This is a genomic window from Sphingobium sp. LMC3-1-1.1, assembly GCF_040676285.1.
Lineage (GTDB): Bacteria > Pseudomonadota > Alphaproteobacteria > Sphingomonadales > Sphingomonadaceae > Sphingobium.
In genome coordinates this window covers 1-111468 of sequence record NZ_JBEGHQ010000001.1, presented here as the reverse complement: position 1 = coordinate 111468, position 111468 = coordinate 1, and the positions used below count along the sequence as shown (strand labels likewise).

Annotated in this window: 110 protein-coding genes and 1 pseudogene (1 of these 111 only partly in view); 56 read left to right on the top strand and 55 right to left on the bottom strand. The window is 63.4% G+C overall.

Annotated elements, in window-relative coordinates:
- Positions 1-819 carry the 5' portion of a DNA-packaging protein gene (locus MRBLMC3_RS00555; protein ID WP_363825007.1) on the bottom strand. The gene continues 495 nt to the left of window position 1, outside the view, so only the first 819 of its 1314 coding nucleotides appear in the window; it begins with the start codon at positions 817-819; its stop codon lies off the left edge, out of view.
- Between the two features lie 64 nt (positions 820-883).
- Between MRBLMC3_RS00555 and MRBLMC3_RS00550 the strand changes: the two genes are divergently transcribed.
- Positions 884-1330, top strand: a complete 447-nt coding sequence (locus tag MRBLMC3_RS00550) for an acetyltransferase (RefSeq protein WP_363826567.1) — start codon at positions 884-886, stop codon at positions 1328-1330.
- A gap of 32 nt (positions 1331-1362) precedes the next feature.
- On the opposite strand, the gene MRBLMC3_RS00545 is transcribed toward MRBLMC3_RS00550, so the two are convergent.
- The 4 genes from MRBLMC3_RS00545 to MRBLMC3_RS00530 all read right to left on the bottom strand — a co-directional run bounded on the left by MRBLMC3_RS00545 (position 1363) and on the right by MRBLMC3_RS00530 (position 3788).
- On the bottom strand, positions 1363-1896 hold the full coding sequence (locus MRBLMC3_RS00545; protein ID WP_363735154.1) for a lysozyme inhibitor LprI family protein: 534 nt from the start codon (positions 1894-1896) through the stop codon (positions 1363-1365).
- A gap of 79 nt (positions 1897-1975) precedes the next feature.
- Positions 1976-2539, bottom strand: coding sequence for a hypothetical protein (locus MRBLMC3_RS00540; RefSeq protein ID WP_363735296.1), 564 nt, complete (start codon positions 2537-2539; stop codon positions 1976-1978).
- A 161-nt stretch (positions 2540-2700) separates the two neighbouring features.
- Positions 2701-3426 carry a hypothetical protein gene (locus MRBLMC3_RS00535; protein WP_414714623.1) on the bottom strand — a complete coding sequence of 242 codons (726 nt, stop codon included), beginning with the start codon at positions 3424-3426 and terminating at the stop codon, positions 2701-2703.
- Between the two features lie 119 nt (positions 3427-3545).
- Positions 3546-3788: a hypothetical protein gene (locus MRBLMC3_RS00530; protein WP_133651675.1), complete on the bottom strand. Its 243-nt coding sequence runs from the start codon at positions 3786-3788 to the stop codon at positions 3546-3548.
- Between the two features lie 42 nt (positions 3789-3830).
- Here MRBLMC3_RS00530 and MRBLMC3_RS00525 point away from each other — a divergent pair, with 42 nt between their 5' ends.
- From MRBLMC3_RS00525 to trmB, 6 genes are all read left to right on the top strand, one after another.
- The gene (locus MRBLMC3_RS00525; RefSeq protein WP_363825002.1) at positions 3831-4451 is read left to right on the top strand and encodes a GNAT family N-acetyltransferase; all 621 of its coding nucleotides are present in this window, start codon (positions 3831-3833) and stop codon (positions 4449-4451) included.
- Positions 4452-4463: 12 nt separating this feature from the next.
- Positions 4464-5099 (top strand): YqaA family protein, encoded by a 636-nt coding sequence (locus MRBLMC3_RS00520; RefSeq protein WP_133651674.1) that lies wholly within the window; start codon positions 4464-4466, stop codon positions 5097-5099.
- Between the two features lie 11 nt (positions 5100-5110).
- Positions 5111-6685, top strand: a complete 1575-nt coding sequence (gene lnt / locus MRBLMC3_RS00515; protein ID WP_363826566.1) for an apolipoprotein N-acyltransferase — start codon at positions 5111-5113, stop codon at positions 6683-6685.
- Positions 6686-6743: 58 nt separating this feature from the next.
- The gene (gene metK, locus MRBLMC3_RS00510; RefSeq protein WP_363735299.1) at positions 6744-7949 is read left to right on the top strand and encodes a methionine adenosyltransferase; all 1206 of its coding nucleotides are present in this window, start codon (positions 6744-6746) and stop codon (positions 7947-7949) included.
- A 122-nt stretch (positions 7950-8071) separates the two neighbouring features.
- Complete coding sequence (locus MRBLMC3_RS00505; protein WP_363735300.1) at positions 8072-8779, top strand: methyl-accepting chemotaxis protein; 708 nt, start codon at positions 8072-8074, stop codon at positions 8777-8779.
- 557 nt (positions 8780-9336) lie between these two features.
- Positions 9337-10032 (top strand): tRNA (guanosine(46)-N7)-methyltransferase TrmB, encoded by a 696-nt coding sequence (trmB, locus tag MRBLMC3_RS00500; protein WP_363735301.1) that lies wholly within the window; start codon positions 9337-9339, stop codon positions 10030-10032.
- Positions 10033-10415: 383 nt separating this feature from the next.
- On the opposite strand, the gene MRBLMC3_RS00495 is transcribed toward trmB, so the two are convergent.
- From MRBLMC3_RS00495 to MRBLMC3_RS00480, 4 genes are read right to left on the bottom strand one after another with little or no spacing between them, the layout of a single operon-like run.
- Complete coding sequence (locus MRBLMC3_RS00495; RefSeq protein WP_363824999.1) at positions 10416-11414, bottom strand: bile acid:sodium symporter family protein; 999 nt, start codon at positions 11412-11414, stop codon at positions 10416-10418.
- Positions 11415-11451: 37 nt separating this feature from the next.
- Complete coding sequence (locus tag MRBLMC3_RS00490) at positions 11452-13032, bottom strand: gamma-glutamyltransferase family protein (protein ID WP_363824996.1); 1581 nt, start codon at positions 13030-13032, stop codon at positions 11452-11454.
- Complete coding sequence (gene hpxZ, locus MRBLMC3_RS00485) at positions 13032-13415, bottom strand: oxalurate catabolism protein HpxZ (protein ID WP_363735305.1); 384 nt, start codon at positions 13413-13415, stop codon at positions 13032-13034. Before hpxZ ends, MRBLMC3_RS00490 begins: the two co-directional genes overlap by 1 nt.
- The gene (locus MRBLMC3_RS00480) at positions 13396-13569 is read right to left on the bottom strand and encodes a hypothetical protein (RefSeq protein WP_363824993.1); all 174 of its coding nucleotides are present in this window, start codon (positions 13567-13569) and stop codon (positions 13396-13398) included. Before MRBLMC3_RS00480 ends, hpxZ begins: the two co-directional genes overlap by 20 nt.
- Positions 13570-13778: 209 nt before the next feature.
- On the opposite strand from MRBLMC3_RS00480, the gene MRBLMC3_RS00475 reads away from it, so the two are divergent.
- Positions 13779-16058, top strand: coding sequence for a TonB-dependent receptor (locus MRBLMC3_RS00475; protein WP_363824990.1), 2280 nt, complete (start codon positions 13779-13781; stop codon positions 16056-16058).
- Between the two features lie 8 nt (positions 16059-16066).
- On the top strand, positions 16067-17032 hold the full coding sequence (locus MRBLMC3_RS00470; protein ID WP_363735307.1) for an isopenicillin N synthase family dioxygenase: 966 nt from the start codon (positions 16067-16069) through the stop codon (positions 17030-17032).
- Positions 17033-17112: 80 nt separating this feature from the next.
- Here MRBLMC3_RS00470 and MRBLMC3_RS00465 read toward each other — a convergent pair whose 3' ends face one another.
- A complete protein-coding gene (locus MRBLMC3_RS00465) occupies positions 17113-18339 on the bottom strand; it encodes an MFS transporter (RefSeq protein WP_363824988.1) in 1227 nt (408 codons plus the stop codon).
- Positions 18340-18466: 127 nt separating this feature from the next.
- Positions 18467-19375 (bottom strand): LysR family transcriptional regulator, encoded by a 909-nt coding sequence (locus MRBLMC3_RS00460; protein ID WP_363824986.1) that lies wholly within the window; start codon positions 19373-19375, stop codon positions 18467-18469.
- A gap of 131 nt (positions 19376-19506) precedes the next feature.
- Here MRBLMC3_RS00460 and MRBLMC3_RS00455 point away from each other — a divergent pair, with 131 nt between their 5' ends.
- The 7 genes from MRBLMC3_RS00455 to MRBLMC3_RS00425 are packed head-to-tail and all read left to right on the top strand — an operon-like array spanning position 19507 to position 26081.
- Complete coding sequence (locus tag MRBLMC3_RS00455) at positions 19507-20340, top strand: creatininase family protein (RefSeq protein ID WP_363824983.1); 834 nt, start codon at positions 19507-19509, stop codon at positions 20338-20340.
- Positions 20337-21674, top strand: coding sequence for an FAD-binding oxidoreductase (locus tag MRBLMC3_RS00450; RefSeq protein WP_363824980.1), 1338 nt, complete (start codon positions 20337-20339; stop codon positions 21672-21674). Before MRBLMC3_RS00455 ends, MRBLMC3_RS00450 begins: the two co-directional genes overlap by 4 nt.
- A gap of 2 nt (positions 21675-21676) precedes the next feature.
- A complete protein-coding gene (locus tag MRBLMC3_RS00445; protein WP_363824978.1) occupies positions 21677-23377 on the top strand; it encodes a CocE/NonD family hydrolase in 1701 nt (566 codons plus the stop codon).
- Positions 23370-23804 (top strand): cupin domain-containing protein, encoded by a 435-nt coding sequence (locus MRBLMC3_RS00440; RefSeq protein WP_363824976.1) that lies wholly within the window; start codon positions 23370-23372, stop codon positions 23802-23804. The genes MRBLMC3_RS00445 and MRBLMC3_RS00440 overlap by 8 nt, the downstream gene beginning before the upstream one ends.
- Positions 23804-24574 (top strand): cysteine hydrolase family protein, encoded by a 771-nt coding sequence (locus MRBLMC3_RS00435; RefSeq protein ID WP_363824974.1) that lies wholly within the window; start codon positions 23804-23806, stop codon positions 24572-24574. The genes MRBLMC3_RS00440 and MRBLMC3_RS00435 overlap by 1 nt, the downstream gene beginning before the upstream one ends.
- Entirely contained in the window at positions 24571-24747 is a 177-nt protein-coding gene (locus tag MRBLMC3_RS00430; protein ID WP_363824971.1) for a hypothetical protein, read from the top strand. Before MRBLMC3_RS00435 ends, MRBLMC3_RS00430 begins: the two co-directional genes overlap by 4 nt.
- A complete protein-coding gene (locus tag MRBLMC3_RS00425; protein WP_363824968.1) occupies positions 24744-26081 on the top strand; it encodes an AtzE family amidohydrolase in 1338 nt (445 codons plus the stop codon). The genes MRBLMC3_RS00430 and MRBLMC3_RS00425 overlap by 4 nt, the downstream gene beginning before the upstream one ends.
- Positions 26082-26456: 375 nt before the next feature.
- On the opposite strand, the gene MRBLMC3_RS00420 is transcribed toward MRBLMC3_RS00425, so the two are convergent.
- Genes MRBLMC3_RS00420 through MRBLMC3_RS00400 form a run of 5 tightly spaced genes read right to left on the bottom strand, consistent with a single transcriptional unit; the run spans position 26457 to position 30979 of the window.
- Positions 26457-27629 carry a glycosyltransferase gene (locus tag MRBLMC3_RS00420; RefSeq protein ID WP_363753818.1) on the bottom strand — a complete coding sequence of 391 codons (1173 nt, stop codon included), beginning with the start codon at positions 27627-27629 and terminating at the stop codon, positions 26457-26459.
- A 3-nt stretch (positions 27630-27632) separates the two neighbouring features.
- On the bottom strand, positions 27633-28124 hold the full coding sequence (locus MRBLMC3_RS00415) for a DUF2141 domain-containing protein (RefSeq protein ID WP_363826563.1): 492 nt from the start codon (positions 28122-28124) through the stop codon (positions 27633-27635).
- Positions 28125-28129: 5 nt separating this feature from the next.
- Entirely contained in the window at positions 28130-29074 is a 945-nt protein-coding gene (locus tag MRBLMC3_RS00410; RefSeq protein WP_363735317.1) for a hypothetical protein, read from the bottom strand.
- The gene (locus MRBLMC3_RS00405) at positions 29071-30240 is read right to left on the bottom strand and encodes a glycosyltransferase (RefSeq protein ID WP_363824966.1); all 1170 of its coding nucleotides are present in this window, start codon (positions 30238-30240) and stop codon (positions 29071-29073) included. Before MRBLMC3_RS00405 ends, MRBLMC3_RS00410 begins: the two co-directional genes overlap by 4 nt.
- A 1-nt stretch (position 30241) precedes the next feature.
- On the bottom strand, positions 30242-30979 hold the full coding sequence (locus tag MRBLMC3_RS00400; RefSeq protein ID WP_363824963.1) for a polysaccharide deacetylase family protein: 738 nt from the start codon (positions 30977-30979) through the stop codon (positions 30242-30244).
- Positions 30980-31200: 221 nt separating this feature from the next.
- Between MRBLMC3_RS00400 and MRBLMC3_RS00395 the strand changes: the two genes are divergently transcribed.
- The gene (locus MRBLMC3_RS00395) at positions 31201-32244 is read left to right on the top strand and encodes an endonuclease/exonuclease/phosphatase family protein (RefSeq protein ID WP_363824960.1); all 1044 of its coding nucleotides are present in this window, start codon (positions 31201-31203) and stop codon (positions 32242-32244) included.
- On the opposite strand, the gene MRBLMC3_RS00390 is transcribed toward MRBLMC3_RS00395, so the two are convergent.
- The 3 genes from MRBLMC3_RS00390 to MRBLMC3_RS00380 all read right to left on the bottom strand — a co-directional run bounded on the left by MRBLMC3_RS00390 (position 32228) and on the right by MRBLMC3_RS00380 (position 36090).
- On the bottom strand, positions 32228-34519 hold the full coding sequence (locus MRBLMC3_RS00390; RefSeq protein ID WP_363824957.1) for a TonB-dependent receptor: 2292 nt from the start codon (positions 34517-34519) through the stop codon (positions 32228-32230). The two genes, MRBLMC3_RS00395 and MRBLMC3_RS00390, sit on opposite strands and share 17 nt — an antisense overlap.
- A complete protein-coding gene (locus MRBLMC3_RS00385) occupies positions 34491-35495 on the bottom strand; it encodes a FecR family protein (protein WP_363824954.1) in 1005 nt (334 codons plus the stop codon). The genes MRBLMC3_RS00390 and MRBLMC3_RS00385 overlap by 29 nt, the downstream gene beginning before the upstream one ends.
- 76 nt (positions 35496-35571) lie before the next feature.
- On the bottom strand, positions 35572-36090 hold the full coding sequence (locus MRBLMC3_RS00380; RefSeq protein WP_363735326.1) for an RNA polymerase sigma factor: 519 nt from the start codon (positions 36088-36090) through the stop codon (positions 35572-35574).
- A gap of 337 nt (positions 36091-36427) precedes the next feature.
- Between MRBLMC3_RS00380 and MRBLMC3_RS00375 the strand changes: the two genes are divergently transcribed.
- Positions 36428-37981 (top strand): right-handed parallel beta-helix repeat-containing protein, encoded by a 1554-nt coding sequence (locus tag MRBLMC3_RS00375; RefSeq protein WP_363824951.1) that lies wholly within the window; start codon positions 36428-36430, stop codon positions 37979-37981.
- A 298-nt stretch (positions 37982-38279) separates the two neighbouring features.
- Here MRBLMC3_RS00375 and MRBLMC3_RS00370 read toward each other — a convergent pair whose 3' ends face one another.
- From MRBLMC3_RS00370 to MRBLMC3_RS00360, 3 genes are all read right to left on the bottom strand, one after another.
- Positions 38280-38828: a hypothetical protein gene (locus tag MRBLMC3_RS00370; RefSeq protein WP_133651661.1), complete on the bottom strand. Its 549-nt coding sequence runs from the start codon at positions 38826-38828 to the stop codon at positions 38280-38282.
- Positions 38829-39062: 234 nt separating this feature from the next.
- Entirely contained in the window at positions 39063-39314 is a 252-nt protein-coding gene (locus MRBLMC3_RS00365) for a hypothetical protein (protein ID WP_133651660.1), read from the bottom strand.
- Between the two features lie 79 nt (positions 39315-39393).
- Entirely contained in the window at positions 39394-39624 is a 231-nt protein-coding gene (locus MRBLMC3_RS00360) for a hypothetical protein (protein ID WP_363735329.1), read from the bottom strand.
- A 185-nt stretch (positions 39625-39809) separates the two neighbouring features.
- Here MRBLMC3_RS00360 and MRBLMC3_RS00355 point away from each other — a divergent pair, with 185 nt between their 5' ends.
- Together MRBLMC3_RS00355 and MRBLMC3_RS00350 are read left to right on the top strand one after the other, a co-directional pair.
- The gene (locus tag MRBLMC3_RS00355; protein ID WP_363735331.1) at positions 39810-40922 is read left to right on the top strand and encodes a sensor histidine kinase; all 1113 of its coding nucleotides are present in this window, start codon (positions 39810-39812) and stop codon (positions 40920-40922) included.
- A 1-nt stretch (position 40923) separates the two neighbouring features.
- On the top strand, positions 40924-41667 hold the full coding sequence (locus tag MRBLMC3_RS00350) for a LytR/AlgR family response regulator transcription factor (protein WP_363735334.1): 744 nt from the start codon (positions 40924-40926) through the stop codon (positions 41665-41667).
- On the opposite strand, the gene MRBLMC3_RS00345 is transcribed toward MRBLMC3_RS00350, so the two are convergent.
- The 4 genes from MRBLMC3_RS00345 to MRBLMC3_RS00330 all read right to left on the bottom strand — a co-directional run bounded on the left by MRBLMC3_RS00345 (position 41664) and on the right by MRBLMC3_RS00330 (position 44441).
- Positions 41664-42638 (bottom strand): NmrA family NAD(P)-binding protein, encoded by a 975-nt coding sequence (locus tag MRBLMC3_RS00345; protein WP_363824948.1) that lies wholly within the window; start codon positions 42636-42638, stop codon positions 41664-41666. The genes MRBLMC3_RS00350 and MRBLMC3_RS00345 overlap by 4 nt on opposite strands.
- A 296-nt stretch (positions 42639-42934) precedes the next feature.
- The gene (locus MRBLMC3_RS00340; protein WP_363735335.1) at positions 42935-43279 is read right to left on the bottom strand and encodes a UrcA family protein; all 345 of its coding nucleotides are present in this window, start codon (positions 43277-43279) and stop codon (positions 42935-42937) included.
- Positions 43280-43714: 435 nt separating this feature from the next.
- A complete protein-coding gene (locus MRBLMC3_RS00335) occupies positions 43715-43852 on the bottom strand; it encodes a hypothetical protein (RefSeq protein WP_363753796.1) in 138 nt (45 codons plus the stop codon).
- Between the two features lie 16 nt (positions 43853-43868).
- Complete coding sequence (locus MRBLMC3_RS00330; protein ID WP_363735336.1) at positions 43869-44441, bottom strand: septal ring lytic transglycosylase RlpA family protein; 573 nt, start codon at positions 44439-44441, stop codon at positions 43869-43871.
- Positions 44442-44600: 159 nt separating this feature from the next.
- Here MRBLMC3_RS00330 and uvrA point away from each other — a divergent pair, with 159 nt between their 5' ends.
- From uvrA to MRBLMC3_RS00290, 8 genes are all read left to right on the top strand, one after another.
- On the top strand, positions 44601-47513 hold the full coding sequence (gene uvrA, locus MRBLMC3_RS00325) for an excinuclease ABC subunit UvrA (protein ID WP_363735337.1): 2913 nt from the start codon (positions 44601-44603) through the stop codon (positions 47511-47513).
- Between the two features lie 75 nt (positions 47514-47588).
- Positions 47589-48410, top strand: coding sequence for a hypothetical protein (locus tag MRBLMC3_RS00320; protein WP_363824945.1), 822 nt, complete (start codon positions 47589-47591; stop codon positions 48408-48410).
- Entirely contained in the window at positions 48403-49164 is a 762-nt protein-coding gene (locus MRBLMC3_RS00315; RefSeq protein WP_363824943.1) for a pentapeptide repeat-containing protein, read from the top strand. The genes MRBLMC3_RS00320 and MRBLMC3_RS00315 overlap by 8 nt, the downstream gene beginning before the upstream one ends.
- A 140-nt stretch (positions 49165-49304) precedes the next feature.
- Positions 49305-50300, top strand: a complete 996-nt coding sequence (locus MRBLMC3_RS00310) for a hypothetical protein (protein ID WP_363824941.1) — start codon at positions 49305-49307, stop codon at positions 50298-50300.
- 192 nt (positions 50301-50492) lie between these two features.
- On the top strand, positions 50493-50705 hold the full coding sequence (locus MRBLMC3_RS00305; protein ID WP_363735342.1) for a cold-shock protein: 213 nt from the start codon (positions 50493-50495) through the stop codon (positions 50703-50705).
- A 135-nt stretch (positions 50706-50840) separates the two neighbouring features.
- On the top strand, positions 50841-51017 hold the full coding sequence (locus tag MRBLMC3_RS00300; protein WP_363753788.1) for a hypothetical protein: 177 nt from the start codon (positions 50841-50843) through the stop codon (positions 51015-51017).
- Between the two features lie 117 nt (positions 51018-51134).
- Positions 51135-51353 (top strand): hypothetical protein, encoded by a 219-nt coding sequence (locus MRBLMC3_RS00295; protein ID WP_363753786.1) that lies wholly within the window; start codon positions 51135-51137, stop codon positions 51351-51353.
- 172 nt (positions 51354-51525) lie between these two features.
- Positions 51526-51870, top strand: coding sequence for a glycine zipper 2TM domain-containing protein (locus MRBLMC3_RS00290; RefSeq protein WP_363735346.1), 345 nt, complete (start codon positions 51526-51528; stop codon positions 51868-51870).
- Positions 51871-51932: 62 nt separating this feature from the next.
- Here the strand turns inward: MRBLMC3_RS00290 and MRBLMC3_RS00285 are convergent, their stop codons facing one another.
- The 4 genes from MRBLMC3_RS00285 to MRBLMC3_RS00270 all read right to left on the bottom strand — a co-directional run bounded on the left by MRBLMC3_RS00285 (position 51933) and on the right by MRBLMC3_RS00270 (position 55408).
- Positions 51933-52865, bottom strand: a complete 933-nt coding sequence (locus MRBLMC3_RS00285) for an electron transfer flavoprotein subunit alpha/FixB family protein (RefSeq protein WP_363824939.1) — start codon at positions 52863-52865, stop codon at positions 51933-51935.
- Positions 52862-53623 (bottom strand): electron transfer flavoprotein subunit beta/FixA family protein, encoded by a 762-nt coding sequence (locus tag MRBLMC3_RS00280; protein ID WP_363736964.1) that lies wholly within the window; start codon positions 53621-53623, stop codon positions 52862-52864. The genes MRBLMC3_RS00285 and MRBLMC3_RS00280 overlap by 4 nt, the downstream gene beginning before the upstream one ends.
- A gap of 113 nt (positions 53624-53736) precedes the next feature.
- Entirely contained in the window at positions 53737-54936 is a 1200-nt protein-coding gene (sucC, locus tag MRBLMC3_RS00275) for an ADP-forming succinate--CoA ligase subunit beta (protein WP_363824937.1), read from the bottom strand.
- Positions 54937-55075: 139 nt separating this feature from the next.
- Positions 55076-55408, bottom strand: a complete 333-nt coding sequence (locus MRBLMC3_RS00270; protein WP_363735692.1) for a hypothetical protein — start codon at positions 55406-55408, stop codon at positions 55076-55078.
- Between the two features lie 70 nt (positions 55409-55478).
- Between MRBLMC3_RS00270 and MRBLMC3_RS00265 the strand changes: the two genes are divergently transcribed.
- On the top strand, positions 55479-55877 hold the full coding sequence (locus MRBLMC3_RS00265; RefSeq protein WP_363735691.1) for a low affinity iron permease family protein: 399 nt from the start codon (positions 55479-55481) through the stop codon (positions 55875-55877).
- Positions 55878-55924: 47 nt separating this feature from the next.
- Here the strand turns inward: MRBLMC3_RS00265 and MRBLMC3_RS00260 are convergent, their stop codons facing one another.
- Positions 55925-56104 (bottom strand): hypothetical protein, encoded by a 180-nt coding sequence (locus tag MRBLMC3_RS00260; protein WP_133651642.1) that lies wholly within the window; start codon positions 56102-56104, stop codon positions 55925-55927.
- A 152-nt stretch (positions 56105-56256) separates the two neighbouring features.
- Positions 56257-56463, bottom strand: coding sequence for a hypothetical protein (locus MRBLMC3_RS00255; RefSeq protein WP_363735690.1), 207 nt, complete (start codon positions 56461-56463; stop codon positions 56257-56259).
- A gap of 209 nt (positions 56464-56672) precedes the next feature.
- On the opposite strand from MRBLMC3_RS00255, the gene MRBLMC3_RS00250 reads away from it, so the two are divergent.
- Genes MRBLMC3_RS00250 through MRBLMC3_RS00235 form a run of 4 tightly spaced genes read left to right on the top strand, consistent with a single transcriptional unit; the run spans position 56673 to position 60859 of the window.
- Positions 56673-58070 carry a glycosyl transferase family protein gene (locus tag MRBLMC3_RS00250; protein ID WP_363824934.1) on the top strand — a complete coding sequence of 466 codons (1398 nt, stop codon included), beginning with the start codon at positions 56673-56675 and terminating at the stop codon, positions 58068-58070.
- Positions 58067-59137 (top strand): hypothetical protein, encoded by a 1071-nt coding sequence (locus tag MRBLMC3_RS00245; RefSeq protein ID WP_363824931.1) that lies wholly within the window; start codon positions 58067-58069, stop codon positions 59135-59137. The genes MRBLMC3_RS00250 and MRBLMC3_RS00245 overlap by 4 nt, the downstream gene beginning before the upstream one ends.
- A 49-nt stretch (positions 59138-59186) precedes the next feature.
- Positions 59187-60101 carry a sulfite exporter TauE/SafE family protein gene (locus MRBLMC3_RS00240; protein WP_363735626.1) on the top strand — a complete coding sequence of 305 codons (915 nt, stop codon included), beginning with the start codon at positions 59187-59189 and terminating at the stop codon, positions 60099-60101.
- Positions 60098-60859, top strand: a complete 762-nt coding sequence (locus MRBLMC3_RS00235; protein WP_363824929.1) for a TIGR02186 family protein — start codon at positions 60098-60100, stop codon at positions 60857-60859. The genes MRBLMC3_RS00240 and MRBLMC3_RS00235 overlap by 4 nt, the downstream gene beginning before the upstream one ends.
- Before the next feature lie 67 nt (positions 60860-60926).
- Here MRBLMC3_RS00235 and MRBLMC3_RS00230 read toward each other — a convergent pair whose 3' ends face one another.
- Complete coding sequence (locus tag MRBLMC3_RS00230; RefSeq protein WP_363735624.1) at positions 60927-61397, bottom strand: Lrp/AsnC family transcriptional regulator; 471 nt, start codon at positions 61395-61397, stop codon at positions 60927-60929.
- A 118-nt stretch (positions 61398-61515) separates the two neighbouring features.
- On the opposite strand from MRBLMC3_RS00230, the gene alr reads away from it, so the two are divergent.
- The 4 genes from alr (at position 61516) to MRBLMC3_RS00210 (ending at position 65840) form a co-directional block, all read left to right on the top strand.
- Entirely contained in the window at positions 61516-62646 is a 1131-nt protein-coding gene (alr, locus tag MRBLMC3_RS00225; RefSeq protein WP_363824927.1) for an alanine racemase, read from the top strand.
- Entirely contained in the window at positions 62643-63896 is a 1254-nt protein-coding gene (locus MRBLMC3_RS00220; RefSeq protein ID WP_363824925.1) for a D-amino acid dehydrogenase, read from the top strand. Before alr ends, MRBLMC3_RS00220 begins: the two co-directional genes overlap by 4 nt.
- A 22-nt stretch (positions 63897-63918) precedes the next feature.
- Positions 63919-64269 (top strand): RidA family protein, encoded by a 351-nt coding sequence (locus tag MRBLMC3_RS00215; RefSeq protein ID WP_363824922.1) that lies wholly within the window; start codon positions 63919-63921, stop codon positions 64267-64269.
- Positions 64270-64832: 563 nt separating this feature from the next.
- Positions 64833-65840 carry a class 1 fructose-bisphosphatase gene (locus MRBLMC3_RS00210; protein WP_363753784.1) on the top strand — a complete coding sequence of 336 codons (1008 nt, stop codon included), beginning with the start codon at positions 64833-64835 and terminating at the stop codon, positions 65838-65840.
- A 1063-nt stretch (positions 65841-66903) separates the two neighbouring features.
- Here MRBLMC3_RS00210 and MRBLMC3_RS00205 read toward each other — a convergent pair.
- The 5 genes from MRBLMC3_RS00205 to MRBLMC3_RS00185 all read right to left on the bottom strand — a co-directional run bounded on the left by MRBLMC3_RS00205 (position 66904) and on the right by MRBLMC3_RS00185 (position 71055).
- A complete protein-coding gene (locus tag MRBLMC3_RS00205) occupies positions 66904-67944 on the bottom strand; it encodes a rod shape-determining protein (protein ID WP_363753782.1) in 1041 nt (346 codons plus the stop codon).
- Positions 67945-68056: 112 nt separating this feature from the next.
- Complete coding sequence (locus MRBLMC3_RS00200) at positions 68057-68437, bottom strand: TadE/TadG family type IV pilus assembly protein (protein WP_133651630.1); 381 nt, start codon at positions 68435-68437, stop codon at positions 68057-68059.
- The gene (locus MRBLMC3_RS00195) at positions 68434-68907 is read right to left on the bottom strand and encodes a TadE/TadG family type IV pilus assembly protein (RefSeq protein WP_133651629.1); all 474 of its coding nucleotides are present in this window, start codon (positions 68905-68907) and stop codon (positions 68434-68436) included. Before MRBLMC3_RS00195 ends, MRBLMC3_RS00200 begins: the two co-directional genes overlap by 4 nt.
- The gene (locus MRBLMC3_RS00190) at positions 68904-70157 is read right to left on the bottom strand and encodes a pilus assembly protein TadG-related protein (RefSeq protein ID WP_363735618.1); all 1254 of its coding nucleotides are present in this window, start codon (positions 70155-70157) and stop codon (positions 68904-68906) included. Before MRBLMC3_RS00190 ends, MRBLMC3_RS00195 begins: the two co-directional genes overlap by 4 nt.
- A 460-nt stretch (positions 70158-70617) precedes the next feature.
- Positions 70618-71055 carry an Lrp/AsnC family transcriptional regulator gene (locus tag MRBLMC3_RS00185; RefSeq protein WP_363735697.1) on the bottom strand — a complete coding sequence of 146 codons (438 nt, stop codon included), beginning with the start codon at positions 71053-71055 and terminating at the stop codon, positions 70618-70620.
- A gap of 125 nt (positions 71056-71180) precedes the next feature.
- Between MRBLMC3_RS00185 and putA the strand changes: the two genes are divergently transcribed.
- The 3 genes from putA (at position 71181) to MRBLMC3_RS00170 (ending at position 79432) form a co-directional block, all read left to right on the top strand.
- Positions 71181-74786, top strand: coding sequence for a trifunctional transcriptional regulator/proline dehydrogenase/L-glutamate gamma-semialdehyde dehydrogenase (gene putA, locus MRBLMC3_RS00180; protein WP_363824919.1), 3606 nt, complete (start codon positions 71181-71183; stop codon positions 74784-74786).
- Positions 74787-75276: 490 nt separating this feature from the next.
- Complete coding sequence (locus tag MRBLMC3_RS00175; RefSeq protein WP_363824917.1) at positions 75277-78510, top strand: molybdopterin-dependent oxidoreductase; 3234 nt, start codon at positions 75277-75279, stop codon at positions 78508-78510.
- Positions 78511-78631: 121 nt separating this feature from the next.
- Positions 78632-79432 carry an AraC family transcriptional regulator gene (locus MRBLMC3_RS00170; protein WP_166666287.1) on the top strand — a complete coding sequence of 267 codons (801 nt, stop codon included), beginning with the start codon at positions 78632-78634 and terminating at the stop codon, positions 79430-79432.
- A gap of 92 nt (positions 79433-79524) precedes the next feature.
- On the opposite strand, the gene MRBLMC3_RS00165 is transcribed toward MRBLMC3_RS00170, so the two are convergent.
- From MRBLMC3_RS00165 to MRBLMC3_RS00150, 4 genes are all read right to left on the bottom strand, one after another.
- Positions 79525-80745 (bottom strand): cytochrome P450, encoded by a 1221-nt coding sequence (locus MRBLMC3_RS00165; protein ID WP_363824915.1) that lies wholly within the window; start codon positions 80743-80745, stop codon positions 79525-79527.
- Positions 80746-80891: 146 nt separating this feature from the next.
- The gene (locus tag MRBLMC3_RS00160) at positions 80892-81455 is read right to left on the bottom strand and encodes a MarR family winged helix-turn-helix transcriptional regulator (RefSeq protein WP_363735614.1); all 564 of its coding nucleotides are present in this window, start codon (positions 81453-81455) and stop codon (positions 80892-80894) included.
- A gap of 97 nt (positions 81456-81552) precedes the next feature.
- Positions 81553-83970, bottom strand: a complete 2418-nt coding sequence (locus MRBLMC3_RS00155) for a TonB-dependent receptor (RefSeq protein WP_363824913.1) — start codon at positions 83968-83970, stop codon at positions 81553-81555.
- A gap of 131 nt (positions 83971-84101) precedes the next feature.
- Positions 84102-85871 carry a tetratricopeptide repeat-containing sulfotransferase family protein gene (locus tag MRBLMC3_RS00150; RefSeq protein ID WP_363826560.1) on the bottom strand — a complete coding sequence of 590 codons (1770 nt, stop codon included), beginning with the start codon at positions 85869-85871 and terminating at the stop codon, positions 84102-84104.
- Positions 85872-86136: 265 nt separating this feature from the next.
- Between MRBLMC3_RS00150 and MRBLMC3_RS00145 the strand changes: the two genes are divergently transcribed.
- From MRBLMC3_RS00145 to MRBLMC3_RS00110, 8 genes are all read left to right on the top strand, one after another.
- Positions 86137-86796: an isochorismatase family protein gene (locus tag MRBLMC3_RS00145; RefSeq protein WP_363824910.1), complete on the top strand. Its 660-nt coding sequence runs from the start codon at positions 86137-86139 to the stop codon at positions 86794-86796.
- Positions 86797-86883: 87 nt separating this feature from the next.
- Positions 86884-87723, top strand: a complete 840-nt coding sequence (locus tag MRBLMC3_RS00140; RefSeq protein WP_133651620.1) for an alpha/beta fold hydrolase — start codon at positions 86884-86886, stop codon at positions 87721-87723.
- Between the two features lie 24 nt (positions 87724-87747).
- The gene (locus MRBLMC3_RS00135; protein WP_363824908.1) at positions 87748-87996 is read left to right on the top strand and encodes a XapX domain-containing protein; all 249 of its coding nucleotides are present in this window, start codon (positions 87748-87750) and stop codon (positions 87994-87996) included.
- Positions 87993-89921 (top strand): amidohydrolase, encoded by a 1929-nt coding sequence (locus MRBLMC3_RS00130; protein ID WP_363824906.1) that lies wholly within the window; start codon positions 87993-87995, stop codon positions 89919-89921. The genes MRBLMC3_RS00135 and MRBLMC3_RS00130 overlap by 4 nt, the downstream gene beginning before the upstream one ends.
- A 161-nt stretch (positions 89922-90082) precedes the next feature.
- Complete coding sequence (locus tag MRBLMC3_RS00125; protein ID WP_363735609.1) at positions 90083-90991, top strand: VOC family protein; 909 nt, start codon at positions 90083-90085, stop codon at positions 90989-90991.
- Positions 90988-91416, top strand: a complete 429-nt coding sequence (locus tag MRBLMC3_RS00120; protein ID WP_363824904.1) for a DoxX family protein — start codon at positions 90988-90990, stop codon at positions 91414-91416. Before MRBLMC3_RS00125 ends, MRBLMC3_RS00120 begins: the two co-directional genes overlap by 4 nt.
- Positions 91409-92770, top strand: a complete 1362-nt coding sequence (locus tag MRBLMC3_RS00115) for an alginate export family protein (protein WP_363824902.1) — start codon at positions 91409-91411, stop codon at positions 92768-92770. Before MRBLMC3_RS00120 ends, MRBLMC3_RS00115 begins: the two co-directional genes overlap by 8 nt.
- A gap of 99 nt (positions 92771-92869) precedes the next feature.
- Positions 92870-93565 carry a YoaK family protein gene (locus MRBLMC3_RS00110; protein ID WP_363824900.1) on the top strand — a complete coding sequence of 232 codons (696 nt, stop codon included), beginning with the start codon at positions 92870-92872 and terminating at the stop codon, positions 93563-93565.
- 47 nt (positions 93566-93612) lie between these two features.
- Here the strand turns inward: MRBLMC3_RS00110 and MRBLMC3_RS00105 are convergent, their stop codons facing one another.
- Together MRBLMC3_RS00105 and MRBLMC3_RS00100 are read right to left on the bottom strand one after the other, a co-directional pair.
- The gene (locus MRBLMC3_RS00105) at positions 93613-94542 is read right to left on the bottom strand and encodes a LysR family transcriptional regulator (protein WP_133651613.1); all 930 of its coding nucleotides are present in this window, start codon (positions 94540-94542) and stop codon (positions 93613-93615) included.
- Between the two features lie 143 nt (positions 94543-94685).
- On the bottom strand, positions 94686-95597 hold the full coding sequence (locus MRBLMC3_RS00100) for a LysR family transcriptional regulator (protein ID WP_363824898.1): 912 nt from the start codon (positions 95595-95597) through the stop codon (positions 94686-94688).
- 97 nt (positions 95598-95694) lie between these two features.
- Here MRBLMC3_RS00100 and bla point away from each other — a divergent pair, with 97 nt between their 5' ends.
- Positions 95695-96600 carry a subclass B3 metallo-beta-lactamase gene (gene bla, locus MRBLMC3_RS00095; RefSeq protein ID WP_414714610.1) on the top strand — a complete coding sequence of 302 codons (906 nt, stop codon included), beginning with the start codon at positions 95695-95697 and terminating at the stop codon, positions 96598-96600.
- Here bla and MRBLMC3_RS00090 read toward each other — a convergent pair.
- The 9 genes and pseudogenes from MRBLMC3_RS00090 to MRBLMC3_RS00050 form a co-directional block, all read right to left on the bottom strand.
- Positions 96600-96725 (bottom strand): annotated as a pseudogene (locus MRBLMC3_RS00090) (IS5/IS1182 family transposase); the annotation flags it as partial. The gene bla and the pseudogene MRBLMC3_RS00090 sit on opposite strands and share 1 nt — an antisense overlap.
- Positions 96726-96749: 24 nt before the next feature.
- Complete coding sequence (locus MRBLMC3_RS00085) at positions 96750-97541, bottom strand: IclR family transcriptional regulator (RefSeq protein ID WP_363824896.1); 792 nt, start codon at positions 97539-97541, stop codon at positions 96750-96752.
- 243 nt (positions 97542-97784) lie between these two features.
- Entirely contained in the window at positions 97785-98144 is a 360-nt protein-coding gene (locus MRBLMC3_RS00080) for a nuclear transport factor 2 family protein (protein ID WP_363824895.1), read from the bottom strand.
- Between the two features lie 93 nt (positions 98145-98237).
- A complete protein-coding gene (locus MRBLMC3_RS00075) occupies positions 98238-98702 on the bottom strand; it encodes a RidA family protein (RefSeq protein WP_133651608.1) in 465 nt (154 codons plus the stop codon).
- Positions 98699-99460 (bottom strand): 2-keto-4-pentenoate hydratase, encoded by a 762-nt coding sequence (locus MRBLMC3_RS00070; RefSeq protein WP_363824893.1) that lies wholly within the window; start codon positions 99458-99460, stop codon positions 98699-98701. Before MRBLMC3_RS00070 ends, MRBLMC3_RS00075 begins: the two co-directional genes overlap by 4 nt.
- An 87-nt stretch (positions 99461-99547) precedes the next feature.
- The gene (gene mhpD / locus MRBLMC3_RS00065) at positions 99548-100339 is read right to left on the bottom strand and encodes a 2-keto-4-pentenoate hydratase (protein ID WP_363735602.1); all 792 of its coding nucleotides are present in this window, start codon (positions 100337-100339) and stop codon (positions 99548-99550) included.
- Positions 100336-101793 (bottom strand): 2-hydroxymuconic semialdehyde dehydrogenase, encoded by a 1458-nt coding sequence (locus MRBLMC3_RS00060; RefSeq protein WP_363735601.1) that lies wholly within the window; start codon positions 101791-101793, stop codon positions 100336-100338. Before MRBLMC3_RS00060 ends, mhpD begins: the two co-directional genes overlap by 4 nt.
- A 38-nt stretch (positions 101794-101831) precedes the next feature.
- Positions 101832-102686, bottom strand: a complete 855-nt coding sequence (locus MRBLMC3_RS00055) for a tRNA U-34 5-methylaminomethyl-2-thiouridine biosynthesis protein (protein ID WP_363824892.1) — start codon at positions 102684-102686, stop codon at positions 101832-101834.
- Positions 102668-103555: a tRNA U-34 5-methylaminomethyl-2-thiouridine biosynthesis protein gene (locus MRBLMC3_RS00050; RefSeq protein WP_133651605.1), complete on the bottom strand. Its 888-nt coding sequence runs from the start codon at positions 103553-103555 to the stop codon at positions 102668-102670. The genes MRBLMC3_RS00055 and MRBLMC3_RS00050 overlap by 19 nt, the downstream gene beginning before the upstream one ends.
- 510 nt (positions 103556-104065) lie before the next feature.
- On the opposite strand from MRBLMC3_RS00050, the gene MRBLMC3_RS00045 reads away from it, so the two are divergent.
- The 3 genes from MRBLMC3_RS00045 (at position 104066) to MRBLMC3_RS00035 (ending at position 106270) form a co-directional block, all read left to right on the top strand.
- Positions 104066-105490, top strand: coding sequence for a purine-cytosine permease family protein (locus tag MRBLMC3_RS00045; RefSeq protein WP_133651604.1), 1425 nt, complete (start codon positions 104066-104068; stop codon positions 105488-105490).
- 42 nt (positions 105491-105532) lie between these two features.
- Complete coding sequence (locus MRBLMC3_RS00040) at positions 105533-105955, top strand: GlcG/HbpS family heme-binding protein (protein ID WP_133651603.1); 423 nt, start codon at positions 105533-105535, stop codon at positions 105953-105955.
- Positions 105956-106075: 120 nt separating this feature from the next.
- Positions 106076-106270: a tautomerase family protein gene (locus MRBLMC3_RS00035; RefSeq protein ID WP_133651602.1), complete on the top strand. Its 195-nt coding sequence runs from the start codon at positions 106076-106078 to the stop codon at positions 106268-106270.
- Between the two features lie 154 nt (positions 106271-106424).
- Here the strand turns inward: MRBLMC3_RS00035 and MRBLMC3_RS00030 are convergent, their stop codons facing one another.
- Complete coding sequence (locus MRBLMC3_RS00030; RefSeq protein WP_363824890.1) at positions 106425-107222, bottom strand: cyclase family protein; 798 nt, start codon at positions 107220-107222, stop codon at positions 106425-106427.
- Between the two features lie 370 nt (positions 107223-107592).
- Here MRBLMC3_RS00030 and MRBLMC3_RS00025 point away from each other — a divergent pair, with 370 nt between their 5' ends.
- The 4 genes from MRBLMC3_RS00025 (at position 107593) to MRBLMC3_RS00010 (ending at position 110675) form a co-directional block, all read left to right on the top strand.
- A complete protein-coding gene (locus tag MRBLMC3_RS00025) occupies positions 107593-108771 on the top strand; it encodes an IclR family transcriptional regulator domain-containing protein (RefSeq protein WP_363735694.1) in 1179 nt (392 codons plus the stop codon).
- Between the two features lie 128 nt (positions 108772-108899).
- Positions 108900-109448, top strand: coding sequence for an ester cyclase (locus MRBLMC3_RS00020; RefSeq protein WP_363735597.1), 549 nt, complete (start codon positions 108900-108902; stop codon positions 109446-109448).
- A gap of 125 nt (positions 109449-109573) precedes the next feature.
- The gene (locus MRBLMC3_RS00015; RefSeq protein ID WP_363824888.1) at positions 109574-109966 is read left to right on the top strand and encodes a CidA/LrgA family protein; all 393 of its coding nucleotides are present in this window, start codon (positions 109574-109576) and stop codon (positions 109964-109966) included.
- A complete protein-coding gene (locus MRBLMC3_RS00010) occupies positions 109923-110675 on the top strand; it encodes an LrgB family protein (protein WP_363824885.1) in 753 nt (250 codons plus the stop codon). Before MRBLMC3_RS00015 ends, MRBLMC3_RS00010 begins: the two co-directional genes overlap by 44 nt.
- A gap of 560 nt (positions 110676-111235) precedes the next feature.
- Here the strand turns inward: MRBLMC3_RS00010 and MRBLMC3_RS00005 are convergent.
- The coding region (locus MRBLMC3_RS00005) for a hypothetical protein (protein WP_363824882.1) at positions 111236-111468 on the bottom strand (233 nt) is incomplete at its 5' end.

Genomic DNA, 111468 nt, shown 5'->3' with positions numbered 1-111468 from the left:
CACCCGCGCCAGCGCGCCACGCACATGCGCCACCCGGCACCGCTCCAGCAGGTCCCGGCGCCACAATGCGCCCTCGATCTCCTCGATCAGTTCGCCGTCCAGTTCCTGCCGCCCCAGCCGCGTGCCGCCATAGCCGCGCTCCATCGCCGCGAGGAACCCTTCGGCCAGATGCGCGACATTGTCCGCCGTCCGCCCCCGCGTCACGGCCACGTCGACGCCGCTGCGCGCCACCAGTCCCCGCAGCAGGGCGACGGGCCGCGGCGTCGTCGTCGCCAGCACGCGCGGCGCCGCGCCCAACCGCATCCCCATCATCAGATTGTCCCAGACGGCCTCGCCGCCCGCCCATTTGGCGATCTCGTCGGCCCAGCCATGGCTGAACTGCGGCCCGCGCAGGCTCTCCGCCTCCGCCGCGCCATAAAGCGTCGCGACCGCGCCATTGGGCCAGACCAGCTTGCGCAGCGCCGGCGCGAAGGCCGGCCGGTTCCACCAGGGCGCGATGGACAACAGGCCCGACGCCCCCTCCACCATCACCGCGCGCGCCTCGCCCAGCGTCGCCCCGACCAGCGCGATCCGCGCCGACGGGTCGCTCTCCGCAATGCCGCGCACCCATTCCGCCCCGGCCCGCGTCTTGCCGAACCCGCGTCCCGCCATCATCAGCCAGATGCGCCAGTCCCCTTCGGGCGCCAGTTGCTCCGGCCGCGCCAGCCAGCGCCAGTCATGCGCCAGCGCATCGGCCGCCGCCGCGCTCAGCCCCGCCAGCACCCGCTCGCGCGCGCCCTCCGGCAGATGCGCCAGCCGCTCGAAATCCGAAAGAGCCATGCACCGCCTCCATTCATCGATTTTCTCCCGGCCCGGATTTGGCCGACCCGCGCCCCGCCCCTATATGGCCGCCATGAGTTCGATCCGCCCCGCCCGCACCGCCGATGGCGCCCGCCTGCTCGACATCTGGCGCAAGGCCGTCGACGCGACCCATGATTTCCTGACGCCGTCAGACCGCGTCGCGATAGAGGCGGAGGTCGCCGCCTTCCTGCCCCATGCCCCCGCCTGGCTCGCCACCGACCCGGACGATCACGCCATCGGCTTCATGCTGATCGACGGCACACATATGGAGGCGCTGTTCATCGATCCCGCATGGCGCGGCCAGGGCGTCGGCCGCCGCCTGGTCGACCACGCCCTATCGCTCCACCCCACGCTCACCACCGACGTCAACGAACAGAATGCCCAGGCGATCGGCTTCTACGAAGCCATGCGCTTCGCCCGCACCGGCCGCTCCGACCAGGACAGCCAGGGCCGCCCCTACCCCCTGATCCACCTCCGCTACGCCCCCTGAAGGCATGGCTGGAAACGACCATTTGCGGACATTCAGCCTGGCCAGTCATAACCATCAACATTGAAAATCTTTCCCCAGTCTTCGGCCAGCGCCTCAAGTTCGAGGGTGCGGTAGGCCGCGTGGTCCGAAAGGCACATATCGCGAGCGAAGCGGTGGAAAGTGCCGCCCTCGCTTAACGCTGCCTGCATTTCACAGTCAGGGCTATTCCAAGCATCCCAGTGCTTTTCACTCTCGGCCAACAGAGCAACGAGCCGGTCTGGCGAATGAAAGTTCGTGGAAACCTGTTGCGCGGTCATAAGCTGCTTCGCAACCGCCGCGCGCCGAGCTTCCCACGCCAAACGCGAGAATGTCGCACAATCGTTCATCGCTCTCTGATAGGTTCCATGCTCATTTTCACAGGTATCTAAGGCGCGGCGCACGCATACCAAGGGATCAGAGAGTGGGCGGTTGGCCTCTGTAAGACACTCCCCGATCACTGTCTTGGCGCTGGCAGGGCCATGTTCGTCTATCCATCTGTCAGGGTTGGCGGCCAAAGCCGCAACGAGCAATCCAACAGCCACGCTCATGAATGCTCCCCTACTGCAATATTATCTGTTGCATTATCGGCACATAAGCCGCCCGTCGTCAAACCACCCCGAAATCCCCCTATCCCCCACTCCGCTTCCGCACCTCATCCAGCGCCACCCGCAACCGCGCCACCGCATCATCGCCATCCGGCCGCTCCACGCTCTCCAGCCGCTGCATCTCCTCCACCTCCTTCTCATGCGCCCTGAACAGCAGCGCCTGGATCATGTGCGGATGCCCGCGCCTGATCTTCCGGCTCTTGACCGCCCCTTCCGCGTCCAGCACGATCTCCTCATCCTCGATGCCGAACAGCGCCTGCCGCAGCATCAGCGCCCTCAACTCCTCATGTCCGATGCTCAGCGCCTGCTTCCACGCCCGCGCAAAGGCCGGATCGCGCCGCTTGAGATAATAGACCGTCGACAAATTCCGTCCGACGACCCGCGCCGCCTCGCTGACGTTGCAGGTGAGCGCCAGCGTCTCCAGGAACTTCTGCCGCAGTGCGGGCGTCCAGCCATTCTTCCGCACCGCCCGCATCTGCGGCGCGACGCCCAGCGCGCCCTGCGGCCCATTTTCCAGCGCCAGCACCCGCTCGGGCGCATCGGCCCGACCGCCGAACCGGCTTCTCTTCCCTTCTCCGTCCGCCACAGCCAATCCCCCGCATGCAAAGCAAAAGGGCCGGCCCCGCAAGGACCAGCCCTTCAGCGCCTCTCCGGCGACTCACATTTTCCCAATATCGACTTATGTGCCAGAACAGCGTTACGATGTCAAGAAAAATGTTCCATATAGGTTAAATCAGCGCAGCCAACTCACCGCCCCGCATCGTCCGCGCCCGCCACGCTGCGCGTATAGTCGATCCTGATCCGCACCCAGCTTCCCACCATCACCTTGCCGTTGACCCGCGGCGGCAACACCAGAAATTGCCACGCCGCCAGCCGAACCGCCTTGGCAAAGCCCGACCCTTGGGGCGATTCGCCCAGCGCCTGGCAGTTTTCGACATGATAATGATCCACCGTCTTGCACGCGACCAGGCCCCATCCACTGGCCGGCGCATTGACGGGAAGGTAGCCAGCCAGTTCCGCATGATTCGGCCGGCGGTACCATTCGGCGTCGAACAATTGCACGCCGCCCGGCCCTTCGCCCGGCCCGGCCACGGCCGCGCTGTTGCCCGGGCCAGTCGCTCCGTCCGCCGCGCCCTTCTTCGCCATCTTGCCGATGTCGGCGGACGCCAGCTGCTGGCTGTCCATCACCAGGAAGGGCAATGGAGAAGGCGGCTGCTCGACCGGCTTCACCACCGGACGGTTGGGCCTGACCACTGGCTGCACCTGCCGCTGTGCCGGTTTCTCCTGCTTCTTCTTCTCGCTCTTCTTCTTCTCGCTCTTCTTCGCCTTGCTCTGCGCCTTCTCCGCCTTGGGCGCGGGCGCCATCTCGAACGTCACCGGATTGCGCAGGTCGGGCAACCGGATCACCGGATCGGGCGCCAGCGTCAGCAACGCCAGCAGCAGCAGCGCATTGAACAGCAGAGCCAGCAGCAATCCGCCGCCGCGCTCGCGCCATTGGGAAGGAAGGGACAAGGTCAATTTCACTCGGTGCGCCGGGCCGGACTCAGAAGGGGGTCATGCCCAGACGCCGCCGCGCCGTCAACGCCGTGGCGTCAACAGATGTCCTCCTCCCGGACGACAGGACGACTTTCCCGGGTCGCCCGCATCCGGCTCGCCTTGTCTTCCGGGTCGGAGGTCAACACGACATGATCCTCATGCACCTCCAGCAGCACGCCGGCAAAGGGCATGCCCTCCAGGCTGCCCGTCACCCGGTAGCTGACCGAATCGCCGACCTTGAAGGTCGCCGGATCAGTGTTGAAATCAAAGGGGCAGGCGCCCGTTCCCATGCCTAACATATGCGTATCTCCTACAGGCCACATAGCTAGTGCAGTCCTGCCATGGCTTTCAAGCCCCCGTCGCTTTCAAACGCCGCCGCTCTCAAACCTCACCGCCTTCAGACCCCTGTCGCTTCCATCGCCGCCGCGCTACAGCGCGCCATGCCCATCCGCCTCGCCACCCTGTCCGACCTCCCGCGCCTGCACCCGGTGATAGAGCGTGCCTATCGCGGCGACACCGCCAGCGAAAGCTGGGCCGTCCAGTCCGCGCCACCCGCCAGCCCACGCACCAGCCTGCCCGCACTGGCGGACATCCTCGCCGATCCCGCCGAACGGCTGCTCATCGCATCGGGACCGGACGGCGCGCCCGCCGGCTGCGTCCAGATCTCCGACCGGGGCGACGGCCGCGCCTATCTCGGCCTGCTCTGCGTCGATCCGGCACTTCAGTCCGATGGCCTTGGCCATCGCCTCATCACGGCCGCCGAACAGCTCGCCGCCACCGACTTCGGCACCCGGCGGATGGAAATGACCGTGATCTCCACCCATCACAAGCTCATCCAATATTATCAGCGACGCGGCTATGAACCCACCGGGGAACGGCGCCCCTATCCCGTCTTGCTCGATCCGCCGCAGCAGATGATCGTCCTGGCAAAAGCACTGGCGGCCCGAAAGCAGTTCGGCTAGGGCCTCAACCCGATGCTCACAAAGCTCTACCAATGGACGCTGGCGAAAGCCGCCCACGCCCACGCCGAACGCTGGCTCTTCGTCATCAGCTTCATGGAAAGCAGCTTCTTCCCCATCCCCCCGCACCCGCTGCTGGGCCTGATGTGCCTTGCCCGCCCTGAACGCGCGATCCGCTTCGGCCTGATATGCACCATCGCCTCGGTGCTGGGCGGCCTGTTCGGCTATGCCATCGGCCATTTCCTCTATGAAACGGTCGGGCAACAGATATTGCACGCCCTTGGCCTTGCCGCCAAATTCCCCGTCGCCGCCTGCTATCTGCGCGATTACGGGGCAGAGATCATCCTGATCAAGGGCGCGACGCCGATCCCCTTCAAGCTCATCACCATCACGGCGGGCTTCATCGGCCTGTCGCTCTTCACCTTCCTCTGGGCCAGCGTGCTCAGCCGCGCCTTCCAGTTCATGCTGGTGGGCTTCCTCTTCTGGAAGTTCGGCCGCCCGATCAAGGCGTTCATCGAGAAATATCTCGGCCTGCTGTCCGCCGCCTTCCTGGTGCTGCTGGTCGGCGGTTTCATCGCGGCCTCGGCCCTGTCGGGCGGCGGGGAGAAAAGCGACAAGTGCAGCAACGCCACCATGGCCACGCTGCACTGACCGGCGGCGGCATGAGGCAGATTCCGTCCCGCGTGCCGAAACTCGCCGCCCTGCTCGCCGGATGCCTGGCGGCCACGGGCTTCGAACCGCTGAACCTCTGGCCGCTCACCCTGGCCTGCTTCGCGCTGCTCATCGTCCTGATCGAACAGGCCCCCGACCGCCGCAGCGCCTTCATGCGCGGCTGGCTGTTCGGCGTCGGCCATTTCACCCTGGGCCTCAACTGGATCGCCCACGCCTTCACCTTCCAGGACGCGATGCCCCACTGGTTCGGCTATGGCGCGGTTTTCCTCCTGTCCCTCTATCTGGCCGTCTATCCCGGCCTGGCGACGCTCGCCGCCTGGTGGCTCAGGCACCGGGTACGGACCGCCATGCTCTGGCGCAACCAGGAACGGGCCGCACTTCCCCTCATCCTCTTCCTCGCCGCCACCTGGCTCGCCTCCGAATATCTCCGTGCGACCGTCTTCACCGGATTCGCCTGGAACCCGTTGGGCGTCATCCTCCTCCCCACCGGCATGGCGATCGCCGCCACGCTGATCGGCACCTATGGCCTGGGCGCGCTCGCCATCCTCGCATCCGGCGCGCTCCTCCTCGCCCTTCGCCGCCGGACCGGGCCCGCCGCCGCCATCACCGCACCGCTCTGCGCCCTCGCCCTCTGGGGTAATTTCTCGCCCGCGCCGCCCACTCCGGCCGGCGCGCCGCGCATTCGCGTGGTCCAGCCCAATATCGGCCAGGACGAAAAATATTCGCCCGAACTCGAACAGGCCCATTTCCGCACCCTCGCCGCCCTGTCGGGCACGCCGCGCCCCGCACCGCGCCTGATCTTCTGGCCGGAAGCCGCCATTCCCGCCTATCTCGACATGGAACCGGAATGGCGCGCCCGGCTGGCGGCCCTGCTCGGCCCCGGCGACCTCCTGATGACCGGCGCCACCAAGGTCTATTTCAAGCAGGTCGCGAAAGACGGGATCGCGGAAAACGCGCTCGCCGGCGCCAACAACAGCCTGTTCGTCGTGGATAGCGGCGCCCGCCTGCTGGGCCGCTACGACAAGTCCCATCTTGTCCCCTATGGCGAATATCTGCCGATGCGGAACATCCTCCAGCCGCTCGGCCTCTCCCGCCTTGTCCCCGGCGATGTCGATTTCTGGCCCGGCCCCGGCCCGCAAAGCCTGACCCTGCCCGCCACCCTTGGCCGTCCGCAGCTCAGCATGGGCGGCCAGATCTGCTACGAAATCATCTTCTCCGGTCAGGTGGTGGACAAGGCGCACCGTCCCGACTTCCTCTTCAACCCCTCCAACGACGCCTGGTTCGGCAGCTGGGGGCCCGTCCAGCATCTGGCGCAGGCCCGCCTCCGCGCGCTGGAGGAGGGCATTCCCGTCGTCCGCTCCACCCCCACCGGAATCTCCGCGGTGGTCGATGCCCGCGGCCGTATATTGAACAGCATCGGCCATCATCGGGCAGGCTATATCGACACCGCACTGCCCCCCGCGCTGCCGCCGACGCTTTTCTCCCACCTCGGCAACCTGGCGCCTTTCGCCTTCATGGCCGTGCTTATCCTGCTGGCCATTGCCACCCGCAGAACGACCCGCTAATAGCCACATAAACTTTTCTTTATGTCGCCTGCTCAAACAGCGTGCTAACGGGAGTCCCATGCGCAACAACTATCTCTTCACCTCGGAATCCGTCTCCGAAGGCCATCCCGACAAGGTCGCAGACCAGATTTCCGACGCCATTGTCGACCTCTTCCTGTCGAAGGATCCGGAAGCCCGCATCGCGTGCGAAACGCTGACCACGACGCAACTCGTCGTGCTGGCGGGCGAAATCCGCTGCAAGGGCGTCTATGAAGATGGCGAATGGGCGCCCGGCGCGCAGGAAGAGATTGAGAGCGCCGTACGCGAAACGGTGAAGCGCATCGGCTATGAACAGGACGGCTTCCATTGGGAAAGCTTCCGCTTCGAAAACAATCTGCACGCCCAGTCCGCGCATATCGCGCAGGGCGTGGACGCGGCCGGGAACAAGGATGAGGGCGCCGGCGACCAGGGCATCATGTTCGGCTTCGCCTGCGACGAGACGCCCGACCTCATGCCCGCGACGCTGGACTACAGCCACAAGATCCTGGCGAAGATGGCCGCCGACCGCCACAGCGGCCGCGCCCCCTTCCTGGAACCCGACGCCAAGAGCCAGGTGACGCTGCGCTTCGAAAATGGCAAGCCTGCCGCGGCCACCGCCATCGTCGTCTCGACCCAGCACGCCAAGGGCTATGACGAGGGCGCGAAGGAAGCGGAACTCAAAAATTACGTGAAGGGCGTCATCGCCGAAGTCCTGCCCGGCAACCTGCTCTCCGACGAGACCGTCTACCACATCAACCCGACCGGCAGCTTCGAGATCGGCGGCCCGGACGGCGATGCCGGCCTTACCGGCCGCAAGATCATCGTCGACACCTATGGCGGCGCCTCGCCCCATGGTGGCGGCGCCTTCAGCGGCAAGGACCCGACGAAGGTCGACCGTTCGGCCGCCTATATCACCCGCTATCTTGCGAAGAACATCGTCGCCGCCGGCCTCGCCCGCCGCTGCACGATCCAGCTTGCCTACGCCATCGGCGTGTCGGAACCGCTGTCGCTCTATGTCGACACCCACGGCACCGGAACGGTCGGCGACGACCGGATCGAGCAGGCGATCAGGAACATCAAGGAACTGGGCGGCCTCACCCCGCGCGGCATCCGCACCCATCTGGGCCTCAACAAGCCGATCTATCAGCCCACCGCCGCCTATGGCCATTTCGGACGAAAGGCGGAGGGCGACTTCTTCCCCTGGGAACGCACCGACCTGGTGGAAAAGCTCAAGGCCGCGCTTTAACCGCACTGAAAAGGCCATGCCGATAAAGGGGTTGCCGGTCGCCCGGCAGCCCCTTCTTCTTATGCCCTTACCTTTCCTTAACCATGCCAGGCCTAGCGCGCGACGGATCAAGGAGACATGGTTTGGCCTCTTCCCTCTCATATGGCACCAGCGGCGCCGAAGCCGCCTGGACCGCCCTCAACCGCAGCCAGGCGGTGATAGAGTTCGCGCTGGACGGCACGATCCTGACCGCCAATGCAAATTTCCTGTCCCTGATGGGTTATCAGCTCGAAGAGGTCGTCGGCCAGCATCACCGGATCTTCTGCGCGCCGGACCATGCCGCTTCGCAGGATTATGCCGATTTCTGGCGGAAACTCGGCTCCGGCTCATTCGACGCGGGCGCCTATGACCGCCGCGACCGCCACGGTCGCGAAATCTGGTTGCAGGCGACCTATAATCCCGTCTTCCAAGCCGACGGCACGCCGCTCAAGGTGGTCAAGATCGCCACCGACATCACCCGCCAGGTCCGGCAGGAGCAGGAGGCCCGCCACCGCCTCGCCGACAGCCACCGCCTTCAGCATGATCTGGAGCGGCAGAAGAACGCGCTGCAAAGGACCATGGACCAGTTGGCCGACATCGTCTCCACCATCCGGGGAATCGCGGCCCAGACCAACATGCTCGCCCTCAACGCCCGGATCGAGGCTGCCCGCGCCGGCGAGGCCGGGCGCGGCTTCGCGGTCGTCGCGGGCGAGGTCAAGAAACTGGCCGACGACACCCGCGTCGCCACGGAACGCGCCGCGGCCATGATGCAGCAGGAAGGCATCGGAATCGCGTGCTCCGGCGCGCGCTGACGCCCGCCTCGCATTGCGGCAACATGACGAAAAGTTCATTGGCATGCCGCCTGCAAAACGCCCATAAACAGGGCGTCGGACCCGCACCCCTGTCGGGTCCGGCAACCCTCTTACCAAGGGGAATGCGATGACCAGGTCACTGACTTCCGCCCTCCTCGGCCTTGCTCTCGTGGTTGGCAGCGCCGCCCCAGCGCTCGCCGCACCCTGCAAGGACGCGAAGGGAAAGTTCGTCAAATGTCCGCCCAAGCCGGTTGCCAAGAAGGGACCGTGCAAGGACGCCAAAGGCCGCTTCACGAAGTGCAAATGACCTGACGGGTTCCGCGCCGACCCTCATCGAACGCGGCACCCGATCCCTCGCACCCCAAGGAACAAGCCGGCGCCCGCCCACGGCGTCAGGCCTGAGCCTCCTGTCCCCGGCCCAACCTCCTCAACACCGGGGACAGGAGGCGCCCCATTGCGCCTCGATCTTCTTGCCGCTCCCTCCCATTTCGATCGACCCGGCATCTTTATCCGCGGGGTGATTTCGTTCGCCTCGAAAATGCTCTATCGGGCCGCGCATGACTGCGCATAAATCCGGCGATCCCACCACGCTCAACCGCCTCTACGGCCGCCAATCCGGGCACAAGCTCCGCAAGGGGCAGCAGGAACTGGTCGACACCCTGCTGCCGGCCCTTTCCGTGCCGGAGGAGGGGGAAGTCACCGCCGCTGGCCTGTTCGGCTATGATCGCCCGCTGCATTTCGAGATCGGCTTTGGCGGCGGCGAACATCTCGCCTATCGCGCGGACCTGCTGCCCGATCATGGCTTCATCGGCTGCGAACCCTTTCTGAACGGCGTCGTCACGGCGCTCGGCCATGTCCGCGACCAGGCGCTGGGCAATGTCCGCCTCCATATGGGCGACGCGCTATCGGTCCTCAGCCGGATACCGGACGGTGCGCTCAGCTTCGTCTATCTGCTCCATCCCGACCCCTGGCCAAAGGCCCGCCATGCCAAGCGCCGGATGATGAACCCCGGCCCCGTTGCGATGATCGCGCGAAAGCTCAAGCCCGGCGGCGAATTCCGCTTCGGCACGGATCACCCCGTCTATCTGCGCTGGGCGCTGATGGTGATGAACGGCCATCCCGATTTTGAATGGCTGGCCAGCACCCCCCGGGATTTTCAGAACCGCCCCGGCGGCTGGCCCGAAACCCGCTACGAAGCCAAGGCGCGCAGCCTTGGCCATGAAGTCTGGTATATGAAATTTCAACGTCGTTAATATAAGAACCCATCGGATAACTGCGATTTCCGGCTTAACCATGTGCAAATAAGGAAAATTCCTTCGGCATCTCGTGATTGTCCGATGATTACTTTTCGGCGATGGGTCATAAGGTTTTTTGCTTCTGCTATTTCGAAGCCTGCCAGTTTTGGCAAAAAAGCGATCCGGCCTGAGGAGGAACCAAGCAGCCAAGGACGGTTCCCCGCCGGTTTTCCTATAGTGTTAGCGGGAAGATTAAGACAGCGGATACACCTTACGAGAAAAGGCACATGACGAACGCGACTTCTGGTTAGCACGGATGCACAGGCCTAAACTTCTGAGGTCCGATATCCCAGCAGGGCTTGCGTGAAATCCGGATGCTGGCTGATGCATGGACACACACCTCACGCTTCGGCGCGGGCAGGTTCGCCATAAGTAGCCCGACTCTCGTTTGCATAACGGCGCGCCAGAAATGCACATACGATCAACTGGATCTGGTGGAAGACCATCAGGGGCAGGATAACCAGACCCACTTGCGCGGCCGGGAACAGCACGCCCGCCATGGGCACTCCCGATGCGAGGCTCTTCTTCGACCCGCAGAACTGCAGGACGACCAGATCTTCCCGGGCGAGACCAAGGACCTGGCCCATTGCCCGCGTGGCGAGGAGCACCAGCGCCAGCAACAGACAGCAGAGCAGAGCGACGACGAGCAACGCCATTGGGGAAACGCGGTGCCATAACCCCTCCCGCACCGCTGCGCCGAAGGAATTGTAGATGACAAGAAGGATCGAACCGCGATCGACATAGGAGAGGAGCGATTTGTGCCGAGCGACGAAGCTGCCGATCACAGGGCGCAGGAGATGCCCGGCGAAGAAGGGCACCAGCAAGTGCAGCACGATCGATTCGAGCGTCCCCAGGGAAATGCCGCCTTGCCCGGCCGCGCCTGACATCAGCAGCGCAACCAGCAACGGCGTCACGAAAATGCCGAGCAGATTGGAGAAGGATGCGCTGCAGACCGCCGCCGCCACATTGCCTCTCGCCACGGCCGTGAAGGCGATGGAGGACTGGACGGTCGAGGGCAGCAACGTCAGGAACAGCAAGCCGGCGGCCAGCGGCCCCAGGCCGAGCGGTACGGCGGTGAAGGCAAGGCCAAACAGGGGAAACAGCAGGAACGTCGTCGCCAGTGCGGCGATGTGGACTTTCCAGTTGCGCGCGCCTTCGCGGATGGCCTCCCGCGACAGCTTGGCCCCGTGCAGGAAGAACAGCAGCGCAATACCGGCGTCCGCAAACCCGTCCATGACCGGGACGAACGCTCCGTGCGCGGGCAGGAGCGACGCCAGCAGCACCGTACCCACCAGCGCGAGGACGAGCGGTTCAAATAAGCCGATTATACGCACGATCATCGATATGTCCTGTTGCAAAACATGATGGGGAAGCAGGTCACCAGGCCGCCACCGTGCCGTCGGAGCGCGGGTCCCCGGCGCCTTCGATCATCCCGTCGGGATGGCGAACGATTGCGCCGGCATGACCCATGACGGAATTGAGCGGTGCAACCGGTTCGATTTCATGCCCCGCCTTTGTCAGAGCCGCGACGAGGCCGGCATCAAAGCCGGCTTCCAGCTTCAGCGTCGTGCTCTCCTCGCCCCAGGTCCGGCCGAGAAGCCAGCGTGGTGCGCACAAGGCTTCCTGCAACGGCGCACCATAGCGGGCATAGCGAGTGAACAGCGCCGCTTGTGTTTGTGGCTGACCTTCGCCACCCATCGTCCCATAGGCCATGACGCGCCCGTCATCGAAGCGGGCAAGGGCCGGGTTCAATGTGTGAAAAGGCCTGCGGCCAGGTTTCAGCGCATTCCAGCCATCGGCTGCAAGACGGAAGGACGCGCCGCGGTTCTGCCAAGTGATGCCGCTGCCGGGCAGCACGATGCCTGAGCCGAATTCGAAATAGGTGGACTGGATGCAACTGACGACCTGCCCCCGCGCGTCCGCCGCCCCGAACCAGGTCGTGTCGCCCAGCGCCGAGGGGTGCGGCCACGGCAATGCGCGGGCCGGATCGATGCGCGCCGCCATGGTGTCAAGGGCGGCGCCATCGTCGAGCAACGCCTGGGCATCGACCGTCATGTAGGCCGGATCGCTGCAATGCGCATCGCGCCAGATAAAGGCCTGCTTGGTCGCTTCGATCAGCCCGTGAATGTGCGCAAATTCATCTGGGCCGCCAGCCTCGAGCCGGTCGAACAGGCCCAGGATCAGCAGCGAGGCGATGCCCTGCGTCGGCGGTGGCATGTTGTAGAGACGCGCACCGCCGATGGACAGACTAAGCGGAGCGACATGCGAAGCCGTGTGCCGGGCCAGATCGTCCTGCGTGACCGGACTGCCCAGCGCGGCAAGGTCGGCAGCGATGCTACACCCCAGCTCACCGCGGTAAAAGCTGCCGAGCCCGTCGCGCGCCAGTCTTGCCAGGGTTTCGCCGAGCGCAGGCTGTCGCAGCCGATCGCCCTCGCGGAGCGGCCTGCCTTCCGGCTCGAAGATGGCGGCGTAAGCGCCCGGCTGGTAGCGAAGTTCATCGCCCTTGGCTGCCGCAACATTCGCACCGCCTCGCGTTATCGCCACGCCATCGCCGGCGAGCGCAATGGCAGCGCGCAGCAAGCGGTCAAGCGGCAACATCCCGCTGTCCCCGGCCAGCGCTGCTTCCCAGCCCGAGACAGTGCCCGCCACCGTATTCGTGGCGAGCGGTCCGCGCCAAGGGATGACCGTATGCCCTGCGTAAAGCGTGAGGTCGGCCCCGGAAGCGGCTTTCCCGCAGGCATCGATCGCGCGCACCGTTCCGTCCGGCTCGGCGATCAGCCAGAAGCCGTCGCCGCCGATGCCGGTCATGTGCGGATAGACTACCGCCAGCGTCGCCGCGACCGCAACGCACGCTTCGACGGCCGTGCCGCCATCCTTGAGAATGTCGAGGCCAGCCTGACTCGCCAGGTGGTGCGGCGCGGTAACCATCCCGCGATAGGCACGTGGCGTGTGCAGCATCAGGAGGTCTGCCCCATCAGCGAGACATGCGCGGCCACGATGCGCCAACCCTCTGGCAAACGGACCCAACTCTGGCTTTGCCGGCCGATCGTCTCGCCGCCAAGGCGCTGGAACTCGACGTTGGCGACGGCGAAGTCGCGCCCGAACGTGGTGATCGCGATCCTGCGCACCGTGCGCGGCGGCGATCCTCCTTGGCGCTGCCGACGGAACGCCGCGATTTCGGCCTCGCCATAGAGATTCTCGCCCACGCCAAAGCGCACCACTTGCGGGGAGTGCCAGAACATGGCGTCGAGCGCCCCGATGTCGTTGCGGTCAAGCGCATCTTCGTAGCGCTCGACCAGCGCGGCGATCTCGGCATGAGTTTCAGGTTCGTCGATCATCATGGCGGCGCACTGGTCCTTTCCGGTAGCGCATCCGAGCTATCAGCGTCGCCACTGTGCAAAAAGCATCGTTATGCGTCTGTTGCGATGCTTCAAAGGCAGCAATAGAAACCTGGTCCGGCAAAGCGCGGAAATAGGTCGCTTGATCAAGCGACATCCCCTGCGTCCCCTTTTTAGCATCAATATTGAGCAAAAACGGTTCTTTTAAGTGCGCACAGACTGCGATTGTATGAGCAGCAGCAACACCGCGTGATCGGAGCAGGAGCATCGGCCTGGTGCGCCCGACAAACGTCTGGGGAGAGGTCCGGGAGGGGCCGTGCTCAACATCGCTGGCACAACCATGCCGGCTCTTCGGGGGACCATATCATGACGATCTTCAATACCGGACATATCAGAAACCGTTTCCGTACCGGCGCATCCCTGCTGCCGATGCTGTTGCTGCTTCCCGCTGCTGCGCATGCCGCGGATGCATCCGCAAATGCGGATGAAGCTTCCGACGCGGGTGCCGGCGAGATCGTCGTTACCGCTCAGCGGCGTGAGCAATCGACCATGGACGTCGGCATCAACGTGACGGCGATTTCCGAAGAACGCCTCAAGGTGGAGCGCGTCGAGCGCATCGGCGAGCTCAAGCAGCTGACGTCCAACGTCGAGGTCCGTGAAATCCGGCCCGGCGGCGGCCAGCCGGTGATCACCATCCGCGGCGTCGGCATGAACGACTTCACCGTTGCCAGCAACCCGTCGACCTCCGTCTATTTCGATGGCGTCTACAGCCCGAACATCGGCACGATCAGCCAGCAGTTCTTCGACGTTCAGAGCGTCGAGATCCTGAAGGGCCCGCAATCGACGCTTTATGGCCGCAATGCCACGGCGGGAGCCGTCACGGTTAGCTCAGCCCAGCCGACAGATACCTTGTCCGGCTATCTGACCGGCGGCCTCGGCAATTACCGCGCTTTCGAAGGCGAAGGAGCCATCAGTGGGCCGATCGGCAAGAGACTCACCGCGCGCATCTCGGTCAGAACGCGGCAAATGTACGACGGCTGGATCAACAACCTTTACCCCGGTGGCCATGATATTGGCCAGATCCACCAGGTGGCCGTACGCGCGCAGCTAAAGTGGGAAGCGACGGACAGCCTGACGCTGCGGGGCATCTTCGGGTATCAGCACGAGGACGACGAGCCGGGCGCCTTCACCGCCTTTGGCCGTCACGTCCCTGGCGGCGCGCCGGGAGCCACGACGCCTTTCTGTCCAGTATCGCTGGCCAACCAGATCGATTTCGGCAACACTTGCGCTTCGCTCTTCGGCGCGCTGCGCACCTCCACCGATGTCCATACGATCAGCGAGAACGATCCATGGACCGTGAAAGGCAAGGCCTATACCGGTACGCTGATTGCGACTTGGCGCGGCGATGGTTTTGCGGTCACTTCGACCACCGGCTATCTCCACTGGCAGGAAAATTACATCAAGTCCGACGCGCTGCCGATTACCGAGCAGACGGCAATTCTCGACCAGCGTACCTGGCAGTGGTCGCAGGACCTGCAGATCGCCTCGACCGGTACTCGCCCGTTGGAGTGGATGGGCGGTGTCTATCTTTCGACGGCGAACACCAATAACCCGACCTACACCATCGCTCCGATCCAGAACGGCAACTTCATCGGCACCAACAGCGCCGACACGCGTACGGCGCAAGCCTATGCTCAACTTGACTGGAACGTGACCCCTACGCTGCAACTCACCGCCGGGGCACGCTACATCCACGAATTCAACAGCAAGATCGGCGGCACCTGGAAGGACGTCAACAAGAACGGCGTCGTCGACGTCGGGGACGTCAACCAAGCCTTCATGGACGACTCTATAAAACAGGATGCCGTGTCCTGGAAGGTCGGCGTCAACTACAAGCCAAGCCGCGACACACTGATCTATGGTAGCATCACGCACGGCTTCAAGAGCGGCGGCTTCATAGCCCCTGCGGTCGCGACGAACTCCTCGCAGCTCCTGCCGTACAAGGGCGAACACCTCTATGCGTTCGAAATCGGCTGGAAACAGAACCTCTGGGACAATCTGGTCAGCCTCACTACCAGCCTGTTCTATTACAAGTACAACGACATGCAGACCAACCAGCAGCAGCTGGTCGGCAACCTCCTCGTCAACCGCTTCGCCAACCTGTCCGACGCCCATATCAAGGGCGTGGACTTCGAACTGGCGGTGCGACCGGTGCGCGGAATGGAGCTGCGCTTTGACGGTGGGCTTATCGATAGCTGGGTCGGAGCTTTCACCAGCGGCGGCGTGAATTTCCCGGCGGGCAACCGCTTCGCGAATGCGCCGACCTTCACCGGCTCGGCCTCAGCCCGCTATCGCTGGGCTGTCACCGATGATCTCGACATGTCGCTGAGCGGATCTGTCCACCGCCAGAGCAGCGTTTTCACCAATACGGAGAACACGCCGATCTACCGGATCGACAGCGACGCGACGCTCGTCAATGCCCAACTGCAGCTCATCATGCCGGAAACGGGCTGGACCGCGTCGCTCTGGGCGAAGAACCTGACCAACGACGAATATACAAACAGCACGTTCCAGAACGGCTCGGCGGTGAACACGGTCTACAACATGCCGCGCACTTACGGCCTGTCCTTCACCAAGAAGTTCTGAGGAAGATCATGCGCATCTACACGCCACCAAGGCCTGCCGCGGTAATCCCGGTGATCGACATTTCGGGGCCTCCGGCGGCGGTGGGGAAGGCGATAGGCAAGGTCTGCCGCGAGATCGGTTTTTTCTACATCGCCGGTCACGGCGTTCCAGAGGAATTGATCGCGCGGCAGTTCGCCGCGGCCAAGGCGGTGCTGGACACGCCGCTTGCCGAAAAACAAGCACTTCACATGAAGAACTCCCCCGCCGGTGCCGGCTTCGAGCCGATCGGCGCGCAGATACTCGACAGCCAGGAGGATGGCGGCGACTTAGCGCCCGTCGATCTCAAGGAAAGCTTCTACTGCACCACGAACCTTCCCGCCGAGAACGCGCGCACGCAGGCCCGGACATCCGGCCACAATCAATGGCCGGATCTCCCCGGATTCCGCGAGCAGACCCTGGTCTATGGCGATGCCTTGCAGCTTCTGGGCGACCGGGTTCTGCAACAGATCGCGCTCTCGCTCGAGCTACGGGCGGACTGGTTCGCGCCGTACTATGCCGGTGCCGAAGCCAAGCTCAGGATGCTGCGCTATCCGCCGCAAAAGGCCGATGCGGAGTTCAACCAGATCGGCGCTGGCGCGCATACCGACTGGGGCGGCATCACCCTGCTGGCGCAGGATTCGCTTGGTGGACTGGAGGTGTGCGACGTCAACGGGACGTGGGTCAGGGCCGATCCGATTCCCGGTACGTTCGTCGTCAACCTGGGGGACCTGATGATGCGCTGGACGAACGGACGCTATGCCTCGAACTTCCACCGGGTCCGGAACAATCACGGCGCAGCGGATCGCTATTCGCTCGCCTTTTTCTACAGCCCGCGCAGCGACGCCGTGATCGATCCGATCCCGTCCTGCATCAATGCCGACCGGCCTCGCCGCTTCGCCACCTGCACGGCGGGCGAGCATGTCCGCGAGATGTTCCGCCGCTCATACGGCTATTGACCGTCTTCGCAAAAGAAAGGACGCGCTGGTTCGCCATGCGGATCGGCGCGTTACATTTCGTTGGCAGGCAGCGCCGCGCATCAGGCTCGCCGGGCATAGAGGAATAGCGCCGCTGCGCTCAGCAGCAGGAAGGGACCGAAAGCGACCGCAACCGCTATTGTCGGCAGGTTCCAGGCGAGCAGCCAGCCCCCGGCCAGCGGGCCCAGACTGCCACCGATCAGGCGCGCGAGGCCGATCGTGAACCCCAGCGCGGTTGCCCGCATCTCCTGGGGATAGACCTGTACCGGCGCGGCAAGAGCGCCGCCGAAAGCGCCATTGATGCACAAACAGATGCAGCAGCAGCCAAGCACCAGACCCACGAAGCTGCTGGGAAGGCCCACCGCTGCGGTCAACACGATCGCGGTTACGGCAAAGATCGCGGCTAGAGCCCGCAATCCGTTGCGGTCCATAGCCCAACCGGTGAGGAGCGCTCCAGCAAGACTGAATGTTTGCGCGAGCGCGTTGGCAAGCGCGACCTTCTGCATATCGGGATCGTGCCGCAGCAGCAGGGAAGGCAGCCAGAAGTTGAAGAAGAAGGAAGTCGCGTAGATCGTCGTCATGACGAACAGGAGGACGAGGGTCGCACGCCGGTAAACAGGAGCGAACAGCGCTCCAACATTATGCGAAGGTCCCAGAGCTGCGGTCGCTTCATGGACGGGCTCGCGCACGAGTTTCAGGATCGGCAGCGCAAGCACCAGGGCGAACAGCCCGCCGACATACATCAGCGACTGCCAGCCGTGGTCCGGCACAAGTACCGCCGCCGCCAGACCCGAGGCGACTATGCCGATGGCAATGCTGGCGGACAGCAAGGCCGCCGTCGCCGCCCTCCGCGACGGGGTAACCGCGTCGCATGCCAGTGCGATGGCGCTCGGCACCGAGGCACCGAGCGCCAGGCTCGACAAAATGCGCACAGCCGCCAGTTCAGCCATATTGGCGACATGCGCGGTGATCAGCGTAGCAAGGCCAAAGACCACGAGGGCGACGATCAGGCAAGGCTTTCGGCCGAATCGATCGGCGATCACGCCAATGCCCATCGTGCCGATCGCCGAAGCGACGACACTGGCGGCGAACAAGTTGCCGATCATCGTTGGGCTGGAGCCCCATTCGCGTATGATGATCGGGGCCGCATAGCCCACGGAGTAGGTGTCGAAGCCTTCGGCCACCATCGCCAGCGCGCAGAGCGCCACGGCCGGTCTTGCCGAGGGGACACTTTCCCGCGCCTGCGACAAGTGAGGCGTGATCGTTTGAACACCTGCTGGACTCGTCATCACCACGCGCTCCCCTTAACTGGCAGACACACGCAGGATATGAAAACTTCTCTACAAGAAAAGCATCACTTTGCGTCGTGTGCGCTGCCTTTATGGCAGCAGTCTGACCGGGCTGTTTCTTGCAAAACTATCCGATACGCGCATCCGCAACGTCCCCGGCAAGTGCTGTCACGCGCTCGATCAGATGCTGGGCAAAGTGGCTGGCGATCGAGTCGAGCGGATCGTTTGAGCGCGAAATGAGCCTTAGGGTCTGCGGGTGGAGATTTTCATCATCCAGAGGTATGAAGGCGAGGCGCTGCGAAGCCAGTTCCGTCACGACGTCGAGCGGATTGAGAAGCGCGACCGCATCCGAAGCCGCAACGAAATTGCGCATCAGTTCAACAGAATTGGTCTCCAGCACCGGGGCAACCGCCTCGAAGCGGCTGAAAGCCACATCGATCACGGTGCGCAGACTCATGCCCGGCTCCGCGATTACGAGCCGATAGTCCAGAAGTTCGCTGAGGCGAAGCCGGTCGCGGCTCGCCAAAGGATGGCCGGCCGCGACGATCGCGCCCAGCGGCAGGTCCACCGCGAACAGGGTTTTGAGCCCCGGTCTCGGCGGTATGCTGTACGCTAGCCCAAGGGTCGCTTCGCCGTTCATGACCGCGTTGGCTATCCCCTCGGTCACCGCACTCGAAACTCGCACACGCACACGCGGATAGGAATCGACATAATCGCTGATGATCTGCGACATCGGCCCTGCCGACAGCCCGAGCGTGGTTGCGAGCGTGATGGCACCGCGCTTGAGCCCCTTCATGGCCTCGATCTGCTGCATCGTCTGCTCGTGGGCCCTCAGCGTTTCGCGCACATGCTGGATCAGGACTTCGCCGGCGGCAGTCAGGCGCATGCGGCGCGGCATACGCTCGAACAGCGGTTCGCCCAGTTCCTCTTCCAGCGCGATGATCTGGCGGTTGATCGCGGACGACGCGATGTGGAGCTGCGCCGCAGCCTTTCGGATCGTCCCCACGCGGGCAACGACATCCAGGTACCGCAGCATACGTCCGTGCAACAAGGTAGCGACTCCCTCTGTTGGCGAAAAAAGGCATCACCGCGGTCGCAAATCGATGCTTTTTTCAGTGCAAGGAAGCTTTACCGTGAGGCGGGCCCGGCAAGAAAGGATAATTTGCAATGCCGCCCCACTTTTACCCGGCCCGGCTCTGGCGCGACATGCCGTCATCCGCTTTTCAGGCCCTGCCCGCCAATACCATTGCGATCTTGCCGGTGGGCGCCATCGAGCAGCACGGACCCCACCTGCCGGTCTATGTCGATAGCTGCATCAACGAGGGCCTGCTCTCGCAGGCTCTGAGCGAAGCCCCGGCAGAACTGTCCGTCGTGGCCCTGCCGATCCAGTCAGTCGGCAAGAGCGATGAGCATCTCGCCTTCCCCGGCACGCTGAGTCTTCCGGCTTCGGTGCTGACGGATCTGCTCCTGGAACTGGGCCGATCCGTTCGTAGGGCAGGCATCCGACGGCTCGTCCTGCTCAATTCGCACGGCGGCCAGCCTCAGATCATGGACATCGTCGCACGAACGCTACGGGTTGAGTTAGGCATGTTCGTGGTCAATGCCGCGTGGTCGAAGATGGGCATGCCTCCGGGGCTCTTCTCGGCAGAGGAATGTGCCCATGGCATCCATGGCGGCGAGATCGAGACTTCGCTGATGCTGCACTTGCGCCCTGACCTTGTCGACATGGCGAAGGCGCGGAACTTCGTTTCCTTGAGCAAGACGATGCAGGCTGACTTCGACATCCTGACGCCGGAAGGCAAGGTCGGTTTCGGTTGGCAGATTCAGGACCTGAACCCCGAAGGTGCGTGTGGCAACGCCGCCGCCGCAGACGCTGAGCGCGGCAAGCTGGTCGCCGATCATGCTGCTGCGCGCTTCATTGCCCTTCTCCACGAGGTCGCGCGCTATCCGGTCGAGCGCATCGGCGCTCCGGCCGCTATTTCACAGGCCGCAACCGCATGAACCTCGCCGGTTTCCTCGACCAACTAGGCGATGTGCCGTGGAGCCAGGCGCCCGCCGATCTCAAGCGCAAGAGCAAGGACTATTTCTGGTTCAGCCCGGTGCTGTCCGCGCTGCTTCACGACTGCGAAGCTGACGTGATCGTCTCTCCCCGCTCCGTCGATGAGGTCATGACCGTCGCCGCGGCCAGCGCGCGCACTGGCGTTCCGCTGACGCCGCGCGGCGGCGGGACCGGCAATTACGGGCAGGCCGTTCCACTGAGACGCGGAGCGGTGATCGACATGACCGGCCTTGCCCGGTTGATCGAGGTTGCGGACGGTGTCGTCACGGTCGAGGCTGGCATGACGCTTCACGCGCTGGAGCAGGCGCTACGCGCGCGGGGTCATGAACTGCGCATGTTTCCCTCCACCTGGGAAACGGCGACCGTCGGCGGCTTCGTCTCGGGCGGGACCGGCGGCGTTGGTTCGGTCACCTGGGGCGGTCTGCGCGAACCCGGCAACCTGATCGGCGCCAGCCTCGTTACGGTAGAGGACACGCCCCGCCTGATCGATCTGACCGGCAGCCAATGCAACCTCATCAATCGCACCTTCGGGACGACCGGCCTGCTCGTCCGGCTGGCGTTGCCGGTGCAACCGGCCGTCGACTGGCATGACCTGCTCGTGACCTTCGAACAGTTCGAGGATGCAATCGCCTTTGGCCACGCGATGTGCAAGGCCCAAGGCGTGCAGAAGCGTCTGTGCTCGATCTCGGATGACCGCCAGGCGCGCTATTTCCGACCCTATGTTCCCTATATTCCCGAAGGCAACGCCATCGCCGCGCTGATGGTCGCGCCGGCGGGCCTTGTCGCGGGGCGCGAACTGGCGGCGGCGCACAATGGCCGCGTCACGTTGGAACGCGCTTCGGGAGGGGAAGAAGGCCCATCCCTCCCGATCTACGAACTCGGCTTCAATCACGCGACCCAGCACGTCCTACGGCGCGAGCGCGGCCACACCTATCTGCAGACTATCTTCCCCACGCCCGAAATACTCCACGGCCTACGCACGCGGCTGGGCGACGAAGTGATGTGGCATGTCGAGTTCATCGGCTTCGACGGCGGTCATGTGATGAACAGCCTGCCCGTCGTTCGCTACACCGGCGAAGAGAGGCTCGCCGAGCTGATCGCGATTTTCGAGGACGCGGGCGCGCCCGTCGCCAATCCTCATGTCTACACTGTCGAGGACGGTAGCCGTTACAAGCGACTGCCCGGAGACCAGCTCGGGTTCAAGCACGATGTCGATCCCCAAGGGCTTCTCAACCCCGGCAAGATGCGTACGTTCATGCCGTCAGAGACGCTATAGCCGTGCTCGACCGGACCATGCCGCACAAGACCATTGCGTCCTCCGGCGAAGGCGCTCTTCCCGGCCTCGTCCAGGCATCGATGCTGACTTCGGACGGAGTGCGGCTGGACGCCGACATCTGGATGCCGCTTGGCGAGGAAGATGCGCCGGTGCTCCTGATGCGGCAGGCCTACGGCCGGCGGCTCGGCTCGGCGCTATGCTACGCGCACCCCGCCTGGTACGCACGTCAGGGTTTCATCGTAGTTATCCAGGATGTGCGAGGACGCGGCACCTCCGAGGGCGAATTTACCGCCTTTGTCCATGAGGCACGCGATGGCGCCGAGGCGATCGAATGGGCCGCTGCGCTGCCGCGTTCCAATGGGCGGGTCGGTCTTTATGGGTTTTCCTATCAGGGCACCAACCAGCTTCTCGCGGCTGGACTGCGTCCGCCCGCGCTGAGGGCCATGGCGCCCGCGATGATCGGTTGGGACCTGTTCGCCGACTGGGCGAGCGAGGACGGCGCGCTGCGCCTCGCGTCCAACATCAGCTGGGGTATCCAGATGGCGGCGGGTACCGCCGAGCATCGTGGCGAGATGGCGGCGTGGGAGGAGCTGTTCGCCGCATCGCGCGCGCTCCCGCTCAATGCCCCCGTCAACGCGCGGCCGCCGGTGCTCGAACGCCACCGCGCGCTCGGGCACTATCACGACTGGCTGGAACGCCCCGCCAGCGATCCCTACTGGTCCGCCGTCTCACCGAGCGCCGCGCTCGCGGAACTGCGCGCGGGTGGTGTTCCGGCGCTGTTCGTCGGCGGCTGGTTCGACACCCATCTGCCGGGCACGCTCGCGGGCTTCGATGCACTCGGCGGCGCGCTCATGATCGGCCCCTGGACGCATTTTCCGTGGGACCGCTCCGTGGCCGATCGCGATTTCGGGTCCGCCGCCGTCAGCCCCGTCGACCATGCCCAAGTCCGCTGGTTCCGGCGCTGGCTCATGGACGATGCCAACGTCGAACTCTCGCCGCCGATCTCGCTATTCGACATGGGTACCTGCGAATGGCGGACGGGCGACATCTGGCCGGAGGAGCGGACGACCTTCCATCTGGGTGGGGAAGGCATTGCCTCGGTTGACGGAACAAGCGCAACACTTGGGCCGGCTCCCGGAGAGACTTGCATTGAGTACCTTGTCCACGATCCCTGGCGGCCGGCACCGAGCGTGGGCGGCGCATTCGGCACACCGCCGGGACCTGTCTACCGCGCTAAGGTGGACAATCGTACCGACGTGCTCACCTTCACCACGGCTCCGCTTGAAGATTCGCTGGCGTTGTTCGGCGAAGTCGGCGCCGATCTTGCCGTGGCCTGCGACAGCCCGGCCTTTGATCTTGCCTGCGTTCTCTCGCGCATCGACGCGCGAGGAAGGGTGACCCAGATCGCCGAAGGCCATCGCTCCCTGCTCGCTCACCGGGCGGGGGATCGCATCGCCGTGTCGCTGCGCAAGACCTGCGCCACGCTGCGCCCCGGTGAGCGGCTTCGCCTCTCGATCGCCGCCGCCGCCTATCCGGCCTATCCGGTCAATCCCGGCACCGGACGCCGGCCGGCCGATGCTCCCCGGAGCGAGGCACGGCTCATCACGATCGGGATCATCACCGGCGGCGCGGACGGATCGCTGCTGCACCTTTCGATGGCTCAAGGGCAGACCACCCAACAGGAAAACCAGGACTATGTATGAGATGATGCTAGCCCGCTCGGTCCGCGATGTGGAAGCGCGGCGAATCGCCCCCGGCGATAGCAACTATTTCGCTCTCCTGTTCGATCCGCTGGCCGACGGGATCGAACCGGTCTGCGTCGTGGAGATATTTGCGGTCGGCGGACGGACCCCGCCCAACAGCCACGCGCATGCCCATGAATATTTCTACGTCATTTCGGGCGAGGGTGAGGCGCATTGCGGCGACACCGTCCGGCGCATCACGCCCGGTGACGCGCTGATGCTACGGCCGGGCGCCGAGCATGTCGTCGTCAACACCGGCGCGGCGAAGCTCTACACGCTTACCTTCATGGTGCCGAACGAGGGCTTCGCCGAATTGATCCGCGCCGGGGAGCCGGTAGAACTGGATGCCGAGGACCTCGTTACGCTGACCGGCCTCAAGGCCGCGTGATGGCCGTGATGCACCCGCTCGGCAGCGCCCCGCACAACCAGTGGCGCGTCAATGAAGCCGCCGTGGATTTCGTCCGCACGCCACGCGTCCCGCGACCCGTGGCGATCCCGGCAACGCCGCAGCATATCCGGCTCGACCTTGCCCGCACGGCGCTTGTCATCGTCGATATGCAGAATGACTTCTGTCACGCCGACGGCTGGCTTGCCTCGATCGGCGTTGACGTGTCGCCCGGACAAAGGCTGATCGCGCCGATACATGCGATGCTGGCAGAGGCCCGCAGCGCCAATATTCCCGTCGTCTGGGTCAACTGGGGCAACCGGCCAGACCTTCTGAACCTGGGCCCCTCGACCCTCCATGTCTACAATGCTTCGGGCACCGGCACAGGCCTCGGCAATCCGCTTGCCAATGGCGCACCGGTGTTGCAGGCCGGTAGCTGGGCCGCGGCGATCCTCGAGGAGTTTGGCGATACCGCCGGCGACATTCACGTCGCCAAGTTCAGCATGTCGGGCTTCTGGGAAACGCATCTCGACGCGATCCTGCGGAACCTTGGCGTTACTACGCTACTCTTCGCGGGGGTAAATCTCGACCAGTGCGTGCTATGCACGTTCCAGGACGCGAGTTTCCGGGGCTATGACTGCGTGCTGCTGGAGGATTGCAGCGCGACGACATCACCCGGCTTCTGCGCCGAAGCGACGCTCTACAACATCCGCCAATGCTTCGGCTTCGTCGCCGCGTCGCCCGATGTCATCGATGCGGTGAAGCAGGCATGAGCCTCCAGCCCGAACTCGCCGAACGCATCGCCGCAATGGCGCCGCTGGACGTACCGGACGCCTATGCCGAAAGCGTGGCGCAATGGCTCGATATTCTGGCCGATCATATATTAGCCTTTTCCGGGATTGAATTGCCTGACGCGGTCGATCCTGCGCCGATGTTTCGCGCATGAGCGGCCTCGCACGCCAGGCAGTGCTGCGCAGCCTCGCCGCGATCGCCGATCGGGACGCCGCGTTCAACTGCTTCACTTCCGTCCAGCCCGAACGGGCGCTGGCCGACGCCGACCGGGCCGACCGGACGGGCGCTCCGCTCGCCGGCCTGACCTTCGCCGTAAAGAACCTGTTCGACATTGCGGGTGAGGTGACGCTGGCCGGATCGATCATTCTCAAGGATGAACCGCCCGCAGCGCGTGACGCCTTTCTGGTGGAACGGCTGCGCAGCGCGGGCGCCGCGTTGCTCGGCACACTCAACATGGATGAGTTCGCCTACGGCTTTTCCACCGAGAATCATCATTACGGGCCGACGCGAAATCCGCACGATCCCGCGCGGATCGCCGGCGGATCATCGGGCGGTTCGGCAGCGGCGGTGGCGGCAGGACTGGTGGACGTCGCACTGGGATCGGACACCAACGGCTCGATCCGCATCCCGGCCTCGCTCTGCGGCGTTTATGGCTTGAAGCCTACTTTCGGGCGCCTTTCGCGGCGCGGCGCCTTTCCCTTCGTTGCCAGCCTCGATCACACCGGCCATTTCGCAGCGAGCCTCGACGGCCTTGCCCACGCCTTCGATGCGATGCAAGGCCATGACCCGGAAGATCCAGCCATGCTGGACATGCCGCCCGCCGCCTCGGTCGCGGCGCTGGCCGATAATGGCCGACCGCTGCGCGTGGCACGCCTCGGCGGCTGGTTCGCCTCGGTGATGACCACCGAGGTCGCCGAGGCGATGGACCGGATCGCGGCCGCAGCCGGAGCCGACCGCACTGTCGACCTGCGCGGCGCTGAAGCGGCGCGCTCAGCCGCCTTCACGATCTCCGCCGCCGAGGGTGGGCAATTGCACAGCGAGCGATTACGCACCCGCCCGCAGGATTTCGACCCGGCGACGCGCGACCGCCTTTTCGCAGGCGCGCTACTTCCAGCCGCGGCCGTCCTCCAGGCGCAGCGCGTGCGGACATGGTTCCGCGATCAGGCCGCCAAGCTGTTCGCCGAGCACGATCTTCTCCTCGCGCCCGCCACATTCACCACAGCGCCGGAGATCGGCCAGGCCTCGGTAACGGTCGATGGCAGAACAATCCCGGTGCGCGCCAATCTGGGCCTCTATACCCAGCCCATCAGCTTCATCGGTCTGCCCGTCCTCACCGCACCCGTGGCCGTGGCAGGCCTTCCCATCGGCGTGCAGATCATCGCGCCGCCATGGAAGGAGGAAGCCGCTTTCCACCTTGCCATACGACTGGAACGCATCGGGGAACTGATGGTCCGCCGCGCCGGAAGCGCCGGCAAACCGAGCGGATGAATGGCGCCGCTTCACCGCCAGTCTTGTGTCGTTCTGGGAAAAATCAGTGCTTACCCGGTGATTATTTTTACCATAACACGCTTCACAAATAGACCAGAATATCGACTATTATCAGACTTTTAATGAGTATTCGTACCGATGGTCCGGTATTTTCCGCGACCGGCGTCAGGCACGGCCGGCGCAGCCCGGCCGCGCCGATGTCACCGATCGGAACGCAACAGCCACCAGAGAATGGCGGTCATCAAGGACCAGCTTTCGCAGGTGGAACGATGGCGCAGACCACAGGAATGGGCCTGTCCCGCGTCGGGCGGCCGCCTGCGGAAGACAGGAAGGCTCAGGCGGCGGCGCGGGCGCATGGGGCGAGCTATAGGCCGGTCAAGCAACATGGCGCCGTTCCCTGGTCATGTCGTCATAGACCGCGAACAGCCGGTCGAAATGGTCGTCCATGGTCATGACCGACGAAGCCGACGCCAGCGCCGTCCGGCGCCGCGCCACAGCATCAGCCTGCGCGAAATCGACGATGGCCGCGGCCAGGCTGTCGGCCTGCCCGGCGCGATAGAGCAACCCTCCGCCACTGCGCGCCTGGTCGGACGCACCGCCCTCGTCGGGCACGATGACGGGCAGGCCGCTGGCGCGCGCTTCGGCCGCCACCATGCAGAATGTCTCCGCCTCGCAGCCATGGACCAGCGCGTCGGCGCTGGCGAGCAGTTCGGCAAGCGCCGGTCGCGCATGCATCGGCGCCAGCAACTGGATATGCGGATTATTGGCCGACGCCCGGCGCACCCGCGCCCTTTCCCGGCCGTCGCCGACCAGCACCAGGCCGACCGGCGTCGAAAAGCCCGCCGACGCCACCGCATCGATCACCATGGGCCAGCGCTTTTCCGGCGCATGACGGCCCACCCCCAGCAGCAGCGTCGCCTCCGGCCCAAGGCCGCAACGCTCCAGCAGGCGCGCGCGCAGTCCTTCATTGCGATGCGCCGGGCTGAAATAGCCCGGTTCGACGCCCATGGGCAGGGTCATCACCCGCCGCAGCCGGCCGGCCTCCAGCCGCTGGGACAGGCTGTCGCTGGCGCTGACCACCAGGTCGAACTGCTGGTCCAGCCGGCGCAGATGGCGCCAGAACCAGTCGAACCCGCGATCGATCGCCTCGCGGCTCAGCACCGATCCGAACCAGCGATAGGCATAGGCCGACAACGGATCGGCATGCATGATCAGCGCGCGCGGCGCATCGCCCCGCCAGCGCGCCACCATCGCCGCGCTGGACCAGGGGGAGGACGCCTCGACCAGATCGGGTTGCAACCGGTCCAGCATGGCGTGGAGCGAGGCTTCATCGTCGAAATAGGAATAGCGCCGGTCGAGCGGAAAGCGCCGCGCGGGCAGCATGACGATCCTGCCGCCCCCCGCTTCCACCACCTGGTCGCTGTCCGACGGAGCCAGGATGATGACCTCATGGCCGGCCATCGCCCCTGCGCGCAGCTTGCGTTCGACATAGGTCTTCACGCCGCCGCCGCTGGGCGCGTAGAAAGCGCAGACATCCACGATGCGCATGACCTATTCCTTGATCGGGCCGAAGGAGAAGAGTCCCCGGCGATAATTGACGATGATGACGATGTGGGCCGGGCCGCTGTCCACCGTCGCGCTCGCGGCGGCGGCAGACGGCTTGGACCAGCCCAGCTTGGGATTGCCGGCAAAACCGATGCCGTCGACCGAAATCGAGAAGCGGCGATTGGCGTCGCGATCGTGCAACAGGCTGAGCGCATAGGTGCCGGGGCCCGGCGCGCGGATGCAAAGCTGCACCGGCCCGGCGGCCGGCACCGCCTCCTCGACCCTGCGAAACGGCTTGCCCGCCGCCACCAGCACATTGTCGTCCGCCAGGAAATCCGTGTCGTTGGCGGGGTAGAGTTCCAGCTTCAGCCGACCCTTGCGATCCTTCAGGCCCTTGACCTCGACCAGGAAGGCCGGGCCATTCTCGCTCGCGCGGCACCGGCCCTCCGCCTTGCCCAAATCCGGGCTGGACGGGATGGCCGCGGCGAGCATCAGCATCGCGATCACTGCGCCCGTCCCTCTTTCATGAGGCCGGTCACGCCCAGCGCCATGCCGACCAGCAGGTGCGCCGCCAGGATGAGCGACGCCATCAGCGCCATGGCCGACACGATCTCATTGTCGCGTCCGATCAGGAAGGCGGCCATGCCGGCGAACACCACATCCTTGTTGGGCAGGAAGGGCAGGCGCGACACAAGCTGGCGCAGCGTGCCCAGCAGGATCCACCAGCTCAGCGGAATGTCCGGCAGCAACATGTGCCACATCATCGCCGCCAGCACCGTGGTCGCGATGATGCGCAGCAAATGGATGCCCGCCACCACCCACAATTCAGCGCGCGGCAGGGTGAAGAGCCGCTTGCGCAGCAGCATCGCCACCAGCGACGTCGCCAGCACGAACAGGATCGACCCGCCGACTTCCCAACTGTTGAGCCGCGCATCCACCGCACCCAGCAGCGGCACGGCAAAGGCGACCATGACCAGCGTGACGCCATTGCCGACCAGCGCGGACAGGATGGTCACGTCCTTGATCGCGCCAAAGGGCGCGGTGGTGATCTTCGCGCTGCGCCGCGCCCAGGCGTAGAAATAGACCTCGCCCAGATAACCCAGCAGGATCTCATTGCTCACCAGCTTGCGCAGCAACGCGGCGAAACCTTCGGCCGGGATCGCCCAGAGGCGGCGGAAAATCACCCATTCCGACAGCGGACCGGCCAGGTAATAAAGCGCAAAGGCCGCCCAGAAGGCGATGCTGCCCGGCACCATCGCCCACAGGCTGGCGGGATCCAGCCCGTGAAACTGGTGGAGCGCCACGACCAGGATCAGCACCGACACCAGCGGCCCGGCCCAGCGGGTCCAGTTGCGGCCCGACTGTATCAGCGGCTTGGGGTCCAGCATTGCCTGGTCGATCGGCACGGCGGAGGGAGGAAGAAGGCCGGTAGTGCTGTTGCCGGTCATAGGGGGCTCGTCATTGTGGACGGGATGGAGTGACGTCGCGCGCCGCGGCGAACCTCAGTCGGCCGCGCGGAAATTCCGGCGAAACAGTCGAGATAGGCGGCCGATGCCGCTTCCAGCGTGAACCGCCGCGCCTGCGCCAGGCTGGCGGCGGCGTCCTGCGGCATGGGCGCTTGCGCAAGGGCGGCGGAAAAGGCGGCAAGGTCGCCCGGCGGCACAAGCTGGCCCAGCTCCCCGTCCTCCAGCAGCGATCGCATCGCCGCGCTGCATTCGGTCGCGATCACCGGCAGGCCCACGGCCAGCGCCTCCAGCAGCACGGCAGGCACGCCTTCATAGTCGGACGACAGCAGGAACGCGGCCGCCCCGCCGGTCTGCAGCGCGGGGTCGGCGACATGGCCCATGAACATCACCCTGTCGGCAATGCCCAGCCGCCGGGCGCAGGCGGCAAGCCTGCCCCGCTCCGGCCCTTCGCCAAAGATCTGCAACTGGTCCTCGGCCCCTGCCGCCCGTGCAAAGGTGGCCAGCATCAGCGGGAAATTCTTCTGCCGCGCCAGACGGCCGATGGCGACGAAGCGGCGACCGCTACCCTCGCCTGCCCTGCGGACGGCGCGCAAACGCTCGATCTGGTCGATCGACAGGGCCGGATCGGGAATGACGCTGATCGCACCGGCACCCGGACGGACAAGCGCTGTGATCTCCCGCTCCAGCCCCGGCGCCATGGCAATGAAATGATCGATGAACCGGCCCTGGATGCGCAGCCACAACCGATAGGCGATGCGCGCGGGCCAGATCATGTCGCGCCTTTCCAGGTCGTTGCTGATCTTCGCCAGCACCGGCGGACAGGCGCACCCCAGCAACAGCTTCATCGCCACGGCGACCACGGCATAGCTGTTGCCCGCGCAGAACAGGACATCGGGCTTCGTCCGACGGATGAACCCCGGCAGGGTCATGATCATCCACAGCGTCTCGAAAGCCGCGACGGAAAATCCGGGACCGCGCGGCACATGGGGGTCCAGTCCCTCGCCGGTCTCGCCCCGCATCGCGCCCTCGCCGCGCCCCAGGAACAGCGGCGCATCGACGCCCTGCTCCCGCCAGCGGCGCACCAGCCTCAGCGCGACCCGTTCGACCCCGCCGGGCTCGAAACTGTGGAGGAAAGTCAGGATCCGCATCTCATCCCGCCAGCAGGTCGCCGTAACGGGCGGGCCGGTGCGTGCGTGCCAGCCGCCGCACCACCCGGTCGATGCTCTCCAGCAGGGCCGGCACATGGGCATCGTTCGGATGCACCGCCACCCGCGCGACCGGCGCATGGCGCAGGACCGGCGGCAACAGGCGCGCCGCCAACAGCGACGATGCGATCCGCCCCCGGCTGCGGCTGGCCCAGGTGATGACCGGCCCGCGTGCCAATATCCTGCCCGACGGCGGATGCCACACCCTCATATGGTCCTCCGCCAGCGCAAATCCGCTCTGGCCCAGCGCCTCGCGCGCGGGTGCGCCATATAGCCAGGCCGGCGCCACGAAGCCCGCGACAGCTACGCCTGTGACCTGTTCGATCAGGTCCCGGCCCTCGGCCATGCGCCGCGCCGCCGTCACCCTGTCCAACCCCAGGAACTCGCCCTCACCGGCGGTCATGTGCCTTGCCTTGAATCGCGCGATCGCATCGTCATGGGTCGCCATGTCCTTGTGGAACCAGCCATGGGCGAACATGCTGACCCCCGCCTCCGCCCAGCGGCGCAGCCGCGTCGCAAAGGGCGATCCGGGCAGCAGCGGATGCGCGCCCCAATGATTGGGCACCACCAGCATCGCCAGCGTGTCCGGCGCGGCGTGAAGCGACAGCCGGTCCAGCAACCGGTCGACTTCACCCTCGAATCGCGGGCCGACATCATGAATGGATAGAAGAAGCCGTTTCATGACAGGTTCACGCCCCCCGAACACCTGCGCCGATCGAACGCCCTATGATGCCGGGTGATGACTTCACTGTGACAATTGTCGCCATATCTGCCTTTCGGTCTTGTCTCGATGACGCCACCGCCACGGGACACCGCAGCCCGAACAGGAATATTTTTTAATGTGGCACGACAACTGCGGTGCCGCCGCGCCGACGCCGTCATCGCGCCACAGGAGAACAGGCTGTGCGCATTTTAACATGGACCGTGCCGATGATCGCCGCCGCCGCCCTCGTCGCGGCGGCCCCTTCCGCAAACACGCGCGGCGCGGCGCCCCGGACGGAAGCTGTGCATTTCGACGGCACGCTGTCGGTCATGACCTATAATATCCACGGCCTGCCCTGGCCGCTGGCCTGGGGTCGTCCGGCCGATTTCGACCGCATCGCGGCAACGCTGCGCGACATGCGGTCCGCCGGGCGCAATCCCCATATCGTGCTGCTGCAGGAGGCGTTCACCGACGATGCGAAAGCGATCGGGCGGGCGGCAGGCTATCCCTATGTTGCGGACGGACCGGACGACCGGGCGACCAACGGCGCCACCCCGGTCGGCGCGCAGCAGCGCTTCGCCGCCGACGAAAGCTGGACCCATGGCGAGGGCGTCGGCAAATATGTCGGCAGCGGGCTTCAGATCCTGTCCGATTATCCGATCGTCGCGGTCCACCGCATGGCTTTTCCGCGCTTCGCCTGCGCGGGGTTCGACTGCCTGGCGAACAAGGGCGTGATGCTGGTGCGGGTCAGCCTGCCCGGCCAGGCCGAACCGGTAGATGTCGTCACCACCCATCTCAACAGCCGCCGCGCCTCCGACGTGTCGGACGCCCGCTCCAACGAAGCGCACAGCCTTCAGATCGCCAGCCTCACCGCCTTCATCCGCCAATGGCACGACCCGCGCGACCCGCTGATCGTCGGCGGCGATTTCAATGCCGGCCAGACCAGCGGACGGCGCATCGACCTGACCGACCATGCGGCGCGGGACTGGAGCTTCGGCGCCCCCATGAACAACGCCTATGCCGCGGCGGCGGCGCTGCATCTCCCCTTTTCCGCCGACGCCCGCCTGTCGCAGCAGCGCGCCCGCGACTGGGAGTTTTTCGCGCCGGGCCAGCGGACGACGCTGACGCTGCGCCGGATCGACATCCCCTTCGGCCATGGGCCGGACGGCACCATGCTGTCCGACCATGTCGGCTATACCGCGACCTATGCCCTCGACCGGCGGCCGGTCACCAGTTTTTCGTGAACCCGACCGTCCATTGCCGCGGTCGCAGCGGGGTATATTGCGGCCCCCTGTCCAGCGTAAAGGGATTACCGAAGGCAAAGCTGTCCGCCTTGCAATCGAACAGGTTGCTGCCTGACAGCCGCACGCTCCATCCACCCCGACGCAGCGTCAGATCGGCATCGGCCAGCGCATAGTCGCCCATCCGCCTGTCCAGGCCGGGATCGAAACTGAGGTGCGATGGGCTGAGATAGCTGACATGCGCGCCCATGCTGCCTCTCCACCCCAGCAGGCCAAGATCACGGCTTATCCCCAGCCGCGCCTTCCAGTCGGGAATGACGGGCAGATGCCGGTCGTCCACCCGCAGGCCGGCGCTGGTCCGGGTCAGCAGCGCGCTCTGCCCCACCAGCCCGGCGCTGACGGCCCAGGCCGAAGCCACTTTCCAGTCGATCGATGCCTCGATCCCGTAGATGCGCGCGTCGCCGACATTGCGCGTGCCGATCAGCCCGTCCGTCAGCAGATAGTCGGACTGCATGTGCGACCATGTCGTCAGGAAGGCGTCGGCATTGACCGTCAGCGATGGCGAGGCCGTATGCCGCCACCCCGTTTCGAATGTCTGCAACTCGTCGGATTCGAACCGTTCGGCCGACCTCGCGCTGGTCTGCGTCAGCCCGCCTGGCCGCCGCGCCCCGGCATAGCGCAGATAAAGGAAGTCGCGCCCGCCCGCCTGCCAGGACAGCGCCAGCGACGGGGTGAAGCCGCTGCGCGTCACCGACACCTCCACCCGCGTGCGGCGGCCGCCCTGCTCCGCCTCCAGCCGGGAAAGGAACAGCCGCCCGCCGACGCTGAGCGACAGGGCCGGGGTCAGCGGCACGCGCATGTCGCCAAAGGCGGCGAATTCGGCCACGCCCTGGATGCCGGTGGCTACCGTCCTGTCCCGCGCACCCTCGATCACGCCCGAAAAATGGTTGCGCACATCCATGAAGGACAGGCCCGCCAGCCAGGACAGGCCGTCGTCCCGCTGGCCCGACAGGCGCACTTCCTGATCGAACAGCCGATTGCGCCGTTGCTCCAAATAGAGAGAGGGCGGCGCGACGCCGAAGGCGGCCTGGGAAAGGTCGCTGGCGTTCAGCGTGCTCGACACGTCGTGGTCGACCCAGTTGCCGGCATAGACCAGATCCATGTCGCCCAGCTTTCCCGCCACGCGCAGCGAGGCAAGGGCGAAGTCGTTGTCATGCGGCTCGGCCACCTGGTCCGGCCGCGTCAGCGCATGGCGGGCATAGACATATTGGCTGTCCGCGACATCCTGCAACTGGAACATGCCGTTCAGGTCGACGGTCCAGTCGCCCGCCAGGGCGCGCACCGCCAGCCGGGCGCCGCGCACCTCGCTGCGGTTCGAATCGCCGCGGCCCGCCGTGTCGATCCAGCCCGGCTCGCGCGCCGCATAACCGACAGCACGCACCGCCAGCCGGTCGGTCACCACCGGCAGGTTGATCATCGCCTCCGCGCTGCCGCCCATTTCGCCATGGGTGGCAAGCGATGCCTCCAACCCCGCCTGTCCCGCGAACGTCCCGGCATCGGGCGGGCGGGTGACGATATGATAGACGCCGCCCAGCGTCCCGCTGCCGTAAAGCGACCCCTGCGGCCCTTTCAGCAGTTCCACCCTCTCGACATCGACCAGCCGCAGGTCGGGATCGGGCGCGTTATAGGTGGCGCGGGCATCGTTGATCAGGATGGCGACGGTCGACTGGCTGTTGCCGTTGAACGGGCTGTCCGCCACGCCGCGGATGAACTGGCGGTTGCGCCCCGGCCCCAGATTGGTGAGCGTCAGCCCATCCAGCCGCTGCGCCACTTCCTGCGTGCCGGAAAGCAGCGTGCCGCCCTGATCGCCTGGCGCCTGCACCACCGCGACGGAGATCGGCAGGCGCGCAAGCGGCTCCTCGCGCTTAGCGCCGGTGACGATGATGTCCGCCATTCCCTGCGGCGGCAGTGCGGAGGCCGACCGGACAGGCGGGGGCGGCGCGACGGGCGCGGCGCGCACCAGCCGATAGGCGGTCGGGGACAGTCGCCGCGCCTCCAGCCCCGTTCCCGCCAACAACCGCGCCAGCGCCTGCTCCACCGTCAGCCGCCCGTCGACGCGGTGCGACCGGCGCGCGGGCAGCCGCCCTTCGAAGCCGATCGCTATCCCCGTCTGGCGTGACAGGTCCGCCAGCGCATCGGCCAGCGGCGCGGATTCGATATGGATTGGCCGTTCTTGCTGCGCCCAGGCGCTACCGGGCGCCAGCGCGCAGCAACACAATGCCGCCCTTATGCACGATCCTGAGGTCCATGAACTGCGCGACTTCACCGACAAGACCCGAACCGTCCCCCACGATCAACACACCGGAAAATGGCCGGTCGGCAACATCGGCCCCAGCCTTCACAGGCACCCCTGCATAGCGGCTGAGATCGGACGCGACCAGAGAGAGCGGCACGCCTTCATAGACCAGCCGTCCCTGCTGCCAGCTTCCGACCGTTCCGGGGGACACGGCAGCGGTCGTTCCCCGGCGCGTCACCCGGTCGACCAGCAACTGCCGCCCGGCCGGCAGTTCGACCGTATCGCCGCCGTCACGCGGCGCGACGCTGATCCTTCCTTCGGCAACGGCGACCCGCATCATGCGGGCGTCGGCCAATATGTCGAATCGCGTGCCGATATCGCTGATCCGCTGCCCGCCTGCATCGATCGTCATGGTCCTGTCCGGGCGATGGGGAATGTCGAACAGCGCGCTGCCCTCCAGCGCCAGCCTGTCCTGCGCCGCGCCCGCCACGCGCAAATGGCTGGCGGCGGCCAGCGCGATGCGGGAACCGTCCTTCAGCATGATGGTGCGCGCCTGCCCCGGCCCGGTGCGATAATCGACCGGCGGCGGCATCGAGGGACGAAAGAAAGGAATGCCGACCGCCAGCGCCAGCGCCGCAGCGATCCCGCCGCCGATCCAGCGGCGGCGGCGGGGCGCCCGCATCGCGACCGGCGGGACGGACATGCCCATCGACGGCGCCTCCATCGACGGCGCCTCCATTGACGGCGCCTCCATTGACGGCATCAGCGCGGCCAGGGTGGCGCGATGATCGGCGATCCTCGCGTCGATCAATGCGATCGAATCGAACGCGGTGCGATGTGCGGGATCCGCCTCCAGCCACAGCGTGAAGCCGTCCCAGTCGAAATCCGCGTCATCCTGCGCGCGGTGCCAGGCAATCGCCTGGTCGAGGATCGTCTCATCGTCCAAAGCCGGTCCCATCAAACCTGTCCAGTCGCTGCGCAGCCCCCCGCACATGCGCCGTTCCCCGCTATAACGTCACCGGGTCAGCCTGGCCTCAGTCCTCGGACAATGCGCGGCGCAAATATTTCATCGCCACCGCCATATGCTTTTCGACCCCGCTCTTGCTGATGCCCAGCCGCTGCGCCACCTCGTCATGCGACAACCCCTCCAGCTTGTGCAACTGGAAAGCGCGGCGGGCGCCAGCGGGCAGGTTGGCGATGGCGGAGGCAAGGCGCGCCACCTCCTCCCTTTCGCTTATCTGCGCCAGCGCATCGGCGCGGGGATCGGCGGGATCGGGACCGCGCAGGTCGACGCCCGACGCCACTTCCATCCAGCTCTGCTCGCGGGCGCCCCGCCGTCGCGCCTCCCGCAGGCGGTCGAGCACGAGATTCTGCGCAATCCGATAGAGATAGGCGCGTCCATTGGCGACGGGGCCGCTCCTGCCCTCGCCGATCCGCAGCCACATGTCCTGCAGTATATCCTCCGCCTCGGGCCCGCTGCCGGTGCGCGCGACCAGGAAGCGCAACAATTCGGCGCGGCAGCTATGATAAACTGTCTCTAGCCCGCCTTCCATAAAGGGCGCCTTTCCCAAGCCATGCCCCTCCTTCGACGCCCCCGCCGAATTGTTCAATTTAATTGCCTGTAATCTTTTGCCCACATGCCGGGCGGCGGGCAAAAGAAAACCCCGCCGGAGCAGAGCTGCACGGCGGGGCCAAGGTTCAGGGAGGTGTCACTCAAGGGGGGAGAGTGACCAGCCCAATCTAGGCGCCCCAGCCAGCAGTTCAAGGGGCTTTCCGCCGCTATTTTCCCTGCCTGCGCGACTTTTCCGGGGGCCGCCATCTCTTCATTGACCGTTCAGCGGCCATCCATCAGGCTGGAGCGCGACCGTCATGCCGCGAAAGACAGACCTCTTGCCAAAGCCCTTTCGGCTCCTTGCTCCAGCGCTCCTGTTTCCCGCCGCATCGATGGCCGCCGCCCTTGTCGATGTAGCCCGGGCCGAAACCTATTATGTCGATTCCCGCATGGGCGACGACCGGGCGGACGGCACGGCGGGCGACAGGGCGTGGCGGTCCCTGGCGCGGGTCAATGGCTGGCCGCTCCAGCCCGGCGACCGCGTGCTGCTGACCGCCGGCTCGGTCTGGCAAGAACCGCTGACGATCGCCCGCTCGGGCAAGGCGGGATCACCCATCATCGTCGGTGCGACCGGCGCCGGTCCCCGGCCACGCATCGATGCGGGCGGCGTTGCCGAATATGCCATCGGCGTGATCGACGCCGATCATGTCACGATCAGCGGCCTGGAAGCCACCAACGACGCGCCCTCCCCGGCGCCCCGCATCGGCATATTGGTGCGCGCCGAAAATCGCGGCGTGACGCGGGGCATCCGCATCAGCGACAATTATGTCCACGATGTCCGCGGCACCAACGACCGCAAGGACAATGGCGGCATTCTCTTCCGCGCCACCGGCCGGCAGGTCGCCACCCGCTTCGACGATCTGGCGATCGAACGGAACATCCTGTGGCGCGTCGACCGATCCGGCATCGCGGGGATCAGCGACCGCGTGTCCTCCCTTGACTGGTTCCCCAGCAGGAAGGTGGTGATCCGCGACAATTATCTGGAGGATATTGGCGGCGACGGCATCGTCCCGCGCGGCACCGACGGCGCCCTGATCGAACATAATATCGTCCTCGCCGCCGGCAGCCGCGCCCCCGGCTACAATGCCGGCATCTGGCAATGGAGCACCGACAACAGCCTGATCCAGCTCAACGAGGCCGCGCATACGCGCACCCGCTATGACGGCCAGGGTTTCGATTCCGATTTCAACTCGCGCCGGACGACCTTCCTCTACAATTACAGCCACGACAATGCCGGCGGATTCCTGCTGATCTGTTCGCCCCGGCCCAATGACAAGGACAATCTGGGCAATCGCGGCACGCTGGCGCGCTTCAACGTCAGCCGCAACGACGGCACCCGCATCTTCCAGCTTTCCGGCAATGTGTCGGACGCCCGGATCGAAAGAAACGTCATCCATGTCGGCCCGGCGATGGACGTGCAGATGATCGTCGCCACCCAGTGGGAAGGCTGGGCGCGGAAGGTGCGCTTCGCGCGCAACGTCTTCAGGGTGGCGGGCACCGCCCGCTACGGCAGCGAAAACGGACGCAGCGGCCCCGACTATCTGATCAGGGCCGGCTTCGCCCCGGCCGAATCGATCCGCTTCCGGCGAAACAGCTATTTCGGCAGCCATGTCGACCTGCCGGACGATGGGGCGGGCCAGACCATCCAGCCCTATCAGGAAATCGCGTCGGACTGGGATGTGCCCCGGTTCGATCCCGCGCGGCCCGACACATTCCCCGAATTCATCGAGCGCCACCGCAACTGGATGCTGGCAATGCTGAAACGCGAACTGGGAACGCCCGTCCGACTCCGGCAGCCGCGCACCACTTCCACCTTCGAAACCCGCCGCTGACCCGATTTCCCTTTCCCAGAGGCAAAGGAGCCCCGCTCCTTGCGAAGGAAGGCGGGGCTTCAGTTGGGTCGCACACAGACTGATGCCTGCGGACCGCAATAAGACATGGTTCAGACGCGAAGTCGATTGCGATAATCTAGACCTGGATCAAGCCTCCAGAGCGGGTTCCGATCGCTTGGAAATCGCTCTAGCTGCCTTCACGCGCTCAAAAAGCCAACGGCGCGCCGGACCTCCTCCGCCGCGCCGTCATCGCCGCATCGCCACGGCCCCTCCCCCCGGATGGGCCGGTCAAGCTTGCTCAGTTCGCCTTGCTCAAATCCACCTTCTCGACCCATTCGGGATAGAAGGTCGGCTCCCTGTTCGACCATCCGACCGCCGTCGCCGCCGCCTCGCTGATCGACTGGAGCAGCGCCCGGCGTTTTTCGGGATGCAGATGCGGCAGGCTGGCCGCCGCACAGAAGGCCCCCGGCAGCCATGGCCGCGAACCCGCTCCCAGCAGCCGCTCATAAAGGAAGCGATAGGCAGAGAAGCTGCACAGCCGGTCCTGCCCCAGGTCGAAGGCGGAAACCGTCACCAGCGGCGCCATGAACGGCTCCATCTGGTCCAGGCCGCTGTCGTCGGGCACCCGCGCCTTGATCTCGTCCAGCCGTCCATAGATCCGTGCCTGGGCGCGAATGCTGGCTTCCTCCACCATGTCGCGCGACCACAGCTTCATGGCGTCGCGCCGATGCAGCCCAATGTCCAGCGATCGTCGAATATAGCGCTGCGTGGCGGCCGGGAAACTGGCGAATTCACGCAACTCGGCCAGGGTGATCGCCCCGTCCGCAGGTCTTGCACTCGTGCCCATGTCTTTGCCCTCCGACTTCAAGTCGTAAGCAGAACATGCGCCCCATATGGTTACTGCAAGCTTAAGCGCCGGTTCTGCCGACAGGTACAGGGAATCATTTTTTCTTGTGCGGCGCAACATGTAATTTTTATGAATGCGCTCAATCGAATAACAGCCCCTGGCCAGCAGTGACCCGGCCCCGCGCAGCCAGCGCCTTCCCCCAATGCGCCGCAGGGAGCAGGCCCTGACCGCCCGCTATCCGGCGCGGCGCTCCAGGACCGCGCCGATCATGCTGCGCCACACGGTCACGTCACCCGCCTGCGCCATTTGCGCATCAGGCTCGCGCAGCGTGTGGAGGATCGCATAGGCATCGTCGATATGGTCCTGCCAACTGGCATCGACTGCGCTCGCCGCGTGCGGATCCTTGCCCTCGCCATTCAGGCTGAGCTGGCGCCCGGCCAGCACGCGGGCAATGCGTTCGATCGCGGGAGTGGCGGAAGTCGGCATATGAATTGGCTCCTCTCACCTGCGGGGGCAGCGACGCGGCCGCCCCTCCAACCGATCATATCACGATTTGCCGGGCCGTCTATCGCTCGTCCTTCTTGTCCTTGCCTTCGGGAAAGCCGGAAGAAGGGACCGGATCGCCATGGTCGCCAGGCGCCGTGGCCGATGGCGGATCGGACGCATCCATGCTGTCCATCAATCCCTCGTCCAGCTTCTCCTCGGTCGTCACGGCGTGGTCCTGCGCATCGGTGGACCGCTTGTCATGCGCTTCCTCGCGGCTGTTGGGCCTGATATCGGTCTTGTCGTTCATCATGCTCTCCTCGTGGTCGCGCCGCGCTGAAAAAGGCCAAAGCGGTCGCGAGCGCCTTCCGGAACAGGAAACGGACGGCGGCAAGGGCGGGTTCCGCCGGCCGCCTCCATCGACCAACGCATGGAAGCTTTCGACCAGCTTCGGCGCGAAGGGGCGACAGACGCCGCGCCCTCGCCTAGACTGCGGCCATGAACATAAAAAATGAAGACGGCGAGCCGGGCGTGCCGCCGACGGTCGCGCTTTATTCGATACTGGGTTTCTGGTTCTTCTACGCGATGCTGGTGACGCTGCGCGCCTCCGTCATGGGGTTCGAGGCGCAGGGAGCCATGGCCGCCCGCCGCGCGGTGGTGACGGTGATCGGCATCGTCGTCACCTGGATCCTCTATCTCTGCTTGCGGCGGTTCGACCGCCAGCCGCTGGCGACGCGCATCATCGCCGCCTTCTCGCTCGCCGCGCCCTTCGCGCTGGCCACGGCGGCCGCCAATTTCTACGTCTTCAACATCTACGACCCGGTCTCGCTCATCCCCGATAGCGATTATCAGAAATATGCCAGCGAACAGGGATTTGCCCTGATGCAGATCGTGGAGGACGCGATCAGCCGCTATTTCTTCCTCGCTGCCTGGGCCGGCCTCTATCTCGCCTTGTCCTATGCCAGCGAAGCCCATCGGGTGGAACGCCGCGCCGCCCGGCTGGAACGCGCCGCCCAGCAGGCGGAACTGCGCTCGCTGCGCTATCAGGTGAACCCCCATTTCCTGTTCAACACGCTGAACTCGCTCTCTTCCCTCGTCATGAAGGACCGGCGGGACGAGGCGGAACAGATGATCCTCTCCCTCTCCAATTTCTACCGCACCAGCCTGACGGGCGACCCGCTGGACGATGTCTCGCTGGAGGAGGAGGTGCACCTCCAGAAACTCTATCTCGACATCGAATCCGTGCGCTTTCCCGATCGCCTGTCGACCAGCATCCAGATCCCGCACCGGCTGCTGGGCGCCTGCGTCCCCGGACTGATCCTCCAGCCGCTGGTGGAAAACGCCATAAAATACGGGGTGTCGCGCACGTCCAGCCCAGTCACCATCACCATCGCCGCGCGGGAGGAGGAGGGCATGCTTCACCTCAGCGTCACCGACAATGGCGACAAGCCGCCAAGCGGCGCCGATGCGGGCAGCGGCATCGGCCTTGCCAATGTGCGCGACCGCCTGATTGCCCGCTTCGGTGAAGAGGGCCGCATCGACTATGGTCCGCGCAACGGCGGCGGCTTCACCGTGGACCTGACCCTGCCCATCATCCGACGGAGCATCTGACATGACCATCAGGACTCTCATCGTCGACGACGAACCGCTGGCGGTGGAACGCCTGCAGATGCTCTGCGCCCGTGAACCGCGCATCGCGCTGGTCGGCACCGCCAGCGATGGCGAAGCGGCGCTGCGCCTGATCGAGGGGCTGGAACCGGACCTGGTGATGCTGGACATCGCCATGCCGCTGCTCGACGGCATCGGCGTGGCGCGGGCTACCTCGCGCATGGGCCTCTGCCCGGCGGTGATCTTCGTCACCGCGTTCGAAGGTTTCGCGGTGGAGGCGTTCGACCTCGCCGCCGTGGACTATCTGCTGAAGCCGGTCGCGCATGAACGCCTGTCGCGCGCCATCGATCGCGTCGAACAGGCGCTGGGCAACCGCGCCGCGCCCTCCCCCGCCACCAGCGCGAAGGAGGAACCGGAATGGGCGGAGGAATTCTGGGTGCCGCACCGCTCCGAACTGATCCGCATCGGCGCGGCCCAGATCGACCGGATAGAGGCGGAGCGGGACTATATGCGGCTGCATGTCGGGGCCAACAGCTACCTTCTGCACCAGACGATCAGTTCGCTGGAAAACCGGCTGGACCCGCAGCAATTCGTCCGCCTGCACCGCTCGCACATCGTGCGCCGCGACCATATCTCCCGGCTTCGCCATGACGGCAGCGGCGTCTGGTCGGCCTGCCTCGCCGACGGCGGCGAAATCCGCATCGGCCGCACCTATCTCACCAACGCCCGCGCCATGGCCGGGCGCTAGGATTTCACAAACCGGGAGCTTGCGCGACTTAGCTTATAACGAACTGGGCTTATAACGAACTGGTCACCATAACTCGCGATCCACTTATCGAAAGAAGTGAGGGGCACTCCCCAGGCGTGGGTCGCGGCCAGATCGACCTTATATCCCTCCACATTGTTCCAGGCCTGGCTCGATGCGACGGCGGGATTGATCCCACTGGCTACCGCATCACTTTCCGACAGTGATACGGCAATGACGGGCTTTCCTGTGCCGGCCGCGATCTTGGCCGCCACTTCCTCCATGGTCAGCGCTTCGGCGGCAAGATCGATTGAGCGACCATTGAAACGGTCCGGGTTCCCGAATGCTGCGGCGGCAAACGCGCCCACGTCATCCGCGGCGATCCAATCGAGCCGGGTTTCGGTCGCGATCGCCGTTTCGATGCGTCCCCTTGCGGCCAATGCGGGGAACATGAAAGCTGCTTTTGGCGGCAACAGATTGTCCATCATGAAGGCGGGCTTCAGGATCACGAACCGGTCGAACCCCCGCGCCGCAACCGCTCCATTCACAGCGGATTTGCTGTCCCAGTAAGTGCGCGGCCAGCGCCCGTCATTCATCCCGACAAAGTCGGCCTGGTCCCCTGCGCGCGCGACAGACGTGTGAACAAATGTCTGAACGCCGGCGCGGTAGGCGGCATCCACCAGAGCCTGGCCGGTCCGGACCTCTCTATCAGGATCGTCCGGGCCAGCCGGCATCTGCATGGAAAATATGCCAGCGGCGCCGGCGACGGCCATGTCAAGGCTGGCCACATCGTCGAAGTCACCCTGCACGACCTCAACTCCTTGCTGCGTCAGCGCCCGCGCCGCAGCTGCGCCGGGATTGCGAACGAGCGCCCGCACATGGTACCCCGCTCGCAACAGCGCTCGGGCTGCCGCGCCTCCCTGAGCACCTGTCGCACCGGTCACCAGAATCGGGCTTTCCGTTGCACTCGCCATGTCATAGCTCCATCAAGATTGTGCTCGACGCTGATTGCTCCGGCGCTCAATTGCGTCCTGAAGTCCGGCTAACAGTCGATCAAACCGCCTGCAATCTGAATGGCGTCCGTCAGAACGGCATTGATCGGTGAGCGCCTATGGTCGCCGCCCATCAGGATATCGCGGGAACCGACACTCAAGGACGGCGATCTCATTTCATCGGATCGAAATCCGCGTTGGATCAGCTTTCGATCTGATCCGGAAACGAAAAAAGGCCCGGCATCCACCGGGCCTTCTTCAGGATCGACTGGAAAAACTCAGTTGCCCAGGCCGACCGGCTTTTCCTTGTTCATATCGGCATAGCGCTCGCCGCTCTGGGCCTTGGCGACCGCCAGTTCGACCGAGCTGCGCACATGCGCCGCGGCGACCGACTGGCATTTCTTCATTTCGGCAGAGGTCGCGCCATCCGCGCACACCTTCCAGGCGGCCCGCCAGATGCGGCCCTTCAGCATATTCTGTCCCTTCGCGCTGGACAGGTCCAGATCATGATAGTTGACCTCGACAGTCTTCCCGTTGGACTGGAATTCGGTGGCGGATGCCGCGCCGGCCGCACCCAGGGCGACGATGGCGGCGAAGGCGGGGGCGAACTTGAAGGCGATCATGGCAATTGTCTCCTCGACTCTAATGCTTTTCCCGGCCCCCTCGCGCCACGCGCTCGGCAAGCCTCAGGCGAAGAGAAGAGCGGCCTGAACAACCAGATCCCTGAATGAAGAGATCCCAGAACGAACAGATCATTGTCCCTGTCTTCGCACTTCATCCGTGTAGGCCTTTTGCGAATGCGTCGCTTTTCGCTTTCGACCGGCGGCCAGGCGGGTCGGCCAACGACGCTCTTCTCGACCAAATGCAGTCTGGCGCGGACGAACGACAATTTTACGTCAGGAAAACAGCCATTCCGTAACGTAAAATTACCAGGAGCCAAAGAATGACGCACATAAGAAAGCACCCCCGGCGCAAGGGAACGGCCGGGGGTGCATCCAGGAAGCTGTCGGGCTCTCCGGGATTTCTGTCAAATGCTCGGACGCGGATGGCTTCGATCCTTAGCGGATCGTCGCCTGCCGGATCGTCACCATGTCGGACGCCACCATATCGCGAAGGCGCAACCACCGTTTTTGCCATTCGATGATCCGCGCATCGGCGCCGCCCGGCAACATCCGCCGGGGACAAACCGACGACATTCTTCCACGAACGACATCATTGCCCCGACGCCGCCAGCTGGGCGCGCAGCTTGGCCAGCGTCCGCGCGTCGACGACGGGGCGCTCGGGCGCCTCCTTGCCCTCGCGCAGCTTCCTGCGGTCCTTTTCCGGCGGCTCCACCACGCGCACCCTGACCGGTGCATGGCCGGTGGCCCTGATCCCCAGTTGTTCCGCCGCGCCGCGCGACAGGTCGATGATCCGCCCCCGCCCGGCAAAGGGGCCGCGATCGTTGATCCGCACCAGGATCGTCCGCCCCGTGTCCAGCGCCGTCACCTCGACATAGCTTGGCAGGGGCAGCGTCACATGCGCCGCCGTCACCGCCCTCGGTCGGAAACGCTCGCCGCTCGCGGTCTGGTTCCCGCTCTCGCCGCCATACCAGCTCGCATAGCCCAGATAATCATAGACCGGATCGGCGGCAGGCACATAGGTCACGCCCCTGACGCTATAGGGCTTTCCCACTCGCACCGGCACGTCGCTCACGGGCCGATACCGCACGCCTCCGCCACAGGCCGCCAGCGCCATCGCCACGCCCAGCACGCCATATCGCATCCGAACCGAAATCCCGCTCATCCCCGCCCTTTAACCCGGCGAGGCGCGGGAGCAAAGCCGCTGCCTTTTCCTTTCGCCGCACAGTCCCTATCTTGCGCCCGACCGGCCCTTGCCTCCCAAGAACAAATCTGGAACAACACGCCCCATGAATCCCATCACCCCTCGGCAGAGGTTTCCCGAATGCTGACCACCATAAGCGTCCGCGGCGCGCGCGAGCATAATCTCAAGGGCGTCGACGTCGACCTGCCGCGCGACAGCCTGATCGTCATCACTGGCCTTTCCGGCTCGGGCAAGTCCTCCCTCGCCTTCGACACCATCTATGCCGAGGGTCAGCGCCGCTATGTTGAATCCCTCTCCGCCTATGCGCGCCAGTTCCTGGAGATGATGCAGAAGCCGGACGTCGAACATATTGACGGCCTCTCCCCCGCCATTTCCATCGAGCAGAAGACGACCAGCCGCAACCCGCGCTCGACGGTCGCCACGGTGACGGAGATCTACGACTATATGCGCCTGCTCTGGGCGCGCGTCGGCATTCCCTATTCGCCCGCCACCGGCCTTCCCATCAGCGCCCAGACGGTCAGCCAGATGGTCGATCGCGTGATGCAGTTACCCGATGGCGCGCGCTTCTACCTGCTCGCCCCCGTGGTGCGCGGCCGCAAGGGCGAATATCGCAAGGAACTGGCCGAATGGCAGAAGGCCGGCTTCACCCGCGTGCGCATCGACGGCGAACTCTACGCGATCGAGGACGCCCCCGCCCTCGACAAGAAATACAAGCATGACATCGAAGTGGTGGTCGACCGCCTCGCCGTCAGCGAAGACATGGCCACGCGCCTTGCCGACAGCTTCGAACAGGCGCTGAAACTCGCCGACGGCCTCGCCTATGTCGACCTGGCGGACGGCGTCGTCCCCGGCCGTGAGGAGGAGGCTGAATCCACCGGCAACCTCAAGGGCGCCGGCATCCCCGCCAACCGCATCGTCTTCAGCGAGAAGTTCGCCTGCCCCGTCAGCGGCTTCACCATAGCCGAGATCGAACCGCGCCTCTTCTCCTTCAACGCCCCCCAGGGCGCCTGCCCCGCCTGCGACGGCCTGGGCGAGCGGCAGGAGTTCGACCCCGAACTCGTCGTCCCCAACGAAGCCCTCAGCCTCAAGAAGGGCGCCATCGTCCCCTGGGCCAAGTCCAACCCGCCCAGCCCCTATTACATGCAGGTTCTCGGCTCCCTGGCGAAGGAGTTCGGCTTCTCCCTCGACACCCCCTGGGCCGACCTTCCGGGGGAGGTGAAGCTCATCATCCTCCACGGCACCGGCGGCAAGCCGGTCACCCTGCGCTTCGTCGACGGCCGCAAGAGCTATGAGGTCAAGAAAGCGTTCGAAGGCGTCATCGGCAACCTCAACCGCCGCCTCCTCCAGACCGAATCCGCCTGGATGCGGGAGGAGCTCAGCAAATATCAGACCGCCATGCCGTGCGAGACCTGCCACGGCGCCCGCCTCAAGCCCGAGGCGCTGGCGGTAAAGATCGCGGGAGAGGACATCTCCATGTCCACCCGCCGCTCGGTGGTGGACGCGCTCGGCTTCTTCTCCACCCTCCCCACCCGCCTCAACGACCAGCAGAACCAGATCGCCCGCGCCATCCTCAAGGAAATCGTGGAGCGCCTCGGCTTCCTCAACAATGTCGGCCTCGACTATCTGAACCTCGACCGCACCAGCGGCACCCTGTCCGGCGGCGAGTCCCAGCGCATCCGCCTCGCCTCCCAGATCGGCAGCGGCCTGTCGGGCGTCCTCTACGTCCTCGACGAACCGTCGATCGGCCTGCACCAGCGGGACAATGACCGCCTGCTCATCACGCTGAAGCGCCTGCGCGACCTCGGCAACACCGTCATCGTCGTGGAACATGATGAGGACGCGATCCGCACCGCCGACTATATCGTCGACATGGGGCCGGGCGCCGGCGTCCACGGCGGCACCATCGTCGCCCAGGGCACCCTGAACCAGCTCCTCGCGCACAAGGACAGCCTGACCGCCGACTATCTGAACGGCACCCGCCGCATTGAGGTACCGCCCCGCCGCCGCAAGGGTTCGGGCAAGAAACTCACCGTCCACAACGCCCGCGCCAACAATCTGCAAAACGTCACGGCGTCGATCCCGCTCGGCACCTTCACCTGCATCACCGGCGTGTCGGGATCGGGCAAGTCCAGCTTCACCATCGACACCCTCTACGCCGCCTCCGCCCGCACCCTGAACGGCGCCCGCATCGTCGCCGGCCCGCATGACAAGGTCACCGGCCTCGAAAATTGCGACAAGGTGATCGACATCGACCAGTCGCCCATCGGCCGCACCCCCCGCTCCAACCCGGCCACCTATACCGGCGCCTTCACCAACATCCGCGACTGGTTCGCGCAGCTTCCAGAGGCGCAGGCCCGCGGCTACAAGCCCGGCCGCTTCAGCTTCAACGTCAAGGGCGGCCGCTGCGAAGCCTGCCAGGGCGACGGCGTGCTCAAGATAGAGATGCACTTCCTCCCCGACGTCTACGTGACCTGCGACGTCTGCCACGGCGCCCGCTACAATCGCGAGACTCTGGAGGTGAAGTTCAAGGGCAAGTCCATCGCCGACGTGCTCGACATGACCGTCGAGGACGCGGTGGAATTCTTCAAGGCCGTCCCCCCCATCCGCGACAAGATGGCGATGCTCGCCGAAGTGGGCCTCGGCTATGTCAAGGTCGGCCAGCAGGCCACGACCCTGTCCGGCGGCGAAGCCCAGCGCGTCAAGCTCGCCAAGGAATTGTCGCGTCGCGCCACCGGCAACACCCTCTACATATTGGACGAGCCCACCACCGGCCTCCATTTCGAGGACGTCCGCAAACTGCTCGAAGTCCTCCACGCCCTGGTCGAACAGGGCAACAGCGTGGTCGTGATCGAACATAATCTGGATGTCATCAAGACCGCCGACTGGATCATCGACATGGGGCCAGAGGGCGGCGTCAAGGGCGGCGAAGTTGTCGCCGAAGGCACGCCGGAGAAGGTCGCGAAGAACGCGCGGAGCTTTACCGGGCGCTATTTGGCACCTTTGTTGGGGTTGGAGGCCGTGGCGGCGGAGTGAAACTCTTACCGAGCCACTTGCAACATTCGAGTTTATTTGGAAGAAATGACACCTCAATAGGGGATGAGGTCGAGCTTGGCGGATAATCGAATAAGAGTATTTTCAGAAGTGGTTGCCATCGATGCTTGGCACCAGCCTATCCAGGTTTCTGATTATTCAGCTTCAGTGCACGTCGATGTTACTTTCAAACAAGGAAGAGTTGGCGGAAACGATGATCGGTTCCCGTTCACCTTTCGTCTATCCTTGAAAAAGGCTACGCTGTTGGTAACGGTGGAGAGCCCGCTAGAGGTCGATAGGAAGTCCGTCGCTAGGAACGTCCCCGAAGCCCAGGTGGAGTACTCTCGCATCAAGCTGGCAAGGGAAAGCGCCGTAGCAAGGTTAGCAGCAGGCGCACGCCTCACGCCTTCTCACGTGAGTGCACATTTGAATGCCGCTGCGGAACTCAACGGTGAACATTCCGATCAAGTAGAGAAAAAATTGTCCTTAAGCACTCCGCCGACGATGGTGACATACGAACCGGTGGATCGATCAAACTATAGGTGGACTTTATCGCCAGTGCTTGAAGATGAACTTTCTGGCCAACCTTGGGACCCTGTTTCCAATCCGAGACTACGTATGGGATCATCTAAAACCTTGGGCAGGATTGAACCCATCATTAAAGCAGAAATATTCTGTGCTTTGGAAGACTTGGAAATATCGGATATAAAGCCTAAGGAAAAGCCTACGATATCAGCAAAAATTCATGATTTTGTTTTCGGTGATGAGAATAAGGCGGTCGCTATACAGCACCTGAAGCTTCTTTTGAGAGACGCCGATCTAGACCCCGGAAGCTTAGACAATCGATTTTCTGACGTTCTCTTAGCGAGCGTGATTGCTTTGGAAGATAGAAATGCCTGATTTTTCAGAGGGGTTGTTAAAAGCCTTAAAAATACTTCGTTCAGATAAAAAGTCCTTGAAAGAACTTGCTGGAATTTCTGGTGTAGATGTTTTCCGTTTCTTTAATCATGCTGACTTACGGAATTTAGACTTATCTCATCAAGATTTGACGGGTCTTAATTTTTTTGGAGCGGATTTCGGTAATACAAGGTTAGACGGCATTTCTTACGATGTTGGAGCATTCAATGGATCGAAAGTTTTGGAGAAATACTCTTCTCTGATCGACGATTTTGATTTTTGTCTTTCAGACATCCTTGATGATCTTTTCAAATATCTTTACGTTTTCGTTCAGATTCGACCAGAATCTTTAGAAAGAACTATATCAACTTTGAGAATATCGTATCAAGGGTTAGCAAATCATAGCAACATTAATGTTGGAACTTTGAGGAAGGCCCGTAGAGGCGAAATTATAGCATTGGAAACTGCTCAAAGCGTTGCCTCGTCACTTCTCCAAATTGAAGATGAGAAGTCACGTGATATAGAAAGTCAGCTCAAATTTAAAATAGACCTTCGTCAGAGGCGTAGAAATCTTTTATTGCAGCCGATGATAAAATTGAGTCAATTCAGTAATAGTGATGGATTCAAGATCATCAGAAGCGTTGATTTAAGATTTTTTACCACTAATAGAGAAGTAATAAAGAGAAATATATATGACGGTCTGGAGGATCCGCAGTACCGTTTCATTCCGAGCGTGATAGAAAACTTCCTCACGTAGCTTCTTCGAAGCGTATCGCGCTAAGGCCTACGAAATCACCACTGTTGCAACGGCACTAAGCGTTACCATTTTGTTCTGTCCTACAACCCCTCACCCCTAATACCGTCCCGGCAAACCCTCCCATAAAAAGGAGCTTTGCCATGTCCTACCACTTCTCCTCCCTCCCCACGGCCGCCGATCAAGTCCGCGCCGACGGCTGGAGCCCCGCCCGCCAGCGCGCCTTCCTCGAAACCCTCGCCGCCACCGGCATCATCCGCGCCGCCTGCGAAGCCGCGCAGATCAGCACCCGCGCCGCCTATGCCCTGCGCATCCGCCGCGACGGCGCGGCCTTTCGCCTCGGCTGGGACGCGGCCATCCTCATCGCCCGCGCCCGCCTCGCCGATGATCTGCTCGCCCGTGCGCTGACCGGCCATGAGGAGGTGATCCGCAAGGACATGGAGGCAGGCGAAATCACCCGCCACCGCCACGACAACCGCCTCGCCATGTCGATGCTCTCCCGCCTCGACCGCATGGCCGACAGCCCGCCCGCGGGGTCCGACGCCGCCCTCGCCCGCGTCGTGGCGCAGGATTTCGCCGCCTATCTCGACATGCTCTGCCCACAGGATCAGACAGATGCAGATCAGGCGGAGGCGGATCGCCCCGGAACCCCACCCTCCCCGCACGCTTTGCCCGACCCCGCCACCCTCGATGAAGCGCCCGCGCTCGAACAGGCCGCCGCCGCTTTGTCGCCGGGCGCCTCCGCCGCGCTGTTCGTCGCCGCCCGCATGGCGCTGGGCGAGGGCGGCAAGACCCCCTTCCATCCCTTCGATGAACGGTGTGAACTTCGGCCCATTCCGGCCGTCCCGCCGGTCGAACGCGCCAGCTTCCCGCCGGATGAAGCCGCCGCCCGGCTGCGCGGCATCTGGTGGGATGAGGAAAGGGACGGCTGGCGCACCGACTATCCCGCCCCGCCCGGCTTCGACGGCGACGAAAGCGACCTCCACTACGACATCGACGCCTATGAGCGCGACCTGACCATGGCGGAGGAGGAAGCGCTGGCCATCCGCGTGGAGGCGCAGCGCCGCCCCTATGAACATGCCGCCGCCCGCGCCCGCGACGTCTTTTTCGGCTTCGCCGCGCTGGATCGGGCGGGCTGATCGCACCCGCCGGATCGGGCCGCCGCGCCCGCCGATTTGCTATTTGGCACCCATGGCCCTATATAGGGGGTGCTACAGTCGCAAATCGACGGTCTTTCGGCGCTTTGCGGCACCAAACTTCCTTCTTTCCCTGCCCCTCTAGCGCCAGGCCCGTCCACACGGGACGCGCCCACGTAAAGAAGGAAATACCCAATGAGCATCGTCGGAACCGTCAAATTCTTCAACGCCGACAAGGGCTATGGCTTCATCGCCCCCGATGACGGCACCCCGGACGCCTTCGTCCACATCACCGCCGTCGAGCGTGCCGGCCTCGCCACCCTGCGCGAAAAGGACCGCGTCTCCTATGATCTGGAGCAGGACAAGCGCGGCAAGATGGCGGCCGTGAATCTTCAGCACGCCGAATAAGGACGGGGTTAAGCCCGAGCGGCGTCTGAGCATTGCCAGGATGCTGATGCGTCAGCATCACTGCATCCTGACATAAGACGCCGCTGACAGGCGGGGCGCTGTTCGCGGCGCCCCCCACTTTGAAAGGAGCGTCCCATGGCCAGCCCCGATTTCCGCGCCCTCGCCCGCCAGGCCCGGATCGAAGCCGACGCCGCCACCCTGGACAATGTCCGCCAGCGCTGCCTGCGTTCCGAAGCCGCCTTTCTGGTCATGGCCCGCCGACAGGAATATGTCGACGAAAGCCGCGCCCGCCGCATCGCCGGCACGCACTGAACAGCCGCCCGACTCCTCATATCGACGGCGCTGCCCGCTCTGCCGCACCGCCCCGGAACCGATCCGCGCCGCCACGGTTATCCTTGCAAATTCCCCACGGAACAAGGAGCCAACCCCATGATCCGCACCCTGATCTTTGGCGCGATCGCAGGCTATGTCGGCAAGAAACTCTATGACGAAGGCAAGCTGACGGAGTTCAAGGACGACCTCGTCGCCCGCTACAACCAGGCCAGGTCCGACCTCGACAATCGCCGCGCCAGCGACACCACGCTGACCAGCCCCAATCTCGCCACCCCCACCGCCAGCACCGCCGGCACCGCGCCCCTCACACCCTGAGCGGCCACCCCCTCATTCCCTCCCGGCGGTGAATACCCTCTCGCCGCTGGCACCACTGCCCGCCCGGCTGCCTTCCCCCTTTCGGCGCCGCGGCGGGCAGACTATTTTCGCGCAACTTCCTCCCCTCCCGCGGGTTGTCACTCCAGCAGGGAAAGCACAGGAGAAAATGACAATGCGCACCCCCCTACTCGCCGCCGCGCTGCTTGCAATGCCGCTGACGGCCTGCGTCTCGGACGGCGGCGGCTACGGCTATGACCGCCCCAGCTACGGCCACGGCCCCCATCACGGCGGCCGGCCCATCGGCGACAATGACTATATCTACCGCGACAATGACGGCCGCTATTATTGCAAGCGCGACGACGGCACCACCGGCACCATAGTCGGCGCCATAGCAGGCGGCGTATTGGGCAACATCATCGCCCCCGGCGGCTCCAAGACGCTGGGCACCATCTTGGGCGGCGCAGGCGGCGCACTGGCGGGCCGCGCCATAGACAAGAACGACGTCCGCTGCGAATAAAATGAAAAAAAGGGCGCGGACCCAAGGCCCGCGCCCTCAATCTGAACCCAAAGGCGAGGCGCTTACAGCTTCTCGACCAGTTCCGGCACAACCTTGAACAGGTCGCCGACAAGACCGACATCCGCCACCTGGAAGATCGGCGCATCCTCATCCTTGTTGATGGCGATGATGGTCTTGGAATCCTTCATCCCCGCCAGATGCTGGATCGCCCCGGAAATGCCGACGGCGATATAGACTTCCGGCGCGACGATCTTGCCGGTCTGCCCCACCTGATAGTCGTTGGGCACATAGCCCGCATCGACAGCAGCGCGCGAAGCACCCACCGCCGCGCCCAGCTTGTCCGCCAGCGGGAAGATGGTCGCCTCGAACGTCTCGCTGTCCTTCAGCGCGCGGCCACCCGACACGATCACCTTGGCCGAGGTCAGCTCCGGCCGCTCCAGCTTGGCGATCTCCGCGCCGACGAAGGACGACAGCCCCTTGTCCCCGGTCGAAGCCACGGCTTCCACCACGCCGTTGCCGCCTTCCTTGGCCGCCTTCTCGAAAGCAGTGCCGCGGACGGTGATGACCTTCTTCGCATCCTTCGACTTGACGGTTGCAATCGCGTTGCCGGCATAGATCGGACGAGTGAAGCTGTCTTCGCTCTCGACCGACAGAATGTCGCTGATCTGCATCACGTCGAGCAGAGCCGCCACGCGCGGCGCGATATTCTTGCCGTTGCTGGTGGCAGGCGCGACGAACGCGTCATGACTGCCCATCAATTCGACGACCAGCGGCGCGACATTCTCGGCCAGCGCATGCCCGAAGGCTGCGTCGTCCGCGACATGGACCTTGCCCACGCCGGCGATCTTCGCTGCTTCGGCGGCAACGCCCCCGACGCCCTGGCCCGCGACCAGCAGATGCACTTCACCCAGCTTCGATGCAGCGGTGACGGCGGAAAGCGTCGCGTCCTTGACTGCGCCGCCCTCATGTTCAACCCAAACGAGCGTCTTTGTCATGCTGCAACTCCCAGAGCCTTGAGCTTCGCGACCAGTTCATCGACATCGGCCACCTTCACGCCAGCCGAACGCTTGGCCGGTTCGACCACCTTGATCGTCTCCAGGCGCGGCGAGATATCCACGCCATAGTCTGCGGGCGTCTTGGTCGCGAGCGGCTTCGACTTCGCCTTCATGATGTTGGGCAGCGAAGCATAGCGCGGTTCATTGAGGCGCAGGTCAGTCGTGATGATCGCCGGCGTGTTGAGCTTCACCGTCTCCAGCCCGCCGTCGACTTCGCGCGTGACGCTGACCTTGTCGCCCTCGACCTCGACCTTGCTGGCGAAGGTGCCCTGCGCCAGGCCCAGCAGCGCGGCCAGCATCTGGCCCGTCTGGTTGCTGTCGTCGTCGATCGCCTGCTTGCCCAGGATGATCAGGCCAGCGCCTTCCTCTTCCTGCACCTTGGCGAGCAGCTTGGCCACGCCCAGCGGCTCGACATCAGAGCCGATATCATCTGGGGTCTGGATCAGGATCGCCCGATCGGCGCCCATGGCGAGCGCGGTGCGCAGCGTTTCCTGCGCCTTGGCAACGCCGATCGACACAGCCACAACCTCGGTCGCCACGCCCTTTTCCTTCAGGCGAATGGCTTCCTCAACCGCAATCTCGTCGAACGGGTTCATCGACATCTTGACGTTCGCCAGATCGACGCCCGTCCCATCCGCCTTCACGCGCGGCTTCACATTATAGTCAATCACCCGCTTCACGGGCACAAGGATCTTCATCTCCAACATCCTTCCTTCATTCACGCCAAGCTCGCAAATGCGAACGCGGGCGCGGGCAGCCCGTTACCGGACCACCCGCACCCCTTGGTGTCTTGTTCAGGCGAAAAGCTGCGTCAGGCTGCCTTCCTCACTTCCGCCACGATCTTCTTCGCCGCGTCGCCCAGATCGTCCGCCGGGACGATGGCCAGACCCGAAGCGGCCAGAATGTCCTTGCCCTGCTGGACGTTCGTGCCTTCCAGGCGGACGACCAGCGGAACCGACAGGTTCACTTCCTTGGCGGCGGCGACGATGCCCTCGGCAATGATGTCGCACTTCATGATGCCACCGAAGATGTTGACGAGAATGCCCTTCACCGCCGGGTCCTTCAGGATGATCTTGAAGGCCGCAGTCACCTTTTCCTTGTTGGCGCCGCCACCGACGTCCAGGAAGTTGGCGGGAAATTCGCCGTTCAGCTTGATGATGTCCATGGTCGCCATGGCCAGGCCCGCGCCGTTCACCATGCAGCCGATATTGCCGTCGAGCTTGATGTAGGCGAGGTCATATTCGGACGCTTCGACTTCCGCCGGATCTTCCTCGGTCAGGTCGCGCAGTTCGGCGATGTCCTTGTGACGGAACATCGCGTTGCCGTCGAAACCGACCTTGGCGTCGAGGACCAACAGATTGCCCTGCTCGGTCAGCGCCAGCGGATTGACTTCGATCTGCTCGGCGTCGGTGTCGAGGAACGCTGCATAGAGCGAGGCAGCCACCTTGGCAGCCTGCTTAGCCTGATCGCCGCTCAGGCCCAGGGCGGCGGCGACCGAACGACCGTGATGCGGCTGGAAACCGGCGGCCGGATCGACAGAGAAGCTATGGATCTTTTCCGGGGTCGAGTGGGCGACCTCTTCAATGTCCATGCCGCCTTCGGTCGACACTACGAAAGCGACCCGACTGCTGCCGCGGTCGACCAGCAGGGCGAGATAGAATTCCTTCGCAATGTCGGCGCCGTCGGTGATGTAGAGGCGGTTGACCTGCTTGCCCGCTTCGCCGGTCTGGATGGTGACCAGCGTGTTGCCGAGCATGTCGGTGGCGTGGGCTTTGACCTCATCCAGGTTGAAGGCGAGGCGGACACCGCCCTTCGCTTCAGGAGCGAGTTCCTTGAACTTGCCCTTGCCGCGGCCGCCGGCGTGGATCTGCGACTTCACGACATAGAGCGGCCCGGGCAGCTTCTTCGCCGCTTCGACAGCTTCCTCGACGAAGAAGGCGGCATAACCGGCAGCGATCGGCGCGCCGTATTTGGCCAGCAATTCCTTCGCCTGATATTCGTGGATGTTCATGGGGCTCGCCCGTCCTTTCCGCTGAAACTCTTCTGGACAGCGGCTAAGCACAGGCAGGGAGCCAGCGCCAGAAAATTTCGCAAAATGACTTTGCAAAATTGCAAAACCTTTGCGAAGCGACAGCGCGGTTATTGCGAAATCAGCGGTCGATGGCGCAGACGATCGCCGCCTTGCTCGTCACGGCAAATATCTCTGGATCCTCCAGCGCGCGGACCTTGAAGAGGAACCGGTCCACCGTCATGTCGCCCATGTGAGATTTGCGGAGCGAGGCCAGCGACTGGAGCCTGCGGAGCTGCGCCAAACTCAGCCGATCGACCATCCTTTCCGCCATGCAGCCCGCCATGCGGGGAGACACGCCCGCATCGATCAAACCCGTTCGCAGGCGTGATTCGGGCGAAACCGTCGCACAGGACATCAGGAAGAGAGAAGCGCCAAGCCCGCAGGCCAGCGCACGGAAAGGGATGGCTGTCATCCCGCCTTCATGGCAAGCATGGCCTGAACAGGGGCTAAATATTTGCCATGGCCAGCGGAGAAAAAGAAAGATGGACCGGATTTTCACAGCCTTTGCCCACCGTATCGCAAGTTGGTCTGGCCAGCCTGCCGCTTTCATCCTGGCGGCGCTGATCATCCTGGCCTGGATCGTGACCGGCCCGATCTTTCATTACTCCGACACATGGCAGCTCATCATCAACACCGGCACGACGATCGTCACCTTCCTGATGGTGTTCCTGATCCAGAATGCGCAAAATCGGGATGGCTCAGCCATTCAGGCGAAAATGGACGAACTGATACGCGCCCTTTCGACAGCACGGAACGAGTTCATCGGCATCGAACATCTGACCGAAGCAGAACTGGAGCAGATAAAGTCCATGCTGGAAAAGGAATGCGGTGACGATGCAACGCATCATGAATCGATAGCGCGACTGATCAACCGGCTTTGACAGAGGGGTCGTCACGACCAGAGTATCGTGGGGAAATGCGGGGACGCTTAATGGGTCAGATCGACCAGATTTTCATTCTGACGCCTGTAGGCATCGATCTGATCCGTATAGCCGCGCGCAAGACCCTCATAGGCTTCCCGGCCCTTCGCCGACCGGCTCATCTGCGCACGGATCAAGGCGACCTGCTGCCTGTGCAGCAGATAATTTACATCCATCTCCCTATTCATATTCACCCTCCTACCTGATCGTTGAAAAGATTGGCTGGAGTTCGCATCAAGTGCGATTCGCTCTGCGGCAGCGTCAGGATAACACCGGCCCAGTAGCTATACGATTCCGTCCGACGCATGGGAAAGGCGGCTGGACGAGTAAATCAGGATCTTCAGCGGTATTTGGCACGTCGCAGGACAAGATATCCCGTCACGGCCGAAAGCCGCAAGCCAGCGAGAATGCTGCCGAAGATGCCGATCTGCTTGCCCAGACCGCGCTTCAATTCCGGCCCGGCCTCCGCATGAACAAAGGCATGATGGAGATGCCCCGCAGGCCCCGGCAAATTGGCGAACAGCATGGCCAGGGCGACAGCCCCCATCAGCAGGAGGCGGCCGCCCGCCCCGCTTCGCTTTTCACAAAATCGCGCAGCGCCGAGGAGCGCCGATTGATCATGCTGCTTGCTCCTGTGGGAGTGGGCTGGAAGAGGGCTGAAGATCGATGTTCATTCCGATGTCGCAACCAATAAATGTTTGAGAATCAATTCTTTGCTGCCATAGCGCGTCCGGGGAATACAGGGAGCCGCATTCCGTGGGGGAGTCCATCTTCGTTATTCTGGCGAGGGTTCATCATGAAATTCTGCTGTTCGCGGTTGTGGGACTGGCGATTGGCGGGATCGATGATTTCATTATAGACTCCGTGTTCCTGTGTCGTCGGCTGTGGCGCAAGCTGGTTGTCTATTCGCGCCACGAGCGAATGACGACGGCGACCCTGCCGGCTTCGCGGCAGCCGGGCCGCATCGCCATCTTCATTCCCGCCTGGCAGGAGGCCGATGTGATCGGCCGGATGTTGCGCAATGCGCTGAACCGCTGGGGTAATCAGGACTACCGCATCTTTGTCGGCATTTATCCCAATGATCGAGCCACCCTGGATATACTGACCCCCCTTGCTTCTGGCGAAGAGCGGCTGATCCTGTGCATCAACGAACGCGACGGGCCGACCACGAAGGCCGATTGCCTGAACCGTGTCTGGCGCGCCATGCTTCAGGAAGAAAGACGTACCGGATCGCGCTTCAAGGCGATCGCCCTGCATGACGCGGAAGACGTGGTTCACCGCGATGAAATCCGACTATTCGACGTGATGACGGACCGGTTCCAGCTCGTTCAGCTTCCGGTCCTGCCCCTGCCCGGCAATGGCGGCTGGTGGTCGAAGCTTATCGCCAATCATTATTGCGATGAATTTGCGGAGAGCCACGGCAAGTTCCTGACCGTGCGTGAAGCCATGGGCGCCTCCATGCCCTCGGCTGGCGTAGCGTGCGCATTTGAACGGCAGATGCTGGAGCGGCTGGCGAATGCCGGCACCGGCGGACCATTTGATCCGGAATCGCTAACGGAGGATTATGAGGTCGGCCTGCGCATCAGCAACATGGGCGGACGGGGCATCTTCGTACGTATGCGCGACGGAAATGGCGATCTCGTCGCCACCAGGGAATATTTTCCCGACAATCTGAAGGCAGCCGTCAAGCAGAAGGCGCGCTGGATGGTCGGCATCTCACTTGCTGGCTGGGACCGCATGGGCTGGCAGGGCGGCCCTGCCGAATGGTGGATGCGCATGCGGGACCGCGCCGCCGCCCTTTCCGCCTTCGTCCTGTTTACCGCCTATCTCGCCCTGCTGCTCTGGGGCGTGCTGCTCGTCGCGGGCCTGTTCAGCGACGTCGCCTTCGCCAGGATCTCCCCCGTCATCGAAGTCCTCTTGTGGATCAATTTCGGGTTCATGAGCTGGCGAATGGCGATGCGGGCGATTTTTTCCGGCATGGCTTATGGATGGGTTTTCGGACTGGGCGCCATACCGCGCACGCTGATCGCCAATATCATTGCCATGATGGCCGCCAGACGGGCCATGCTCCTCTATCTTCGGTCGCTCATCGGCAGGCCGCTGACCTGGGACAAGACACAGCATCGTTTTCCGGATCTGGAATCCCAGGCATGAACAAGGCGGCCAGCGGACGCCCGGTCCGCTTCTTCACGCTTGTTATAGCCGGTTGGGTCACCATCCGTCTGGCGGGGACCGGCTTCGACCTTCTCGGCGGCGCAATGGGCGGTACCGGTGAGGGTCCATTCCGTCCTACGACTTATGCGACCAACGTAGGAATCACAGCCGAAGGGCATGGTCCGCCAGTTCGGCAGAGCGGGCCGCCGCAAAGGCTGACATCTGCCGCCGCAGCGCCGGGACTGGCGCTCATGGCATCGTCACCATGGGCCAGAGCAACAAGGATCAAAGCAGCCTTGGCACCCGCCGCACCCGCTACAAAGGAAGCGGCGTCGACCGAGGAGGTTTCGGGCAAGGTCATGGAAGCCGCTCCATCGATCAACCCTTCACCTGCCTTGCCCCTGGCCTACCCGCCAGCCGCTGGCACCAGCCGTTGGCATGGCAGTGCCTGGCTGCTGTGGCGCGACGGCAGTGCCCCCCGCGCCGATGCCGCGACCGGCGGACGGCTGGGCGGATCACAGGCGGGTTTCCGCCTCGATTTCGACCTGACCCCGCGCGCCTCCAGCCGAGCGACCGCTTATGCTCGCGCCAGTGCTGCATTGAACAAGCCGGTCTCTCCCGAAGGCGCGCTGGGCTTGGCATGGCAGCCAGCGCGCACCGTCCCCGTCAGCTTCGCCGCTGAACGACGGTTTGCCCTGGGCCAGGGCGGGCGCAACGCCAATGCCGTGCTGGCGGTCGGCGGTTTCGGCCCGACGCGGGTCGCGCCGTCCCTGGAAGTCGAAGCCTATGCGCAGAGCGGCATGGTCGGTTTCCGGTCACGCGACCTGTTCGTGGACGGCAAGATCTCGCTGCTGTCGCCGCTCGGCAACGCGCCCGTGCGGCTTGGCGCAAGCCTTTCCGGCGGGGCGCAGCCGCAGGTGGAGCGACTGGACATCGGCCCGGAACTTCAGATCCGCCTGCCCATAAAGCCTGTCGGCGCCAGGCTGAGCGTCGAATGGCGGGAACGGATCGCGGGGCGTGCCGCGCCGGCTTCCGGCCCGGCAGTAACGCTTGGGGCTGATTTTTAAGGCGGAGCGCCTTTATCTCTCCGCATATTGGGCTTAACCCAGGGATTGCATGGATCTCTATCTGCCCATCGCCAACCTGTCGGTGAATGCGCTGGTCATCATTGCCCTGGGCGGCGTGGTGGGCCTGCTTTCCGGCATGTTCGGGGTGGGCGGCGGATTCCTGACCACGCCTTTGTTGATCTTCTACGGCATTCCTCCGACCGTCGCCGCGGCTTCGGCGGCCAGCCAGGTGACAGGCGCCAGCGTATCCGGTGTCTTCACCCATATGTCGCGCGGCACGGTCGACTTCCGCATGGGCGGCGTGCTGATCGCCGGCGGCGTGGTGGGCGCGGGCCTGGGCGTGCTGATCTTCCGTCTGCTGCAGGCCATAGGACAGATCGATACGGTAATCGGCATTCTTTACGTGCTGATGCTGGGCGGCATCGGATCGTTGATGGCAAAGGAATCGATACAGGCGCTGATAGCGCTGAAGACCGGCAGGAAGATCCAGGCGCGCAAAAGGCGGCACCATCCGCTGGTCGCGGCCTTGCCGATGCGGTGGCGCTTCTATCGGTCCGGGCTGTATATTTCGCCGCTGGCGCCACTGCTGCTGGGCATGGCGACCGGCATACTCACCATGTTGCTCGGCGTCGGCGGCGGGTTCATCCTGGTTCCGGCGATGCTCTACCTGCTGGGGATGACGACCCAGTCCGTGGTTGGCACGTCGCTGTTCCAGATATTGTTCGTGACCATGGCGACGACGATGATGCACGCCATGACCACGCATGCGGTTGACCTTGTCCTGGCCCTGCTGCTGCTGATCGGCAGCGTGACCGGCGCGCAGGTCGGAACGCGCATCTCGATGACGATCCGGCCGGAATATCTGCGCATCCTGCTTGCCGCCATCGTGCTGCTGGTGGCGGCGCGGATGGCGCTGGGCCTGGGGTTCCGACCGGACGAAATCTATACGGTGGAGCTGCGGTGAGGCGCCGGGCGCTTCTGGCCCTTCTCCCCGCCCTGCTGCTGTTGACGGCGGCGGACGAACCGATGCTCGTGCCCGACGTGTCCCAGCGCGAGGTGGAAATACAATATAGTTTCACGGGTGCGGACCTGCTGCTGTTCGGCGCGATCGTCTATCCCGACGGGCGTCGGCCCAGCAAGCCGCCGGACATCATGGTCGTGCTGAAGGGGCCAGATCAATCGATCACGATGCGCGAAAAGCAGAAGGTCGCCGGCATTTGGATCAACGCCGACAGCGCGCGTTTCCGCTCCGCTCCCAGCTTCTATGCCATCGCATCGTCCCGCCCGATCGACAGGATGGTCGATGAACGGACGGCGGCGATCTATGAAATGGGCGTGGACAAGCTCCAGCTTTCGCCCTCTTCGCTCAATGAAAGCGCGGAGCTGGATCGGTTCCAGAAGGGTTTGATCGACCTCAGGGAAAGGGCCGGTCTCTATGTCGAGCGCCCCGGAACGGTGGAGATCACGGACGGCGTGTTATACCGGGCGCGACTGCCGCTTTCGGCCCGGGTAATCGTCGGCGATTACACGGCGGAAACCTTCCTCGTGCAGGACGGCCGCGTGGTGGCCGCCGCCGTGCGCGACATCACCGTCCGAAAGTCGGGGTTCGAGCGGTTCATGGCCGTCGCGGCCGAACAATGGCCCTTCGCCTATGGGCTGGCGGCGATCATGCTGGCGGTCGGCATGGGATGGGCGGCGGGCGCCATTGCCAGACGGGTCTAGCTCGCACCGTTCGAATGTCGTTCAGCCGCGCTTCCCCCTATGCACGCCAGGCGCGGCGTCGTGCCCGTCATCGCCGTGCCGCTTTCCTGGGCCGCAGCGCATCGCGCATCGCGATGCTGCTGTTGATCCGGGTGACGCCGGGCATGCGGGAGAGGATTTCGCTATGGATCGCCTCATAGGCCGCCACGCTCTCCGTTTCCACTCGAAGCCAATAATCGACGCCACCGGTCATCAGGAAACATTCCCGGATTTCCGGGCATTGCCGCACGGCATGCTCGAAGCGCGCAAGATAATCCTCCGTCTGCCGATCGAGCGTCACCTGCACCAGCACATCGACGGCGCGGCCTTCCTTTTCCATAGGCGTCGTCACGATAGTATAGCCGCGGATCACGCCGGCATCCTCCAACATCCGGATACGCCGGTGACAGGCCGAAGGCGAAAGACCGACCTCCGCCGCGATTTCCGAATTGGGCCGCCGTGCATTCAGCCTGAGCAGGCGGATGATCGATCGGTCGATGGCGTCCAGCGATTCTGACATTTTATTGCATTTCCTACGAATAACCTTCGAAATATTTGCTCTTATTAGACGATCCTTCTGTCATTTGAGAGCATTTTCGCAAGGAGGCACGCTACTTTCCCCTTGAAGGGGGAAGGATATGCCGTCCATCGATACCGCCGCAGCCGTGCTCCGCATCGATCTCGACGCGCTGGTCGAGAATTACCGGATGATCCAACGGCAGGTAGCCCCCGCCGCCGTTGCCGGCGTGGTCAAGGCGAATGGCTACGGCCTGGGTGCGGACATCGTTGCGTGCAGTCTGCAAGAGGTGGGATGCCGTCACTTCTTCGTCGCGCATCTCGGCGAAGCCATGGCGCTCCGGACCATGCTGGACAACGGCACCGCCCTGTTCATCCTCAACGGGCTGCAGCCCGGCATGGAAAGCGATTGCGCGGCCATCGGCGCCATTCCGGTTCTGAACTCGCTCGATCAGATCGCGCGCTGGTCGGAAATGGCCCGGACCCTGAATCGACGCTTGCCCGCAGCGTTGCAGGCCGACAGCGGCATGTCGCGGCTCGGCCTGCCCCCAGAGGAGGTCGCCATCCTGCGCGCGGAGCCGGAACGGCTGGCGGGCATCGACCTCCGCCTGCTGATGAGCCACCTGGCCTGCGCCGACGATCCCGATGCCCCTTCCAACAACAAACAGCGCCAAAGTTTCGAGACATTCAGCAAGGATTTCCCGGATGTGCCCCGCTCGCTGGACAATAGCGGCGGCAGCTTCCTGCATGCGAGGCATTTCGACATGGTGCGTGCCGGCATCGCCCTTTATGGCGGGGCGCCCCAGGGCGATGGCCCGATAATGCAACCGGTCGTCTCGCTGAATGCCGGGATCATCCAGTTGCGGACCGTTCCGGCCGGCGCGGCCGTGGGCTATGGCCTGACCCATGTTTGCGAGCGGGCGACGCGCATCGCCACGATTGCGGTGGGCTATGCCGATGGCTGGCCGCGCCATCTCAGCAACAGGGGCTCGGCCTATATTGGCGGCCATCGCGCGCCGATCGTGGGACGGGTGTCGATGGACAGCATCACGCTGGACGTGACCGACGTGCCCGACGCCCTCCTTTATCCGGGTGCGCCAGCTGAACTGCTGGGGCCCCATCAAACGGTGGATCAGGTGGCGGCCGACGCCGGCACCATCGCCTATGAAATCCTGACACAGCTCGGACATCGCTATCACCGCACCATCCTGGGCGCGGCGACGATCCGGCACCAGCGGAGCATGAAGGCATGAAGATCGCCATTCTGGGGAGCGGCGTCATCGGCGTCACCTCTGCCTGGTATCTGTCGCAGGCAGGGCATGAAGTGACGGTGATCGACCGTCAGGACGGCCCGGCGTTGGAGACCAGCTTCGCCAATGCCGGCGAGATTTCGCCCGGCTATGCCTCACCCTGGGCGGCGCCGGGGATACCGATGAAGGCACTGCGCTGGCTGTTCATGAAGCACGCCCCTTTGATCCTGCGGCCCCAGATGGACATGGCCATGCTGCGCTGGATGGCGGCGATGTTGGGCAATTGCAACGAACGCGCCTATGCGATCAACAAGAGCCGGATGGTGCGGCTGGCCGAATATAGCCGTGACCGGCTGATCGACCTGCGGCGCGAAACCGGCATTTCCTATGACGAACGGTCGCAGGGCACCTTGCAGCTTTTCCGCGAACAAAAACAACTCGACGGCATCGCCAAGGACATCGCTGTTCTGCAGGCGGACGGCGTGCCCTTCGAAGTGCTCGACGCAGCAGGATGCATCGCGGCGGAACCGGGCCTGGCGGGCAGCGGCGTGCCTCTTGCCGGGGGCCTGAGGCTCCCCAATGACGAAACCGGCGACTGCTTCAAATTCACCAATGCGCTGGCGGAGATGGCGAAGGCGAAGGGCGTGACCTTCCTCAACGGACGCACCATCGGCCGGATCGCCGTCACGAACGGTAAGGTCAGCCATGTCGAGACCGATAGCGGCCCCGTCCGGGCCGATGCCTATCTGGTCGCCATGGGCAGCTATTCTCCCCTGTTGCTGGCGCCTTTGGGAATCAGGCTACCGGTCTATCCGGTGAAGGGATATTCGATCACCGTCCCGATCGTCGATGAAGCGCGGGCGCCGGTATCAACGCTGCTGGATGAAAGCTACAAGGTCGCGATCACGCGGCTGGGCGACCGTATCCGGGTGGGCGGCATGGCGGAACTGTCGGGCTATTCCAAAGGACTGCCCAGGGCGCGGCGGGATACGCTGGAATATTCGGTGGGTTCGCTGTTCCCGGGCGCAGGCGATCTGGGCCGCGCCAGCTTCTGGTCCGGACTCCGTCCGATGACGCCGGACAGCACGCCGGTGATCGGCGCCACCAAAATCCCCAACCTCTTCCTCAACACCGGCCATGGCACATTGGGTTGGACCATGGCATGCGGGTCGGGGCATGTGATCGCGGACATCATCGGCGGGCGCGAGCCCCGGATCGAGACCGCAGATCTTGCAATCAGCCGCTATTCATAACCAGAATAAGGAACCTTCCTGCATGACCATCTCCCGCATCGGCCGCGGCCCGCGCATGAGCGAAGCCGTCATTCATGGCGACACCATCTATCTGGCAGGGCAGATCGGCTCGCCCGGCGAGAACGTCACCGCCCAGACCCGCGCCGTGCTGGCAGAGATCGACGCGCTGCTCGAACAGACGGGCAGCAGCAAGAATCATATGCTGATGGCGCAGATCTGGCTTGCCGACATGAATGATTTTGCCGAGATGAACGCGGTGTGGGACGCATGGATCGCCGATGCCGAGGCACCCGCCCGCGCCACGGGCGAGGCAAAGCTCGCCAGCCCCGACTACAAGGTCGAGATCATCGTCACCGCTGCCAGGGCCAGGTGAACCATATGGGGATTGCCGTGCCTAAGGGCATGGCAATCCTCACAAGGCCCCGCAAGATGCAAACGGTAATTTGGAGATTCGGCACGTGGCCGGATGCCGCCATCTGCCCGGCCTCTGATGCAGCACCGGAGGCTGCGGGCCCCGTCTCGCCAACTGTTGCGCCATACCCTCCTTCGACCGCCTGCGCCTCCGACGACCTTTAGCCCGCCTGGGCCTACGCCATGGCCGCGACCGGAGCCTTGCAATCCTCCTGCCTGGTGAGCAATGCCCGGGCGGCAGGAAAGGCGATCATTCCCGGCGGCGAAGTCATCGTGCTGCACGCGATCGAGCAATTCATGCTCTACACCGGCATCCGCCCGACACCGGAACAGCTGCGCGAGGCCGCGCTGTTCGCACATGGACCGGCGTGGCGGCCAGTCTGGAACCGTGAACGGATCGTCCCGCGTCCCGGGAGTACCACGAATTGGCGCTTTGCCGATGCGCGCGGGACCGCTACGGCATCGCTGGTCCCATGCATGGCGAGCGTCCGCGCGCCATATTTTCTTGAGCGAGTAACCCGCCCTATGCAGTCTGTAACCCTCACCCGCTTCCTGATCGAGCAGCAGCGCCAGGCGAACGCCATCCCGCCGCAATTGCGCCTGCTGATCGAAACCGTCGCGCGCACCTGCAAGACGATCAGCCATAGCGTGTCCAAGGGCGCGCTGGGCGAAGTGCTGGGCAGCCTGGGCAGCGAGAATGTGCAGGGCGAGGTGCAGAAGAAGCTGGACGTCATCGCCAATGAACTGCTGCTGGACGCCAATGAATGGGGCGGACATCTGGCCGCAATGGCTTCGGAGGAGATGGAGACGCTCCATCGCATCCCCAACCGCTATCCGAAGGGGGAATATCTGCTGCTGTTCGATCCGATCGACGGGTCCAGCAATATCGACGTCGACCTGAGCGTGGGCACCATCTTCTCCGTGCTCAAGGCGCCGGAGGAATGTTCCGGTCGCGAGGTGATCGAGCAGGATTTCCTCCAGCCCGGCACGCAGCAGGTGGCGGCCGGCTATGCGATCTACGGGCCGCAGACGCTGCTGGTGCTGACCATCGGCACGGGCGTCTTTGAATTCACGCTCGATCGGGAAATCGGGTCCTGGCGGATGACCGACGGCCCGATGCAGATGCCGCAGGGCAATGCCGAATTCGCCATCAACATCGCGCGGCGGCGGCAATGGTCGCCCGGCATCGCGCGCTATGTAGAGGAGCGGATCCAGGGCACGGAAGGGCCGCTGGGCAAGGACTACAACATGCGCTGGACCGCCTCGATGGTGGCCGACGTCCACCGTATCCTGAAGCGCGGCGGCATCTTCCTGTATCCCGCCGATCACCGCCAATCGGGCAAGGCCCGGCTGCGGCTGATGTATGAGGCGAATCCGATGTCCTTCCTGATCGAGCAGGCGGGCGGGGCCGCCAGCGACGGCCATCAGCGGATCATGGAGGTGACGCCCACCGGCCTGCACCAGCGCGTCGGCGTCGTGCTGGGCGACAAGGCCGAGGTGGAGACTGTCACCGCCTATGGAAGGGCCGCGTAGAGCAACGCTCCCGCGACCCGTAGAATTCCGCCATTTTTCGTCGAAGTTCACACCATATGCGCGCGCGTGCCGGGGCGCGCGTATGCGTGTGAGCGCGATATGCCTGACGTTTCAAAGAGGAGCGCGGGATAGAACCGCGAACGCGGAATAGGACAGAGCGATTTCACGCCTGTTCAGGAAATAGGATGTTTTTTGAGGGACCTGTTGCTGCTGGGTCACATGATGCTGATGGAGCCATGCCGTCCGGGCCGGGATGTTAGGGGGACGGTCTGGAAGCGACCATAGCGGGTCACTCATTCGGCAATATCTGATGCTCGGAAGCGGACGCAGACGACAATCGCCTGATTATCGGTACGTGCTGTCATGGCAAAAGTGGTCGTTTGGCGATCTACGATCATTCAGGCGCTTCGGTCTTCGCTAGTAGCTCGCGACTACGGCCGATACAGCCACGAAGCGCCCATGAATTGCCAAAAAAGATATAGGACCATGGGAAAGCATGACAAAAATCCTGCCCACACCATTCCTCTAGATGGAATTTCTGCGCCTAAGGCTCGGTAACAAAACACGAGCCACCCGAGGAAGGCGAACCCTCCAAACAGAGCAATCGACGATAAGGGATCGCTAAAACCTTTAGGTGTTGCCGGGATAAATATCAAAATTCCAGCAAGCACGAAGGCCACTGCCAGTCCCTCTAATATCAATATAGCTTGGAGTGCCTTGGGAAATGCTGACATATGCTTGTCCTAGGAAAATATGCCGGGGACTATATCGTTAAAGTGGTAAACCCCACCTTACGCCCCAGACAACACAGATTCTCTGGCTTGCAAAAAGCCGTCATCTCAGCCTCGCCGATTAACCGACACCTTCGAATCAAAACATATGACTCGGCGCAACCCGAAAATGCTCTAGCCGTATGCCGTCAGTCCGCTTCCCACCCAAATCAGCCGTTCCCGCGACGGCCGAAATCGCGTGTCAAAAGAAGCACCCTCCCCTGAGATCCAGCCTTCACTGGCGCGGCCAGTTGTGGGGGGATACTCCCTTCCCCATCGTCCAGGCGGCGTCGTCAGGAGCCGGTCAGCACGCCGTCATAGGCGCGGTCTTCCAGAGCGCGACCTGCTCCCATGGCGACGCAGATCAGGGGCTTTTCGGCGACCGTGACGGGCAGGCCGGTCGCGTCGGAAAGCGCCTCGTCCAGACGCTGGAGCAGCGCGCCGCCGCCGGTGAGCGTGATGCCTTCCTCGATGATGTCGGCGGACAGTTCCGGCGCGGTCTGTTCCAGCGCGGTCATCACCGCCATCTTGATCTGGCCCACCGGCTCCGACAGGGCATCGGCGATCTCCGCCTCGCTGATGGACATTTCGGACGGGCGGCCGTTCACCAGGTCGCGGCCCTTCACCACCATGCGGCGGCCCTCGCCCTCCGGCGGGGTGGCGGCGCCGAGCGCGCATTTCACCCGTTCCGACGTGGCTTCGCCGATCATCAGATTGTGGGTGCGGCGGATGTGGGAGGCGATTGCGTCGTCCAGCCGATCGCCGCCGACGCGCGCGCTGTTGCTATAGGCGATGCCGTTGAGGGAGAGGACCGCCACCTCCGTCGTTCCCCCGCCAATATCGACCACCATCGCCCCGCGCGGTTCGGTGACGGGCAGTCCGGCGCCGATCGCAGCGGCCATGGGTTCCTCGATCAGCTGAACGCGATAGGCGCCTGCATTGGAGGCCGCGTCGCGCAGCGCACGCCGCTCCACCATGGTGGAGCCTGTCGGCACGCAGATCACCACTTCATGGCGGCGGCCGAAGCGGCTGTGGCCGTCCAGCGCCTTGTCCATGAAATGCTTGATCATCTGCTCCGCAACGTCGATGTCCGCGATCACGCCATCGCGCAGCGGGCGGATCGCCTGGATGCCATTGGGGGTCTTGCCCATCATCAGCTTGGCTTCGTTGCCGACGACCTTCACCTTGCGGATGCCGTCGCGCGTCTCGATCGCAATGACCGAGGGCTCGTTGAGCACGATGCCCCGGTCACGCACATAGATGACCGTGTTGACGGTGCCCAGGTCGATGGCCATGTCGCAGGCGGACGAGGAAAAGAAGCGCGGCAGTTTCATGCGGATGATGGACATTCTGTGCAGGGGGAGCGGGATGGCTCCCCCTGCACAGCCCCCTTGTCAAGCAGAAGCAGGGTGCGACAACACGTCCGGTATCCGGGTCCAGTTGAGGTTAATAGGACCGGCGGGTATAGCTGATCGACAAGGCCGGCGTCTGATACACAATGAAGTTCAGCGGCCGGGAATAGGTCATGGTGATTTCGGTATAGGGCAGGCCATATTGCGTGCCGTGGGTAATCGTCGGATCGTTGGTATAGGCCGGGTCCAGACCGAATTCGCGCGCATTGACCTTGGCGATGATGGCGGCATCGGAGGGCGTGGGATAGATGCTGGCATAGCGGGCACCTTCATCCACCGCATGTTGCAGGCCAGTGCGCGCGCAGGCGATGATGCCCATTTGCAGCGCACCCATAAGCAGAATGATGAAAGGCGGCACGGCAAGGACGAATTCGATCGCCGCGGCCCCCCGCTCGTCGCGTACCAGCCGGATCATTGCAGCCGCACCGATGCGGAGCCGGTGAGCGCGATTCCCTGCGACGACCATCGGCTGTTGGGCGCGAGTTGGGCGAACATCGGCGTGTAGCTTCCCGAAATGTTGATCGCGACATAGCGCTTGGTCTGCTGACCATCGGGGCATGGCACTTCGGGACTGGCGGTCTGGACGGTGGCGTCGCAGAGCAGCGTAGGCGTGATGGTGACGTTGCTGGTCGAAACGCCCGCCGCCGCCGCCGCGTCGGCGGCCAGATTGTTATAGGCCGCCTGCGTCCTTGTGGTATCGTTGGTGTAGCCGCCCGCCGCCGCCAGTTGCGCCGTGCGCTCCGCCGCGCGCTGAAGCCCGATCTTCGCCTTGAACGCCATGGCGACATCCCCCGCCAGGCAGGTCAGCAGCACCAGGACCGGCATGATGATCGCCAGTTCGATGGTGCTGTTCCCGGCTCGATCCGAAATCAGGCGCATCATCATCCCACCAGCCTCACCAGCGTGGCGGTGATCTTGTCGACGCCCTTGTTGGTGCATTGATTGACGATATTGCTGTTGCCGATGAAGGTCACCCGCTTGCTCACCATCTTCACGCAGTCAGTGGTCATTCCCGACGTGCCGCTGAAGGACAGGGCCTGGCCGGGGAAATAGAAGGCGCCCTGCAGTACCGAACTCGCATTGCCGTTGATGGTGTTGGTTCCAGAATCCACTGCGCGCCGATCCTGGTAGAAGAGGACGCCATGATAGGGGTTGGTGGTGTCCGTCGGCGCCTTCAGGTTGAGCGTCGCGCCGCCGTTGATATTGACCGTCGCGATGGAACTGGGGTTGGTCACCGCGTTGCTGCTGGTCAGGATGATGGTGACATCCGTACCGTTGATGACCGCCTGCGAACCGGCGTTGAAGGTGCCGCCGTCGATATAATATACGCCGGGCGCCAGGTTGAGCGTGCCCTTGACGTCGAAATTCTTGTAGCAGCCAGCCGTGATGGAAGTCGTGTCGCCGGGTTTGTCATTATAATTCTTGCAACCCGTCAGCTCCACCGCAGTGGGTGTGGGTAATCCAGCATAGGGATCCTGTACGGGCAGGCTGTAGGGCAGCAGGGTGGTCGGGGAGACATAGTTGGAACTGGATGAGAGCCCGCCCACCGCCGCCACGGGCGTTGCCGTCACAACGCTGCTGCCGCCTGCATAGACCGCGTTGGATGCCCGCGAGTTGGTGGCGATGCCGCAGCCCAGATTGACCGTGGCACTGCCCTGAAGCGTGATGCCGACCGTGCTCGTCTTTTCCAGCGCAACGACGCAATAGTCGCCGCTGCCCACCACGGCCGCGGTCGCTTCGCCATAGATGACCGGCGCCTTCACCCCCAATATCTTCGAAAAGGGCAGTTCGGCCCATGTTTGCAGCACCACCCGCACAGCCTTGTTGTTGCCGGCATAAGCACCTGTCGTGGGAGCATTTTCGATCGTGGGCGTCTGCGTCAGTGTGACGAGCGACATGCGGTTGATATCCGATGTCGCGCTGTCGGAGGCGCTGAAGCCCTGCGCCACCGCATAAGCGCCAGCGAGCGCGGCGCTGTCCGCCTGACGCTGGATCTGCCGCTTCCACAGGGTCCATTGCACCGTATCGGTGGCCAGTCCCGCCGCCCCGATGAATATAGGCATGGAGGCCGCAGCCATCATCAGGACATTGCCCGTCCTGTCACGCAGCAAACGCCCCACTGCTCCGCCCAACATTCCCATATCCCTTTCGAGAAGCATTGCTCCGGACCGAGGCAGGAATTTAAATAATGTGGGTTAATAAAATATGATCTTGTCACAAAAATTGACTATAATATTAAATATATATCTTTGGATATAAATGTATATTACTCTTAATGATACAATATATGGTGAGTATATATCTCGAATTTTCCATTATAAATTCAATTATAATGCATCCATTAGATCTACATTTATAGATTTTGTTGCACGCAAACATTATAGTTGATCACAATATTGGGGAAATCATCCTTCCGATCACACGGATCGTTTCAAGGCAAATTTCAAAGCGACTGACGCGCCATGGATTTACCGATCGCTCATGTTGTCGGAAAAGGCGACGGGCTGCGATGCATCCGACAGGCTTTCAGCCAGGGATACGGCCCGGCAATGCCATCGACCTGCCAGCGCAATATGTCACTGCGCGAAACAGCGCCTAACGGTCCTTCACCGTTTCCATCGCGACGAAAGTCGAGGTGCTGGCGACATGCGGAAGGCTCGATATCTTTTCGCCAAGCACGAAGCGGTAGCGGCGGATGTCGGCGGTGCGGACTTTCAACAGATAGTCGAAACTGCTCGCGATCATATGGCATTCCTCCACCTCGGGAATGCGGCGCACAGCAGCATTGAATTCGCTCAGAGCATCTTCCCGCGTGTCCGACAGTTTCACTTCGGTGAAGGCGACATGGTCCAGCCCCATCTTTGCCGGATCCAGGGCAGCATGAAAGCCCTTGATCACGCCGGAGTCGATCAATCTGCGCATCCGAACCTGGCAAGGTGTCTTGGAGAGACCGACGCGCTGGGCGAGATCGGTCACGCTGATGCGGCCGTCCTCCATCAGAACGGCGACGATCTTATGATCGAACCCATCCATTTCGACTTCCGATCCGCTGTTTCTTGTCACTATTTCCTCCTGATCTGACCATCATAAGTCAAATCACCAGAAGTTTCACAATATTTCGGTCGGATCGACAAACCGTTGGTTGCTATATTGCCAGCATGACAGAGCAGACTCCATTCGCCGCTTTCGCCCCCGCCATTCGAGAGCAGACCGTGCTCCGCAAGCATATCACCGCTGCTTACCGGCGCGATGAGGCGGAATGCGTGGCGCCCTTGCTCGCTGCAGCGACGCTGGATGACGCGACGAAACTCGCCATCCACGACACCGCCCATAATCTGGTCGCAACGCTTCGCGCCAACCACAAGGGGACCGGCGTCGAGGGGCTGATCCAGGAATATTCCCTGTCGAGCGAGGAAGGCGTGGCGCTCATGTGCCTTGCCGAGGCGCTGTTGCGGATTCCCGACGCGGCAACCCGCGATGCGCTGATCCGCGACAAGATCGCGGAGGGCGATTGGGGTTCGCATCTGGGTGGTGGCAAATCGATGTTCGTCAATGCCGCGACCTGGGGCCTGGTCGTCACCGGCAAGCTGGTCGGCAGCGTGGACGATCGCGGCCTGGGTGCGGCGCTGGCCCGGTTGGTGGCGCGCGCCGGTGAGCCCGTGATCCGCCGCGGCGTCGATCTCGCGATGCGCATGATGGGCGAGCAGTTCGTTACCGGCGAGACGATCGGCGAGGCGTTGAAGCGCGCGCGCGAGCTGGAGGCGAGGGGCTTTCGCTACAGTTACGACATGCTCGGCGAGGCTGCCACCACAATGGCCGACGCAGAGCGTTACCATGGTGATTATGAACGCGCGATCCATGCGATCGGCAGGGCGTCGAACGGGCGCGGCGTCTATGCGGGGCCCGGCATCTCCATCAAGCTGTCGGCCCTCCACCCCCGTTATGTCCGTGCCCAGGCCGATCGCGTGATGGGCGAACTGTTGCCGCGCGTGCGCGCGCTCGCGCTACTCGCCAGGGACTATGATATCGGGTTCAATATCGATGCTGAGGAGGCCGACCGGCTCGAACTGTCGCTCGACCTGCTGGAGGACCTGGCGCTCGACGCCAAGCTTGCCGACTGGGACGGACTAGGCTTCGTGGTTCAAGGCTATGGCAAGCGCTGCCCCTTCGTGATCGACTGGATCGTCGATCTCGCGCGCCGGGCGAAGCGGCGGATAATGGTGCGGCTGGTGAAGGGCGCCTATTGGGACGCCGAGATCAAGCGCGCGCAGGTGGACGGACTGGCCGACTTCCCTGTCTACACGCGGAAGGTCCACACCGACGTCGCCTATATCGCGTGCGCGCGCAAGCTCCTTGCCGCCCCCGACGCGGTGTTCCCGCAGTTCGCGACCCACAATGCGCAGACGCTGGCCACCATCTATCATCTCGCCGGGCCGGATTTCGCGGTGGGGCGATATGAATTCCAGTGTCTGCACGGCATGGGGGAGCCCCTCTACGAGCAGGTGGTCGGCCGGTCGAAGCTCGATCGGCCCTGCCGCATCTATGCGCCGGTGGGTACGCATGAGACCTTGCTCGCCTATCTCGTGCGCCGGCTTCTGGAGAACGGCGCCAATTCCTCCTTCGTCAACCGCATCGCGAACCCGGCGGTGCCGATCGACGAGATGGTGATCGACCCGGCCGACCAGGTGCGCGCAATGCCGCACCCGGGCGCTCGGCACGATCAAATCGCGCTTCCCGCAAATCTCTATCCGGATCGCCGCAATTCGGACGGTATCGATCTCAGCGACGAAACCGCGCTCGCCGCACTCAGCAGGGCGCTGCGCGAGAGCGCCACGCTCGCCTGGAAGGCGGCGCCAGCCAATGGGGTGGGCCAAGAACGGCCGGTGCTCAATCCGGCGGATCATCGCGATCTGGTCGGCCGCGTTGTCGAGGCATCCCCCGACCAGGCGACCGCCGCCGTCGCTGCCGCCGCGCGCTCATCCTGGGGCCGGACGCCGGTTGGCCAACGTGCTGAGATACTCGATCGCGCGGCCAACGCGATGCAGGCGCGCATGCCGACCCTGCTTGGGCTGATCGTGCGGGAAGCCGGGAAGTCGCTGCCCAATGCCATTGCCGAGGTGCGCGAGGCGATCGACTTCCTGCGCTATTATGCCGCTCAGGCCCGCTCGACCTTCGGGAGCGACCAGCAGCCTCTCGGCCCGATCGTCTGCATCAGCCCCTGGAATTTCCCGCTCGCGATCTTCACGGGCCAGATCGCCGCCGCGCTCGTCGCCGGCAATCCGGTCCTGGCCAAGCCGGCCGAGGAAACGCCGCTGATCGCCGCCGAGGGGGTGCGCCTGCTGCACGAGGCCGGCATTCCCGCCGATGCGCTCCAACTGCTGCCGGGTGACGGCGCCATCGGCGCGGCGCTGGTGGCGGCGCCGGAGACGGCCGGGGTGATGTTCACCGGATCCACCGAAGTCGCCCGCCTGATCCAGCGCCAGCTTTCCACGCGCCTCGCCCAGGGCCGACCTGTTCCGCTGATCGCCGAGACAGGCGGCCAGAATGCGATGATCGTGGATTCCTCCGCGCTGGCGGAGCAGGTCGTCGCCGACGTCATCGCCTCCGCCTTCGACAGCGCCGGCCAGCGCTGTTCGGCGTTACGCATCCTCTGCCTGCAGGAGGATGTCGCCGATCGCACCCTGACCATGTTGAAGGGCGCGCTCAAGGAGCTGCGGATCGGCCGCACCGATGCACTCAGGGTCGATACCGGCCCCGTCATCACGGCCGAGGCCAGGGAAACGATAGAGAAGCATATCGCCGCGATGCGGAAGGCGGGCGCACCCGTCGAGCAGCAGGCGCTCCCGGCCGAAGCGGTCCACGGTACCTTCGTCGCGCCGACGATCATCGAGATCAGGGATATTTCCGAACTGAAGCGGGAGGTGTTCGGACCGGTCCTGCATGTCATCCGCTACAGGCGGGAACATCTCGACACGTTGATCGACGCCATCAACGCAACGGGCTACGGCCTGACCTTCGGCCTCCACACCCGGCTCGACGAGACGATCGCGCATGTGACCGGGCGCGTGAAGGCAGGCAATGTCTATGTGAACCGCAACGTGATCGGCGCCATTGTCGGCGTGCAGCCATTCGGCGGCCGCGGCCTGTCCGGAACGGGCCCGAAGGCGGGCGGACCGCTCTATCTCGGCCGCCTGGTCGCGCGACCGCCCGCGTTCAGCGCGCGAGCAGGCCATGTTGATACGCCGCTCCACGCATTCACCGACTGGCTGGAGGCGGAAGGCGAAATGGAGAGCGCCTCCATCGCGCGGCGCTATGGCGAGGCTTCGGCCCTCGGACTTGCCATCACCCTTCCCGGCCCGGTCGGCGAGCGCAATCTCTATGCCCTGCACCCGCGCGGCCTGATCCTGATGGCGCCGGCGACCCGGACCGGGCTTTTCGAGCAGATGGCCGCCGTGCTCGCGACAGGCAATCGCGGCGCGGTGGAGGACATGCCGCTCCCGACGGGCCTGCCGGCCAGCGTCGCGGCCTGCTTCCCGGCAAGGACGAACGAACCGTTCGCCGCGGCACTGGTCGAGGGCGACGCGAGCGCAGTCAACCGGCTGGTGGCGAAGGTGGCGGCCTTGGCTGGTCCAATCGTCTCCGTTCACGCCGCGCAGACGGGCGAGCTGCTCGCCTACCCGCTCGATATGTTGCTGGAAGAGGTATCGACCTCTATCAACACCACGGCGGCGGGCGGCAATGCCAGCCTGATGATGATAAGTTGATATGGGTCAGACGTTCAGTTTCCAAATATGGAGGGATAGCTTGCCATGCGGGAATCTCCACGGAACGGGGACACCGCAATCCGGCGCCGCATCCGCTACGACGAGACGAGTGTCCCCCGACCTTAGTTCGGATTGAGGACCATCGGCTCGCGCTGCGGCATCATATCCGTCCGATCCTCCCCACCTACCTGCGGCACGCATGCGCGAAGGAACCGAAAGAGACCAATAACCGGGGCCAATCTTGGCCAGGTTTCGCGATAGAATGGCCGATTTTTGACATGTCAGCACGACCCGTATCCGGCAGTGTCCGGCCCAACATCATTGCAGGCTCGGCAGGTTTGCGCGCCGGCTGAGCTGAACTCGTCCACTCGGCTTTTCCGATCGCCGCGGCTGAAAAGGCCATCGCGATTATGGTGCCGGTGAGTTGAATTTCGGTTGATCGTTACAATCGAAAACTCGGGACAGTTTTGAATTTGAACGGAGCCAAGCCATGGCCGAAATGCGCCATCGTGGATTTTGTACGCTTTGCCGGTCCCGCTGCGGCGCCATTTTCGTCACCCGGGATGGGCTGCTCAAGGAAGTACTGCCCGATCCGGAGCATCCGACCGGCGGCGCCTTGTGCGCCAAGGGTCGCGCCGCGCCCGAAATCCTGGCCGACCGTGGCAGGCTGACCCGACCCCTGCGCCGCACGCGGCCCAAGGGCGACCCGGATCCCGGATGGGAGCCCGTATCCTGGGACGAGGCGCTGGCGGATATCGCGCGACGATTGTCGGAGATACGCGATACGCATGGGCCGAACGCCATGCTGTTCACCAGCACGACGCCAAGCGGCACGGCAATCGGCGATTCGTTCGAATGGATAGAGGGCTTCGTACGCGCCTACGGATCGGCGAATTTCGTCGCGGCGATGGAGATCTGCAATTTCCAGAAGGACTTCGGTACGACGCTGACGACGGGCGGCTCGCTGGGAACTCCGGACTATCTCCATGCGGACGCGATCGTCCTGTGGGGCCATAATCCCGCGCGGACCTGGCTCGCGGCATCGTCGCAGATCAGTGCGCGCGCCGCCGGCGTGCCGCTGGTCGTCATCGACCCGCAAAAGCAGGGCAGCGGCACCGACGCCGATCTCTGGCTCGGACTAAGGCCCGGAAGCGACGGCGCCCTGGCATTGGGGGGCATCCGTCACCTGCTGGCCAGCGGAACTTTCGACAAGGACTTTGCGAGAGATTGGACCGACGCGGCGCTGCTCGTGAATCGCGCCACTGGCCGGAAAGTCGTTCCCCGGGACATCGGCATCGACGCCGATGGATTTCTGGCGATGACCAAGGCCGGGCCAATCGTCGTGGACACCAACCAGCCGCCGGCGCCGGACCTGGCGCCCGAACTCTTCTTCAGCGGCACGGTTGCAGGCATGGAATGCGACAGCGCGCTGGAGTTGCTGCGGCAGTGCGCCCAGCCGTGGACCTTGCCCGCCACCGCCGAAGCCACGGGATTGTCTGAAGCAGCCATTTCCCGCTTCAATGATCTGCTCTCAAGCGATGCGCGCATAGCGCTGGCGCATTGGTCGGGCCTGTCGCAAAGCGCCGCTTCGAGCCAGACGGTCCGGGCGATCTCCTGCCTGTTCGCCCTGCGCGGCGATGTCGATCGCGCGGGCAGCAACCGCTGGTTCCCTGGGCCGCCGCTCCGCCCCTTCGCCGCGGCGTCGCGCGCCGATCCGCTGGGCACCGAGCGGATTCCGCTGGGGCCTCCACGGTTCGGCTATGTCGTGACGCGCGACGCGATCGAGGCGATCGAGACGGGGATTCCCTATCGCCCGCGCGGGCTGTTCAGTCTGGGAACCAATCCCGCGGCGTCCTATCCCGATTGGGCGCGCGCCGCAGCCGCGCTCGCCAGCCTCAACTTCCGGGTCCATTGCGACGTGCGCATGACCCCGATGGCGGACAGTGCGGACTATCTGCTCCCGGTGACCTTGCCGTGGGAACATGCTTCGCTCCGGCCGGGGTTCGAACTGGACGCCGAAAGCGCGCTGCACGTGCAGTATCGCCCGGCCATGGTGGAGCCGACCGGCGACCAGCGGCCCGACTATGTCATATTGCGGGAGATCGCGCAGCGAATGCAGTTCGCCGATCCGCTCTGGCACGGTTCGATGGATGAAGCCTGGGAGATGCGACTGGCGCCGAGCGGGCTTGATCTCGCGACGCTCAAACAGAATCCGGGTGGCCTGACCCTTCCGGTAGCTCAAATCGACCGGAGCTACGCCGCCGTTGCCGCGGACGGCCGGGTCAAGGGTTTCAACACGCCATCCCGCCGTGTCGAATTCCATTCCAGCCTTCTGGCAAATGTCGGTGAACCAGCAATTCCGCTGTGGACGCAGCCGCCGGCCGATCCCGCCTTCCCGCTCCTGCTGACCACCGCCAAGCGGGGGGTCTATACCCAATCCTCGCTGCGCTATGTTCCCTCGCTGGCCAGGCGCGCGCCCGCGCCCGAACTCGCCATGTCGCCAGCGACGGCAGATGCAGCATCGCTGGTGCCCGGCGACTGGGCAAGGATAGTGATCGCCACCGGCAGCGTCAGCATGAAGGTGCGGGTGGACGACACCCTGGCTGACGGCGTGCTGGTGGGCGAACATGGCTGGTGGCAGCAGGCCGATGCCGGTGACCGGCTGACCAGTGGAACGAACCTCAACAGCATTTTGCGCAACGGCGACGATGATCCCGTCAGCGGCGCGGTCGAATTGCGGCGCATAGCGTGCCGCGTCGAACGCGACGAGGAACGCTCGCGCGGCAACTGGAACGGCAAGCGCGATTTCCGCGTCGTCACGCGGCGCGACCATCCGGGCGACATCGTGGAACTGGTGATGGAGCCAGAGCATGGCGACTGGGTGCCGACCTTCATCCCGGGTCAGCATGTCGCCTTCTCGATTCCGGGCGTCGAACTCGAACGCCATTATTCTCTGGTCTCGCCGGGGCGGCAAAGTGCAACGTCGCTGGCCGTGGCAATCCGGCGTTCCGGGGCGGGCGGCCTTTCCGACCACATATTCGCGAACATGCGCGAAGGCGAAAAAGTGCAGTTGACCGTCCCGTCGGGGCGGTTCCGCCTGCCGCTGGAAGCCACCCGGCCCGTACTGCTCCTGGCGGGTGGAATCGGGATAACGCCGTTTCTCGGCTATTTGCGCGCCCTGGCTGGCGGAGTGGGCCACCCACCCCCTTCCGTCACGCTGGTCTACGCCACCCGCGACAGGGCTTTCGATCCTGAACTTCGATCTCTCGACATCCCGAACTTTGCCTATCGGCAAGTGGATTCGGGACGAAATCTCGCCGCATTGCTCGATGGGGTTGCCCCAGGCACGCGGGCGTTCCTATGCGGCTCGGAACCCTTCATGGGCGCGGCGCGGGAGATCCTGCTCGAACGAGGTGTCGACGCGCAGTCGATCCAGCAGGAGCACTTCACAGCCCATACCCCAGTCACGACTGGCCTCGCGCCGGCCATCGTGACCCTGGCCACGTCCGGCGAGAGCTTCGTCTGGCAACCGGACCAGCCTTCGATCCTGGCGGCCGCGGAATCGGCGGGTTTCCGGCTGGCTGCGGGATGCCGCGCAGGCGAATGCGAAAGCTGCGCTCTTCGTTTGATCGCCGGCACGGTCAGCCATGCGCGCGAGGTCGAGGAGGGCAACTGCCTGACCTGCTGCGCCATTCCGATCGGAGACATCACGCTGGACGCCTGAGCGCGAAGCCATTGGCGTCTCACCGCGCTCGACAATAATGATGTGCAAGCCTAATCTGGGTGAGCAGTCGCTCAACAAGTTGCAGGGAAGGAGCAACGGAGCGGGCACCCGGAGAAATGGCGTGACGTCGAACTCTTTTGATCTGCATTACCCTGACACCATTGCCAGGCCGGTTTTGGGATTTCAGGTCAGGACCGACGAATCCCGCGCCGACCGCTCGCACAGTCATGCGAAAGCGCAACTGCTTTATACGGTGTCAGGCTTTGTGGAGATCGAGTCCGACGCCGGCAATCTGGTCGTCCCGCCCGGATCCGTAACCTGGATACCCAGCGGAGTCGCGCACTGCGTGCGTGCCGGCGTGCTCGCGCGATTCGGGTGCGTGTATCTGGATCCTGACCTGTCATCGGACCTGCCGGACAGGACCGAATTGTTTCAGATCAACCCCCTGGTGCGGGAACTGCTTCTGCGGTTCAGCGGTGGCCCTTCGCAAGATGAAGGAGACGAAGGCAGGCAAGCCCGCATGGCCGGGGTGCTTGTCGATGAGCTTGCATCCTCTCGTTCACCCGCAAACGCCTCGCCCCTTCCGCGAGACCCCCGATTGTTGCGCCTCGTCAATGCATTGCTCGCCGAGCCGGAACGCCGCCTGACGATAGAGCAATGGGGCAAGCAAGTGGGCGCGAGCCACCGAACGCTGAGCCGCCTGTTCCAGAAGGAAGTCGGCAAGTCCTTCTCAGCCTGGCGACAGGAACTGCACGTGGATCTCGCGGTTCGCGCGCTGGAGGCGGGCACGCCAGTCGCCACCATCGCGTTTCAGCTCGGATATGACAGTCCGAGCGCGTTCATCGCCATGTTCAAGAAGAACACGGGGCACACGCCAGGCAATTATGCCGGCGCAAGGCTTGGTGGGGTGCGGCGTCCGTAGACGGATTTCGTCGCGATTTCATGTGAGCAGTTAACCCACCCCGGCGTGGGCGGAGACCCGACTCCCGAGAGGAAGGGCCAATGTACGCGAAATCAGCGCGAGCGACGACCCGATCCCGTCTCCCACCTTAGTGGCAGCATTTCGATGCCGTTCACTTGCGCGGTCTGATGAATGACAGGATATTTGGGATCCACCTCGAAGTCAGGAATGCGCGACAGCCATTCCTGAAGGAGAATACGCATTTCCATCCGAGCCAGATTGGCCCCGGCGCAGCGATGGGGGCCAAAACCGAACGTACCCGTCAGCCCAGGCTTGCGGGCAAAGTCGATCTCCTCCGGATTGGGAAAGAGGTTTTCATCGAGCCCGTGAACACAATTGGGAAGCAGAACATGCTCGCCCTTGTGGACCATGACTCCATCGATCTCGACATCCTGAGTGGCGGTACGGGTGTTGTTGGCCACGCCATGCCTGCGCATCAACTCTTCTGTCGCAACCGACACCTGGCTGGGGTTTTCCATGATCCAGCGCCGAACTGCGGGGTGCCGCGCGAGATAGTGCATCACGAAGGACATCATGGCCGCCACTGTATCCAATCCCGCGGCCATAAGCAGCACGCTGGTGCCAAGTTGCTCCTCCTCGGAAAGTGGACGGCCATCCACCTCCGCCCGTATCACCTGAGATAAGATGTCGTCGCCCGGCTTCGCCCGGCGTTCCGCCAGGCGCTGAGACACATAACCGAACATGCTGATATTGGCTTCTTCGATTGCCTGTCGGGTCTTGCCGCGCGTGGCGGCATGCACCCAGCGCTGGAGCATGGCCCGGTCCTCCATGGGCAAATCCACCATCCACAGGAAGACTGACAGCGGCATGACCAGCGCGAAATCGGCCACGAACTCGCATTCGCCGGTCGGCCAAAACCCCTCTATCAGGTCGATGGCAAGTTTCCGCGCGCGCACGGCGTAGCTTTGCACCGCTGCCGGCCTGAGCGCCGGATCAATGATGGCGCGAAAAACGCGGTGTTCGTGACCATCCAGTTGCAAAGGTCGGAACTTGAACGGAAGCGGTTCCGGCGGCAGGTTCGGCACGCTGCTGGAAAACAGATCGGGCGAACGGTAAATCTGCTCAACCACCGCTCCGTTCGTCGCGATCCAGTGACCCTTTTGCCGCGGCGTCCAGATCAGCCCATATTTGCTGCCAAGCGCCCGCCAGGCCTTTTGCGCGTCCTGGGCGCCACCCGGCACAGCCAGCATGTCCACGTCCACGATCCGGTCGGCTGGCACCTGCTCCTGCGGGAGTGCTACGGTTGAGTTCATACTTGCCTTCCTGCTTGCAACTGGCTCCGGCTCGGCGGCGCGCTTCCCGCAGCAACTCTTCGGCCAAATGACTGGCTGTTCGAAGCGCGGCACATGGGCCTCTACCAGCGTGCGATGGCTTGTAAGAGTAGCATTATGTAAAGGGGTTAAGTAGTTTCAGGCATTCCGGGTGTAATTATCCGGTCGAGTTCATGGTGCAGCCTGCCGATGATACGGGTGAAGGCGCCAAGATCATCCGCAGAAAGCCGCGAAAGCGCGTGTACGAGTTTGGCATCCCGCAAGAAGGTGTCGACGGACATGTCTGCAATGCGCTCTCCCGTCTCGGTCAGGCGGAGCGCGAAGGCCCGCTTGTCGTCTGACAGCCGCGACTTTGTGAGGAGCCCCGCACGGACGAGCCGTTCGATCCGGGCGGACAAGGTGGCCTGCGACACATTGAGGACACGCGCGAGATCGATCGCGCGCAACGGCTGCGCCTGGTCGATGCGGACCGTCCCAAGCAAGTGAATATCTGCGATGCTCAGTTCAAACCGCCGCGCAATACGGTCCAGATCCGTCGCCACGATATGGCCAAGCGTGAAGATGTGCCACATCGGTGCGATCATGCGCGCATCGATGTGAGGAAGCAGATTGCCGTAGAACTCCGTGCCCGCTTCGACGGCCTTGGCAGGTGTATCATTCATCATCGCTGGTCCGGAATAGTTCTGATCCATTCGGGATCATAATCAATCCGATGGGCGGAACGCACGCGCCCATTCATTCACCAGACGGAACTGACGAGATCACTACACCCCTCTGAACCCCGGCGCTCTAATCGAAATCATATCCGAATTTCAGCCCGAAAAATTGTGGCTTGGTGGGATAGGTCCGTGCAGAGAAGCCGCAAATCTCAGTCGCGCAGATGGTGTTCTTGCCAAGCGCGCCATGGCTGGAGAAGGCATTCTGGATAAAGGCCTCGATCCGCATATGGTCCCAATGGGTGCCGATCGAAAAATCCGCCGTGGTGAAGGGCCTGGTCGGACCCACCGCCGCATAATCCGCATCGGTCAGGAAGGTGCGCGTGCCGCCCTGATGGGACACAGATCCCTGCACGAAGGCTGTCATCGACCCCAGCGGCCATTCATAACGCGCGGTTGCCGATCCCTTGAAACGGGGCATGATCGGCAAACGCGTGCCCTTGGCGGCCGCCGGCGGCGTGCCGGGGACGCAAATGATATTCTTGGTGACGGGGTCGACCTGGCAAAAATCGCTGGTCAGTTGCGCATCGACATAGGTGGCGCTGGTCGACAGGGTCAGGCCGCCCCAGCGCGCGGACAGGTCGCCCTCCACGCCATAGATGCGCGCATTACCCGCATTATAGGTGTTGGTGACGCCATTCTGCCCCACCGGCACCAGCCCGAACTGAAGGTCACGCCATTTCTGGTAGAAGGCGGCGCCGTTGAAATAAATCCGCCCGAAATGGGTTTTCCAGCCCAGTTCGAAATTGTCGAGCTTGTCCGACTTGAACGGATTGACCCCCGGTCGCCGGTTGTTGCCGCCGGGCCGGTAGCCGCGCGACACGGTGCCGTAAAGCATGACATCGGGGCTAACCTGCCATTTGATGCCGCCGCGCCAGATGACGCCGTTCTCGACCTGTTTCTTGTGAACGTTGGCGCAGGGCACGTCCGGGATGTTCGTTGGCAGGCAAAAGGCGGGATCGGTGTTGCCGGCGCTGTTGGTCCCGGAAAAACCGTAGATCGTGTTGTCCGCGATATAGCCGCGCACGCCTGCGATCAGCGTGACGTGAGGCAGGATGTCATATTCGCCCTGCGCGAACATCGCATAGTCGCGATCCTTGCGCTTGACGCGGGTCAGGAACACGGTGTCGCTATTGGGAAAGGGGGTCAGCCAGATCGGCGTCGGAATCTGGCTGATGCCCACGGTCTGATAGTCGGCGCGGATCTTGTCCGTCTGGACCTGCATGAACATGCCCGTGGCCAGGCGGAAGGGCATGTCTGTGGGCGAGTTGACCCGCAATTCCTGGGTGAACTTGGTATATTTGTCATTCTGGTGCGCGGTTTGCGTCGGGTCGAGGAAACCGCCATTGCCGTCGGGGAAATAGGTGGCAAAACCCGGCTGCGTCACGCCATTGTCGTCGACATAGGTGTAACTGTCGTACGCCACCGAATAATAGGAATAGTCGGCGATATTATCGACCTTGCGCTCGAAATAGCCGCCCGAATAGGTGACATCCCAATCGCTGAGCTTGCCCTGGATGGTCAGCGCCGCCTGCCACCAGCGATCCTTGTTGCGGCTGGGCAGATAATCGGTGACCTTCAGATAGCCCTTTCTGGGATCATAGAAGAAGCCGCCATGGGCGATCTGGCTCTGATAGAGAAATTGCGGCGTGACCGTCCAGTTGTCGTCAAGGTCGACGCGCAGCGCGGCGCGGCCACCATAGGTTTCGACGTCGTTATAATCGTTTTTGACCAAACCCGGCTTATCAGTGTTACTCACTGTTTTCTCGGTCGCCGGGTCGTTATCGTCCAGCGTGAAGGTGCGCGTGCCGGGAATATTGTCGATATAGCCGCCGGTCCGGTCATAGAAGCCGACGACGCGCAACGCGGCATTGTCGCTGACCGGCAGGTTGATATAGCCTTCCGCCGATCCGCCGAAATCGCCCTTGCCGAACTTGTTGACCTGCAGGTCGATGCTGCCGGTCGTCTTGCCCAGTTCGGGGCGGTTGGTGATGATGCGCAGCGTCCCCGACAGCGAGCTTGCGCCGAACAGCGTGCCCTGCGGCCCGGCCAGCGCCTCGATCCGCGAAATGTCGTAGAGATGGACGTCGACCATGCCACCGATCGTCGTGACGGGGATTTCATCGACATAGGTGCTGCTGGTCGGCAGCGGCCCGATATGCAGCGGCGGCCCGCCAGAGCCCGTCGCCACGCCGCGGAAGAAGACCTGCGCCTGGCTGGGGCCGAAGGACTGGATGGACACGCTGGGCAACAGCTTGGCATAATCGTCCAGCGCCTTGGCATTGGCCTGTTCCAGCTTGGCCTGCCCCAGCGCGTTGATGCTGATCGGCACGTCCTGCAATCGCTCTTCGCGGCGCTGGGCGGTGACGACGATCACATCGCTGTCCGCGCCCGCCCCCTGCGCGCTTTCCTGTGCCCATGCTGGAAATGCGATGGCCGTCGTGGCCAGAAGCGCAGACGAAAATTCGATCAACCGAACATATTTTGACATCGGCTACCTCCCCACAGGTGCACGAGTTTCTGGAGCGAAACTGTCATCATCTGTCGGGCGGGCGCAACGAAAAATCATTGCGCTCCGGCAATCATGCGCTTTTTCAGTCGATTGTTACCCGAAAGCCACGATCAGGGCGCATCGGGATAGCTGTCCAGCACCGGACCAAGCGCCGCGACCAGCGGTTGGAGCCGCGCTTCGACGGCGCGCCACTGGCCCTCTCCATCGCGATTGATCGGCCGGCGCACCTGCTCGCTGCTCGCGGTCCTTACGGCGCGGCGGTTCTCATGGAAGCGCAGGCACGCCTCCTCGAACGGCAGGCCCAGCGCGGCGAGCAGCGCGCGGACTTTCCCTTCCGGATCGTCCAGCAGCTGCTCATGGACGACACGATGGATGCGTCCGGGCAGCACCATGTCGAAATGCGCCATCAGCCGGACATAATCGGCATAATATTGGCCGATATCGCCAAGATCATAGCTGAATGCCTGTCCCCGCGCGAAATGTTGGCGGAAATTGGAATAGCCGCAATCGAGCGGATGGCGCCGCGCATCGATGATCCGCGCATGGGGCAGGATCAACTGGATCAGGCCGACATGCAGCCAGTTATTGGGCAGCTTGTCGATGAAATAGGGAAGCCCTTTGCGTCGCTGGATGCGGGTGCGCTCCATATAGGCCTCCCCCAGCGCGGGCAGGCGGGCGGGGTTGAGGTCGCCCATCATGGTCGGCCAGTCGCCCTCCTGCCGCAGCTCCGCGACAAGGGCCGGCAAATCGGGCAGTTCCATCGTCCCTTCCACCTGACTGTGACTGGAGAGGATCTGTTCGATCAGCGTGGAGCCGGCGCGGGGCAGCCCGATGATGAAGATCGGATCGGGCGCCGGACAGCCCATGTCCTGCCGCTCGGCAAAGAAATCCGGCGTCGACAGGCCGATCACCGCATCGACCATCCGGCTGGTGCGCGCCGCCTCATAAGGCTGGGCGGTACGGCGCAGCCTGTTTGCCTCCGCATAATGAGTGAAGGCGTTTTCGGCTTCGCTTCGGTCGCTCAACGCCTTGCCCAACGCGAAATGCAGGTGGAAGCGATCCTCGACGCTGGCCTGCGCATCATGCAGCGCGCCTTCCATGGCGGCCAGGTCGGCCGCATCAAATGGCTCCGTTTTCAGATTGGCTATGCTCCACCAGGCTTCGCCAAAGGCCGGTCGCAGTGCCGTGGCGCGGCGATAGGCGGCAACGCTGTCCGCCGTGCGCCCCACCGTCTTGAGCGCATGGCCATAGCTCATCCAGATTTTCGGCTGGCCTGGAACCCGGCGCACCATATCCTCGTAGAGCGCGATGGCTTCATCGAAGTCACCCAGCCGTCCCAGCACCGCCGCGCGCAGATTGGCATAAGCGGGATTGACCCGGCCCTGCAGCGCATCCTGCAGCCGGTCCAGTTCCGCCAGCGCCTCCGCCGTCTTGTTCTGGCGGTGCAGGGCCGTCGCCAGATTGACGCGGGCGGCGGTGAAGCCGGGAGCCAGTTCCAGCGCGCGGCGCAGCAGATTTTCCGCATCGGCGTTGCGCCCGATCCGGCCGGCCAGTTCCGCCAGCATGCGGATCGCCGCAACATCGAACGGATTGTCCTTGAGCCGCCCGCGCAGGATCGGTTCGGCCAGATGCAGCCGGTTGTCCCGCAGGGCGATCGCCGCCTGCTGCAACGCATCGTCAGCCGCAGCGGCGTCGATCGCCGCAAGTTCGTGCCGTTCAGCCTCGCCGTCCCGCTTCAGCGCACGCAGGGCGCGAGCGGCCAGGCGGTGCGCCTCGGCATCCTGGGGATCGTCCTTCAGCAAATCCCCGCAGCGCGCCAACGCCTGTCCAGCGTCCTGCGCCAGCAATCGCCGCACAGCATGATAGGTTTCGCCCCGCATCGCATATAGAAATGTCAAGCCGGCCGCGACTTAGCAAGCAGCGAGTAAATTGGCCGACAAGCTGTTCTGGCAAGCAGGGCCACCCCCGTTGCCGATCCACAAGAACCGGAAGATCAACAGAATCGGCCGCTTCCGGAATTGCATCATTCGAATAAATCGAACGATGGGGCATATTTTATCAGGCTGCGCAGCAGAAATCTCTCCCGCTAAACCTCCAATCACACTGGAACGACCCGAGTGTAGGAAATTTCGATTGGAGACCGACATGACCATCAAAGCGACCCCGACCCCCGGAAAATCCCTGATCAACCCCAGCGACCACACCCTTGTCATGATTGATTTTCAGTCGCAGATGGCTTTTGCCACCAAGTCGATCCCGACCGAACTGCTGCGCAACAACGCCGCCCTGGTCGCGAATGCAGCTGCCGGCTTCAACGTCTCGACAATCCTGACCACGGTTGCCGTCGACAGCTTCTCCGGCCCGATGTTCAGCGAGATCACCGACGCTTTCCCCGGTCAGCCGCTGCTCGACCGCACTTCGATGAACAGTTGGGAAGATGCTGCCGTCATCGACGAGGTCAACCGGATCGGCAAGGAACGCATCATCTTTGCAGGGCTGTGGACCTCGGTCTGCATCGTCGGCCCCGTCGCCTCGGCGATCGATCAGGGCTTCGACGTCTACTTCATCTCCGACGCCTGCGGTGACATCTCCGAAGAGGCGCATGAGCGCGCCGTCGAGCGGATGATCCAGCTGGGCGCCAAGCCGATGACCTCCCTCCAATATCTTCTCGAGCTGCAGCGCGACTGGGCCCGGACGGAAACCTACGACATGACGACCGGCTTCGCGAAGAAGTGGGGCGGCGCCTATGGCCTGGGCATCACCTACGCCAAGACCATGTTCAACGCTTCCGAGGGCGCCCACTAAGGCCCCGGCCTCCCGGCGGCCGGGCACATCCCCCTTCCCCGCGTTCGGCCGCCATCCCGCTACCCTTACCGTATAAAGGAACCCGCCATGACCAGCTTCATCACCACCGCCGACGGCACGCAAATCTTCTACAAGGACTGGGGCAGCAAGGACGCTCAGCCCATCATGTTCCATCACGGTTGGCCACTCTCGTCCGATGACTGGGACGCGCAGATGCTGTTCTTCCTGTCGAAGGGCTATCGCGTCGTTGCCCATGACCGCCGCGGCCATGGCCGTTCGGCTCAGGTCGATTTCGGACATGACATGGACCATTATGCCGCAGACGCTGCTGCGGTTGCCGAGCATCTCGACCTGCGCAACGCCATCCACATCGGTCACTCGACCGGCGGCGGCGAAGTCGCGGCCTATGTCGCCCGCTTCGGCATTCCGCAGGGCCGCGTCGCCAAGGCGGTGCTGGTGAGCGCTGTCCCCCCGATCATGCTGAAGACCGATCGCTATCCCGGTGGCCTTCCCATGGATGTATTCGATGGCCTGCGCGCCGGCCTTGCCGCCAACCGCTCGCAATTCTTCCGCGATGTCGCCTCGGGGCCCTTTTACGGCTTCAACCGTGAGGGCGCGGACGTGAAGCCCGCCGTCATCGACAATTGGTGGCGCCAGGGCATGATGGGCAGCGCGCTCGCTCATTATCAGGGCATCAAGGCCTTTTCCGAAACCGACCAGACCGATGACCTGAAGGCGATCAGCGTGCCCACGCTGGTGCTGCATGGCGACGACGACCAGGTCGTGCCCTACAGGAACGCCGGCCTGCTCCAGGCTGAAATCCTGCCGGACGCCACGCTCAAAATCTATGAAGGCTTTTCGCACGGCATGCTGACGGTGAACGCCGACGTGCTGAACGCCGACATCCTCGCCTTCATCCAGGCCTGACCCAGCCAACGCCGGAGAACCGACATGAAAGCCTATATCCTCTCCCTGGGCGCCGGCCTGATCGTCGGGATCGTCTACAGCCTCATGGGCGTCCGTTCTCCGGCGCCGCCGGTCATTGCGCTCGTGGGGCTGGCGGGAATCCTGCTGGGTGAACAGCTGCTCCCGGTCGCCAGGCGCATGGCCAGCCTTCCCGAACTGACCCGCTTCGTGCGACAGGACTGCGTCCATCATGTGCTGGGCGAACTTCCCATGCACGGAAAGCGCGACGCATGATGAACCGCCGCCAGTTGCTCGCCGGCGCCGCAGCCGCGACCGCCCTTCCCCTTGTCACGGAAAGCTTCGCCATGACCCAGACCGACCTCATCCTTACCAACGCCAAGGTCACGACCCTTGACCGCGAGAACCCTCAGGCGGAGGCAGTGGCGATCCGGGGCGGGAAATTTCTCGCTGTCGGTACGGAACAGGAAGTCCGCGCCGCCGCCGCACCCAATGCCCGCGTCATCGACGCCGGCGGCCGGCGCCTGATCCCCGGCCTCATCGACAGCCACATCCACGTCATCCGCGGCGGGCTGAACTATAATATGGAATTGCGCTGGGAAGGCGTGCCCACGCTCGCCGACGCCATGGCCATGCTGAAGAAGCAGGCAGAAAATACGCCGCCGCCGCAGTGGGTGCGCGTGGTGGGGGGCTTTACCGAACATCAGTTCGCGGAAAAGCGCCTGCCCACCATCGCGGAGATCAACGCCGCCGCGCCGGACACGCCCGTCTTCATCCTCCACCTCTACGACCGCGCCCTGCTCAACGCGGCTGCGCTGCGGGCGGTCGGCTATACGAAGGACACGCCCAATCCACCGGGCGGCGAGATCGTCCGCGATGCGCAGGGCAACCCCACGGGGCTGCTGCTCGCCCAGCCCAATGCCACCATCCTCTATTCGACGCTGGCGAAGGGGCCGAAGCTGCCGCAGGACTATCAACTCAATTCGACGAAGCATTTCATGCGCGAGCTGAACTCGCTGGGCGTCACCAGCGTGATCGATGCGGGCGGCGGGTCGCAAAATTATCCCGACGATTATGAAGTGATCGAAAAGCTGCACAAGGATGGCGATCTGACCCTGCGCATCGCCTACAACCTCTTCACGCAAAAGCCGAAGGAGGAGCTCAAGGATTTCGCGACCTGGTCGACGCAGATCAAGCCGGGCGATGGCGACGACAGCTACCGCCACAATGGCGCGGGCGAGATGCTGGTCTATTCGGCCGCCGACTTCGAGGACTTCCGCGTCGCCCGTCCCGACATGCCGCCGGAGATGGAAGGCGATCTCGAACCCGTCATCCGCCTGCTTGCCGAGCGCCGCTGGCCCTGGCGTCTCCACGCCACCTATGACCAGACCATCTCCCGCGCGCTCGACGTTTTCGAGAAGGTGAACCGCGACATTCCCCTGAAGGGCCTCAATTGGTTCTTCGACCATGCCGAAACGATCAGCGATCGCAACATCGACCGGATCGCCGCGCTGGGCGGCGGCATCGCGGTGCAGCACCGCATGGCGTTCCAGGGCGAATATTTCGTCGAGCGCTACGGCGCCAAGGCCGCCGAGGCGACGCCGCCGATCAAACGGATGATGGATGCCGGCCTGCCCGTGGGTGCGGGCACCGATGCCACCCGCGTCGCCAGCTACAATCCCTGGGTGTCGCTGAGCTGGCTGGTGACCTCGAAAACCGTGGGCGGCCTGGCGCTCTATCCGACCCGCAACCGGCTCGACCGCGAGACGGCGCTGCGCCTCTGGACCGAGAAGAACACATGGTTCTCGAACGAGGTCGGCAAGAAGGGGCAGATCAAGGCCGGGCAACTGGCGGACCTTGCCTTGCTTTCCGACGATTATTTCAGCGTGCCGGAAAGCGAGATTGCGCATCTCCGTTCGGTGCTGACCGTGCTGGGCGGCAGGATCGTCTATGGCGAAGGCACCTTCGGCCCGCTCGCGCCGCAAGCGCCAAAGGCCATGCCTGACTGGTCGCCGGTCGCGACATTCGGCGGCCATTGGCGGCGGGATGAAAGCGCCAGGACGATGGCGTCGGCCTGCGGCTGCGCCTCGTCCTGCAACGTTCATGGCCATGATCATGCCGCGGCACTGGGCGCGAACGTACCGGCCTCGGACGTCCAGAGCTTTTGGGGCGTGATGGGCTGCGGCTGCTGGGCCGTCTGATTGCAACAGCGCCCCTCCCCGACCGGAGGGGCGCCATTTTATCTTTCTATATTCTGGAACACGATGTCCGATTTTATTCGGATAGTTCGGATATCAACGAGTGCGTAGACAGTCTTCGCGACCTCATCGCACGCCGAACAACACTCTACGGAGATACTGATATGACCCGCATCGCCCTCATGGTGGCAACCGCCCTGGTCGCCATCAGCCCTGTCGCCGCGCCTGGACAAACCACGGCACCCTCACCGCAATCCACCACCGACTTCGCCGTCGGTCCGCAATATGACACCACCCATGTTTATGTCGCGCCGGAGGATTTCGACCGCTTCGTCACCAGCTTCACCGCCACCTTCGGGGGCACGACGAGCAAACAGGGTGTGTTTCAGGTCACGCCGACCGACAGCAAGACGAAGTCGCAGCTCGCACTGACACCGGCCGGCACCGTCTCGGCCTTCGGCTTCCTCACCCCAATCCCCGCGCCGTTCGGCGCCGAGCGTACCGGCTATCTCGTGACCGACCTGGATGCCGCGGTCGCCTCCGCGATGCGGCATGGCGCGACGCGCCTCATCACCAGCTTTCCCGACCCCATCGGCCGCGACGTCGTGGTGCAGTGGGCGGGCGGCGTGAACATGCAGCTCTACTGGCACACGACCAGGCCAAGCTATCCCGCCCTCGCCACCGTGCCGGAAAACCGCATCTACCTGACCGCCGATGCCGCAGACCAGTTCGTGAAGCAGTGGCGCGGCTTCGCCCATGCGACGGTGACCTCCGACGACAAGGCGGCGCCGGGCGCGGAGATCGGCCAGCCGGGCAAGAGCTATCGCCGCATCCGCATGACGTCGGGCTATGGCAAGATGAGCGTGATCGTATCGGACGGGCAGCTTCCCTGGCCCTATGGCCGCGACATGACAGGTTATGAGGTCGGCGATCTGCCCGCGACCCTTGCCAGGGCGACGGCGGCTGGTGTCGAAACGCTCGTTCCCGCGCATGACGAGGGTGACCGCCAGGCCGCGATCGTCCGCTTCCCCGGCGGCTATATTGCCGAGATCCACGCGCCGGTGAAGCCATGATCGGCGTGAAGGAACCCCGCTTCGTCGATGCCATCCTCGATTGGCGCCCCACATGGTTCCTGGCCCGTCTGGCGCTGGTCGGGGCCTATCTTCTGGGCGGCATCGTCAAAGCGACCGATTGGCCGTCCGCCGTCGCCGAACAGGCGCATTTCGGCATGAGCCCGCCTGTTTTCTGGGCAGCGCTGACCATTGGCGTAGAGATTGCGGGGCCGATCCTGATCCTGACCGGGCGCTTCATCTGGCTGGGCGCAGGCATGCTGGGCGTCTTCACGCTGCTGGCCGCCTTCACCGCCAACGCCTTCTGGGCGATGCCCCCGGGTCAGGAACGCTTCATGGCGACCAATGCGTTCTTCGAACATATCGGCCTGATCGGCGGCTTCGTCCTCGTTGCACTTGTCGCCGAGCGGGACCGACGCCGTGCTTAGGTTGATCATCGCTGCGGGGCTGCTGGCAGGAGCCACCGTGGCGCCCGCCAGCGCCCAGCAACGCGAAGCATGGCAGGCACCCACGCTCAGCATCACGCGCTATGATGAGGACTGGTTCGACCTCGCCGATGCGGAGAAGCGCGCGCATCACTGGACCGGTCCGTTCAAATATATCCCGTTGGGCCAGGACAGCTGGGTCACGACCGGCATCGAATTGCGCGCCCGCAGCGAGGATTATCACGACAATCTCTGGGGCGGGGCGAACTCCCCTGACGACCAGTATCTATGGCTGCGCGCATTGCCCTATGCCGATCTGCATCTGGGCAAGGCGCGCGCCTTCGTTCAGCCGATCCTCGCCTACGCCGTCGGCGTCTCGCCATCCGCCAGCCCGATCGATCAGACGCGGGCTGATCTGCTTCAGGGATTTGGCGAACTCGATCTCGGCCCGGTCACGCTGCGCGCCGGGCGTCAGATGCTGTCGCTCGGCACGGAGCGGTTGGTCGGGACGCGATATGGCCCCAACGTGCCGCTCGCCTTCGATGGTGCACGCGCAGACGTGACGATCGGGCGCGCCAAGATCAGCCTTCTGACCATGCGGCCCGTCCAGCCCGGTCCCGGCAGCTTCGACGACGCGACCTCCCGGAACAAGGCGTTGTGGGGCGCCTATGCGACCCTGCCTGAACTGGACATCTACTATCTCGGCTATCGAAACCGGCTTGCACGCTTTGGTGGGCTGGAGGGCAGCGAAGTCCGCCACAGCATCGGTCTGCGCTCCCATGGGGTGCGGGGCGACTGGCACTGGAATATCGAGGGTGTGGCGCAATTCGGCCATTTCGAGGGGCAGCGGATCGCCGCCTGGACGCTCGGCACTGAGATCGGGCACAGTTTTCCAACGCTCCCCACCGCGCCGGACGCCACCCTGCGCGTCAATGTCGTCAGCGGCGATGGCAAAGCCCATGACGGCAAGATCGGCACCTTCAACGCGCTGTTTCCCAAGGGAAAATATTTCGGCGAGCTTTCGCCAGTCGGACCGACCAATATCATCAACATCAATCCTCGCGTCAGCGGCACATTGGGCGGCGGCGTTTCGTTCAGCCTCGCCGCGACGGCCTATTGGCGGTACAGCATTGCGGATGGCGTCTACGACATTCCCGGCAAGCTGATCCGCCCCGTAAACGGGAGCGCGGCGCGATTTATCGGCAAGGAAGCCGAAGCGACGATCGCATGGCAGGCGACGGCTGAGTGGGAATTGTCGGCATCCTTGTCGGCCTTTGCGCCGGGGGATTTCATCCGCGAAACCGGTCCCGCCAGGACGATCAGGATGCTTGGCCTGGAAAGCAATTTCCGGTTCTGATCTTTTCCATTTTATCGAACGACGGCATCTATCTTATTCGACTGCATCAACAGCGCGGTTGCCGGTAGACGCAGGCATGGACATCCAAGGGAGACAGTCATGACCGCCGACAAAACCGCCACATCGCCCTTGCCCTGGCTGCTGCTGCTCCTCTCCGTGACGACGGGGCTCGTCGACGCCATATCGGTGCTCGGCCTTGGCAAGGTCTTCACGGCGAACATGACAGGCAACATCGCCTTCCTCGGCTTCGCCGCGAGCGACACGCCAGGGTTCAGGGTTGCCCCCTATGTCTTCGCCATTGCAGCGTTCATGGTCGGCGCGCTGATCGCCGGACGCGTGGGCAAACACCATATGGGCTCGCCCCTTCGCCGGTGGCTGTTCATCGCCGCCTCCATCGAGGCCGCGCTGCTCTGGATTGCAGCCGCTGTCGCCATCGGCTTCGACGTGGCGACACAGTCCCCCGGCTCCAGCGTCAACATCATCATCGCGCTGACCGGGCTCGCCATGGGCTTTCGCAATGCGACCATCCGTCAGCTCAAGGTGCCGGACCTCACCACGACCGTCCTCACGCTCACGATCACCGGCCTCGCGGCTGATTCCGGCCTTGCTGGCGGAACCAATCCGAACTGGGCACGGCGCATCGGCAGTGTGGCGGCGATCTTCCTTGGCGCCGCCATCGGTGCCTATCTCGTCACCCATGGCGGACTGGTTGCCCCGCTCATTCTTGCCGGCACGCTGATCTTCGCAGGCACGATCGCCTGCATGCTTCACCCCGCCGCCGCCAGGCCACTCTGATCCTCCAACACGCGCTCGGCCCGGCGTCAGGCCGCCCTTCGGTGTGATCAGATATCGCCCATCCCCTCCAGTTCCATGTCGTCCGCGCCCAGAGCGACGAACTGGTCGAGCAGCCAGGAGGCCGCCGGTCCCGGCGGAGCATCTCGACGCCACACGCCCGCAAAGCGATATGTTCCGCCGACATGATCGGGCATGGCAAGCCGCACCAGCGTGCCGGCGAGAAGGTCCGGTTCGATCATCGACAGTGGCATGTTGCCCCACCCGATCCCTTCACGCAGCAGCGCATGTTTGGCGCCCAGATCCGCGAGGCGCCATGTCTTGGGACTCGTGACTGAATAATCCTGCCCCTCCGTGAAGCGGGAACGGTCCGTCAGCACCAATTGGGTATGCTCCCGCCCAGCGCCTGGGGGTATCCGCTCCATGCGGCCAAGCGGATGGTCGGGCGCCGCAACCGGTACCATCGGAACCGATCCGGCCGCGATGCACTCGACGCCTTCCACGCCCGCCGCCAACGGCCCGGAGATCCCGATTGCGGCGCCGCGATCCAGCACCATGGCCGTGATCGCGCCCAGAGCCTCGACATGCAGGCGCAGTTGCACCGTCGGAAACTCGACCGCGAAATTGCGGAGGATTTTGCCAAGGCGTTCTGACGGCACCATGACATCCACGGCCAGGTCAACCTCCGCCTCCAACCCGTCGAGCAGGCCTTTTACCTTCGCGCGCAGTCCATCGAAACCATGCGATATGCTGCGAGCCTCGGCCAGCAGGGCACGGCCCTCCACCGTCAGTTGCGGCTTGCGCGTGCCCTCCCGGTCGAACAATGTCAGCCCGAGCTGCGCTTCCAGATTGGCGATGCCATAGCTGATCACCGACACGGCACGATTGAGCTTCCGTGCGGCGGCCGCAAAGCTTCCCGTGTCGACGATACTCAGGAAGATGCGGAGTTGGTCGAAGGTCGGCGTGCCGGGCGTATTCATTGCTCCACTTTCTCGAACGAATAGGCCGGCATTTATCCATGCAGGCCGAAGGGTTCGCAAGGCAAAACAGGCCTCCATCGACGGTTCGAGGCCGTCCAACGGAGACATGTCGGCGAACAGGGACCGATCCGCCTGACGGGCTGTCACGCCATGGCTGGCAAAGCGTCTTCGGACCATGATCGCGCTTCCGCCATGGCCTCATCCAGCAGCCAGCGCCGAAATGACCGCATGGCGTCGCTTTCCCTGCGCGATAAAAGGCGCGTCAGCCAATAACGGCCGGCGTCGACCGCAATGTCGAACGGCTGGACCAGGCGTTCCGCCATCAGTTCGCTGGTGAACATCGCGACCGGCGCCAGCGCCACCCCCAGTCCATTTGCTGCCGCCGCGACCATCAACGCGGAACTGTCGAATACCGGGCCGCGCAGCACGGGTTGAGGGGCACCCGCTGCCTCGAACCAGCGGCGCCATTCGTCCGGCCGGTACGAACGCAGCAAGGGTTCCTGGCTCAGGTCGCGGGGGCTGCTCAGGCGGTTGGCGACCGATGGCGCGCAGAGCGGCGTCAACCTCGCTTCGAACAAGGGTTCGGCAAGGACCCCGTGCCAGGCGCCGTCCCCGAACCGTATCGCGAAGTCGAGCGCTTCCGCCGCCATGTCGACGCGATTATTGTTGGTCGAAACGCGCAGGTCGATGTGAGGACAGGCGCGCGCGAACCCATCAAGTCGAGGAAGCAGCCAGCCGGTAGCGAACGTGCCGACAACACCGATGTTCAGTACCTCGCGAAACCGTCCATCGGCATATTGATCGAGCATCGCGCCCAGCCGATCGAACATCTCGGCCAGCACGGGCGCCAGCGCCTGTCCGTCGTCGGTGAGTGCCAGACCACGCGGCAGCCGATGGAACAGGCGCGTGCCGAGCCGCCGTTCGAGCTGCGCAACCTGATGGCTGACCGCCCCTTGGCTGACGCACAGTTCGATCGCCGCGCGCGTGAAGTTGAGATGGCGCGCCGCCGCGTCGAAAGCGCGCAGGGCATTAAGAGGAATCTGGGCACGATCCATCGATCATCCATGAACTCAACTCATGGCTCTGTCGAGAAATGATGCTTTGTTTCCGCGTCACTCCTGCCGCAATCCTGCCCGTGAAGGAGATTTGCGAATGTTGAAGATGCGACTTGCAACGGCCGCCGCCCTGGCCGCGCTATTGAGTTCGATCAACGGTTTGGCGCAAACGGGGGAGGATCCGCTGACAAAGCCCATCATTGGCTCTCGAACCGCAGAATGGCTTTCTCCGGCGCCGCCACAGAAGATCTTCGGTAATAGCTATCTTGTTGGCTTCGGGGGCCTGAGTGTCGCCCTGATCGATACGGGTGCGGGCCTGATCCTGATTGATGGCGCGCTGCCACAGGCTGCACCCGCCATCCTCGACAATGTCAGGCGCCTGGGCTTTCGCCCGCGCGACATCAAATATATTCTCAGCACCGAACCCCATTTCGACCATGCCGGCGGCATTGCGGCGCTGGCGCGCGACACAGGCGCGACTGTCGTCGCCAGTCCGCGGGGCGCGGAAGGGCTGCTGGCCGGTCGCCATGCAGCCGACGATCCGCAACACGGCTATGGCGGTTCCTGGCCAGCGGTCGCAAAGGTGCAGACGATCCGCGGCAACCAGAGCTTGCGGCTGGGCAATATGACAGTCACCGCATTGGCGACGCCAGGTCATACGATGGGCAGCATGAGCTGGCGCTGGCAGTCGTGCGAACGGAAGTTGTGCCGGACGATCATATTTGCCGCCAGCCTGAACCCGGTATCGACCGACGACTTTCGCTACACCGCGCCGACCGCCCGCCCGATCGTCACCGGCTTCCGTAAAAGCTATGCCACGATGAGCCAAACGCGCTGCGACATCCTGATTTCGGCTCACCCCGACAATGCCGGCCCGGGTCGGTACAACGCCCGGCCAGGCGCCTGCCGCGCTTATGCGGAACGCTCGCGCAAGGCGCTGGAGCAGCGCATGAAATCAGAGCGGCGCCAGGGTCAGGACTCACCGATCAGAGTCAGAAGATAACGGTTGCGGCGCCTGTAGCGGCGCTTGTCATATTTGACGCGCGCGTTGTGCGATCTTCGACCGGAGATGCAGGGTTTGACGCCCTTTGCCTGCAAGACATCCCGGAACCTGTCGGCGTCACGGCCCATGCCGCCCGCGCCCAACCTCTGTCAGGGACCTTTGCTACCACCCTCATTGGCCTTCGCCAGCGCGATTGCGACCTCAATCTCGCGAGCGGTTGCCATCAGTTGCGAAAGCTCCTTGAGATTGAAGGGACCGGGCGACGAACTGTTTCTGGATGCGGAAATGGCCGCCAGCACCCGGCCGTCCGGCATGGCCACGGGAACCGCCACGCATGAAAGCCCCTCGGCGGTCTCCTCATGATCGAATGCTACGCGTTCGCTGGCGATGCAAACCAGTTCATCGCGCAGCTGGGCCGGGTCGGTGATCGTGCGATCGGTGAGTGCCGGGAATGGGCCCGTGGCAAGATAGGCTTCACGCTGGGCTTCGGGCAGATAAGCAAGAAGCACCTTGCCAATTCCCGTGCAATAGGCCTCCAGCTGCAGGCCGACTTGCGTAAACAGGTCGTCCGCGCGGGGGCCGGTCTTGAGACGGTACGTCACCATCTCGTTCTCGAGCGTGCCAAGCTGTACAACGCAATCGAGCTTGTTCGCCAGGCGCGAAAGCTTGCCTACGGCCGCGGCGGCGATGATCTGCTTCTCATCGATCAGTTCGAGAAGGCGCAGCAACCGCGCACCCGGACCCAACTGGCGCCCCGAAATACGGGCGAGAAATCCATCGGCAACGAGGGTCGCCACCTGCCGATGCGCCGTTGCGATAGGCATATCAAGCGATGCGGCTATCGCGGCGACGCTCCGCCCTTCCCTGTCCACAAGCACCGCCTCCAGCATCTGGAGGCTGCGCGAGAGCGCGTTGATCGTAGGCGTTCCGGGCGTGCTCATCAGGCGTCCAGCTTTATGTCTCCGATGGATACGGAACAGTGGGTCAGGCAGACGTCGTCGTCAACTTCACGGGCGTGACTGACGACGCCCCCACGAGCCGGAGCGCACAGCTTTCGCATTCGCCTGTCCAAAACTTCGGGTTCTGGCTGCGACACCCGCAAGCGCCATTTCTCTTTTTTAGTCGAGCGATAGCATTCGGCTCTGTCGAGCCGTAAAAATCAAGCAACCTTCAGAAAAAAGGAGTTATTTCATCGCCCCGCGATCAAATATTATCTCCAAATTCTCGATTTTCCCCAAGGTTTCATCGAACGTAAAAAGATCTACAAGACTGGATGCCAGTGACTGGCCGTCCTTCCGCGTCCACTTATAGTCAAAATGTGCGGCCCAAGCATTCTCATTGGCTACTGAACCGTAGATATTGATAATATCCACTTTCGCACTGGTCGTATCACCGTAGAGCCGTTCGTAAAACGGCTCGACCGGCATGCTGCCATAGACCGGTGACTTGACAGTCGCGCCCAAGGCGAAACAGGCAAGCGTCGCTGCCATGTCGCCATTCTCCATCGCCTGGAGATAGGACCTGATGACCTCTTCGCGTCCCATCTGAAACCTCCTCTCGGCTTTGCCGCATGGCTCACCGGAAAATGCAATCTGGCAAAGACCGGACGATCATGTTCCGGTCTTTGCCACCTCAGTTCACTTCGGGTCGAAGGCGATCGCCTTCATCTCGACCAGCAGCAGCGGGTGCGGCAGCTGGTGGACGGCAACGGTCGTCCGGGTCGGCCCATTCTCGCTGAAAAATTCCGCCCAAACTTCGTTGAAACCACCAAAATCGTTCATGTTGACAAGGAACACGCTGACCTCGACGACGTCGCTCAGCGCAAGGCCGGCATGCTTGAGGATCTCGCCGATGTTCCGGATCACGGCACGGCTTTGCTCCTTGATATCCAGCTTCGTGACGCCCATTGCGTCAACTTCGGCTCCTTCGAAGGTACCGTCCTGGCGGCGCGAGCTTGTGCCGGACACGAAGACCAGATCGCCGGCCCGCCGGTAGTGCGGAAAGGCACCGCGAGGTACAGCGAGTTCGCTGATGACAGCTGCCTCAGGCGCTTTTACACCGGCAACAGCGGCTGCCTTGCTCTTGATGGTTTCTACAGTCATTTTGCTACCTGGAATTCGGCAGTACCGAGGTTCTGCACGCCAAGGGAAACGCTTACACCGGGCCGCAGGGCCTCGGCCGAGGTCGCTGCGCCAGCCAGCACGATGTCACCGGGCATCAGGCGCTCTCCGGCCAGGGCCACGAGGCGCGAGGCGTCAGCCAATGCGCGATAGGGCTGGCCAAGGATCGCAGCGCTCGAACCGACCTGCACCGGCTTGCCATCGAAGCGCATCACCATGCCCAGGTTGGTGATGTCGTCGATCCGGCGATGCCACGACCCCACGACAAAGCCTGAGGAAGAGGCGTTGTCGGCCACGACGTCAGTCCATGTAAACTTGAATCCTTCGTAGCGGGAATCGATGATCTCGATTGCGGGCGCGATCGCTTCAACCGCATTCTGGGCTTCCAGAAGTGTGATCGGGCCAGCAATTTCCTTGCCGATCAGGAACGCGATTTCCGGCTCGCAGCGTGGGTGCACGTAGCGCTCCATTTCGATGGTGCCGCCGTCGTCCACGCGCATCGCATCGGTCAGGCGGCCCCAGATGAGGTCGGACACGCCCATCTGAACCATCTTCGCGCGGCTGGTGAAGCCCATCTTCACGCCGACCCGGCGTTCGCCACGAGCGATGCGACGCTCGATCGAGCGGGCCTGGATGCGGTAGGCATCTTCGACGCTCAACGCATCGCCAAGCTGACCGATGGGTCGAGCATGAAGCGCGGCAGCGTCCACTGCCTCGGCCATTGCATCAATATCGACCAAAACTCTGCTCCTCAAAACACTGCAACTTCATTTCCCCGCTCGACACCTTCTCAGGAGCGCTGGCTGGAGGGAAGCACTCAAACATTTTCATCCAGCGGCCGGCAGGAAATTCACCGAAACGCTGCCCAAGCCGTTGATGTCGGCTTCGTAAGTCTCGCCGGCCTTTACCGGCACCATCGGCCCCAGAGCACCGGTAAGCACGACGTCTCCGGGCTGGAGCGGCTGCTCGACCTTCGCCATGGTCCTTGCCAACCACAGAGCGGCGTTCAGTGGATGACCCAAGCATGCGAGCCCTGCTCCGACGGAAACCGGCTCGCCGCGATTGGACAGTGCCATCCCGCACATTCCAAGGTCCACATCTGCCAGCTTCACGGGCCGGTGCCCAAGGACATATGCGCCGCATGAAGCGTTGTCGGCAATGGTGTCGACTATCGAGATATCCCAGTTGGCGATGCGGCTGCCGACGATTTCCAGAGCCGGAAGAACGAATTCCACCGCACCGATCAATTCCGCCAGCGTCGTATCCGCATGACGAAGTTCCTTGCCGATCACCAAAGCGACTTCCGCCTCGACCTTGGGCTGAAGAACCTGCTCGAAAGCAATGCTCGCGCCGCTGGGCGCTTCCATGTCGGCAAAGAGCACGCCATAGTCGGGCTGGTTCACGCCAAGCTGCCTCTGCACCGCAGCCGAAGTCAGACCGATTTTCTTGCCCGAAATCCGGCGCCCGGCGGACACGGCAAGCTGGGCATTGATCTTCTGCACTTCGTAGGCAGCGGCAAGATCGTCCGCAGGAAGGAACGTCCTCACCGGCGCGCACGGGCTCTTTGCCGCCTCGGCATTGCGCAGCAATTCTGCGGCTTTTTCAATCATGTTGGTCATAGCTTCACGCAAATATTCTTGAGTTCGGAGTAGAAGTCGAGCGAATGATGCCCGCCTTCGCGGCCAAGGCCGGACAGCTTCGTGCCGCCGAAAGGCGTCCTCAGGTCACGCAGGAACCAGGCGTTCAGCCAGACGATCCCGACGTCGATCTGCGCCGCAACGCGATGCCCACGCTTGAGGTTCGAAGTCCACACGGCCGAGACGAGGCCATATTTGCTGTCATTGGCGAGCATGACGGCTTCTTCTTCGGTGTCGAAGGGCAGCACGTTGCAGACCGGCCCAAAGACTTCTTCCTGCATGCAGCGCGAATCCTGCGCGAGGCCGGTCCACACGGTCGGCTCGATGAACCACCCACCAAGGCTTTCGCTCGCAGCGTGGATACCGCCCCCGGTCATCACTTCTGCCCCTTCCTCGCGGGCGAGAGCCATGTAACCGAGAATCTTCTCGCGGTGCTTCTGCGAGATCACCGGGCCAAGCTGGGTATCCTTGGCCCACGGATCGCCAATGCGCATCCCCTTGGCATGCGCGGTCAGGGCAGCCACAAACTTCTCGTAGATCGGCCGCTCGACATATACGCGCTCGGTGCACATGCAGACCTGCCCGGTATTCAGGAAGCTCGACCGCGCAACGCCAGCGACCGTCTCTTCGAAATCGCAGTCCGCGAAAACGATGGCCGCATTCTTGCCACCCAGTTCGAACGATACGGGACGCACGCCTTCGGCAGCCTGCCGCATGATCGTTGCACCGGTCCCGGATTCGCCGGTAAAGGTAATGCCATTGACCTTCGACGACCTGACGATCGCTTCGCCCGCGGAGTTCGCACCGAAGCCGTGGACGAGGTTGAACACGCCGTCCGGCACACCCGCTTCGGCAATGACCTCAGCCAGCAACGTTGCCGTGCCCGGCGTTTCTTCGGAAGGCTTGGCAATGATCGCATTGCCGCAGGCGAGCGCCGGAGCGACCTTCCACGAAAACAGCAGCAGCGGCAGGTTCCATGGCGAAATGACGCCGACGGTGCCGAGCGGACGACGCTGGGTGTAGTTCAGCGCAATCGATCCGTCCGGCGTCGGGGTCTCGAAAACCTCACCGCCGGTGGTGCGGATCATCGAGGAAAACGCGCGGAAGTTTGCAGCGCCCCGTGGCACGTCCAGCGTGGATGCCAGCGATGCCGGCTTGCCGGTGTCATGAACCTCGGCTTCAAGGAAGTCCTGGAAGCGGCGCTCGATCCCGTCAGCGATCTTGTCCAGCAAGGCGGCACGCTGCTCGGGAGTGGTCTTGCCCCAATCCCCCTTGAGCGCCTTCCGGGCATGGTCGGCGGCTTCGTCCACGAGGTCGGCTCCGGCCTCGTGAACTTCAGCGTAGACCTTGCCTGTCGCCGGATTGATATCTTCGAAGCTGCGGTTGGTTGCCACGAACTGGCCACCAACGAAGTTTCGATATTGGGTATTAGACATCCGATGCACCGATTCAGCTTATCAAGTTGCAAAAAGGCTTATAGTTCGAATTGAACCACCGCAGCGCCCGCACCATAGGTCGGCCCATAGGCCAGCGTTTTGGCCCCGCGGAAGCCGCCCGTGGCTCCGAGAATCCACGCAAGATGCTTCATGCTCATGTCGGCGCCCGTCACCTTGGCATAGTCGGGCAGCCAGGCTCGCAACGCTGCCACGTCCCCCGCTTCCATGAGCGACAGAAGTTTCCGGTTGTGTACGTCGTCATTCTCGCCGCCGAAATGGTCAGCAGCGATGTCGATCTTTTCGTCGATATATTTGCCTGACAACCCGCCGACGGCAAGCACCGCCACCCGCTTGCCCTGCAATTCGGCTTGCTCGGCGGCCAGCTTTGCCAGTTTTTCGGTCATGGCAAAATCGTGATAGAGATTGTTCGCTGCGGCCACTGCCTTGATCTCGCCGGTCGGGTTGACGAAACCGGTGGCGACGATAGTTCCCGTATCGATCGGGAAACCGTCATAATCTACAGCCTTCGACTTGATACCTGCAGCAACGGCGGCCTCGACGCAGGCGTGGACCAGATCCACATCGGCCCTGAGATTGGCCTGCAGATCGCCAAAGGCGTACCAGTTCTCATCCACATGGATATCGGTGCTGTGTTCGCGTGCCTGCCAAAGCTGGTCCAGCACCGCCATCCATTGGGTTGAATAGATGAGCAGAACATCAGGCCTGGATTCAGCCAGTGCCTTGCCGGCTGCCCGCGCGCCCTCTGCCAGGGCCGCCCACGGCGGATTGTCAGGACGAAGGAACGGCAATGGGTTACCCGGGATGAGAAACGCGGAAACAATGCTCATTTCATAAACCTCCAAGGAACCAGGGGTCAGGCGGCGAGACGCCATTCCATGACCGCGTTGCCTGTCCCGATGACCGAACCATATCCGTGCAGCACGGCCGGGATGGTGGGGTAATCCATCGCTGACATCATCCACGGGAACGCGCCGGATTTCACTTCGGCGAAGGCCTCATCGACCCACTGCGGGAAGAGGTCCATGACTTCGCGGATCTTGCCCTCGCGCATCAGGTTGATCATGCGGACATCCCACTTGTACCCGTCATATCTTTCCGGGTGTTCGCGGCTCATATCTTCCGGCGGAACTGGCTCTTCCTTGAAGTGATAGTGCGAGAAGGTATTCGAGGCGAGCAACACGGCCCGCTTTCCGCTCTTCCGAATAGCCTCACGCGTTGCCACGCCCAGGCGCTCCATCTGCTCCATGCCTTCGCCAAGCTGCAGATAATAAGGCGAATTGTTCGCCGAGATGCCGACGACAGGAATATCCCACTGTGGACGAACCATGTGCAGCGTGGTGATCGTGCCATAGTCGACGCGAAAATTGGGATTGCGCATCATCTGAGACACCAGGCCGGCCGCTTCGGCTTCCGCGCAGCAAGCCTCGGCCAGATCCACATCGATCTGCATGTCGAAATTGTAGCGGAACAGGTTCGGGAAGATCGGATCGACCGATTTCCCCTTCAGATCCTTAACGCCCAGGAAATGATGGCCGACCTGCGTAATCCAGTGCGGTGAATGGACCAGCAGGACATCGGGCTTCAGTTCGTCGATTGCGCGGCGAACGTGGTCATATGCCCAACGAAGCGTTTCCCAGCCACCTTCCGAGCGGGGCTCGTTCTGCGGCGGATTTTCAGCATAGACCAGATGGGGCGGATGAGGTGCAACAAACCCCGCGACAATCTTGCCTTCTCCCGACATAACCACTGGCTCCTTACAAATCTCAAAAAATGAGAGAATGAACTCGTAATCTGTGAGAACAACCTTACACGGCTTTGGCCGGCAGTCAACAGGGCCGGCCCGCGCTTTTGGCGATCCGATGGGTCACGATGCCATTTGGAGAGTGAGGTCAGGCAACAGGGCGCCACCTTCATTTCCTACTGAAATCTCAGCATTTTTGACATTTTCAGGTCCGCTTGACGCCAGATTGCAACATCATTATATCCCATCAAAGAAAATTCATATCTTAATATTGAAGATTTCAAACCGAAGCTGCAAGGGCGCGAGCAAGGCCGGGAAAGTCCGGTTGCAAGGCTCTCAGGCCGATTCTTCCGGGAGTGGAGTCATCGACCCTCGGCCGGGCCTGGTCACGCCAGTCTACCGCGAGATTGCAGCAGTGGCTCGAAACGATTGCTTGCCCCGCACGATGCACCGCAACGTGCGATCCCTGTCCGCCCGTCCCAGAGACGCATCGCGAGAGGCGAATTAGACATGACCCACGAAAGTGTTTCGGAACAGATTGAGGACCACGCCCTGGAACCGGTCCCGGTGGAACTGCGCCAGGGATGGTTGTCGCTCACATGGAACACGACCGGCATGGTGGTCTCCCTGGTCCAGATCTTCTTCGGCGCCCTGGTGACCTTTGTGGCGGGCATCAAGATCGGCCTGATCGCCGGAGCGATCGTGACGATACTCGGCGCGCTGCTTGGCTGGGCCTGCGGTCACATCGCCTATCGCTCGGGCCTGTCCAGCACGGTCCTTTCGCGCTTCTACGGCTTCGGTCGGCAAGGTTCGGTGATCTCATCGCTCATTTACGCGTTCATGATCATCGGCTTTCTCGCCCTCGAAAATGCGCTGCTCTATCACGGCTTCGTGTTCTACTTCCAACTCGAGGACACGGTCACGACCAAGATCCTGATCTATGGCGGCATGACGCTGCTGTGGATCCTGCTTACGGCCTATGGCTTCAAGCTCGTGGCCAAGGTCTCCTCGATCTCGCTGATCCTCTCGCTGCTGGTCCTCGCCTACGTCATGTATGTGGCGGTTGCGGGCAGCCATTACACCGTCGGCGAACTGCTTTCCTTCGGCTCGCAGTTCCCGCCCGAGGCGCTTGAGAAGATGGGCGCGGCCACGGACAAGGCAAAGTTCATCTTCGCCATCAACGTCCTGATCGGCTCGGCCGGAGCGCTCTCCCTGTTCGATGCCGACCTTGGCCGCTATGCGCGTCGCTCGGTCGACATCGGCATTGCCGCCCTGATGGGCAACATCGCGATGGACCTTCTGATGATGGTGACCGGCGGCGTGATCCTTTATGCTGGCGGCCCTGCCCTGATCCAGTTCTACACCCAGGTTCAGGGACTGACGGTCGAAGCTGCGCGGCATGCCGCTCTCCAGAGCCCGGATAGCATCACAGCAGCCTTCGTCGTGCTCGGCGGGACGATGGGCGCGCTCCTGCTCGTTCTCGCCCAGGGCAAGACGCAGGTGCTCAACACCTACAGCGCCTCGCTTTCGCTTTCGAACCTGTTCGACGCCCTCAGCTTCCGCCCCGGCCGCCTCGCCTTCGTGATCCTCGGCAACATCATGGGCCTGCTCATGATCTATGGCAATCTGCTCGAACTGATCAATTCATGGGTGACGATGCTGGGCGTGCTGACCACGGCCTTTGCCGGGATCATCGTCGCAGATTTCTACATCGTCCGCCGCATGTTCGACAACGATCTGGCGACGAAGGTGGCGAACGCGGAAGCCGTCAACTGGTCGGGTGTCGCCACCCTCATCGCAGCCGTATTCATGTCGCATTATGTGCTGTCGGGCATCCTGCCGATCGAGGGTTTCACGACCCTGGCAATGTGCCTGATCATCTATCCGCCGCTGCGCCTGCGACAGCTGAACTCGCTGGTGCCGGCTCACGCCTGAAGGCACTCCTCGTTCAAATCCCGATTTTGCAAAGGTATATCAATGGCAGGACGCAGTATCACTCTCGCTCAGGCACAAGCCCTGGTCGACGCAACGCTGAAGGATGGCCGCGCGCGCAACCTTCAGCCGCTGACGGTCGCCGTGCTCGATCCCGGTGGCCATCTGCTTGCCCTGGCGCGCGAAGACAATTCCTCCAACCTGCGTCCGCAGATCGCGATCGGCAAGGCCAATGGGGCGCTCGCCCTTGGCCTGTCCTCGCGTGCCCTGAACGAAATGGCAGCCGAGCGGCCCACTTTCGTCAATTCGCTGGGCATGATCAGCCCGGGCGGCATCGTCCCTGCTGCGGGTGGCCTGCTGATCCGCAACGCCGACAAGGAAGTCGTCGGCGCGGTCGGGGTTACCGGCGACCTCAGCGACAATGATGAGTTGGCCGCCATGGCTGGCATAGCCGCCATCGGTTTCTGACCATCAAGGCCCGGAAAGCAGAAACGCTTTCCGGGCCTTTTGCTGTCAGGCAGGGCAACAGGGAAATGCAGGCCGGCAAGGCTGCATTCCGACAGAGCCCCCAAAGCGCCAGGACAAGCCATGCCGATCGCCAGCATCCAGATCCTCAAGGGTAGATCGTCCGAAGACCGCAAACTGCTGATCTCGCGCGTGACGGACGCGATCGTGGCCACGCTTGAGGTCCAACCCGTGCAGGTTCGGGTCATCCTCTCCGAGGTCGAACCCGAAAATTGGGGCGTCGCCGGAGTCACGAAGGCGGAGCCCCCTTTGGCCTGAAGCCCTCCTCCGGCAGTTGTTGCCGGAAGCAGAAAGAGCCCAGGCACACCATAGTGCCTGGGCTCTTTTTCGGCTTTGATCCGCCAGCGGCCCGGAGCCGCCGTGAACCGCCAATTCTCCTCCCCGCGGCAAACCCGCGAGGAGGAGACCGATCTTAACGCTCGACCAGTGCCAGCACGCGGCACGGGCTGCCCGAACCCTTGATGATCTTCAGCGGCGGCGTGATCAGCACGGCGCCGGTCGCGGGGAGCTTGTCCATGTTGGCAAGGCTCGACAGGCCGTAGCGGTTGGTGCCGTGCATGTGGTGGTGGCAAGGCCAGCGGGTTTCAAACGAATGGGCCGCACCAGCGTCGGTGCCCACCGGTTCGGTGCCGACGCCGATGACCTTGCGCTCATGCGCGAGGAAGCCCGGAACGTCAGGGTGCTGGCCGGGCCAGCGGCTGTTGTCCAGGAACTTCTCGGTCGGATAGCGAGACTGCCAGCCGGTGCGGACGAGAACCCAGGCACCTTCCGGGATCATGCCGTGTTCGTCTTCCCATGCCTTCACGTCGTCCAGCGTCATCAGATATTCGTCGTCGGCATCGACCTTGGCGGTGACGTCGATGACGATGGCCGGCGCGATCAGCTTCTCGGCGGGGATCTTGTCCACCGAGCCGTCGGGATAGTCGCGGCCGGTGATCCAGTGGATCGGCGCGTCAAAGTGCGTACCGGTATGTTCGCCCAGATGGATGTTGTTCCAGTACCAGTTGGGGCCGCGTTCATCGAAGTTGGAGATTTCCTCGATGCGGAACGGCAGCGTCTGGTTGAACGGTTCCGGCAGTTGGATGACCGGGGTAGCGGGTTGCAGCGTATGGCTCATGTCGATGATCTCGACCTTCCTCGACTTCAACGCCTGGACAAATTCCTGAAGAATTGAACTCATGGTGAACTCCTTTGATTCCAAGTCCGGCATCGGGGGAATTCCCTGGCGATCCTGCAGCACATTTCAGCGTTGCGCCCGATTGGCCGCTTGCGCCGCGGACGGTCACGTCCGGCTCATGCCTCTTGCTCGGAGACACTCCCAACAAACGACTACTGATGTGCTGACCCGAACCTCAGAAACCCCCAGCTCCCTCCGACTCCAAAAGCATATCTTACTAAATGAGATAATTAGATTATGCATTGAGATCGTGCCATCATGCTTCAGTTATGTCAACGCAACTGTTGGCAGCTTTTCGCGGCGATTCCGGCGTTCCCGCCAGGTGCCTCAGCAACTTGCGCGTCACCTAGCCCGCTGATATGCCGCAGCGGCAGTTTTACGTCCGTTCTTTCAAAGGAAGCACATCATTCGCGGCCCCCTTCTAACCCCCAAAAACAGCTCCGTAGGAAAGGCATTCGCCCTCCTCAGGACCATCGCATCGATGGGCCGGGACGTGTCAGCCACGGAGATCGCGCAGGCCACGGGCTCCAATCTTGCAACCGTGCATCGCTTCCTGCTGACGCTGGAGAGCGAAGGCGCGATCGTGCGGACGCGCAACGGACGGTTTCAGCTTGGTCCGACGCTGTCGGATCTGGGTGGCAAGGTCGATGGCGACACCATTCTACTCGACGCGATCCAGCCGCATCTTGAGGAGCTGGCTCTCGAATTCCGCGAAGCGCTGCATTGCGTAGTCCGCGTCGGCAACGAGGCGATGAATTCCACGATTGCGCTGCCCGACAGGTCGCTGCTGATCAATCAGGACGTCGGCCGCCCCTTCCCCCTGCACTGTACTGCCGGGGGCAAAGTGTTCCTTGCGGCAATGGGTGAAACACAGCGCAAGGCCTTTGCCGCCAACCTCGAACTCGTGAAGTTCACCGAAAACACGATCACCTCGCCCGAGGCCATGACCGCCGAGCTGAACCGGATTGCAGATCGCGGCTACGCGGTTGACGATGGTGAATGGGAAGACGGCCTCCGGTCCGTCGCGGTCCCGTTACACAATTCGAGCGGCAGGGTAATTGCCGCGATCGCGCTTTCGGCGCCCGCCTCACGGCTCGATGACGACCGCGTGATCGAAGTGAAGAATCGCCTGCGCGAAACCTCCAAAAGCGTGGAGCGCCACCTGTTCTCGCAAAGCAAGATCTTCGGAGGCCGTGCAAGGCCGCTCGGCAACTATCCGCACCTCAAGCGCGTGGACAATTTCATCTTCATTTCCGGCACCAGCGCCCGCCGCGAGGACAACAGCTTCGAAGGCGTCCGCTTCAACGAAGATGGCACCTTCGACATCGATTTCCGTGAACAGACCCGCTACATCCTCAATTCGCTCGCCGAGATGCTCAACGATGTGGGCTCCAGCATCTCGGATATCGTCGATCTTCACGCCTATCTGACCGACATGTCGGCCTATGGCGTCTACAACGAAGTTTACGCCACCTTCTTTCCGCCAGACGGCCCGACCCGCACCACGGTCGGCGTCAACGAATTCATGCACCCGCATCAGGGGATCATGATCAGGGCAGTGGCTTACAGCCCGCAATCCTGAGTGATCCGGGCGCGGCTACACTGTGTGACGGGGGTTTCTCATCCAATGAGACGGCGCGTCATTTGGCCGTTGACGAGGTCGTCGCTCTTTCGAACTCTTGATGCCGATCTTTTGCAGGATGCAGGTTTATGACCACTGAAGAAATGATTGCGCTCTGGGAGGAACATTGCAGCTACGAGTTCGATACGCGTGATGTCGACGCAACGATGGCGACGATGGTTGCCGAACCCTATGTCAACCACATACCCACTCTTGCAGGGGGTGTGGGGCACGATGCACTGAAGCGCTTTTATCGATATCATTTCATTGGCGGCAATCCTGACGACACGAAATTGACCCTCGTCAGCAGGACGGTGGGCGCAAGCCAGATCGTCGACGAGATGATTTTCAGCTTCACGCACAGCTCACAGATCGACTGGATGTTGCCGGGCATTGCACCGACCGGCAAGCCCGTCGAAATTGCCATGGTCGCTATCGTGAACTTCAGGGATGGCAAAGTCGCGCATGAGCACATCTACTGGGATCAAGCATCCGTACTCGTGCAGATCGGCTTGCTTGACCCGGCAAGCCTGCCGATCGCGGGTGTAGAAACTGCCCGCAAGGTTCTGGATAACAGTCTGCCCAGCAACGAACTTTTGGGCGCAGCCTGGACCAGCAGCAAGCACAAGCCTATCTAGTTCCAGATTCTTTGCGACACCTCCTGCTCGCAAACAAGTCGTTGAGGGGACTCCGGGGGCCTGCAAGTCGGCAGGGCCTGGACTCAACCCGCCGCGGTCAAGTCTGAACAATGGATTCAAGCCCCATGTTGAAGTGGTTTCTGCTGATCCTCGCCTGCCAATTTGCTGGTGAGGTCATCGTGCAAGTCGTCCACATTTCCTTTCCCGGCCCCGTGCTCGGCATGGTCCTGCTGCTCGGACTTCTCGTTGTCTGGGGCGACCTGCCAGAAGACCTCGAAAAGGCTGGAGATGCGTTGCTGTCCAATCTCTCACTACTGTTCGTGCCCGCGGGCGTCGGCATCATGGGCAGCGTCGCCATCCTGAAGGCAAACCTGCTTCCTCTGGGCGCAGCCATCGTCTGTTCGAGCCTGCTGACAATCGCCGTAACCGCTGCGACGATGGCAAGGCTGAACCGCGGCCGTCGAAAGAATTGCCATGCGTCTCCGCAAATCGCCAACGACGCTGGCGCCAATGACTGACGTGCAAACCATCTGGGACCATCTGGTAAAAGGCCCGCTGCCACATATCGTCCTGACGCTGATCGCATATCAAATCGGCAGCTTGGTCTATGAGAAGTCCGGCCGGAACTCTGCTTGTAATCCTGTCCTTCTGGCAATTGCGATCGTGATTGCTGTTCTGACACTGACCAACACCACCTACCCCGTTTATTTCGATGGCGCCAAATTCATCCATTTCCTGCTGGGGCCGGCTACCGTGGCGCTTGCCATTCCGCTTTATCGCCAGATCGACACGCTTAAACGTTCGGCGCGCGCGATCCTCGTCAGCCTGTTCGTCGGATCAGTGACAGCTTCGGCAAGCGCAGTCATCATTGCCTGGGCTCTTGGTGCCGACAGGGCAACGCTTGTCACGATTTCCCCTAAGTCGGTAACAGCACCTGTCGCAATGGCGATCGTGGAGCAACTCGGGGGAATTGAAGCACTAACAGCTGTGTTGGTAATCCTCACCGGTATCTTTGGCGCAATTGCCGGACCGGTCTTGATGAACCGCATGAAGATCGACGATTGGGAAGCCCGCGGCTTTGCACTGGGCATCGCCAGTCATGGCATTGGCACCGCTCGAGCGCTGCAGGTCAACAAGACCGCCGGAGCATTTGCTGCACTCGCCATGGCGCTCAATGCGATCCTGACATCTGTATTCCTGCCCATCGCCTGGTCGTTGATCGTTTGAGGGACGGTATAGAGCGGGACCGGTGCACATCGCCCTTGTCGACCCGTGCCGACAGCGCTCCCTTTGCATGGCATGGGCAGATGTATTTGATCCGACACCTCGTTCCCTCAACACGTGTCAAATAAACGTGGAAAGAGTGCCAGCTTCCAGCACGACGCGTGTTAAAGCGATTTCCAAGCGATCGGAACCGATCGCTGGTTAAGAAATCGCGAAAAACAAGGAATCCAGAGCGGCGATCTGATTCAATCAGATCGAAACCGCTCTAATCCACGACGATGCTTGTGAAGCCATTTGGCGCAAAACTCCGGATCGTTTCCCACGACGTCGCATCGCAACACAAAAGCGTGGTCCTCGACCGCGTCAGCGGATAGCGGCCTAAATTATACCGCACCTCAAGGGCGAGCCCTGCCCTTCCGTCAGGCGACCAGACGTGCGCTGTGCCGACGCGCTTGGGGCACCATGGTCATCGCACTGCTATCCCGGCCACCTGGCGAACCCGGCCCGCATTCAAAATCTGATCTTCACCGATCCCCGTTGCGGGGGCATTTCATGCATATGGCTCACTCCACTTCTGCGGTCTGGTGCCCGACAATCCTGCTGCTCAGGCGCCGGACATTCACGGGGATGGCGGTCATCCGTGGGATGGCGTTGACGCGCTGATAGAATTCATCGGCGACGATGAGGGCACCGATGGAGACCCCGCCATCCTCGTCCATCTCACCGGTGGCCGGACCAAAGCCGTGCGGGATAGAGATCACGCCCGGACGCATCGTCTCGTCCGCCTCGGCGATCG

What these genes read in the sequence shown, in the direction of transcription:
- metK (WP_363735299.1), top strand. Translation starts at nt 6,744, where the DNA reads ATGCGCAACAACTATCTCTTCACCTCGGAATCCGTCTCCGAAGGCCAT.
- MRBLMC3_RS00330 (WP_363735336.1), bottom strand. Translation starts at nt 44,441, where the DNA reads ATGAGCGGGATTTCGGTTCGGATGCGATATGGCGTGCTGGGCGTGGCG.
- MRBLMC3_RS00255 (WP_363735690.1), bottom strand. Translation starts at nt 56,463, where the DNA reads ATGGGGGCTGTCGCCCTGGCCATGCTGTTCGCCAATTTGCCGGGGCCT.
- MRBLMC3_RS00440 (WP_363824976.1), top strand. Translation starts at nt 23,370, where the DNA reads ATGTATGAGATGATGCTAGCCCGCTCGGTCCGCGATGTGGAAGCGCGG.
- MRBLMC3_RS00475 (WP_363824990.1), top strand. Translation starts at nt 13,779, where the DNA reads ATGACGATCTTCAATACCGGACATATCAGAAACCGTTTCCGTACCGGC.
- MRBLMC3_RS00430 (WP_363824971.1), top strand. Translation starts at nt 24,571, where the DNA reads ATGAGCCTCCAGCCCGAACTCGCCGAACGCATCGCCGCAATGGCGCCG.
- MRBLMC3_RS00465 (WP_363824988.1), bottom strand. Translation starts at nt 18,339, where the DNA reads ATGACGAGTCCAGCAGGTGTTCAAACGATCACGCCTCACTTGTCGCAG.
- MRBLMC3_RS00125 (WP_363735609.1), top strand. Translation starts at nt 90,083, where the DNA reads ATGACCCGCATCGCCCTCATGGTGGCAACCGCCCTGGTCGCCATCAGC.
- MRBLMC3_RS00405 (WP_363824966.1), bottom strand. Translation starts at nt 30,240, where the DNA reads ATGCGGATCCTGACTTTCCTCCACAGTTTCGAGCCCGGCGGGGTCGAA.
- MRBLMC3_RS00160 (WP_363735614.1), bottom strand. Translation starts at nt 81,455, where the DNA reads ATGGATCAGAACTATTCCGGACCAGCGATGATGAATGATACACCTGCC.
- MRBLMC3_RS00030 (WP_363824890.1), bottom strand. Translation starts at nt 107,222, where the DNA reads ATGCCGGACTTGGAATCAAAGGAGTTCACCATGAGTTCAATTCTTCAG.
- MRBLMC3_RS00080 (WP_363824895.1), bottom strand. Translation starts at nt 98,144, where the DNA reads ATGGGACGCGAAGAGGTCATCAGGTCCTATCTCCAGGCGATGGAGAAT.
- lnt (WP_363826566.1), top strand. Translation starts at nt 5,111, where the DNA reads ATGAGGCAGATTCCGTCCCGCGTGCCGAAACTCGCCGCCCTGCTCGCC.
- MRBLMC3_RS00020 (WP_363735597.1), top strand. Translation starts at nt 108,900, where the DNA reads ATGACCACTGAAGAAATGATTGCGCTCTGGGAGGAACATTGCAGCTAC.
- MRBLMC3_RS00205 (WP_363753782.1), bottom strand. Translation starts at nt 67,944, where the DNA reads ATGAAACTGCCGCGCTTCTTTTCCTCGTCCGCCTGCGACATGGCCATC.
- MRBLMC3_RS00425 (WP_363824968.1), top strand. Translation starts at nt 24,744, where the DNA reads ATGAGCGGCCTCGCACGCCAGGCAGTGCTGCGCAGCCTCGCCGCGATC.
- MRBLMC3_RS00360 (WP_363735329.1), bottom strand. Translation starts at nt 39,624, where the DNA reads ATGATGAACGACAAGACCGATATCAGGCCCAACAGCCGCGAGGAAGCG.
- MRBLMC3_RS00455 (WP_363824983.1), top strand. Translation starts at nt 19,507, where the DNA reads ATGCCGCCCCACTTTTACCCGGCCCGGCTCTGGCGCGACATGCCGTCA.
- MRBLMC3_RS00085 (WP_363824896.1), bottom strand. Translation starts at nt 97,541, where the DNA reads ATGAGCACGCCCGGAACGCCTACGATCAACGCGCTCTCGCGCAGCCTC.
- MRBLMC3_RS00450 (WP_363824980.1), top strand. Translation starts at nt 20,337, where the DNA reads ATGAACCTCGCCGGTTTCCTCGACCAACTAGGCGATGTGCCGTGGAGC.
- MRBLMC3_RS00550 (WP_363826567.1), top strand. Translation starts at nt 884, where the DNA reads ATGGCCGCCATGAGTTCGATCCGCCCCGCCCGCACCGCCGATGGCGCC.
- MRBLMC3_RS00230 (WP_363735624.1), bottom strand. Translation starts at nt 61,397, where the DNA reads ATGTCAGAATCGCTGGACGCCATCGACCGATCGATCATCCGCCTGCTC.
- MRBLMC3_RS00060 (WP_363735601.1), bottom strand. Translation starts at nt 101,793, where the DNA reads ATGTCTAATACCCAATATCGAAACTTCGTTGGTGGCCAGTTCGTGGCA.
- MRBLMC3_RS00335 (WP_363753796.1), bottom strand. Translation starts at nt 43,852, where the DNA reads ATGTCGTCGGTTTGTCCCCGGCGGATGTTGCCGGGCGGCGCCGATGCG.
- MRBLMC3_RS00280 (WP_363736964.1), bottom strand. Translation starts at nt 53,623, where the DNA reads ATGAAGATCCTTGTGCCCGTGAAGCGGGTGATTGACTATAATGTGAAG.
- MRBLMC3_RS00045 (WP_133651604.1), top strand. Translation starts at nt 104,066, where the DNA reads ATGACCCACGAAAGTGTTTCGGAACAGATTGAGGACCACGCCCTGGAA.
- MRBLMC3_RS00185 (WP_363735697.1), bottom strand. Translation starts at nt 71,055, where the DNA reads ATGGATGGGTTCGATCATAAGATCGTCGCCGTTCTGATGGAGGACGGC.
- MRBLMC3_RS00010 (WP_363824885.1), top strand. Translation starts at nt 109,923, where the DNA reads ATGCGTCTCCGCAAATCGCCAACGACGCTGGCGCCAATGACTGACGTG.
- MRBLMC3_RS00050 (WP_133651605.1), bottom strand. Translation starts at nt 103,555, where the DNA reads ATGTCGGGAGAAGGCAAGATTGTCGCGGGGTTTGTTGCACCTCATCCG.
- MRBLMC3_RS00150 (WP_363826560.1), bottom strand. Translation starts at nt 85,871, where the DNA reads ATGCGGGGCGAAACCTATCATGCTGTGCGGCGATTGCTGGCGCAGGAC.
- MRBLMC3_RS00200 (WP_133651630.1), bottom strand. Translation starts at nt 68,437, where the DNA reads ATGATCCGGCTGGTACGCGACGAGCGGGGGGCCGCGGCGATCGAATTC.
- uvrA (WP_363735337.1), top strand. Translation starts at nt 44,601, where the DNA reads ATGCTGACCACCATAAGCGTCCGCGGCGCGCGCGAGCATAATCTCAAG.
- MRBLMC3_RS00015 (WP_363824888.1), top strand. Translation starts at nt 109,574, where the DNA reads ATGTTGAAGTGGTTTCTGCTGATCCTCGCCTGCCAATTTGCTGGTGAG.
- hpxZ (WP_363735305.1), bottom strand. Translation starts at nt 13,415, where the DNA reads ATGATGATCGACGAACCTGAAACTCATGCCGAGATCGCCGCGCTGGTC.
- MRBLMC3_RS00545 (WP_363735154.1), bottom strand. Translation starts at nt 1,896, where the DNA reads ATGAGCGTGGCTGTTGGATTGCTCGTTGCGGCTTTGGCCGCCAACCCT.
- MRBLMC3_RS00105 (WP_133651613.1), bottom strand. Translation starts at nt 94,542, where the DNA reads ATGAATACGCCCGGCACGCCGACCTTCGACCAACTCCGCATCTTCCTG.
- MRBLMC3_RS00400 (WP_363824963.1), bottom strand. Translation starts at nt 30,979, where the DNA reads ATGAAACGGCTTCTTCTATCCATTCATGATGTCGGCCCGCGATTCGAG.
- MRBLMC3_RS00295 (WP_363753786.1), top strand. Translation starts at nt 51,135, where the DNA reads ATGATCCGCACCCTGATCTTTGGCGCGATCGCAGGCTATGTCGGCAAG.
- MRBLMC3_RS00315 (WP_363824943.1), top strand. Translation starts at nt 48,403, where the DNA reads ATGCCTGATTTTTCAGAGGGGTTGTTAAAAGCCTTAAAAATACTTCGT.
- MRBLMC3_RS00290 (WP_363735346.1), top strand. Translation starts at nt 51,526, where the DNA reads ATGCGCACCCCCCTACTCGCCGCCGCGCTGCTTGCAATGCCGCTGACG.
- MRBLMC3_RS00190 (WP_363735618.1), bottom strand. Translation starts at nt 70,157, where the DNA reads ATGTTGGGCGGAGCAGTGGGGCGTTTGCTGCGTGACAGGACGGGCAAT.
- MRBLMC3_RS00300 (WP_363753788.1), top strand. Translation starts at nt 50,841, where the DNA reads ATGGCCAGCCCCGATTTCCGCGCCCTCGCCCGCCAGGCCCGGATCGAA.
- MRBLMC3_RS00310 (WP_363824941.1), top strand. Translation starts at nt 49,305, where the DNA reads ATGTCCTACCACTTCTCCTCCCTCCCCACGGCCGCCGATCAAGTCCGC.
- MRBLMC3_RS00340 (WP_363735335.1), bottom strand. Translation starts at nt 43,279, where the DNA reads ATGATCGCCTTCAAGTTCGCCCCCGCCTTCGCCGCCATCGTCGCCCTG.
- MRBLMC3_RS00120 (WP_363824904.1), top strand. Translation starts at nt 90,988, where the DNA reads ATGATCGGCGTGAAGGAACCCCGCTTCGTCGATGCCATCCTCGATTGG.
- MRBLMC3_RS00420 (WP_363753818.1), bottom strand. Translation starts at nt 27,629, where the DNA reads ATGCGCATCGTGGATGTCTGCGCTTTCTACGCGCCCAGCGGCGGCGGC.
- MRBLMC3_RS00210 (WP_363753784.1), top strand. Translation starts at nt 64,833, where the DNA reads ATGCAGTCTGTAACCCTCACCCGCTTCCTGATCGAGCAGCAGCGCCAG.
- MRBLMC3_RS00130 (WP_363824906.1), top strand. Translation starts at nt 87,993, where the DNA reads ATGATGAACCGCCGCCAGTTGCTCGCCGGCGCCGCAGCCGCGACCGCC.
- MRBLMC3_RS00220 (WP_363824925.1), top strand. Translation starts at nt 62,643, where the DNA reads ATGAAGATCGCCATTCTGGGGAGCGGCGTCATCGGCGTCACCTCTGCC.
- MRBLMC3_RS00145 (WP_363824910.1), top strand. Translation starts at nt 86,137, where the DNA reads ATGACCATCAAAGCGACCCCGACCCCCGGAAAATCCCTGATCAACCCC.
- MRBLMC3_RS00135 (WP_363824908.1), top strand. Translation starts at nt 87,748, where the DNA reads ATGAAAGCCTATATCCTCTCCCTGGGCGCCGGCCTGATCGTCGGGATC.
- MRBLMC3_RS00530 (WP_133651675.1), bottom strand. Translation starts at nt 3,788, where the DNA reads ATGTTAGGCATGGGAACGGGCGCCTGCCCCTTTGATTTCAACACTGAT.
- MRBLMC3_RS00365 (WP_133651660.1), bottom strand. Translation starts at nt 39,314, where the DNA reads ATGCCGACTTCCGCCACTCCCGCGATCGAACGCATTGCCCGCGTGCTG.
- sucC (WP_363824937.1), bottom strand. Translation starts at nt 54,936, where the DNA reads ATGAACATCCACGAATATCAGGCGAAGGAATTGCTGGCCAAATACGGC.
- MRBLMC3_RS00140 (WP_133651620.1), top strand. Translation starts at nt 86,884, where the DNA reads ATGACCAGCTTCATCACCACCGCCGACGGCACGCAAATCTTCTACAAG.
- putA (WP_363824919.1), top strand. Translation starts at nt 71,181, where the DNA reads ATGACAGAGCAGACTCCATTCGCCGCTTTCGCCCCCGCCATTCGAGAG.
- MRBLMC3_RS00355 (WP_363735331.1), top strand. Translation starts at nt 39,810, where the DNA reads ATGAACATAAAAAATGAAGACGGCGAGCCGGGCGTGCCGCCGACGGTC.
- MRBLMC3_RS00350 (WP_363735334.1), top strand. Translation starts at nt 40,924, where the DNA reads ATGACCATCAGGACTCTCATCGTCGACGACGAACCGCTGGCGGTGGAA.
- mhpD (WP_363735602.1), bottom strand. Translation starts at nt 100,339, where the DNA reads ATGACCAACATGATTGAAAAAGCCGCAGAATTGCTGCGCAATGCCGAG.
- MRBLMC3_RS00285 (WP_363824939.1), bottom strand. Translation starts at nt 52,865, where the DNA reads ATGACAAAGACGCTCGTTTGGGTTGAACATGAGGGCGGCGCAGTCAAG.
- MRBLMC3_RS00370 (WP_133651661.1), bottom strand. Translation starts at nt 38,828, where the DNA reads ATGGGCACGAGTGCAAGACCTGCGGACGGGGCGATCACCCTGGCCGAG.
- MRBLMC3_RS00245 (WP_363824931.1), top strand. Translation starts at nt 58,067, where the DNA reads ATGAACAAGGCGGCCAGCGGACGCCCGGTCCGCTTCTTCACGCTTGTT.
- MRBLMC3_RS00100 (WP_363824898.1), bottom strand. Translation starts at nt 95,597, where the DNA reads ATGGATCGTGCCCAGATTCCTCTTAATGCCCTGCGCGCTTTCGACGCG.
- MRBLMC3_RS00075 (WP_133651608.1), bottom strand. Translation starts at nt 98,702, where the DNA reads ATGACTGTAGAAACCATCAAGAGCAAGGCAGCCGCTGTTGCCGGTGTA.
- MRBLMC3_RS00305 (WP_363735342.1), top strand. Translation starts at nt 50,493, where the DNA reads ATGAGCATCGTCGGAACCGTCAAATTCTTCAACGCCGACAAGGGCTAT.
- trmB (WP_363735301.1), top strand. Translation starts at nt 9,337, where the DNA reads ATGACTGCGCATAAATCCGGCGATCCCACCACGCTCAACCGCCTCTAC.
- MRBLMC3_RS00165 (WP_363824915.1), bottom strand. Translation starts at nt 80,745, where the DNA reads ATGAACTCAACCGTAGCACTCCCGCAGGAGCAGGTGCCAGCCGACCGG.
- MRBLMC3_RS00415 (WP_363826563.1), bottom strand. Translation starts at nt 28,124, where the DNA reads ATGCTGATGCTCGCCGCGGCCATCCCGTCCAGCCCGGATTTGGGCAAG.
- MRBLMC3_RS00040 (WP_133651603.1), top strand. Translation starts at nt 105,533, where the DNA reads ATGGCAGGACGCAGTATCACTCTCGCTCAGGCACAAGCCCTGGTCGAC.
- MRBLMC3_RS00480 (WP_363824993.1), bottom strand. Translation starts at nt 13,569, where the DNA reads ATGTCGCTTGATCAAGCGACCTATTTCCGCGCTTTGCCGGACCAGGTT.
- alr (WP_363824927.1), top strand. Translation starts at nt 61,516, where the DNA reads ATGCCGTCCATCGATACCGCCGCAGCCGTGCTCCGCATCGATCTCGAC.
- MRBLMC3_RS00470 (WP_363735307.1), top strand. Translation starts at nt 16,067, where the DNA reads ATGCGCATCTACACGCCACCAAGGCCTGCCGCGGTAATCCCGGTGATC.
- MRBLMC3_RS00410 (WP_363735317.1), bottom strand. Translation starts at nt 29,074, where the DNA reads ATGACCGGCAACAGCACTACCGGCCTTCTTCCTCCCTCCGCCGTGCCG.
- MRBLMC3_RS00520 (WP_133651674.1), top strand. Translation starts at nt 4,464, where the DNA reads ATGCTCACAAAGCTCTACCAATGGACGCTGGCGAAAGCCGCCCACGCC.
- MRBLMC3_RS00215 (WP_363824922.1), top strand. Translation starts at nt 63,919, where the DNA reads ATGACCATCTCCCGCATCGGCCGCGGCCCGCGCATGAGCGAAGCCGTC.
- MRBLMC3_RS00240 (WP_363735626.1), top strand. Translation starts at nt 59,187, where the DNA reads ATGGATCTCTATCTGCCCATCGCCAACCTGTCGGTGAATGCGCTGGTC.
- MRBLMC3_RS00035 (WP_133651602.1), top strand. Translation starts at nt 106,076, where the DNA reads ATGCCGATCGCCAGCATCCAGATCCTCAAGGGTAGATCGTCCGAAGAC.
- MRBLMC3_RS00175 (WP_363824917.1), top strand. Translation starts at nt 75,277, where the DNA reads ATGGCCGAAATGCGCCATCGTGGATTTTGTACGCTTTGCCGGTCCCGC.
- MRBLMC3_RS00435 (WP_363824974.1), top strand. Translation starts at nt 23,804, where the DNA reads ATGGCCGTGATGCACCCGCTCGGCAGCGCCCCGCACAACCAGTGGCGC.
- MRBLMC3_RS00460 (WP_363824986.1), bottom strand. Translation starts at nt 19,375, where the DNA reads ATGCTGCGGTACCTGGATGTCGTTGCCCGCGTGGGGACGATCCGAAAG.
- MRBLMC3_RS00380 (WP_363735326.1), bottom strand. Translation starts at nt 36,090, where the DNA reads ATGGAAGGCGGGCTAGAGACAGTTTATCATAGCTGCCGCGCCGAATTG.
- MRBLMC3_RS00195 (WP_133651629.1), bottom strand. Translation starts at nt 68,907, where the DNA reads ATGATGATGCGCCTGATTTCGGATCGAGCCGGGAACAGCACCATCGAA.
- MRBLMC3_RS00385 (WP_363824954.1), bottom strand. Translation starts at nt 35,495, where the DNA reads ATGGGACCGGCTTTGGACGATGAGACGATCCTCGACCAGGCGATTGCC.
- MRBLMC3_RS00055 (WP_363824892.1), bottom strand. Translation starts at nt 102,686, where the DNA reads ATGGCGTCTCGCCGCCTGACCCCTGGTTCCTTGGAGGTTTATGAAATG.
- MRBLMC3_RS00260 (WP_133651642.1), bottom strand. Translation starts at nt 56,104, where the DNA reads ATGAATAGGGAGATGGATGTAAATTATCTGCTGCACAGGCAGCAGGTC.
- MRBLMC3_RS00490 (WP_363824996.1), bottom strand. Translation starts at nt 13,032, where the DNA reads ATGCTGCACACGCCACGTGCCTATCGCGGGATGGTTACCGCGCCGCAC.
- bla (WP_414714610.1), top strand. Translation starts at nt 95,695, where the DNA reads ATGTTGAAGATGCGACTTGCAACGGCCGCCGCCCTGGCCGCGCTATTG.
- MRBLMC3_RS00270 (WP_363735692.1), bottom strand. Translation starts at nt 55,408, where the DNA reads ATGACAGCCATCCCTTTCCGTGCGCTGGCCTGCGGGCTTGGCGCTTCT.
- MRBLMC3_RS00525 (WP_363825002.1), top strand. Translation starts at nt 3,831, where the DNA reads ATGGCTTTCAAGCCCCCGTCGCTTTCAAACGCCGCCGCTCTCAAACCT.
- MRBLMC3_RS00155 (WP_363824913.1), bottom strand. Translation starts at nt 83,970, where the DNA reads ATGTCAAAATATGTTCGGTTGATCGAATTTTCGTCTGCGCTTCTGGCC.
- MRBLMC3_RS00265 (WP_363735691.1), top strand. Translation starts at nt 55,479, where the DNA reads ATGGACCGGATTTTCACAGCCTTTGCCCACCGTATCGCAAGTTGGTCT.
- MRBLMC3_RS00345 (WP_363824948.1), bottom strand. Translation starts at nt 42,638, where the DNA reads ATGGCGAGTGCAACGGAAAGCCCGATTCTGGTGACCGGTGCGACAGGT.
- MRBLMC3_RS00495 (WP_363824999.1), bottom strand. Translation starts at nt 11,414, where the DNA reads ATGATCGTGCGTATAATCGGCTTATTTGAACCGCTCGTCCTCGCGCTG.
- MRBLMC3_RS00110 (WP_363824900.1), top strand. Translation starts at nt 92,870, where the DNA reads ATGACCGCCGACAAAACCGCCACATCGCCCTTGCCCTGGCTGCTGCTG.